Below are 111148 nucleotides of genomic sequence, written 5' to 3'. Positions count from 1 at the left end.
CGCTGTCGCGCGTCAGCATCAGGAAGGTTTTATCGGAGAGCGCTACGATCTCGCTTTGCGCGGCGATCTTGGTCTTGCCCTTGGCATCCTTGAACACCGGCAGCGGCGCGACATACTCATGCGCCAGCTTGAGATGGCCGAGGTCGGATGCGTCATAGACCAGCGCCCTGGTGTTCTGGCGGGTCGAGCCGGAATCGCCGCCATCCTGCCTGGTCGCCGACTGCAGCACGGCGATCAGGAACTTGCCGTCCGGCGTCATCGCCATGCCTTCGAGACCCTGGTTGTTCTGGCGGCCGGTATCGGGATCCTTCGGATCGGGTTCGGCAGCACCAGAGCCCGGATTGTCCGAGGCGAAGTTCGGCGCGCCGTGGCGCATCGGCACCAGCGCGGCCGGTGGCTGGGTCGCCGACAACAGATGGCCGTCGGCGGAGAACCGGTAGATGTTCGGGCCGTATTCGTCGGAGATGAACATCGAGCCGTCGGGCAGCCGCACGATCGCCTCGTTGTCGAGCGCCAGCTTGCCGTTGTCGGCCTGCGGCAGGATCGGCATATCGTCGCTTGCCGCGCGCACGCCGTTGAGCGGATCGAGGCCGGTGGCGTCAGCGCCCTTGTCATCGGTGAGCAGCATGGTGTCGGCAAGCGTCGCCTTGACGCCCGTCTGCTCCTGGCCGGCAGCGGGTGCCGCGCCCGGTGCGACCGGGGCAAATTCGATGCCGATTGTGTTGAGGCGCGGCCGGTAGTCGGTGGTGCCGACGACATTGTAGCCACGGTCCGGCAGCAGCCAGAGCGAACCCTTGTAGCCGGCGGCGTCATGCGTCCAGCCTGATGTGTCGATCGCCATGCCGGAACCGGAGCCGAACGTCTCGCCGAACTTGTCGCGCTGAGCGGCCGGGATGCGGCCGACGCCGACCAGCCCCTTGTTGACGAGGCCGCCGACGGTCGCGGTGCTGTCGGCGAGCGCCGGCGTCAAGGCGGTGAACAAGGCCAGCGCGACGCCGAGCGACGCGGTTCGGTAAAGGTGTTTCATGGACAATCCTCTTTGTGACAGATGTGCCGGAGCGGCCGCGGGACGAAAAGCTGAAAGAGGTGCGACATCGATGATGCCGCGCGCGCCTCCCCGAAACGCGGTCTACGGCGCGAACATGATGCTTGCGTGACAGCGCGCGGTGCATGCCCGCCGTCTTCTTCACGCGCCGACAAAACGTGCGCCTGGCGGAAAGAATTGATCACTCCGTCGGACTCCGGTCGACGAAAGGCGCGCGCGTGCGCTGGCACTAGACACTTATGTCTAGTGCGTATATGATCCAGCCTTCGGACCAGCCGTGGAGGGGAAGCCTTGAAGTCGCACTACCGCGCAGTCGTCATCGGAGGTGGCGTGGTTGGAGCCTCGGTGCTCTACCATCTGACGCGGTTCGGCTGGAGCGATGTGGCGCTGATCGAGCGTGCCGAATTGACGGCCGGTTCGACCTGGCACGCGGCAGCCGGTTTCCACGCGCTCAACGCCGACCCGAACGTAGCGGCGCTGCAGGACTACACCATCAATCTCTACCGGGAGATCGAAGCCGAATCCGGTCAAAACATCGGCCTGCACATGACCGGCGGCGTCAACATCGCCAGCGATCCCGCGCGCTGGGAGTGGCTGAAATCGGCCTGGGCGGTGTTCCAGTCGGTCGGCATCGAGACCGCGCGGCTGGTGACGCCCGACGAGATCAAGGCGATCTGCCCGATCGTGGACGTCACCGGCGTCCTTGGCGGCCTGCATGATTCCAACGAAGGCCATCTCGACCCGTACGGCACGACGCACGCCTATGCCGGTGCCGCGAAGAAGCGCGGCGCCGACATCATCCTGCGCAACCGGGTCGTCGAGCTGAAGGCGCGCACCGACGGTCGCTGGGATGTCGTGACGGAGCAGGGCACCATCATCGCCGAACATGTCGTCAATGCTGGCGGGCTGTGGGCGAAGCAGCTCGGCCGCATGGCCGGTGTCGACCTGCCGGTGACGCCGATGGAGCACCATTATTTCATCACCGAAGACATTCCGGAGATCGCAGCACTTGACCGGGAGATCGGGATCGCCGTCGATCTCGACGGCTTTTCCTATCTCAGGCAAGAGCGCAAGGGCGTGCTGCTTGGCGTGTACGAGCAGAACCCAAAGCACTGGAACATGGATGGTGCGCCTTGGGACTATGGCATCGAGCTGATCCCGGAAGACATCGACCGTATCAGTCCCGAACTCGCCAAGGCGCATGAGCGCTTCCCGTGCCTGGCGACGGCCGGCATCCGCAAATGGGTCAACGGCGCCTTCACCTTCACGCCGGACGGCAACCCGATCGTCGGGCCGGTGCGCAGGTTGAAGAACTACTGGGTCGCCTGCGGCGTCATGGCCGGTTTCAGCCAGGGCGGCGGGGTCGGCAAATCGCTGGCCGAATGGATGATTTATGGCGAGCCGCAGGCCGACATCTTCGGCATGGACATTGCCCGCTACGGTGCCTTCGCCGCCAACCGCGAATATCTCAGGCAGACGACGCGCCAGTTCTATTCGCGCCGCTTCGTCATGACCTTTCCCAATGAGCGGCTGCCGGCCGGGCGGCCGCTGAAACGCCCCGGCGCCTATGACGGGATGAGCGCGGCGGGATGCGAATGGACGGCGTCATGGGGGCTGGAAATCCCGGCCTATTTCGCGCCGATGGGGTTTGCCGAGAACACGACGCTGCGACGCTCCAACGCCTTCGACATTGTTGGCGACGAGGCGCTGCAGGTGCGGCGCGCCGCCGGTCTCGTCGATATCTCGGCCTATTCGCGCTATGCGGTGTCGGGGCCCGGTGCGGAGGCCTGGCTCGACCGGCTGCTCGCCTGCAAGCTGCCGAAAGCGGGGCAGGCGAGGTTAGCGCCGATGCTCGGCCATGACGGACGGCTGAAGGGCGACCTCACCGTCTTCAACTGGGGCGGCGACGGCTATTGGCTGATGGGCTCCTACTATCTCCGGGAATTCCACATGCGCTGGTTCGAGAGCCATGCGGCTGAGGGCGTCACTGTCACCGACCTCTCCGACACGATGTGCGGTTTCCTCCTGACGGGTCCGAATGCGCGCAAGATCCTGGAGCGCACGACGCATCAGGATGTGTCCGGCGCGGCATTGCCGTTCATGGCCTGCGGCGCATTCGACATCGGCATGGTGCAGGCACGTGTGGCGCGGCTGTCGATATCAGGCGAACTCGGCTTCGAAATCAGTTGCCCCGCGACCACGCATGCCACTTTGCGCGAAACGCTGCTGGCCGCAGGCGAGGACCTCGGCCTTGCCGAGATTGGCTATTATGCGCTCAATGCGCTGCGGCTGGAAAAAAGCTTCGGCATCTGGTCGCGCGAATTCACTCAAGGCTATACGCCCGGCCTGACCGGCCTCGATCGCTTCATCGCTTTCGGCAAGGGCGACTTCACCGGCCGCGAAGCGGCGTTGAAACAGCGGGAGGCCGGCAGCGGCCAAAGCCTGGTGACGCTTGAAGTCGATGCGCTCGACGCCGATGCCAGCGGCTTCGAGCCGGTCTGGCACCAGGCCCGGCGCGTCGGCTTCGTCACGTCGGGCGGCTATGGGTATACGGTCGGCAAGAGCCTGGCGCTGGCGCTTGTCGACCGCGATTTCGCGGGCGAGGGCACCGCGCTCTCGGTGCATGTCGTGGGTGAGGAGCGGCCAGCGCGTGTCATCGCGGCTTCACCCTACGATCCCTTGGGCAAGGCGATGCGGCAATGAGGAGGATTTCTGATGGTCGATGACGCGGCACGGGACAGCAGGCGCGAACGGCGGCGCGGACGCACGGGCGAGGCCGGCAGCGAAAGCAGCCGCCGGCCCAATTACCATTCGCTGAAGAATCCGTTCCTGCCGCAGCCGATCTTTTCGGATGATCAGGTGGCTTCGATCCACGACACGGCGCTGCGGGTGCTTGAAGAGCTTGGCATCAAGGTGCTGCTGCCGCAGGCGCGTGAGCATTTCGCCCGCGCCGGCGCCCTGGTCGATCCGGACACCGACATGGTGCGCATCGGCCGCGACATGGTGACGGCGGCACTCGCCTCGGCGCCGAAGTCGATCCACGCTCATGCCGGCTCACGCGCCCGCGATCTGACCCTCGAACTCGGCTCGATGACCTTCCTGGCTGGATGCGGAGCGCCGAACGTCACTGATCTTGAGCGCGGCCGGCGGCCGGGTACGCTTGCCGATTTCGAGGATTTGATGCGGCTGGTGCAGCATTTCGACGTGCTGCATATGCTGGGACCCTGCATCGAGCCGCAGGATGTCGACAATCGCTTCCGCCACTATGCCGTCAACCGCGCGCAGCTGACGCTGTCGGATAAGTTTCCCTTCGTCTTCGCGCGCGGCACGCCGCAGGTCGAAGACGGCTTCGAGATGCTGCGGCTGGCGCGCGGCTTGTCGCAGGACGAGTTTCTGGCGGGCGCGCATTGCTACACCGTCATCAACACCAACTCGCCACGCCAGCTCGACATTCCGATGGCGCAAGGCATCATCGATTTCGCCCGTGCGGGCCAGGTCTCCGTCATCACGCCGTTCTGCCTGGCGGGCGCCATGGCACCGATCACCGTCGCCGGCGCGCTGACGCTGCAGCATGCCGAAGCGCTGGCCGGGCTGACACTGGCGCAGATCGTGCGGCCGGGTGCGCCGGTCGTCTACGGCTCGTTCTCCTCCAATGTCGACATGAAATCCGGGGCGCCGGCCTTCGGCACGCCGGAGCACGTCAAGGCGACGCTGGGCGCTGGCCAGCTGGCGCGCTTCACCGGACTGCCGTGGCGGTCCGGCGGCGGCAGTGCGGCCAACATCTCCGATGCGCAGGCCGCACACGAGACGCAGTTCGCGCTGTGGGGCTCGGTGCTGGCCGGGGCGACGATGTGCATTCATGCCGCCGGCTGGCTGGAGGGCGGCCTCAGCGTCTCCTTCGAGAAACTCATCACCGACATCGAGGCGCTGCAGACGGTGGCCGAGCTCTGCGCCACGACGCCCGGCGACACCGATACGATAGGTTTCGAAGCGATCGCCGAGGTGCAGCCGGGCGGCCACTTCTTCTCGGCCGGCCACACCATGGCGCGCTACCGCACCGCTTTCTACGAGCCGCTGGTGGCCGACTGGTCGAATTTCGGCAACTGGACGCAAAGCGGGTCGAAGACGGCGAGCGAGCGCGCCACCGGCGTCTGGAGGCGCGCGCTGGCCGATTTCGTGCCGCCGGCTTCCGCCGTCGCCACATCAGGCGTTCTCGACGAATTCATCGCCCGGCGCACCGCAGAGGGCGGAGCCGCACCGGTGTCGTGAGGCACTGGCCGTCGAGGCAGACGCCTGACCTTGCCGCAACTTTCGCGGTGTGATCGGTGCCGGGGTAATTGGCAATCGGCGCATGCCGTGCAGAAATGCGCGGTATGCGTGAAGCCTTGATTGCAGTGATGATCTTCCTGTGCCTGGCGGCGGCGCCGCTGGCCAGCATGGCGATCTGGCCTAGGCTGCCGGCCAGGCATCGCGATGACGATACCAACACAGTGGTGCGGCTGGCCGCCAATCTGTTCGGGGTCATGACCTCGCTGGTGCTTGGCCTGATGATCAACTCAGCCAAGAACACCTTCGAATCGATCGACCACAATGTGCACGCCTATGCGACGGAGCTGATCCTGCTCGACAGGATCTTGCGCCAGTATGGCCCTGAAGCCGACGCGGTGCGCCAACCGCTCGCCGCCTATGTGCAGAGGGTGGTGGCCAGCTCGTCGCAAACCAGCGAAACCACTGTTGTCGCCAACCAGCTGTCCGAACGTCTGCTGACGGAGGTCGGCACCCGGCTGAGCGCGCTGACGTCGGCCGACGCGGGGCGCGGCTCCCTGTTGCAGGATGCCCGCCAGCGTCTGCAGAAGGTGCTGGAATTGCGCTGGGTGCTGATCGAGCAGTCAGAGGGCGCGATCCCCTGGCCGCTGATCGCCATGCTGGTTGCTTGGCTGGCGCTGATCTTCGCCAGTTTCGGCTTCAGGGCACCCCGCAACGCGATAACGGTTTCGACCTTCGGGGTTTCGGCCGTGCTGATCGCCGGGGCGCTTTACCTGATCCTCGACATGGACGTGCCGTTCTCCGGCCCGATCCAGATTTCGCCGGCGCCGCTGGAGAGGGCGCTGGCGGAATTGCAGCGATAACGCGGAACCCGTGTCACTCCCGGGCATTCATGGGAATGGCCAACGGAGGACGACATGGGATTCGACCAGTATCACGAACCGCCTGAAGAGCTGACGCAGAAGGTACGGACCTTTGCCCGCATGATCACCTCGCTGATCGAGGAGGCGGAAGCGATCGGCTGGTACGAACAGCGCATGTCGGTGGAGAAGGACCCGCAGGCCCGCGCCATCATGAAGAATGCGCAAGGCGAGGAGTTCAAGCATTTCGGCATGGATCTCGAATTCCTGCTGCGCCAGAAGAAGGACTGGCGGGCGGAACTGAAGGAAATCCTGTTCACCACGGGTGATATCGTCAAGGCCGGCGAACGGGGCGAGAAGAAGGTGGACTAAGGTGTGTCGGTATTCAGGTGATGCCGGCCTGCAAACGAAGGTTTTCTGCGCTTCCGGTGCTCACGTACGAAAAGTACGCTCCGCTCCGGTTCTCGAAAACCATCGTTTTCGACTCGGCCTGACCTGAATCTCAACACACCTTGAGGCCTGGCCGGGCAAATTTCACGGCCGATCCGCCACCATCAATCGCTGTCGCGTGCGACCAGCTCCAGCGGCCAGACTTCACGGATGATCCGTGGACCTTCTGGGCCGGCGAAGGCCGGGATCGAGGCCAGCAGCATTTCGGCGAGCCGCTGTCCCATCGGCTCCAGCGCCGGGCGGAAGGCGGTCAGCGCCGGCGAGAAATAGCGGCAAAGCGGCGTGTCGACGATGACGGTCACCGCCATGTCATGACCCGGCCTGATGCCCATCTCGGCCAGCGCCTTGCAGCCGCCAAGCGCCATCGCGTCATTGTTGAAGATGATGGCGGTCGGCGGGGCCTTGGATCGCATGACCTGCGGCGTCACCTCGTAGCCGCCCGCCTCGTTGATGAAGCCTGACGCGATCAGTTCGGGGGCGACCTCGATGCCGTGCCGCCGCAAGGCCTTGCGGTAGCCGGCTAGGAACAGATAACCGAAGTTGAGGTCGAGCGATGGGCGGACGGCGGCGATGCGGCGGTGGCCGCGCGCCACAAGGCGGTCGACCGCGTCGGCCCCGGCCTTCTCGAAATCAAGGTCGAGGGAAGGGTAGGACTTGGCCCCGGAACGACTGCGGCCAAGCGTGGCGAACGGAAAGCCGGTCTGGGTGAGATAGTCGATGCGCTCGTCCTCGCGCCGCGTCCAGGCCAGCAGTACCGCATCGGCGCGGCGCGTTTCGACGACACGACGCAGGCGCTCCTGCTGATAGTCGCCCGGTGCGCCCATCACCACGATCAGGTCGAGCCCGCTTTCAGCGAGCTTGGCCTGCAGCCCGATCAGGAACGGAATGAAGAACGGCTCGCCATATTGCTGGTCGCCCGGATGTGGCTGCAACATGAAGGCGATCGAATGGGTGGCGCCTTGCCGCAGACTGCGGCCGGACTGGTTCGGCGAATAGTTGAGTGTCCTGGCCGCCTCGAGCACGCGCTTTCGTGTGTCGGCATTGACGTCGGCGCGACCGTTCAGCGCCCGCGACACGGTGCCGATCGAAATGTTCAGGTGACGGGCAAGGTCGTGAATGCTGGATGCCAAGTGACTGTCCTCCCCCTTGCTTGGCTAGCACCGGCGGCCGCTCAGGCCAAGGTGACAAGACGATTTTCGCAAGCGGCCAATTGACATTCTACGCCTTCGGGTGTGTTCTCGTAAACGTTTACGGAAAAACGTTTACGGTCCTGCCGTGAATGCCGTGACGATCGGTCTGGAGGGACCGAGCGGAGGAGGAGCGCTGGATGATCAATGTCGTCCTGGTCGGCTGCGGAGCGATGAGCAAAGCCTGGCTCGATGCCATCAGGCAAATCGACGGGCTCGCCATTGTCGGCCTTGTCGACCTCGACGCCGACAGGGCGCGGGCGAGGGCGCGCGAATACGACCTCACCAATGCCGTCATCGGCAGCAATCTCGACGCCGTGCTCGACCAGACCCAACCGCAAGCGGTGTTCGATGTGGTGGTTCCCGCCGCCCGGCGCGCGGTTGCGCTTTCCGCCTTTGCGCACAATTGCCATCTGCTGACGGAAAAGCCGCTCGCCGACAGTCCGGAGAATGCACGCGCCATCGTCGAGGCTGCTCGGCGGGCCGGACGCATCCATGCCGTCGTCCAGAACCGCCGCTACGTTGCCAATGTCAGGCGCATCAGGCGCTTCCTCTCCTCCGGCGCCATCGGCGCGCCGACCAGCATCCACGCCGACTTCTTCGTCGCGCCGCATTTCGGCGGTTTTCGCGAGGAAATGGCCCATGTCCTGCTGCTCGACATGGCGATCCACACCTTCGACGCCGCCCGCTACATGGTCGCCGGCGAGCCGTCCGGCGTCTATTGCCAGGAATGGGAGCCGGCCAATTCCTGGTACCGGCAGGGATCGTCGGCCAGCGCCGTCTTCGACCTCGGCGGCGGCAGGGTTTTTACCTATGCCGGCTCCTGGTGCGCCGACGGCTTCCGCACCAGCTGGGAAGGTAGCTGGCGCATCGTCGCCGAGCGCGGCAGCCTGACCTGGGACGGCAACGATGCGTTGAAGGCAGAAGTGGTCGTGCCGGGCCGCGACGGGATTTTCGACAAAACGCAGACGATCGAGGTGCCGCCGCTCGACGCGTCCGACCGCATCGGCGGCCATCTCGGCATCATCAGGGATTTCATCCACGCCATCGAGACCGGCACCGAGCCGGAAACGCGTGGGAGCGACAACATCAAGAGCCTGGCCATGGTCTTTGGCGCGATCGAAAGCGCCGAAACCGGACGCCGCGTGGCGATCGCAGAGGACGCACAATGATGCCAAACCCGCTTCTCGACATCCGCATCGGCACCATGGTGCGGGCCAATCTCGACGACCCGGCGGCCTATATCAAACAGATCCTGCCGCTTGGCTTCGAGAGCATCCAGCCCTTCTTCTGGCAGACGCTGGGCGGCAAGGATTTGCCACGGCTGGCCGGTGATATCCGCGAGGCGATCGGCGATGCGGATGTCAGCATTTCGTCGATCGGCGTGTTCGGCAATCCGCTGGAAGACGGCGAGGTCGATCGCGGCGTGCTCAAGGCCTGGGAAACGGTGATCGAGAATGCGCATCTGTTCGGCGCTTCGATGGTCAGCGGCTTCACCGGCCGCCTGCGCGGCAAGAAGCTGACCGACAGCCTGCCGCGCTTCAAGGAGATCTGGGGACCGCTGGCCAAACGCGCCGCCGACAAGGGCGTGCGGATCGCCTTCGAGAACTGCGCCATGGACGGCAATTGGGCCAGCGGCGACTGGAACATCGCCCACAATCCCGACGCCTGGGAGCTGATGTTCAACGAAGTGCCCGACGACAATCTGGGGCTGGAATGGGAGCCGTGCCATCAGCTCGTCTATCTGATCGATCCGATGCCGCAGATCCGCAAATGGGCGCCGCGCATCTTCCATGTCCACGGCAAGGACGCGACGGTGCGCTGGGACGTCATCCGCGAACATGGCGTGTTCGGCAGTTTGCCCTTCGTGCAGATGCGCACGCCCGGCTTCGGCGACAGCGACTGGACGCGGGTGATCAGCGAGTTGCGGCTCGCCGGCTACAAGGGCGCCATCGACATCGAGGGTTGGCACGACCCGGTCTATCGCGGCGATCTCGAAATCACCGGGCAGGTGCGCGCGCTGGAGTATCTGAAGCAATGCCGGGGAGGCGCCAGCTACCTGCCCAACCCGGTGTGAGGATCGGCCGGCGGGAGGAGCCGGCCGTCAACTGGTACTGCCGAAGTAATCGTCAGAAAGCCCCTCGGCTGACGAGGGAAACAATGGGAGGAACGTGCATGAGCATCGCGATCAGAACGACACTTCTGCGCTCGACCGTCGTGGCCGCCGCCACGGCGCTTGCCGCTGCAATCTCCACCTTGCCCGCACAGGCGCTCGACGCCCAATGGTGCAAGGACGTCCACATCCGCTTCTTCGTCGGCGGCGCCGAGGGCGACGCCTTCGGCACCATCGTCTATAATGGCGCCAAGCAGGCGGCGGCCGATCTCGGGCCGAAGGTCGACTACATCTTCTCGGGCTGGGACATCGAAAAGATGGTGCAGCAATTGCGTGAGGCGGTCGCGGTCAAGCCTAACGGCATCGCCATGATGGGCCATCCCGGCGACGCGTCGATCATGCCGCTCGCCGAACAGGCGCATAAGGACGGCATCAAGATGATGTACCAGAACGTGCCGGTGCCAACAGTGACGGCAGCGTTCGGCGGCGGCTATGTCGGCGCTCAGCAGGAGCCGCAGGGCCGCGCACTCGGGGCCGAGGCGTTCAAGCTGGCCAAGCTGAAGTCCGGCGACAAGGCGATCATGATCGGCCCGTTCGACAATGAGAGCAGGGGTGCGCGTGAGCGTGGGACTGTGGCCGCACTGAAGGAGGCTGGCGTCGATGTCGTTCAAATCAACTCCGCAACCGAGTGGGCAGCCGATCCGAACCTCGCGATTCCGGTGATCACCGCGGCACTGCTCAACAATCCCGACGTCAAGGCGGTCGGCTATCCCGGTGGGCAGATGCTCGGCAACGTCCCGACCTACATGCAGGCGGCAGGGCGGAAGCCCGGCGATATCTTCAATTTCGGCTTCGACACCAGCCCGCAGATCGTCGAGGGTTTCAAGGGCGGCTGGGTGCAGCTGACGGCCGACCAGCAGCCGTTCCTGCAGGGCTATCTGCCGATCCTCAGCCTCTGCCAGCAAGTGGTGCTGGGGCTGGCGCCGATGAATGTCGACACCGGCGCCGGTTTCGTCACGCCTGAGAATTACGAGATCGTCGCAGAGCTTGCCAAGCAAGCGCTGCGCTGACCTCCCAAGCCGTCGGCCGGGATCAGGCCCCGGCCGGCGGGACCGCTGGCGACAATCAAGCGAGGATCCGATGGCCGAACGCCTTATCGAACTGCGCGACATCAGCAAATCCTATGGCCAGGTTTATGCACTGGGCGGGGTCAATCTCAGCGTCGACCGCGGCGAGGTGGTCGGCCTGATCGGCGACAATGGCGCTGGCAAGTCGACCCTGATCAAGATCCTGTCGGGCGTGGTCAAGCCGACCAGCGGCGAGATCCTCGTGCGCGGCAAGGCGGTGACCGGGTGGAGCGCGGCGCGCTCGCGCGAGGCCGGCATCGAGACGGTGTTCCAGGACCGGGCGCTGGCCGTGCAGCAGACGATCGTGCGCAACATCTTCATGGGCCGCGAGCTCACCGGCTTTCTCGGCTGGATCAAGGTCAACAAGGAGATCGAGGAGGCGAGCCGGCTGATGCGCGAGATCGGCTTCACCTCGAAAGTGTTCACGCCGCAGTCGATCGTCGGCCAGCTGTCGGGCGGCGAACGCCAGGGTGTGGCGATCGCCCGCGCCATCTACAAGCAGGCGGAGCTGATCGTCCTCGACGAGCCGACGACGGCGCTGTCGCTGACCGAAACCGCCAAAGTCTTCCACTTCGTGCGCCAGGTGCGGGCGAGCGGCCGCTCGATCCTGTTCATCGGCCACAACATCCATCATGTCTTCGATATCGCCGACCGCTTCGTGGTCCTGGACCGTGGCAAGGTCGCGCTGACGACCGACCGCAGCCAGGTCAAAACGGCGGAAGAACTCATCAATTTCATGGAAGAGGTCGCGCATCCGGGCGGATTGGCCGGACTGCACGATGCAGGCGACGCGGAGCAGAGAGCACGATGAGCAAGACCATGGAGCCCGATCTGCACGAGCCGTCCGCCGGCATCCCCCGCCCCAGTTCCCAGAAGGAGTGGAAGCACCCATCCGATCACTGGATGCGCGGTTTCATCCTCGACAACCGCGCTTCGCTCGGCACGCTCGGCGTGTTCATCGTCATGATGGCGGTGTTCATGATCGCCAACCCGACCGTCTTCACCACCTGGTATCTCTACCGCTCGGTGCTGACGACGCTGCCGGTGGCGCTGTTCGTGGTGGTGCCGCTGGTCTTCGTCGTCACCTGCGGCGAGATCGACCTGTCGTTTCCGGCAACGATGGGTTTTGCTTCCTGGGTCTTCGCGCTGGTGGTGCAGGCTGGCTACGATCCGTTCCTCGGCATCGTCGCGGCGCTGATCACCGGCATGCTGCTCGGCTTCCTGGTAGGCTCGCTGGTGGTCTATGGCGGGCTGTCGTCGCTGATCGCCACGCTCGGCATGAATTTCCTGCTGCGCGGCCTGATCCAGATCATCAACGAAGGCAAGTCGATGGCGCTGACCGGCCTCAGCGACAGCTGGGCCTACACGATCTTTTCCAGCCAGCTCCTGGGCATTCCGGTGCAGATCTTCTGGGCCATCGCCTTTGTCGTGCTGTCGGCGATGCTCTACAACCGCCACCGCTTCGGCGCGCAGGTGAGGGTGGTGGGCGACAATCCAGACAGCGCCCAGCAGATGGGCATCGACGTCAAGCGCGTGCGGGTGAAAGTGTTCGTCTTCGTCGGCATCGGGGCGGCGATCGCCGGCACCTTCTCGGTGATGATCAACTTCACCTGGTGGCCGACGGCCGGCGACGGCTATCTGCTGCCGGTGCTGGCCTCGGTGTTCGTTGGCGGCACGCCGACCTGGGGCGGCATCGGCACCGTCGTCGGCGGCGCCATCGGCGCCGTCACCGTGTCGTTCATTCAGACCGGCGTCGTGGCGGCGGGCCTGAGCGGCTTCTACGTCCAGTTCTTCAACGGCCTGATCATCATCCTGTCGCTGCTCGGCCATAAGTGGAACCAGGCAAGGTATCGGTGAGGGGGCTGTTTCGTTGGCGGACCGCATGCCTTGACGCAAACGTCCATCGCTTCGCCATCCACGGGTCTCCGCGACGTCGCTTCGCTCCTGCTCCGCCCGTGGATGACGAAGGCGGGGAGGCTTCCGCCAGAGACGCATACACAAGGCGGTTCGCTTGTAGGACTACGAGGCAAGTGGGCTTCACACCGCCGCGACGAACCCGTCCAGCACGCGTTTCTGGCCGGCCTTGTCGAAGTCGATGGTCAGCTTGTTGCCTTCGATGGCTGATATGTTGCCGTTGCCGAATTTCTGGTGGAAGACGCGGTCGCCGACGTTGAAGGCTGACGGCTTGTCGGCGACGGATTTGGCAACCAGTTCGCCGTCGATGGTGCGGCCCTTGACCGAGGTGCGGCCGGCGCCGTAGCCGCTGTCCGTCTCGCCATAGCCGATGCGCTCGACCTGATGGCCGGAGCGCGAGCCCCAGTTGCGGTCGGTGGCCTCGGTGCGGTTGGCCTGCGCGCGCTGCCAGCCCGGCGTCGCATAGGTGTTGGAGAAGGCGCCGGATTTTTCGGTGTCGGCGCCGACATTGTCGAAGCGCGAGGCGCCGTAGGGATTCTGCCGTCCTGCGCCCTGGCCGCCGCGGCCGGAGGCAAAGGAACCGCCGCCATAGGAATTGCCGTAGCCGCCATAGGAGTTGCCGCTTTCAGCGACCTCGACATGGGCTTCCGGCAGTTCGTCGAGAAAGCGCGACGGGATGGTCGACTGCCACAGGCCATGGATGCGGCGGTTGGAGACGAACCACAGATGCAGGTTCTTCTTGGCGCGGGTCAGGCCGACATAGGCGAGCCGCCGCTCTTCCTCCAGCCCCGAGCGGCCGCCTTCATCGAGCGCGCGCTGATGCGGGAACAGACCTTCCTCCCAGCCGGGCAGGAAGACCGTCTCGAATTCGAGGCCCTTGGCCGAATGCAGCGTCATGATGCTGACGGCGTCGAGACCGGCGTTCTGCTCGGCATCCATGACGAGTGCTACATGCTCGAGGAAGGAGCGCAGTGATTCGTACTCCTCCATCGAGCGGATCAGTTCTTTCAGGTTCTCCAGCCGGCCTGGGGCTTCGACCGAGCGGTCGTTCTTCCACATGTCGGTGTAGCCGCTCTCCTCGAGAATGGTCTCGGCGAGTTCGGTGTGCGGGGTGGTTTCCAGGGCCTTTTGCCAACGCTCGAAATTGGCCGCTACCTCGCGCAATGCCGCGCGCGGCTTCGGCTTCAACTCGTCGCTTTCGGCCAGCTTGGCGGCGGCTTCCAGCATCGGGATGCGGAGCGCACGGGCCGTGTCGTGGATCTGGCGGATGGTGGCTTCACCCAGGCCGCGCTTCGGCACATTGACGATGCGCTCAAAAGCGAGGTCGTCGGCGCCTTGCGCGACGACGCGGAAGAAAGCGAGCGCATCGCGGATCTCCATGCGCTCGTAGAAGCGCGGGCCGCCGATAACGCGGTAATTGAGGCCGAGCGTGACGAAGCGGTCTTCGAATTCGCGCATCTGGAAGGAGGCGCGGACAAGGATCGCCATGTCGTTGAGATTGTGCTTTTGCCGCTGGTAGGTCTCGATGGTTTCGCCGACGGCGCGGGCTTCTTCCTCGGAATCCCAGGCGGCATGGACATGCACCTTGCCGTCCTCCGGCTCGTCGCGGTCGGTGAACAGCGTTTTGCCGAAACGGCCCTCATTGTGGGCGATGAGGTGGGAGGCAGCGCCAAGGATGTGCGCGGTCGAGCGGTAGTTGCGCTCCAGCCTTATGATGGTGGCGCCCGGAAAATCCTTGTCGAAGCGCAGGATGTTGTCGATCTCGGCACCGCGCCAGCCATAGATGGACTGATCGTCGTCGCCGACGCAGCATATGTTTACTTTGTTGTCGCTCACGGCCGCGCGCTCGCTTCGCTCGCTGGCCTCCGCGGGGGCGGCCTGGCCGGCCGACGCCCGGTCGGGCTTGCGGCCTTCGGCCGATCGCAGATCCGTCGACGTTGACGCGCGCCCTGCATCCGGCCGCTGCGCCAGCAACCGCAGCCACATGTACTGGGCGGTGTTGGTGTCCTGGTACTCGTCGACGAGGATGTATTTGAAGCGCTTGTGGTATTCCTTCAGCACGTCCGGATTGGCGCGGAAGATGCGGATCGGGTGGCACAGAAGGTCGCCGAAGTCGCAGGCGTTCAGCGTCTTCAGCCGCTCCTGATAGGCCTTGTAGAGTTCGCGGCCCTTGCCGTTGGCGAAGGCGCGGGCGTCGCCCTCGGCGATGTCGGCCGGCCCTTGCCCCTTGTTCTTCCAGCCGTCGATCATCTGGGCGAACTGCTTGGCCGGCCAGCGCTTGTCGTCGAGCCCTTCGGCCTGGATCAACTGCTTGATCAGCCGCACGACGTCGTCGGTGTCGAGGATGGTGAAGTCGGATCTCAAGCCGGCAAGTTCTGCGTGGCGGCGCAGCAGCTTGACGCCGATCGAGTGGAAGGTGCCGAGCCAGGGCATGCCCTCGACATTGCCTTCGCCGATCAGGACGCCGATGCGGATCTTCATCTCGCGCGCGGCCTTGTTGGTGAAGGTCACCGCAAGGATCTGCGACGGGAAGGCCTTGCCGGTGGCGAGGATGTGGGCGATGCGGGTGGTCAAGACGCGGGTCTTGCCGGTGCCGGCGCCGGCCAGCACCAGAACCGGACCTTCCGTTGTTTCAACAGCTAGCCGCTGCTCCGGGTTCAGCCCCTTGAGATAGTCGGGCGCGCTGTTGTGGCCGCTGCGGGCAGCCATGGCGCGCGCGGCAATGCCCGACGGGGCCGTGGGCCGCGCATTGGGTTCGTCGAAAAAGGGCATGTCTTCGGAAAAGCCGGACATTGCCCCGAATGTAGTGATTCGGGAGCGAAAGACCAGAAGTGTCTACGTTTTGTTCCGGTAAAGTGCCTGATATCGCCGTTCAGGCCTTGCGGTAGCCGAGGGCGACGAAAAACCGATGCCCAAACGAGCGCGCCTCGTCGGTCATCACCGCGCCGAGGGCGACCTGCATCTGGTCGTAATAGTGGCTGCCGGCGGGTGACGCCAGGAAAGCCTCGTAACGTCTGAGATCGTCAAGCGGCAGATCCCGGTAAATGTAGGCTACGGAGTCCATGACATCCTTTTCGATGTCTCGGCGAAGCCCTTCGGACCGCTGACGCAGCAAGGCCATGATCTGGTCGTCGGGCAGGGCTTTTCCGGCCGCTCCCAGCATTTCGGAAAGCATCGCATAGCCCATGTTCAAGGCGACGGCTTCTCCGGTGTCGACAGCGCTGAGATCATCCGCGATCTTCTTGTACAGCTCGAGCCGAGCCGGATCCCTGGACGGAAGCTCGCCGAGGATTTTTGGGCCTTCGATCTTCTTGCGTTCCCTCTCTTCCTGGGTGGAGGCCTGGATTTCCAGCGCCGTGACCTGTTTGCCCAATGGCGAAGTATAGAAAGAGCCCAGGTCGGCCAGATCCCTGGCGGTCAGCTTGTCGGCCATTCGCGATTCGATGGCTGCCTCCATCTTGTTTGCGTCAAACGCACCTTCCATGGCCACTGCCAGCGCGTCCTGGACTTTTTGCGGCGGCGTTTCCGGCGCCGATTTCACGGCTGCGCTAAAACCCGGACCGATACCCGTCAGCATCTGGTGAAAGCCGTTCGCCTTGTTGATCTCATGAAGCGTCTGTGCCGGCGCGGCCACGGAGAGAGAGACAAGGCAGCAGAGGGCAAGCACCAATCGCGTCAGCGGCGGAACGAATGACGTCATTTTGCTTGCTCCAGAGGCGAGATGATCCGACGCAGACTGCTGGAAAACCCTGATGCAGGCAAGATCGATTGCCACCTTGGCGTGCGGCCAACTTGACAGGCGCGGCGGGCAGGAGAAAGTTGTGTCCAGGGCAGGAAGGTAACGCCGGTTGCCCATGGCCGCGCGTGCGAGCGCGCAACAGTCGAAGGAGTATCATCTTGGCTGTCACCATCACCTCCCTCATTCTCTTGCTCATCGGTCTGGCGCTCGGCGGCGGTGGTATCCGTCTCGCGATGCTGGGCGGCAGCTGGTATTACATCATCGTCGGTTTCGCCTTCCTGATTGCCGCCTGGCTGCTCTACCGGCGCAGATCGACCGCCCTGTGGCTCTACGCGGCGATCGTGCTTGGCACGCTGGCCTGGGCGGTCTGGGAAACCGGCTTCGACTGGTGGGAACTCGGGCCGCGCGGCGGCATCATCGTGCTGGTGGCGCTGTGGCTGCTGACGCCGTGGGCGAGGCGGGGCCTTGCCGGCCCTGATGCGCGCGCGCCGCTCATCCTTGCCGTGCTGGCATCGCTTGCCGTTGCCGGTTATTCGATGACAGCAGATCCGAAGGACATCGCTGGAGAACTCGACACCGACAAGGTGATCCCCAACGCCAACCTCGGTAACGATGTGCCAGCCGGCGAGTGGCACTATTATGGCCGCACGCAGTTCGGCCAGCGCTATTCGCCGCTCGACCAGATCACGCCGGACAATGTCGCCAAGCTGCAGCCGGCGTGGACCTACCGCACCGGCGACGTGAAGGGGCCTGACGATATCGGCGAGACCACCTATCAGGTGACGCCGCTGAAGATCGGCGACACGCTTTACATCTGCACGCCGCACAATTTCGCCATCGCTATCGACGCGGCTAGCGGCAAGGAGAAATGGCGCTACGATCCCAAGATCAAGCTCGACAAGGACCGCCAGCACCAGACCTGTCGCGGCGTGTCCTATTATGCCGATGCGGTCATCGCCGCCGGCCAGCCCTGTGCTGCCCGCGTCTACCTGCCGACCTCGGACGCGCGGCTGATCGCGCTTGACGCCGCCAACGGGCAGGTCTGTCCCAGCTTCGCCGAAGGCGGCACGCTGAACCTTCTGACCAACATGCCCTATCCGAAGTCTGGCTATTATTACTCGACTTCTGCGCCGCTGATATCAGGCGGCAAGATCATCGTCGGCGGCGCGGTCAACGACAATTATTCGACGCAGGAGCCGTCGGGCGTCATCCGCGCCTACGATGTCGGCACCGGCAAGCTGCTATGGAACTGGGATTCCGGCAATCCGGACCAGACGACGCCGCTGACACCCGGCCAGACCTATACCGCCAACTCACCCAACATGTGGTCGACGCCGAGCGCCGACGAGAAGCTCGGCCTGCTCTATGTGCCGCTCGGCAACCAGACGCCGGATCAGCTCGGCGCGGGGCGCAGCGCCAATGTCGAGAAGTTCTCGTCGTCGATCACCGCGCTCGACCTCAACACCGGGCAATTGCGCTGGGTGCGGCAGACCGTGCACCATGACCTCTGGGACATGGACGTGCCGGCGCAGCCGAGCCTGATCGACATCACCAAACCCGACGGCACCGTGGTGCCGGCGCTGGTCGGGCCGACCAAGCAGGGCGACCTCTATGTGCTCGACCGGCGCACCGGCGAGCCGGTCATTGCGGTCAACGAAGTGCCGGCGCCTGGTGGCGCCATCGAGGGCGACCATACATCGCCGACGCAGCCTTCGTCCGACCTCTCCTTCAATCCGAAGCCGCTGACCGATGCCGACATGTGGGGCATCACCATGTTCGATCAGCTGGCGTGCCGGATCGCTTTCCACAAGCTGCGCTATGAAGGCCGCTACACGCCGCCCTCGGTGCAGGGGTCGCTGATCTATCCCGGCAATTTCGGCGTCTTCAACTGGGGTGGCGTGGCGGTCGATCCGGTGCGGCAGGCGCTGTTCGGCATGCCGACCTATCTGGCCTTCACGTCGAGACTTGTGCCGCGCGCGGACGTGCCGCCGCCCGGCGACACCAAGGGCAGCGAGCAGGGGCTCAACCGCAATGAAGGCGCTCCCTATGCCGTGGTGATGGGGCCGTTCCTGTCGCCGCTCGGTGTGCCTTGCCAGGCACCGCCCTGGGGCTATGTCGCCGGCGCCGATCTCAGAACCGGCAAGATCGCCTACAAGCACCGCAACGGCACCGTCTACGACATGACGCCATTGCCGCTGCCGCTGAAGGTCGGGGTGCCGGGCATCGGTGGGCCGATGATCACCGCCGGCGGTGTCGCCTTCCTGGGTGCGGCGGTCGACGACTATCTGCGCGCCTATGAGCTGACATCAGGCAAGCAGCTGTGGCAGGCGCGGCTGCCGGCCGGCGGGCAATCGACGCCGATGACCTATACGGTCGCCGACGGACGCCAGTTCGTGGTCATCGTCGCCGGTGGCCACGGTTCGGTCGGCACCAAGCCGGGGGATTATGTGATGGCCTACGCGCTGCCGAAGTAGGGGCGGACTGGCCGTGCCGTCCGTCCTAGCCAAGCCCCAGATGGCTCTTCAGGCTGGGCACCGAGCCGAGCACTTCGTTGGTCAGCTCGGGGCCGGCGGCGGCTTCGGCCTGCTGGACCAGCGTTTCGCCGGCCTTCTGGATCTGAGCCATGTCGAGGCCGGATGCCTTGAGCGCGGCGAGGCCGTTGATCAGTGCGCCGGCCTTCTCGCCGAGAACGCCGCCGAGCGCGCCCTGCAGCGATGACAGGAAGCCGCCACCGCCGCCGGCCGGAGCGGCGGCCATGACATCATATTGGTGGGCGAGATCGTCGGCGCCGGGGATCTTGGCGAAGAAAGCCGAGGCGCTGGTGCCTTCAGCTTCATGCTCAAGCACCGAGAAAATGGTGCCGACGACTTTCTCCGTCGTCGCCTGGTCGAGGCCCGCTTTCTGCGAGACGGTGTTGACGATGTCCTGGACGTTCATGGTCTCACCTCAACCCTGGGTCTTCGTGTTTGCACGGCGGTTCTGCTCACTGCGGACCCTGATCAACGATCGTCTGCCTGCATTCACGACCATCGAGCGTAGGGCCAAAGCGGCGGCCACGGCAAGGACGACCGCGCTGGTGAGGATCGGGGAAGGCATGGTCATCGGCATCGCTCCTTCTGGGTCGAGACGTGAAGGCACCTGGTCCAAGGCGCCATCGATAGCCGGCAGCTTCCCTCACTATTGTGGCAGCGCCAGCAGGATTTGTCGCGGATGACTAAAAAGTGATGACACGGGCGCCTGTGGCGCCGGCTTTGCCGGGCCGGCGTGGCCGCCTGTGGAAACGCCACGAGGCGATCCACGGCCGTGACAATGCTCGACTGGATCATGGCGGCTGGGTCTCTATGTAGCTCAGGTATCGAAGCTCGAAGCCGAGGAGTGCGCAATGACGAAATCAGCTGGCCAGACGCCTGCCATTACCCAGGCGATGATCGATGCCTATGACGAATATACGCATCTGACGCTCGATCGCCGCCGCTTCATGGAGCAACTGACCCGGCTTGCCGGGTCGGGTGCGGCGGCAGCCGGGATCGCGCCGCTGCTGGCGGCGAATTCCGCGCAAGCGGCTGTTGTCGCCGACAACGATCCGCGGGTGAAGGGCGAGGATATCAGCTATCCCGGCAGCGGCGGCGAGATGAAGGGCTATCTGGTCAAGCCGGCGGACCAGGCGGGCAAGCTCGGCACGGTCATCGTCATCCACGAGAACAGGGGGCTCAACCCGCATATCCGCGATGTGACGCGTCGCGTTGCGCTGGAAGGGTTCGTGGCGCTGGCCCCCGATTTCCTGTCGCCGCTCGGCGGTACGCCAGCCGATGAAGACAAGGCGCGCGACATGTTCGCCAAGCTCGATCCGGCGCAGACCATCGCCGACGGTATAGCGACCGTCGCGTACCTCAAGGCCGACAAGGACGGCAACGGCAAGGTCGGAGCCATCGGCTTCTGCTGGGGCGGTGGTACGGCAAACATGTTGGCCGTCAACGCGCCCGATCTCAGCGCCTCCGTCGCCTACTACGGCATGCAGCCGAAGGCCGCCGATGTGTCGAAGATCAAGGCCGCATTGCTGCTGCACTATGCCGGGCTGGATGAGCGCACCAATGCCGGCATCGACGCCTTCAAGAAGGAGCTCGACGCGGCGCATGTCGAATACACGGTCTATGTCTATGAAGGCGCCAACCACGCCTTCAACAATGACACCTCGGCAGCGCGCTACGACAAGAAGGCGGCGGATCTCGCCTGGGGACGCACGATCGCCTTCCTCAAGCAGAAATTGGCATAGGCGTTCGTTTAGTCCGTGTTCGCCGGCTTGTGGAAGGCGACGCCGGCGACCACCAGCGCAATGCCGAGGCAATCGGTAAGACTTGGAATCTGGTGCAGCACGACGACGCCGATCAGCGTCGCGGTGACCGGCAGCAGCGACAGCATCAGCGCAAAGCTCGCGCGCGGCAGCCGCGACATTGCGAGCTGGTCGCAGATGTAGGGAATGACCGAAGAGCAGATGCCGACGCCGATGGCCGCGAGCAGCAGTGGCGGCGAGAAAAAGGCGGGCAGTGCGTCGGTGAGGCCGATCGGCAGCACGACGATGAAGGCGATGGCCATGGCGGCACCAAGGCTTGCGATGCCGCCGCCTGCGCCTGAAGCGGCGATGCGGTGGCCGAGCACGATGTAACCGACGAACAGCGCGCCGTTGAGGAAGGCCCAGAACAGCCCGATGGGATCATCAGACCACTTTACGTCGATGAGCAGCAAGGTGCCGGTGACGGCAACAGCAAGGGCGGCGAGATTGCGCGGGCTCCTGAGGCCGATCACCGCGACGCCGATGGTGCCGACGAATTCGATCGCCGCCACCAGCGAGATCGGCAGGCGGTCGAGCGCCAGGTAGAACGAACAGTTCATCACCGCCAGGCAGGCACCGAAGGCCAGCAACAGCAGCCGCGTCGAGCGATCGGCGCGGGCGAAGGTTCGCCATGGACGGGTCAGCGGTGCGAAGATCAGCGCGGCGGTGGCGATGCGCAGCCATGCCATGCCGAGCACGCCGACATGCGGGAAAAGCAGCACGGCGAAGGCCGGCCCGAGATAGTGGAAGACGGCGCTGACGCCGAACCAGACATGTGGCGGCAGTTTTTCCGTCAGCCTGCCGAGGGTGGAGTTGCCGAGGGCAGGGGTCGCCACGAGAGCTTGCGTTTGATCATCCACCGGATCAGTATCGCAGGCAGATCTGCCTGTTTATATGGGTGATGATTGGCTCTTTCGGCTGACTTTCTCCCGGAAGCGAGGAATTTTCCATGAAACGCCTTCGAACTGAAAGTGCCGACCTCGATGCCGCGGACATGAAGATCCTGCGCCTGCTGGAAAAGGACGCGCGCATCAGCACGGCGGAGCTTGCGCGCTCGGTCGGCCTGTCGGCGCCTAGCGTGGCCGAGCGCATCAAGCGGCTGCAGGAAAGCGGCGTCATCGAGGCCTATTCGGTCAGGATCAGCCCGGCGGCACTTGGCCTGCCGCTGTCGGCATGGCTGCGCATCCGTCCGGTGCCGGGGCAATTGGCGGTCGTGGCCGAGATCATCCGCGAGCTGCCGGAGATCGCGCAATGCGACCGGGTGACTGGCGAGGACTGTTTCATCGCGCTGGCGCATGTCGGCTCGGTGGCCGAACTCGAGCGGGTGATCGACCGGATCATTCCCTACGCGATGACCAACACGGCCATTATACAGTCGTCGCCAGTGGTGGCGCGCTCTGCCCTGGGGGCCATCAAGCGCCAAAGTTGATGTAAGGGGCCAAGCTTGATGTGAGGGGATTGTCGATTCGGAGGTTTTAAGCGTGGCCGCGCTTCATGCGCGCCTGCTTCAGGATGGCGCGCCAGCGGATCATGTCGAACGGGATCGGCTCGTTGCTGTTGGCGATGTGGAAGATCTCGTTGTTGACGTTCTTGAGGGAACGCCAGAAATCATAGTCGGTTATACGCGGATCGGCGGCCAGCCTGTCCACCTCGACCTTGATGTCGGTTTTCATGCACGTTCCTCGAACCGGCTTCGCCCCGCCGCCCGTGTCGCTACCTCGATGCGGATCGTTTTCGACCGACCCGCTGAGTCGCGCAACGGCTCAATTGGCTTGTTCCCGTTAAAACCTCGGTAAGGTTAACGCGGGCGCCGAGTCGCTTCAAGCACTGCTGCTAGCCGATTCCAGGGGTTTTGCGATTTTGGATTGCCGGTGTGGCTTTGAGGTCCGATCGTCGCCCTATTTGCGCTTGATCCCGATCGAACGGCCGGCGCGCTCCGGCATCGGCAGTGCCGAATGGGCGGCACGCATGGCCTCGACCTTGGCAAGCACGTCGGCGGGGAAGGGCGCGACCTTCGGTCCGGACATGTCGACATGCAGGGACAGGATCTCGGAGGTGGCGGCGAGCCAGCCGTCGACATGGCGGATTTCCTGGTAGGTCCGCAGCCGCTTGTCGTCATGGTCGATGAGCTGGAGGGAGATGCGGACCTTGTGATCCAGATGCAGTTCCTGAACGTAGCAGACATGGACTTCGGCGGTGTAAACCGTGAGCCGCCGCTCCTTCACGTAATCCAGCCCCATGCCCATCGCCTCGAAGGCTTCGTCCGAGCAGCGGTCGAACAGCACGTTGTAGTAGGCCATGTTGAGATGGCCGTTGTAGTCGATCCACTCCTTTTCGATGTCCATGGGCTGGGAGACGAAGGGGGCGGAGATGGACATCGAAACTTCCTTGTTCTGGCGCTGGACAGAGCGTGTCTGTGGAGACTACGCATCCATAATCGCATAACAAGCGTGGGCGCTGGTCCATTCGCGGAGGAATTCATGGCTCTGAGCGACCTCAACCCGGTCGAACGTAACGAGGAAGGCATCGCCGCAGTGCTCGGCATCCTCAAGCAGCAGCTTGGCGAGCGCTTCCAGACCGGCCAGGCCATCCGCTCCCAACATGCGCACACCCCCACCTATATTCCGACGCAGGCGCCTGACGGCGTCGCCTTTCCCGAGACGACGGCCGAGGTGCAGGACATCGTGCGGGCCTGTGCCGCGCACCGCGTGCCGGTGATCGCCTTCGGCGTCGGCTCCTCGCTGGAGGGCCACACCAACGCGCCGGGCGGCGGCATATCGGTCGACACATCGCGCATGAACCGTATCCTGGCGGTCAATCCGCAGGATCTCGACTGCACTGTCGAACCCGGCGTCACCCGCGAGGACCTTAATCGGCACCTGCGCGACACCGGATTGTTCTTTCCGATCGACCCCGGCGCCAATGCCTCGCTTGGCGGCATGGCGGCGACGCGGGCGTCCGGCACCAATGCCGTGCGCTATGGCACGATGCGCGAGAATGTGCTGTCGCTGACGGCGGTGATGGCCGACGGCGAGACGGTGACAACCGGCAAGCGCGCGAAAAAGAGCTCGGCCGGTTATGATCTAACGCGGCTGCTGATCGGCTCGGAAGGCACGCTCGGCATCATCACGTCACTGACGCTGAAGCTGCAAGGCATCCCGCAGGCGATCTCCGGCGGCGTCTGCCCGTTTCCGAGCGTCGAGGCCGCCTGCAACGCGGTCATCGCCACGATCCAGATGGGGATTCCGGTGGCGCGCATCGAACTGGTCAACGCTTTGCAGATGCGGGCGATGAAGAATTATTCGAAGCTCGACTATCCCGAGAGCCCGTGCCTGTTCGTCGAATTCCACGGCAGTGATGCCGGCGTTGCCGAGCAGGCCGAGACCTTCGGCATGATCGCCGAGGAAAATGGCGGCGGGCCGTTCCTGTGGACCAGCGTTGCCGAGGAGCGGACGAAGCTGTGGAAGGCCAGGCACGACGCCTACTGGTCGTCGCTGACGCTGCGGCCCGGCGCCAAGGGCCTGTCGACCGATGTCTGCGTGCCGATCTCGCGCTTTGCCGAGTGCGTCCTGGAAACCGAAGCCGATATCGCCGAAATGGGCTTGATCGCGCCGATCGTCGGCCATGCCGGCGATGGCAATTTCCACGTGCTGGTGCTGATGGACGTCGACGATCCCAAGGAGATCGCACTGTCGGAAAAATTCGTCGCGCGGCTCAACATGCGGGCGATCGCCATGGACGGCACCTGCACTGGCGAGCACGGCATAGGGCAAGGCAAGATCGGCTTCCTGCGCCACGAACTCGGCCACGGCGTCGACATCATGCGCACGATCAAGCAGGCGTTGGATCCGCTAGACATCATGAATCCGGGCAAGATTTTGCCGGACGAGGGCCATTAGATGTCGGCTGCCGAAACCCTGCTGCCGATCGAGGTGCCGCCCTCGTCGGCCGGGGCGCCATTACCCCATGTGTTTGCGGATGAAGGCAGACTGGTCGTTGCCTACATCGCCAATGCTCCGGATCCGTCCTTCGATGGCACGAATCCGCGCTCGGTTTCATCGGTAACAGGCAACCAATCCGTCGCCGTCTTGACCGCAGATCCTTATCTGGCCTTTCAGTTCGGCCCGCCGAACGATGAAGCCATCAGCGGCCATCGTCTCTATCCGTTGGGCTTGCGGGCCCACGAGGCATTTGAAGTCCGCAATTCGTCGCGGATCGCTTCCCTGGAAAAGGCCAATCGGGTTCATTCATCCCATACGCCTGAACTGTTTTTAGACTACCGGCATTTCATACTGGCGTTCCACGATTCAACGCTGGAGTTCATTGCCGAGAGTTTCTCGACCAGCCTTCACAACGGAGCGGTTTTGACCGTGCTCATGGAAACTGTTGGACACAGTCGCCCAGCGCAGCACGTTAGACCGGGCCACTTTCTCGACAGGCTTTGGCGACGCAATTGATCCGTCAGGGGATTCCCTGCTTGTCTTGACCGCGCCACCATTAGGGTGGAGGCTCCTCCGACGGCAAGCCTGGAGCCGACAGGCGCGCCAGCTGAGGAGGACCGTCATGGCGATTTCACGCAAGGAAGAGGCGCGTGCGCTGAGCACCGACGAACAGGAACTGGTGGAGAAATCGCACCATCCGGCGGTGCAGGAGCTTTCCGACGCCGATCTTGCCGGTCTGGTCAAGCTGTTACGGGAGCGGCGCGACAAGGCACAGACCGAAGCGCATCGCCGTCGCCGTGAAATACGCGGCAAGGGCGCGCCGAAAGGCGCTGCGCCATCAAAGGCCGATGGCGGGTCGCAGGTCAAGCTCGCGACACTGGCCATGGCGATGCGGCGGCTGAATGGCGAGGCCGAACGGCGGCGCCAATTGGCGGCTCGGGTTTCGCTGGTCGGGAATGCACGCAAGGCGCTGGCCATGAAGCAAAGTGCGCCGGCGGATGGTCCCGCGCACAATTCGCGGACGGCTCACAAGGGCATGCGGGCCGTGGCCAACGAGCGAGCGCCGAAGCTGGTCCGGCCGGCGGAACTCGGTCGGCAGCGCAAGGCGGGCAAGGTGGCGCAAGCAAAGCGTGACGCGCGCTGATCCTCGCGGATAGAGGCCGTCAGCCGTTGCTTTACCGCGCGGCGGGAAGTTGCTTCTGCGCGTCCTCGACAAGGGCCTGCAGCATGGGGCGGGTTGGCGCGAAGAACGTCGTGCCGGTGTGCGGCGTCGAGAAATCGAGCAGCCGGTCGTAGGCGCCCGGCGGGTCGCCGATATACATGCGCTGCAGCATTTTTTCGGTGACCCAAAGATATCTGGAATAGCCGATGAAGTAGGTGCCGAACTCGTTCTGTCCGGGCCTGCCGAACGGCATGTTGTCGCGCAATATGTCGTACTCGTTGCCGTCGGCATCCTCGATGGTGGCCAGCGACTTGTGCGATTTGCGTGGCGCGTCGTCATCGTCGATTTCGATGTTGTCGATCTTGGTGCGGCCGATGATCGCTTCCTGCTCGGGCGTCGGAATGCGCGCCCAGGCCTGCATGTCGTGCAGATATTTCTGGACGACGACATAGCTGCCGCCGGCGAAGTCGGCATCTTCATCGCCGATGAGCGCCGAGGCGGGCAAATCGAGGCCGGTCGGGTTGGCGGTGCCGTCGACAAAACCGAGTAGGTCACGGGCATCGAAATAGCGAAAGCCCGTCACTTCGTCGACAACAGCGACGCCGGAACCGAGCCTGTCGAGCAGGATGCGCTCGAACTCGAAGCACATGTCGGGGCGTTCTGAGCGGATGTGGAAGAGAAGGTCGCCCGGCGTCGACGGCGCCGAATGGACCGCGCCTTTGATCGGCGCAAACGGTTTTAGCTCCAGCGGCCGCCGGCCGGGACTGAGACGGTCCCAGAGATCGTGGCCGATGCTGGCGATGCACGACAGGCGGCCGCCAAGGTCGCGGAACCCGACATTTTTGACCAGGTCGTCGAGTTCGCCGAGCACCGACGCGACCTTTGCGAGCGCACTCTGCTCGCTGGCGACGGTGACGACAAGAAAGACCGCCGAAAGCGACAGCGGCGCGTCGATACTTTGCGCATCGATCGGCACGCGATCCCAGTTCTTCCCAGACATCCGAATTCTCCGCTTTGCGAGGATTTGTTTCAGATCATCAGGGATCGCGCAACACTGGATGAATTGCCTCTTTATCGACACGCGGATGCGGGTAGAGTGCGGCTGAATTTCAATCAACCCGTTCGGAGCTGATGCTCGCACGCCTGTTCGTGATCTTCGGTGGTCTTTTTGTGCTGGTGCTGTGTGCGGCGCTGGTGGTGCCGTATTTTGTCGACTGGACCGGCTACCGCGCCGAATTCGAGCGCGAGGCGAGCGCCATTCTCGGCCGCAAGGTGACCGTGCAGGGTGACGCCACGGCAAGGCTGCTGCCGTTCCCCTCGGTGACCTTCTCGAATGTTGCCGTTGCCGGCGGCCCCAATGGCCAGCCAGCCATGACCGTCGAAACGTTTTCGATGGATGCGGAACTGGCGCCCTTCCTGCGTGGCGAAGTGCTGATCTTCGACATGCGACTGGTGCGGCCGAAAGCGACCATCGATATTGCCAATGACGGCACGGTCGACTGGGCGATGCGGCCGTCCTCGCCCTTCGACCTCAACCAGATCTCGATCGAGAAGCTGACGGTGACGGAAGGGCAGATCGAACTGCGCCATGCCGCCGGCGGCCGCAGCCACCTGTTTTCCGAGATCAATTCGACCATCTCGGCCAAGTCCCTGGCCGGCCCGTGGCGCATGGACGGCACGCTGCGGCTGGACGGGTTGCGCGCCACGATCGCGGCGTCCACGGGCAAGGCCGAAGGCACCGGGCAGATGCGGCTGCGGCTGAAAGCCGATCCGGACGCCTATCCGCTGGTCATCGAGACCGACGGCAATGCGGGCATCGTCAATGGGGCCGCCGTCTACTCCGGCCAGTTCAAGATCTCCGGTGCCGACAAGAACAGCGCCGAGCTGCGCGGCACCGATGGCGAGACGGTGAAGGTCTCGGCCGGCAAGCCCGATCCGGGCTTTCGGCTGAACGGCAAGTTTTCCCTCGACCACCAGAAGTTGGGCGTCGACGAATTCCGCTTCGAGACCGGGCCGCTCGACAACCCCTACACCGCCGACGGCAAGGCCTCGGTCGATCTCGGGCTGAAGCCGAGCTTCGCCATCGAGGCCAATGGCGCGCAGGTGCAGTTCGACGAGGCGGTGGGCGCCGAGGCCGGCGCCGGCCTGACACTGGATCAGCGCATCGCGGCATTTGAGCAGGCGCTTCTCGACCTGCCGAAGCCGACCATCCCCGGCACCGTCGAGGTCAAGCTGCCAGCGGTGGTGGCCGGCGACACCACGGTGCGCGACGTTCATCTTTCCGCCGAGCCGGTCGATGGCGGCTGGTCGGTGAAATCGCTTGCCGCGACCTTGCCCGGCCGCACCACGCTGGAAGCCGATGGCATGCTCCTGCTCAACGTGGAGGGCCATTTCGGCTTCAACGGCTCGTTGCTGCTGGCCGTGGCGCAACCCTCAGGCTTTGCCGCCTGGCTGTCGAAGGATGTCGACGAGGCGATCCGCCGATTGCCCGCCGCCGGCTTCAAGGCCAAGGTCGAGCTCTCGGAGAAGCGTCAGGCCTTCAGCGATCTCGAACTGATCCTGGGCAAGGCGAAGTTTTCCGGCCGCATCGATTCCAGCCAGCCCGACGACGCCAAGCCTTCGGTGCTGATGCGGCTCGAAGGCGGCGAACTCGATGTGGACGGACTGGCGGCCTTTGCCTCGATCTTCGTCAGTGACAAGGGCGCCAACCGCTTTGCCGACCGCGACCTCGATTTCCAGATCAAGGCTGGGCCGGTCAACGCCGGCGGGCTGACCGCCGACACGGTCGATACCGCACTGAGGCTGCGCGACGGACTGCTCGAAATCGACCGGCTGTCAGTGGGCGGGCTGGCCGGTGCCTCGATCAGCGCCACCGGCAGGATCAAGGATTTCCCGGCAAGCCCGACCGGCAAGCTCGATGCATCGGTGGTTGCCGTCGACCTGAAGCCGCTGATCGACGTCGCGGCCCAGCATTATCCCGACAGTGCCGTGCTCAAGGGACTGGCGAGCCGTGCCGCCGCCTATCCCGAGTTGTTCCAGGATGCGCGCGTCGACCTGGTGGCGAGTGCGGCCGACAATGGCGACGGCACCACGGGCCTGGCGGTGAGCGGGCAAGGCAAGGCCGGCGGCTCGGCTTTTTCCGCGTCGCTGTCGGGGAAGGGGGCGGTGGACAAGCTTCTCGAAGCGCCGGTGGCGCTGACCTTCAACGCCAAAAACCCTGATGCCACCGCGCTGCTGGCCCTTTACGGCCTGCCGGCGCTGCCGCTCGGCATGCTGGGCGAGGCAAGCACGGACATTCAGGCCAAGGGCACGCTTGGCGGCGGCCTGGCGACGAGTTTCAGCCTTGCCGGCGACGACTTCAAGGCCGCTTTCGAAGGCACGATCGCCGATACGTCGCAAGGCCTCGCCGCCAAGGGCAAGCTCAGCCTTGACGCCGCCGACATCGAGCCATGGCTGATGACATCAGGCATCGGCCTGCCGGGCATGGGAGCCGGCATGTCGACGTCGCTCGCCGCACAGGGCGACTATGGCAACGGTCTGCTGGTGCTGGACGAACTCAACGGCGCCATCAACGAAGCGGCGGTGTCCGGCGACGTCAATGTCGATGTGAAGGAGGGGGTCGACGGCAAGGCCGGCGTGCCACATCTGGCCGGTGCGCTGGTGCTCGACGAACTCGACCTCGATCCGATGGCAGTGGCACTGTTCGGCGATTCCGCCTTTCTTGTCGACCAGGAGGGGGCCGACAAGCAAGTGGCCGATAAGAGCGGGGTGTGGCCGGCCACACCGTTCAGCCAGAAATCCAGCCTGCCGTTCACCGCCGACCTCGACCTGACGACGGCAGCGCTCGCCGCCGGCCGGTTCGCCACCGCCTATGATGCCGCCTTTTCGCTCAAGCTCGACCAGGAAGGCATCCGCGTTTCGGATCTGAAGGCGAAATTGCTGGGTGGGGCGCTGACAGGCCTGTTCGAGCTGAAGAACAATGACGGCACAGGACTTTTCACCGGCCAGATGAAACTGGCTGGCGCCGATCTGGCGACCGTGCTGCCGGATGCAGGCATCAGCGGCATCGGCGATTTCTCGACCGCGCTGTCAAGCAGCGGCAAATCGGTTGAAGGTATGGTGGCCGCCTTGTCCGGGTCCGGTACGGCGACGCTGAAGAGCTTGCAGGTCGCCGGCGTCAATCCCGATGCGTTCCCCGCGTTCCTTGCCAAGGCGGATGCGATCGGGCGTGACATCGATGCGGCCAAGACCGCCGGCTTCGCGCCTGACATCGCCGCCGATGGCAGTCTCGCCGCCAAGGACACCGACATCGCCTTCACGGTTGCCGGCGGCATGCTGAGGGCGCCGCCCATCAGCCTCGACAATCCGGCTGCGACCTTGTCCGCTGACATCACAGCTGATCTCAACACAGCCATGGTGTCGGCCAAAGGGGCGATCACCTATCGGCCAGGCGACGAGGCCCAGGTCGGCTCCGAACCGGTCGTGAACTTCACCGCCGAGGGGCCGTTCGGCGCCGTGAAGCGGCAGTTCGACAGCGAGCCGCTGGCACAGTTCCTAACCCAGCGCGCGCTGGAGAAGGAGCAGCAGCGCGTCGAGGCGATGCAGGCTGCTCTGCTCGAGAAGCAGCGGCTGCGGCGCGAAGTGCGCTATTACGCGGCGCTGCAGACCGAACGGGACAATGCCGCCGAGGAATTGCGCAAACAGGAGGAAGCAGCCCGGCTGAAAGCCGAGGCTGACGCCAAGGCCAAGGCCGAAGCGGACGCCCAGGCGAAAGCTGAAGCCGACGCCAAAGCTCAGGCCGAAGCGGAGGCGAAAGCCAAGGCTGACTCGGATGCCAAAGCCAAGGCGGATGCGGACGCCAAGGCCGCTGCCGAACAGCAGGCCGCCGACGAAGCGGCCAAGGCACAGGCCGACGAGCAGGAGCGGCAGAAGGCGGAAGAGGCGATGCGCATTGCCTCGCAGGAAAAGGCAAAGCTCGAGGCTGAGCGCAAGGCCGCGCAGCAGGCTCCGAAGATGGAGCGTGCGCCGCTGCCGGAGGCCAACGACAACCCGCCGCCGGCCAAGCCGAAGTCCAATCCGTTCACGCTCGACAATCTGCTGAAGTCGCTGCAGTAGGCAGTAGGCAGTAGGCAGTAGGCAGTAGGCAGCACGAGAGGCCTTTTCGCCCCGAAATCGTTTCAAAGCACGAACAACTCGGCGCCGTCTGCGATGTAGCGGGCGTGGCGGAAATCCCGGATGGTCAAGAGTTTGCCGTCCTTCCAGGCCAGCAGGATGAAATAGGATGGCCGCGCCGCCGGATCATCGCTATCGCGGACGAGGATCGCCGGCCTGTCTTCGACGAAGCCCGGTACGAAACGCCAATCCTGCACTCGGGAATAGTTGCCGAAGTAGGTGCCGACTTCCTTGCGGCCGTTGAGCCGCGTCCTGGCCACCAGCTCCAGCCGGACTTCATCCGCCAGCATGTCGCGCACCGCGTCGAAGTCGCGGGCGTTGAAACGATCGATATAGGCTTCGAGCAACAGACGCTCTGCGTTGCTCAATCTCGGAACAGGGCGGTCGTCCGGTTCGTCCGCAAGATGGCGCAGCCGATGGCGACCACGATGCAGCGCCGCCTTAACCGCGGGAATGCTGGTGTCGAGTGTGGTGCTTATTTCCTGCAGCGAATAGCCCAGAACGTCCATCATGATGACGCTGCTTCGCTGCGCGACGGGAAGGCGCATGAAGGTATGCAGTCCGGCCGCCGCGGCCTGACGGTCGACGGTGGGGTTTGCCGGGTCGACGATCATGTCCGGATCCTCATCGGCAAAGGCCTTTTCACGGGCGCGACGGCGCAGGAAATCGAGTGCAGCATTGTGGGCAATGCGAAACAGCCAGCCTTCCGGGTTGGCGATCGGGCCGGCGTTGGGCAGAGCTTCGAACGCTTTTGTCAGCGCTTCCTGCAGCACGTCCTCACCGTCGATGACCGAGCCCGTCATGCGGGCGCAATAGCGGTGCAGCTTGGGACGCAGTTCGCCGAACAGTCGGGCAAAAGGCTCACGGATCTCGCCAGGAATGTTCATGCGCCTCTGTTCGCCGTTATTGGTCCAGCATCCGGTAATGGCCCACCACGGTCATTTCCTCGCGCTGCGGACGCTCGATCAAGCGATCCCTGATGCCACTCTGAAAGGCCTCGAATGCCGCCAGCCCGGTGATGATGTCGGCATGGGCCTCGGTTTCCGTCTCGACCAGATGGACAAAGGACCCGTCGTTAGATCGCCATGTCATGTAGCGAACGCCTTCCGGCGATTTTTCCCGCAGCTCCAGGAACACGGCCTTGGCCAGCCATTCATTCTCGTCGGTCCGTTCCGGCTTCGTCTTGTAGCGTATCAGGTGGCGTTTCATCGCTGTTGTCCTCCTAGTTGCCCTGCGCCTTTGAGGTCGCTCATCTTCGAGACGCTATTGTGAGGCGAAAGGATTCGGGCACTGGGAAATAATTCGTGTCGCCCCACAAAGACGCCGGAGTGTTCACGTGCGATCGAGCAGCCGCCGCAGCATCGGTTCGATGCGTGACAGTTCGTCGAGATGCGCCGCCGACAGCTCGGCCAGACAATCGTCGGCGCGCTCGGTCAACTGCAGCAGCACGCGGCGATGGTCGTCCTTGTCCTGGTCCCTTGCGACCAGTCCTGCCTCGCTGAGGCGGTTGACCAGTTCGACGGCGCTGTGGTGGCGGATGCGCAGGCGTTCCGCGAGGTCGCCAACCGTCACCGGGCCGCCGCCCGGGAATCCCTTGATTGCCAGCAGCGCCTGATGCTGGCGCGGGGTCAGGCCGGCGTCTTCCGCCTGGACCTGGCTGAATTCTAGGAAGCGGCGGATCAGGTAGCGAAACTCCGACAGCCGTTGGTAGTCAGCCTGGCTGATGGCGGGACGTGGTTTTTGTGGCTGCGACATACCGGACATTTGTTCGTTTTCCGACGAAAGCTCAAACGGATTTCGAGCAAAACCGGCTTGAATATTTATATCGTGTTACGATACATAGCCATCGACAAGCCCGGCTGGCCGCTTCGACCTTGCCGCATATCCGACAGACGGCCCGCCGCCAGGAAGCGAACTGCCATGAAGACCCATCACTCGAACCCGGAGCATCTGCGTGATTTCACCACGGATGCCAGAGTGCTGCTCGTTGCCGCCATTGCGGTGGTGGTGGCGACTGCCGGGCTGTTTGCCGGCATCGCGCTGTTGAAGCTGATCCGGCTTGCCACCAACATCGCCTATTTCGGCCAGTTCTCGCTCGCCGATCTGAAACTCGAGGACACGCCGCTAGGGCTTGCCGCCGTCATCGTGCCGGTGATCGGTGCGCTGATCATCGGCCTGATGGCGCGCTTCGGCAGCGAGAAGATCCGCGGCCACGGCATTCCGGAAGCCATCGAGGCGATCCTGCTGGGGCGCTCAAAACTCGACGCCAAGGTGGCTATCCTGAAGCCGCTGTCGTCGGCGATCTCGATCGGCTCCGGCGGACCCTTCGGCGCGGAAGGCCCGATCATCATGACAGGCGGCGCCATCGGCTCGCTGATCGCGCAGATGCTGCCGGTCAGCGACACCGAACGCAAGACGCTGCTGGTGGCGGGTGCGGCGGCGGGCATGACGACGGTCTTCGGAACACCGATCGCGGCCATCATGCTGGCGGTCGAACTGCTGCTTTTCGAATGGACGCCGCGCTCTTTCATTCCGGTGGCGGTCGCGGCTGTTATCGCCGAGGTCGAGCGCACCATGCTCCATCTGCCCGGACCGATCTTCCCGTTCCAGGGCGGCATGGCGGTTTCGTTCACTGGGCTTGGCGGCTGGGTTCTGGTTGGTATCTGCGCCGGCCTGCTGTCGGGGCTTTTGACGCAAATGGTCTATGCCAGCGAGGACGGCTTTCAGAAGCTGCCCATCCACTGGATGTGGTGGCCGATGCTTGGCGGCCTGGTGGTCGGCATTGGCGGGCTGATCGAACCGCAGGCGCTCGGCGTCGGCTATGACAACATCGCCAACATGCTGGATGGCCGCACGCTTGCCACCGCCGCACTCATCCTGCTTGTGGTCAAGGCCATCACCTGGTCGGTTGCGCTCGGTTCGGGGACATCCGGAGGCGTGCTGGCGCCGCTGTTGATGATGGGCGGGGCGATGGGGGCGGTGCTCGCCGGCGTTCTGCCTGCCGCGGATCCGGGTTTCTGGGCGTTGCTGGCCATGGCCGCCACCATGGGCGGCACGATGCGGGCGCCACTGACGGCCACTTTCTTCGCGGTCGAGTTGACCGGCAACACCCATGTGCTGGTGCCGCTGATCGCGGCCTGCGCGGCGGCGCACGCCGTCACCGTGCTCTTGATGAAGCGGTCGATCCTGACCGAGAAGATCGCCAGGCGAGGGCACCACCTCGTGCGCGAATACCGTGTCGACCCTTTCGCCCTGACCAGGGTGCGCGAGGTGATGACTTCTAAGGTCGAAAGCGTGCCAGCGACGATGACGCTGCATGGCGCAGCAGCCTTCCTGACCGCACCGGAGACACGGCATCCGAGCTTTCCGGTGGTCGATGAAAACAGGCACGTGCTCGGCCTCATCGATCCGCCGGCGATCCTGCGCTGGCGCCGTGCCGGCACCCACCGCACCACGACGCTTGGCGTGTTGCTGGCCGGGAGCAAGGTGACGCTCGCCTATCCGGATGAGTATCTCGAAGGCCTTTCCGACAAACTGCTGCTGGCCAACGTCTCCCATCTGCCCGTCGTCACCCGTGAAGGCTCGCAACTGGTCGGCTATGTCGGCTGGAAGGATCTGATGCGCGTGCGGTCGAGGAAGCAGGCCGAGGAGCGCGAGCGTTCGACCTTGCTTGGCTTTGGCACCAGACGCAGGAAAAAGGCAGAAATGGTCGAGGGCCTTTAGGCTGTAGACTCACCAGCCGCAAACGCTCCCTTTCGCCGCTCGTCCATAAATTGCGCGTGCCCAGTCCTTGGCGATGTTCTGCGACCCGTGACAAAACCGCAAGATCGGTCGAGCACGTTATGGCCATGAGCGACTAGTTGGAGCCGCCACGGAGGAAGGACGATGAAGGCAGTGCTTCAGCACTACCATGTGCGGATGCAGCGAGTGTTGGACTACATCGACCGGCATCTTGGCAGTGATCTGGACCTGGAAACGCTGAGCGGTGTCGCGGCCTTCTCGAAGTTTCATTTCCACCGGCAGTTTAAGGCGACCTTCGGGTTGTCCGTGCATCGCTATGTTCAGCTTGCCCGTATGAAGCGCGCTTCGTACCGGCTGGCCTACAGAGACGCCCAAAGCGTCACGGACATAGCGATGGATGCCGGTTACGATGCACCGGATGCCTTCGCCCGCGCCTTTCGGCAACGGTTCGGACAATCGCCTTCGTCGTTCCGGAAGTCTCCCGACTGGGAGCCGTGGCTTGCGGCCTTCGGGCCTCTCGACAACGCCAGGAGCAAGCTCATGCAGAAGACTTTTGCCACTAACGACGTGACGATTCGCGATGTGGCCCCGACGCCGGTGGCGATCATGGAGCATCGGGGCGACCCGGCGACGCTCGGCGCCACCATCCAGCGGTTCATCGCGTGGCGCAAGGCCGCTGGCCTGTCGCCCAAGACAAATCCGACCTTCAATGTCTGGCGTTCCGAGCGGCGTCCTGCGTCGCCTGCCGATTATAGCGTGGACCTTTGTGTCGGGACCGACCAACCGATCGAGGCGAACGGCGAGCAGATCAAAGCCGGCGAGATCCCTGGCGGACGCTGCGCGGTGCTGCGCGTCGTCGGCAACACCGACAATCTGGAGCCCGCCGCGCTCTACCTTTATCGCGACTGGCTTCCGGCCAGCGGCGAGGAAGCACGCGACTTTCCGATCTATTGCCAGCGGCTGGGCTTCTTCGCGGAAGTGCCGGAGCATGAGGCGGTCGCGGAACTGTATTTGCCGCTGAAATAGCGCCCTCCGACGGCGGCCTGTCCCATCCGATCGCGAGAAACGGACAGGTCGCTATCTAGAGATGCGTTCCGCGCTTCGCCCAATCGAGGACATGGAGCCTCAACGCCGAGGACAGGTTGGTGTCGCGAGGTCGTGTCTCGTCGACTTCGGCGACAAGAGCGGCGAGCGTCAATTGCCGCGCGGCCGCGATCGCGACGAGGTCGTCATAGAAGGGTTTTTCGAGCGAGTAGCTGGTGCGGTGACCGCGAATGGTCACCGAGCGCTTTTCGACCGCGCTCATTGACGGTCAGGGTCGCCGGGCTTTTCACGACGATGCCCGGCAACGAATTTTTCGCTGTTGTCGGCGACCAGGCGGTCGCGTTGCTTCTCTGCCTTGGAGCGGCCGTGCAGCGCGCGATTCTGTTCGGCGTCGCGCACCTTTTCGTCCCGCGCCTTCTGCTTACGGGCCTGGCGGAGGTTGGCGATGTCGGCCATGGTGTGAACCGCAGGCCTATTTCTTGCGGAAGGCGTCGAGCGAGACCACTTCGGCACCCTTGGTGGCGGCGTCCGCCGCTGCAGGCTGCTTCTTCTCCGCCTCGGCGGCGGCCTTCTTCTCGGCCTTCGGCTTTTTCTCGGAGACGATGGTCAACGGCTCGGGCGTAGCTTGAGCGGCTGGTTCCTCGGCTGCTCCGTCCGTCTTGACGTCGAATTCGAGCTCGAAATTGACCGAGGGATCATAGAAGCCGCGTACGGCGGAGAACGGGATTTCGAGTTTCTCCGGTACGTCGGAGAAGGACAGCCCGACCTCGAAGCCGGTGTCGGTCACCTTCAGGTCCCAATACTGGAACTGGATGACGATGGTCATCTGCTCGGGATAGCGCTCGCGCAGCCGCGACGACACGCGCACGCCCGGCGCGCCGGTCAGGAAGGTGATGAAGAAGTGATGATTGCCGGGGAGGCCGGTACGCGCGACCTCGGCCAGGACTTTGCGCATGACGCCGCGCAACGCCTCCTGGGCCAGAATGTCGTAGCGGATGTGGTCGTCGGCCATGTGGCGGTCGGGTTCCGTTGAATCGTCCGCATAGCTGTAATCAAGCTTGAGGGCGGCGTAAACCTGATATAGACCGCCGCCGCACCGAGATGAGGACTATTGCCGACGATTTGATCGCTCAGGCGCTGGCGAGCGCGCTTTGCTTTTCAACCGATGTCGCGGAGCGGCGCTTGCCGAAGGCGCGCAGGAAGGTGCGCACGCCATTGGTCGCTGATTGCAGCACCTCGTCCTCGCGCGGCGAGCCGCCAAGCATGAAGGTCGTCTGCAGTTCGGCATTGACGAGACCAAGGAACTGGCGTGCCGCCACGTCGGGGTCGTCGATCGCGAGGTAACCGCCATAGGCGAGGCGGGCAAAGCGGGCAGCGATTGCCGGCCATGTCCTGCCCGGCCCCTGTTCGCGCCATTCGGCAAACAGTTCGGGATAGCGCTCGCCTTCGGTCTGGATCAGCTTGCGCAGGAATTTTCCATCGCGGTTGCAGATGCAATTCTGGTTCAAGCGCATGGCAAAGCCGATCAGATCGGCTTCGAGATCCCCCGGCAGATCGGGGAAGGTGGCAATGGTGGCGAAGATGCCGGCATTGCAGCGTTCGGTCAGGTCGCGGACCACAGCAACGAACAATTTCTCCTTGTCGCCGTGATGGTTGTAGATGGTCTGGCGCGAGACGCCGGCTTCGGCGGCGATCAGATCGATGTTGGCGCCGGCGAAACCTTCGCGGCAAAACACGGTGGCGGCGGAATCGACGATCGACAGGCGCTTGGCCTCATGGCCGCGTGGCGGGAAGGTGTCAGGAGAAACGTGCAGCTTCATAAAAATCTATATAGAGGTGATTGACGAATTAGACAAGAGTGTCTAAATTTGTGGACAGAAGATAAAGAGATTTCACGACGAGACGAATGGAAATTCGCTTTTGGGGTGTCGGAATCTCATGGGATGGAACGTCCTAGGTTAGACGTCGCCTGGCGGCGGCAACCAGATTTGAAAGAAGCCTTTATCATGAGTCCCAAATTCCTCCGCATTGCGGTCGTGCTCGGCCTGTTGTCCGCCATCGGCCCGTTCGCCATCGACATGTATCTGCCCGCACTGCCGTCGATCGGCGCCGATCTGCACGCCGGCACCGCCGCAGTGCAGATGAGCCTGTTGATCTTCTTCCTGTCGATGGGTTTTGGCCAGATCGTCGTCGGGCCGATCTCCGACATGGTCGGCCGCAAGCTGCCGCTCTATGGCGGCCTTGCGCTGTTCATGGTCGGCGGTATCGGTTCGGCAATGGCGCCGACCATCGAATGGCTGATCGCTTTCCGCTTCCTGCAGGGGCTTGGCGCCAGCGCCGGCATGGCCGTTCCACGCGCCATCGTGCGCGACCTGCACACCGGCAACGAGGCCGCCAAGCTTATGTCCCTTCTGATGCTGGTGTTTTCGGTGTCGCCGATCCTGGCGCCGCTGACCGGCAGCGTGATCATCGAGAATTTCGGCTGGCGCGCCGTGTTCTGGACGGTGACTGGCGCTGCTCTGCTAGCCACCATCCTTCTGGCGACCTCGCTCAAGGAGACGCGGCCGGTGGAAGACCGCGCCGGCTCCTCCTTCGGCACCGCGCTGTCGGCCTACCGCTTCCTGATGGGCGACCGTAACTTCCTCGGCCTGACGGCTATCGCCGGCTTCGGCATTGCGAGCTTCTTCGTCTATCTGTCGAGCTCGTCGTTCATCCTGATCGACCACTACGGCCTGTCGCCTTCGGTCTACAGCGTGTTCTTCTCGATCAATGCGGTCGCCTTCATCGGCATGTCGCAGATGACGGGACTGCTGGCCGAGCGGTTCGGGCTGCGGCGCGTGGTGCGCGTCGCGGTGACCGGCTATGCCACGACGATGGTGGTGCTGTTTGCGGTGATGGCGACCGGCATCGACCGGCTCGACGTGATGGCGGCACTGCTGTTCGTCGGCTACGGCTTCCTCGGCCTAGTCATCCCGACCACCTCGGTGCTGGCCATGGAAGAGCATGGCGAGATCGCCGGTACGGCTTCGGCGCTGATGGGCACGCTGCATTTCGCCATCGGCGCGCTCGCAATGGGTGTCGCCGGCGTGTTCTTCGACGGCACGCCGCTGCCGATGGTGGCCGGCATCACGCTGTGCGCGGTGATTTCCTTCACGCTGGCCAAGGTCACGCTCGGCCGCTCGCGCGAAGCTGCCGAGGCGCCGGCGGAATAAGCAACCACAAACAAATGAAAGAGGCCGGGTTCACCCGGCTTTTTTCATGCCAATCCCGTCTCGGCCAACACGAAGCGCAGCCGCTCCTCGACCGGGGCCAAAGGCAGCGGGATCAGTTCATAGCCCAGTTCCGTGTAGACGCCGACCAGCATATGATAGGTGCGCTCGGCCTCCTCAAGCGTCTGCTTGCGCTCTTCATCCTGCGCGAAGATCTCCGGCCAGGGCGGGGCGACGAAGACGCGCGGATTGTAGCGGAAGCGCTCGGCGGCAGAACTGACATGCTGGGGCACCGGCAGGCCGCTCAGTCTGAGATAGCCAAGCGTGTCCGGCACGCTGCGGTCGAAAAAGACAGGGCGCCCGGTCTGTTCGCGCGCAACCTGATACGAGCGCATCTCCCATGACAGCATCAGTTCGGCGAACAGCGCGCGATCGCGCCAGGGCAAAGCGGGTCCGCCTATGTCGGACTGGTCGCGGATGATGCCGCGGCCGGCTTCGACAGAGGTGGCAAAGCCTGCCCGGCGCAGGGCTTCGATCAGGGTGGTCTTGCCGGAGCCGGGACCGCCGGTCAGCACGAAGAATCGATCGGAATCGTTTTGCATGTTTTGTCCATGAGAGGGGCACGCGGCGGTGCGCCTTCGCGGCCCATAGCCGTTGGAAGGACCGGCCAGCGGGAGCTGCCGTTGTGCGTAGCGCATGTTGCGGGGGAGAAGTGGAGGTTTCTGTTGCCAGGTACCTCCGAACCCCGCCTAGAAGTGCGAACCCCTAGGGCTTGAATTGAAGCTATCGCACCGCTTACGCGGCGAGACGTGCTTCCGCATAGTTGTCATTTGCAACTACAGGTTTAGCCCGATGACGGTGGTACCATGCCGGGCAAAAGTACGATCTTTACACCTTCGTCGATCCTATTTCGCCCCCATCAAAAACCGCTCTGTCGCCGACAGCAGCTTTTGGTGGAGGCGCCGGGTACCGCCCCCGGGTCCGAACGGCTTATTTCATCGCCCATTTATCGCCATAGTCGGTCAAGCCGACAAACCGAATATAGGGGGCCATCGCGAGAAATGAAAGGCCGCATTGGCACTTTGTCCCCGTGTCAAAACCGCATCTCCGAAGGGTTGACTTGGGCGCGGTCTCAACCGAAGCTTTGCCACGGTGAGGAGTTATCGACCTAGCGCACAAGTTGCAGCAGCGCGCCACAGCCCTCATCGATCGGATCCGTGGCGCCGACGAGGGGAATTTTGATGGCCGACTATCTTGCAGACGTGAAGAAATACGACGCTGGCGCCAGTGCGGATGCGGTCGAAAAGATCGTAAAGCACCTGGGCATCGCGCTCAGGAACCGTGATTCCTCACTGGTATCCTGCACCGACCCAAAGGAACTCGGTCGTGTCAGGGACAACTGGGTCGCCAAGAAACTCGGCATCAGCGACGCAGCGAAAGCCGATGCGGTGATCGAAAAGACCTGCAAGGCGATGGCGGCCGATAACACCAAGAGCCGGGTTACCTTCTACTATCTGGTTGCGAAGGACCTGGGCAAGCTCGGCTCCCTCTAACGATCGCGCGCTGACGATCGCGCGTCAATTTGCGGAGGCTGGCGCAGCCAATGCGCCAGCCGGTGACGTTATTGGGGACTGGCTGCCTTCAGGCAGGGCTTGCCGCTGCTTTGTGGTGTTCGATTGCCTGTCCGTCAGTTATGATGGCTGGACAACCGAATCGAGCCGGAACCGATGCGCCAGTATCTCGACCTCCTGCAGCACGTGCTGGATAACGGTGCCGATCGCGGCGACCGCACCGGCACCGGAACGCGCTCCGTCTTCGGCTACCAGATGCGTTTCGACCTGGCGCGCGGCTTTCCAGTCACCACCACCAAGAAATTGCATCTCAAGTCGATCATCCATGAACTTCTGTGGTTCCTGGCCGGCGACACCAACATCAAATATCTCACCGACCATGGCGTTTCGATCTGGGACGAATGGGCCGACGAGAATGGCGATCTCGGCCCGGTCTATGGCAAGCAGTGGCGCTCCTGGCCGGACGGCCATGGCGGGTCGATCGACCAGATCGCGAATCTTCTCAAGGAGATACGCAAAAATCCTCAATCTCGGCGGCTGATCGTTTCGGCGTGGAATCCGGCCGAGGTGGAAGCGATGGCGCTGCCGCCCTGCCACTGCCTGTTCCAGTTCTATGTCTCGGAAGGGCGGCTTTCCTGCCAGCTCTACCAGCGTTCGGCCGATATCTTCCTCGGCGTGCCGTTCAACATCGCTTCCTACGCCTTGCTGACGCTGATGGTGGCGCAGGTGACCGGGCTGAAGCCCGGCGATTTCGTCCACACGCTTGGTGACGCGCATCTCTACTCGAACCATTTCGAGCAGGCGCGCGAACAGCTGCGGCGTACGCCGAGGGCGCTGCCGACGATGTGGATCAATCCGGAGGTGAAGGACCTGTTCGCCTTCCGCTTCGAGGACTTTCGGCTGGAAAACTACGTCGCTGATGCATCGATCAAGGCGCCGATCGCCGTCTAAGGTATGTTGATATTCAGGTGATGCCGGCCTGCAAACGGCAGCTTGCTGCGCTTCCAGTTCTACTGCGTCGCAGTAGAACTGAGCTCACGTACTTAAAGTACGCTCCGCTCCGGTTCTCGGAACCCGCCGTTTTCGACTCGGCCTGACCTGAATCTCAACACACCTTAGGTCCCGATAGCGGGTTTGCACGGCGCCCCTGAGCGCGATCAATTCAGTCTATGCCGACCATCACGTCCGAGGCCTTGACCACGGCATAGGCCTGCTTGCCCTTTTCGAGCTTGAGATCGGCGACGGCCTCGTTGGTGATCGAGGCGGTGACGATGGCGCCGCCACCAATGTCGATCCTGACATGCGAGGTGGTGGCTCCCTTGACGATCTCGGTGATCGTTCCCTTGAGAATGTTGCGGGCGCTGATCTTCATCGGAGTTCCTTTCCAAGGTTTCTTTGCCGGTCTTACCAGAACAATCGGTGTCGTACAGACGCTTTCAGGGCGCGCTGGGCCTTCCCTTGTTATATTCATGCGGATATATCGGTTGGCGGGCTTCGAGCCGATCGGATTTCAAACCAGGGAGAGTTTTCCATGACGCGCAATGGTTTCGGGTTGAGGGCGATCGCCATTGGCGGTTTTGCGGCGACGTTGATGGCGGCAGTGCCGGCAGCGCACGCGGAAGACAAGGTGGTGGTGTTTGCCGCGGCCAGCCTCAAGGACGCGCTGGATGCGGTGAACAAGGCCTGCGAGGCCGATGTCGGCGAAGCCGCGACCGTTTCGTATGCCGCAAGCTCGGCGCTGGCCAAGCAGATCGAGGGTGGGGCACCGGCCGATGTCTTCATCTCGGCCGACCTCGATTGGATGAAATATCTCTCCGACAAGAAGCTGACCAAGCCCGACACCGAAGTGAAGCTGCTCGGCAACGAGATCGTGCTGGTGGCGCCGAAGGACACGGCGGTTGAAACCAAGATCGAGAAGGGCTTCGACCTCGCCAAGCTGATCGGCGACGGCAAGCTCGCCATGGGCGATTTCAAGGCAGTGCCGGCCGGCAAATATGGCAAAGCTGCACTTGAATCGCTCGGCGTCTGGTCCTCGGTCGAGGGCAAGGTGGCGCAGGCCGAGAATGTGCGCGCGGCGCTGAAGCTGGTTTCGACGGGCGAAGCAGCCCTTGGCATCGTCTATGCCACCGACGCGCATGCCGAAAAGGGCGTCAAGGTGGTCGGCACCTTCCCGGAGGATTCGCATCCGCCGATCATCTATCCGGTTGCCCAGACCGCCGATTCGAAGGACAAGGATACGCCGGCTTTCCTGAAGTGCCTGCAGTCGGCCAAGGCAACCGCGCTGTTCAAGGATCAGGGTTTTACCGTGCTCGCGCCGAGCAACTGAGTTCCAAGGAGCTTCATTCGCATTATGAATTGGCTGCTGGACCTCACTCCCGACGAATGGAATGCGGTCCGGCTGTCCATCAAGGTGGCGACGGTGGCGATGCTCGCCAGCCTGCCGCCGGGCATATTGATCGCGCTGTTGCTTGCCCGGGGACAATTCTGGGGCAAGACGCTGCTCAACGGGCTGGTGCATCTGCCGCTGATCCTGCCGCCCGTGGTGACCGGCTATCTGCTGCTGCTCACCTTCGGCCGGCGCGGCCCGGCCGGCGCCTTCCTGGCCGAGCATTTCGGCATTGTTTTCTCCTTCCGCTGGACGGGTGCGGCGCTGGCTTGCGGCGTCATGGGCTTTCCCCTGATGGTGCGGGCGATCCGCCTGTCGATCGAGGCGGTGGACCGCAGGATGGAGGCGGCGGCGGGAACGCTCGGCGCCAATCCGCTCTGGGTGTTCGCCACCATCACGCTGCCGCTGATCCTGCCTGGGCTGATCGCCGGCGCCATCCTGGCCTTCGCCAAGGCGATGGGCGAGTTCGGCGCGACCATCACCTTCGTCTCCAACATACCCAATGAGACGCAGACATTGCCGTCGGCGATCTACACCTTCACACAGGTGCCGGGTGGCGATGAAGGAGCACTCCGTCTGACGCTGATTTCCATCGTCATTTCCATGGCCGCACTGGTGGCTTCGGAAGTGCTGGCGCGGCGGGTCGGCCGGCGGATGGACATCGAATGAGCGTTCTCGTCGACATCAGCCATCGGCTGGGCGGTTTCGCCATCGAAGCCCGGTTCGAAAGCGCCGGGCGGCTGACGGCGCTTTTCGGACCGTCGGGGTCGGGCAAGACGACGCTGATCAACATGATCGCCGGGCTGATCCGGCCCGACAAGGGGCGCATCGAGGTCGACGGCCGGGTGCTGGTCGATACGGCTGCCGGCATTTTCGTGCCGAAGCACAAGCGCCGCATCGGCATGGTGTTCCAGGATGCGCGCCTGTTCCCGCATATGAGCGTGGCCAGCAATCTGCGTTACGGCCGTTGGTTCACGCCACCAGCGGAGCGCTATGCTGACCTGGATGCCGTTGTCGATCTGCTCGGCATCGGCCCGCTGATGAACAGGCGACCGGCAAAGCTCTCGGGCGGCGAGAAGCAGCGCGTGGCGATCGGCCGGGCGCTGCTGGCCAGCCCCAGCCTCCTTCTCATGGACGAACCGCTGGCCTCGCTCGACGAAGCGCGCAAGGCCGAAATCCTGCCCTATATCGAACGGCTTCGCGACGAGACGAAAATCCCGATCGTGTATGTCAGCCATTCCGTCGCCGAGGTGGCGCGGCTGGCCAGCGACGTGGTGATGCTGGCGCAAGGCAATGTCATCGCCGGCGGACCGACCGAGGCGGTGATGCAAAGGCTAGACCTGTTGCCGGCGGAAGAGCGCGGCGAGGGCGGCGCCGTGCTGGACACCAGGGTGCTGCGTCATGACGAGACGTTCGGCATGACCGTGCTCGGCTCGGCCGCAGGCGAGATCCGGGTGCCGCGGCTGGCGATGACGACAGGTGCTAGGGTGCGCATTCGCATCCGTGCCCGCGATGTGATGATCGCCACCGAGAAACCGACAGGCCTCAGCGCACTCAACATCCTGCCGGGAACCATTACCGCGATAAGCCCCGGCGAGGGCCCGGCGGTCGAGGTTGGTATCGACTGCAACGGCGCAACCGTGCTTGCCCGCATCACCGAACAGTCTCGGCATACGCTGAAGCTCCATCTCGGCGGTAAGGTTTTCGCGGTGGTCAAGACGGTGAGCTTCGACCGGGCCAACACCGGCGCCGGACTGCCCGCTGAGGCGGATGGATGAGGGGCGCTATGTTTTTTTGGAATAGCGGTGTCGCCGAGGAGATTCTAGTATGGGATCGGACGTGACCGCGGAGGAGCAAGAATGCCGTCGCTGAGCTTGCGGATAAATCTCGATCCCGACGGGCGAATCGGACCGGGCAAGATCGAGCTTTTGGAACACATAGCTACTTTCGGCTCGATCTCGGCCGCGGCGCGCGGCATGGAGATGTCCTACAAGCATGCCTGGGACCTGGTCGAGGACATGAACCGGGTGTTCGGCAAACCGCTGGTGGCGGCGCAGACCGGCGGCCGCAAGGGCGGCGGCGCGCAACTGACGGCCGTGGGGCTGGCAGTGGTCAGCCGCTTCCGCGCCATCGAGCGTGCGGCCGCCGCCGCGGCAGCGACGCATATGGAGGCGCTGCAGGCGGAGATTGATGCGGGGTGAGGGCAGTAGGGCAGTAGGCAGGGAAGTAAGCAGGCATTCGTGTGCTGTCTTCCAGCACAAACATCCTTCACCTATTGCCCTACTGCCTTGCTCCCCTATTGCCTTCCTATTCAGGTTTGCGAAGCAGATAGGTGTCCATGATCCAGCCCTTCTGCCGGCGGGCTTCTTCACGGGCTTGCTCGATCTCGGCGCCGATATCACCGAGACGACCCGAGATGAGAATCTCGTCCGGGGTGCCGAGATAGGCGCCCCAGTGGATGACGACATCCTTGTCGTCCAGCGTGTTGAAGGCGCATTTGCCGTCGAGCAGGACGACCGCGCTACCGGCATTGTCCGGCATGCCTTCCTCAGTCAGGCGGCGGCCGGTGGTGATGAGGACGGAATCGCCGATGCGGTTCAGCGCCATCTTGTGGCTGGCGGCAAGCGCCTGGACGGCGGTGATGCCGGGTATCACCTCGAGCTCGAACGCGACATTGCCTCGCAGGCGCACGCGCTCGAGGATGCGCAAGGCGCTGTCGTAGAGCGAAGGATCGCCCCAGATCAGGAAGGCGCCGCAGCCATCCCCCGCAATCTCGTCGCGGATCAGACCCTCGTAGATCGCGGCGATGGCTTCATGCCAGTCATCGACGGTCGAGCGATAGGAGGGGGCCGGCCCATCTTCTACTGGCAGGTCGCGCACCGGCACGTCGAATTCGACGCGGCGTGACTTCGGATTGGTGACGAAGCGGTCGCAGATCTGACGGCGCAGCTCGGCAAGGTCGTTCTTTTTCTCCCCCTTGTCGGGGATAAACAGCACATCCGCCTGGTTCAGGCCTGATATGGCCTGAACGGTCATGTGGTCGGGATTGCCGGCGCCGATGCCGATGACGAGAAGCTTGCGCATGGAGCGAACTCCTGCCCGATCGGAACCTGTTAGTCCAGACCGCTGCTGCGTGTCCAGACCGCGTGGTCCAGGTACCCTTTGGTGCGCGCGGATGCGGAAGGGCTTTGAAACGCCACATTGAAACGGCTAGGGTCCTCAGGGCATCTAGCCGAGGGGGCTTCCATGTTGCGATATGTTCTGACCGCCGTGCTGGCCCTGCCGGCCGCGCCCGCACTCGCCAATGATTCAGTTGCCGAACTTGGCACCGGCGGCCTGATCCTGTCGCGCAGCGATGCCGTGGCGATGCAAAGCGAGGACCTCTTCATCTCGCCGGAAAAGGTGACGGTCGACTACGTCTTCCACAACAACACCGACAAGGATATCGACGCCATCGTCGCCTTCCCGATGCCCGACATCTCGGGCAATCCCGAAGAAATCCCGGCGATCCCTGAAAATCAGAGCGACAATTTCCTCGGCTTTGAGGTGACGATCGACGGCGCACCGGCAAAGCCGCAACTCGAGCAGAAGGCGTTGGCGCTCGGCATCGACGTCAGCGCCGAACTGAAAGCGCAGAATGTGCCGTTCTATCCATTCGGCGATGCGGCGAAGGCGGCACTGGCGAAGCTGCCGCAGGCGGCTACCGACGACTGGGTCAACCGCGGCATCATCATCGAGGACAGCGGCAGCGATGGCACCGAGACGAAAAAGGTCTACACGCCGTTCTGGCAATTGCGTTCGACCTACTGGTGGCGTTCGACCTTTCCGGCCAACAAGGACGTCCACGTTTCCCACCGCTACAAGCCGAGCGTCGGCGGCACGTCTTCGGTCAGCTTTTTCTATGACGGCAAGTTCCAGGGGCAGTACGCCACCTACAAGACGCGCTACTGCATGGACGACACATTCGAGAACGCGGTGCGCAAGGCGGCCAAGGATGGTCCAGACGGCTATCCGCAGTATAACGAAAGCCGCATCGCCTATATCCTGACCACAGGCGGCAATTGGGCGGCAGGGACGATCGGCAAATTCAAGCTGACGGTCGACAAGGGCAATCCGAAAGCCCTGGTCTCGTTCTGCGGCGACAATGTCAAAAAGGTCGGGCCGACGACATTCGAGATGACGGCGGATGATTTCTATCCCGAGCACGACATCGACATCCTGATCCTCGATCCAACGGACGACAACTGATGCACGTCGCAATCTACGTCGCTATTGCCGAGAACGGCGTGATCGGGCGAGACGGCGGGTTGCCCTGGCGGCTCTCCACCGACCTCAAGCGCTTCAAGGCCGACACGATGGGCAAGCCCATCATCATGGGCCGCAAGACCTATGAGGGCATCGGCCGGCCGCTGCCGGGCAGGCTGAACATCGTCGTCACCCGCGACAAGGCCTGGCGCGCCGAAGGCGTCGAGGTGGCGCATTCGCTCGAAGCCGCGATCCAGCTGGCAACGGTGCGCGGGCGCTGCATGGTCGGTGTGGACGAGGTCTGCGTCATCGGCGGCGGCGAAATCTATGCCCAGGCGCTGCTGTTGGCCGACCGGCTGCACGTCACCCATGTGCTGGCAGCAGTCGACGGCGATGCGCATTTCCCGCCGATCGATCCGGATTCCTGGCGTGTTGTCAGCTCGCAGGACGTTCCAGCCGGGGAAAAGGACAGCCACGCGACGCGCTATTCGGTTTACGAGCGCCGCCGCGAGAGACATTGAACGATAAAAGGGGCATTGAGGGAAGACAAAGGGTCGCGACCGGACCAAATCGGACAAGTCGGCAACGCATCGCGTTGAAAGCGCCTCGTGGCGTCCCTATAGAAGAACAATACTGGATTTTGCGCCGTAATACCGGTGCTTGAGGGAATTCCAAGCGAAAGGACATTCATGCCCTGGAACGATAAAAGCGGCGGTGGCGGCGGCCCATGGGGCGGCGGCGGCGGCAACAATCAGGGACCCTGGGGGCAGGGACCAAAGGGACCGAGCGGCCCACAGGGCTCGCCTCCCGATCTCGAAGACATCATCCGCCGCGGCCAGGACCGGCTGCGGCGCGTTCTGCCGGGTGGCGGTGGCGCAAGCCCGGCTATTTTCGCGCTGATCGCGGCGGCACTTGTGGTGCTGTGGGCGTTCAAGGCGGTTTACACCGTGCAGCCCGACGAGGTCGCGGTCGAGCTGCGCTTCGGCAAACCGAAGGCCGAGCTATCGCAGCCAGGCCTGCATTTCCATTGGTGGCCGCTCGAAACCGTCGAGACAGCCAAGATTTCCGAGCAACTCGTCGATATCGGCGGCGGCGGCGCGACGAGTGGCAACACCTCCGGGCTGATGCTTACCGGCGACCAGAACATCGTCAACGTCCAGTTCTCGGTGGCCTATCAGGTCTCCGACCCGAGCGCGTACCTGTTCGACGTGTCCGATCCCGACGGCATGCTGCGGCAGGTTGCCGAAAGCGCCATGCGTGAAGCCGTCGGCCGCCGGCCGGCGCAGGACATCTTCCGCGACGACCGCCAGGGCATTGCCGCCTCGGTGCGTGAAATCATCCAGACGACGCTGGACGGCTACAAGTCCGGTCTCAACGTCAACGCCGTCTCGATCGAGGATGCGGCACCGCCACGCGAAGTGGCCGATGCGTTCGATGAGGTGCAGCGCGCCGAGCAGGACGAAGACAAGTTCGTCGAGCAGGCCAACCAGTACTCCAACCAGAAGCTCGGCCAGGCACGCGGCGAGGCCGCACAGATCCGCGAAGACGCGGCCGCCTACAAGAACCGGGTCGTGCAGGAAGCCGAGGGTGAGGCGCAGCGCTTCATCTCGGTCTATGACGAGTATGCCAAGGCGCCCGATGTGACACGCAAGCGGCTCTACCTCGAAACCATGGAGAAGGTTCTGAAGGATTCCAACAAGGTTATCGTCGAGCAAGGCAACGGGCAGGGTGTTGTGCCCTATCTGCCGCTGCCGGCATTGCAGCCGAAAGCGCCGGCACCAGCCGCCGCTGGTGGCGTTACGGGAGGTAACCAGTGATGGCCAACCGTCTTCCCATCATCGTCGTCGCAGCGGCCGTCATCCTGTTCCTGCTCTATTCGTCGGTCTTTGTGGTCAATGCGCGCCAGCAGGCACTGGTGCTCAGGTTCGGCGAGATCGTCGACGTCAAGAGCAAGCCCGGCATCTACTTCAAGGCGCCGTTCTCGTTCTTCGACGCCGACACGGTGCAACTGATCGAGAACCGGGTGCTGCGCTTCGACCTCGACAACATTCGCGTCCAGGTGTCGGGCGGCAAGTTCTATGAGGTCGACGCCTTCATCGCCTATCGCATCTCGGATCCGCGGGTCTTCCGCTCCGCCGTGTCCGGTCAGATCGAATTGGCCGAAGCCCGGCTCAGGACGCGTCTCGACGCCGCCTTGCGCCGTGTCTACGGTCTGCGCGATTTCGAGGCCGCACTCTCTGAACAGCGCGCCGTGATGATGCGCGAAGTCCGCGATCAGCTCAGGCCCGACGCAACGTCGCTCGGCCTGCAGATCGAGGATGTCCGTATCCGCCGCACGGATCTCACGGCCGAGGTCTCACAGCAGACCTTCGACCGCATGAAGGCGGAACGCCTGGCGGAAGCCGCGCGGCTGAGGGCACGCGGTAACGAAGCGGCGCAGCGCATCACGGCCCGCGCCGATCGCGAAGTGGTCGAGATCGTCGCCGAAGCGCAGAAAGAGTCGGAAATCCTGCGAGGCGAGGGCGAAGCCCAGCGCAGCGCCACCTTCGCGGGAGCGTATCAGCGCGATCCGGCTTTCTTCGACTTCTACCGGTCGATGAATGCCTATGGCACGGCGCTGGACAACACCGGAACGACGATGGTGCTGTCGCCGAACTCGGAGTTCTTCCGCTTCTTCCGCAATCCCGACGGCAGCGAGGCGCCGGCGAAGCCGGTTTCGCCGGCCCCAACCGCTCCGGCGACGGCACCTGCCGCGCCGGCGGCACAGCCAAGCACCGGCCAGTAGCGGCCGGTGCAGGATTTTCTCGCCGCCATGGGCCTCGTCCTTGTCATAGAAGGTCTGGTCTATGGCGGCTTTCCCGGCCTTGCCAGGAAGCTTGCCACCGAAGTGCTGTCGCTGCCCGAGAACGCGCTCCGGATTGCCGGGCTGGCGGCGATCGCCATCGGTGTCGGCATCGTCTGGCTGGTGCGAGGCGGATGACGGCGGCGGCGAGCTTCGATCCCGGGGATACGAGCTTCGATCCGAGATAACGGATGATTTATCCTCTGCCGATAGTCATAGCCGCAAACGTGCCGTATTTTTTGCCAACATGGCGCGACGCGGCGTTTTCGTCGAAGCGCTTTTCTTTTCAAGAATACCGGGAGGCTTCTCGATGACATCCAATTCTATTTTGCGCGCGGCACGGCGGACGTTCATCGCCGGCGCGGCGGCACTTCTTGTCAGCGCCGTCGCTGTCCCGTCCGTGACACCGACATTTGCCGCGGATGGACCTGCTTCGGTCGCCGACCTGGCGCAAGGCCTGCTCGGCGCCGTGGTCAATATCTCGACCTCGCAGACGGTGAAGGGCACCGAAGGTCCGGGTGCGGTGCCGATGCCTCAGTTGCCCGAGGGCTCACCCTTCCAGGATTTCTTCGACGATTTCTTCAAGAACCGTGGCGGCGACAAGGACAACGGCGCGCAGAAGGTGCAGTCTCTGGGCTCCGGCTTCGTCGTCGATGCCGAGCAAGGCATCGTCGTCACCAACAACCATGTCATCGCCGACGCCGACGACATCGAGGTCAATTTCTCCGACGGCATCACCTTGAAGGCGACGCTGGTCGGCACCGATACCAAGACGGATGTCGCGGTGCTGAAGGTCGATCCGAAGGGCCACAAGCTGACAGCCGTGAAGTTCGGCGATTCCACCAAGATGCGCGTCGGCGACTGGGTGATGGCGATCGGCAATCCGTTCGGCCTCGGCGGCACGGTGACGGTCGGCATCGTCTCCGCCCGCAACCGCGACATCAATTCCGGCCCTTATGACGACTTCATCCAGACCGATGCCGCGATCAACCGCGGCAATTCCGGCGGACCGCTGTTCAATAGTGCAGGCGAGGTCATCGGCATCAACACCGCGATCATTTCGCCTTCCGGCGGCTCGATCGGCATCGGCTTCTCCATTCCCTCGCAGCTCGCCTCGGGCGTCGTCGACCAGTTGCGCCAGTTCGGCGAGACACGGCGCGGCTGGCTCGGCGTGCGCATCCAGCCGGTGACCGACGACATCGCCGAGAGCCTCGGCATGGCGACTGCCAAGGGCGCGCTGGTTGCCGGCGTCATCAAGGGCGGTCCGGTCGACAATGGGACCATCCAGGCCGGTGACGTCATCATCAAGTTCGACGGCAAGGACATCCATGAAATGCGCGACCTGCCGCGCGTGGTCGCCGAAAGCCCGGTTGGCAAGGCCGTCGACGTGCTCATCGTGCGCAAGGGTGTCGAGCAGACCGTGAAAGTGACGCTCGGCCGGCTCGAGGATGGCGAAAAGCTCGCCAGCGGCGAGGACGGCAGCAACACCGACCAGAACAAGGGCGACAAGGCTCCAGCCGTTTCGACGGCTTCGGTGCTCGGCATGACGGTCGGCGAACTAAACGACGAGACGCGCAAGAAGTTCAGCATTGCCGCCGACGTCTCCGGTGTCGTCATCACCGATGTCAGCAAGGATTCGGCTGCCGCTGAGCGAGGCATCCAGCCGGGCGAGGTGATCACCGAGATCGCACAGGAATCGGTTGCCACGCCCAAGGACGTCATGGACCGGATCGGCGCCTTGAAGGAACAGGGGCGCAAGAACGCGCTGCTGATGCTGGCGTCGAAGACCGGCGAGCTCAGGTTCGTCACGATACGGATGGACTGAGCTCCGGAAGATCCGACAGCACTGAAAGAAAAGGGCGGCTAGCGAGCCGCCCTTTTTCTTGCCTGCCAGTCCTGGCGCGACAGCCTGTAGAGCACGTGTCGTTTGAGCGCGGGATGGCTGTCGGGAATGCTGGGGTGGTCGAAATCGCTGGACGGATCTGCGGTCATGCCGAGGCGTTGCATGACGGCGGTGGAGCGGCGGTTGGCCGCGACGGCGAATGACACGATTTCATCGAGGCCAAGCGTCTCGAAGCCGTAGGCCAGCCATGCTTCGGCTGCCTCGGTGACATAGCCCTTGCCCCAGAACTCAGGTGCCAGCCGCCAGCCGATCTCGACGGTGCCGGCGGGCAGGGATGGCACATGATCGGTGTCGAGGAGACCGATGAAGCCGATGGATTCACCGGTGGCGGTGATCTCGGCGGCGGCAAAACCGTATCCGCCCTCCGCGATCCAGGCCCGGAACTCGTCCATCTTGGCATCCGCGGCGGCGCGATCGCGGCGGAACGGAAAGAACTCCATCACCTGTTCGTCGGAGTTGATGCGATGGAAAAGTGCGCGGTCGCGATCCTCCCAGTTGCGCAGGATCAGGCGCTCGGTACGCATTGGTTTCATTGCACAAACTCTTCCTGTTTGTAGCCCTGCACATAGAGCAGCGCAGTCAGGTCGCCATGGTCGATGCGGACCTTTGCCTGTGCCGCGACCGTTGGCTTGGCGTGAAGCGCGACACCGGTACCGGCCAGGCGGATCATGTCGAGATCATTGGCGCCGTCGCCGACCGCGATGGCGTCGGCGGGGGTCAGGCCGAGCCGCGCTGAAATTTCGAGCAGCGCGTCGGCCTTTGCGGCGCGGCCGAGGATCGGCTCGCCGACCAGCCCGGTGAAGCGGCCGTCCTGTTCGAGCAGGCGATTGGCGCGGTTCTCCTGGAAGCCGAGCATGGCCGCGATGCGCGTCGTGAAGACCTCGAATCCGCCGGACACGAGTGCCGTCCAGGCGCCATTGGCGCGCATGGTCCGGACCAGCGCGCGGCCGCCCGAGGCCAGCGTCAGGCGATTGGCGACGATGCGATCGACCACGGCGGCGTCGAGACCCTTGAGCAACGCCACCCGCTCGCGCAGGGCCGGTTCGAAAGCGATCTCGCCATTCATCGATCGCGCGGTAATCGTGGCAACCCGATCCTTGACGCCGATCTCATCGGCCAGTTCGTCGATGCATTCCTGGTCGATCATGGTCGAATCCATGTCGGCGATCAGGATTTTCTTGCGGCGGGTTTCGGCCTGCTGGACGATCACGTCGACCGCCTCGGTGGCGAGTGCCGTGCGCAAGGCGGCATTCGTATCAGCGGCATCAGCCACCTCGGGCAGGACGAGATCGCAGGCAATCCCTTCAGCCAGCCAGACAACAGCGCTTGCGCCGACCGACCGTGACGCCATATTCGCAAGCGACAGCGACAAAGCGCGCTCAGTGGGACGGGAAACAAGCGTGGCGACAAGCGGCATGGAACATTCCGGCGGACAAGCGGGCGAGGGCCGCGTGAAGAACGCGATCCTGATAGCCGGGCCGACCGCCAGCGGCAAGTCGGCGCTGGCGCTCGATCTGGCCGAGCGCAAGGGTGGCGTGATCGTCAACACCGATTCCATGCAGGGCTATTCGGTGCTCGACGTGCTGACCGCCCGGCCGGAGGCAGCCGACCTCGCGCGCGCACCGCATTTCCTCTACGGCCATGTCCATCCGGCCACAGCCTATTCCACCGGCGCCTGGCTGCGCGACGTGATGAAGCTGATCGACGACGGCACGCTCTCCGGCCGGCCCGTAATCTTTGTCGGCGGCACCGGGCTCTATTTTCGCGCGCTGGCCGAGGGCATTTCGGAAATGCCCGACATTCCGCAGCGGATCCGCGACCGCTGGCGTTACGAGTTGAAGGAGCAGGGCGCCGTCAAGCTGCACGGCCTGCTGCTGCGCGAGGATTCGGCGACCGCCATGACGCTGAAGCCGACCGACAGCCAGCGTGTCGTGCGGGCATTGGAGGTGCTCGACGCGTCGGGCCGTTCGATCCGGGAATGGCAGGCAGAACGCGGCCAGCCACTCATCGACAGGGGCAGCGCGCGTTTCTTCGTGATCGAGCCGGACCGGGCGGTGCTGGTCGGCCGCATCGAAAAACGCTTCGACCAGATGCTGGACAAAGGCGCGCTGGACGAGGTTCGGCGGCTATCGGCGCTTGGCCTCGGTCGCGATTTGCCGGCGATGAAAGCGATCGGCGTTCGCGAACTGCAGGCCGCGATGGCCGGAGAGATTGGCTTTCCCGAGGCGATCGAACGCGCCAAGATTGCGACCAGGCAATATTCCAAGCGGCAGACAACCTGGTTCAGGCATCAGCTGGGGCCGGAATGGCTGAGATTGCGCCCTGGTGACGATCTGGAAACCACGATCTGATCGCTTGTTTCTATTGCAACCAGAAAAGTTTACCTGCAAGGAAAGGTTCTCGTTGCGGTTGTCCAAGTTAACCCTCCGTAAGCCCGCCCATGCCATAAGGTCAGTGGGCACTTTTCCATTGGGGAGCAGATGCGTTTCCACAAGGCGGAATCAGCATTTTTCGTCTTTATTTTCGTGATCCTGGCCGCTGGCCTGGTGACGCTGCATGCCTATGGGCTTCTGCAATCCTTCGCCAACGAGCTGCATACGGCTTCGGGCCTGGACAAGGTCATCTATCTCAACAAGCTTTTGTTCGCGACCGGCGTGCTCCTGGCCACTGCGCTGTTCTTCGGCATTTTCTTCATCTATCCGCTGATCCGAAAACAGGCGACGGAAGAAGGCAAGCTGCGCGCCATGACGGTCTCGCTCAGCGCCCGCTCGGAAACGCTCGAGCATGCGGCCCTGACCGACGGCCTGACCGGCATGCAGAACCGGCGCTATTTCGACGATGCGCTGAAGGAGTATCTCGAGGAGTTCAGGCGTATCGAAAAGCCCGTCGGGCTGATGATCCTCGATCTCGACCATTTCAAGCAGGTCAACGACACCCACGGCCATGACGTTGGCGACGAGGTGCTCAAGGCCGTCGCAAACTGTCTCAAGGACATGACGCGCTACCACGACGTGGTGGCGCGATTGGGCGGCGAGGAGTTCGCCGTGGTCACGCCCAACATGGACGCCGAGCTTCTGGGCAAGTTTGCCGAGCGCATCCGCAAGGCGATCGCCAACATGTCGGTGCTGTCAGGCAATGTCCGCCTCAAGATCACCACCAGCGTCGGGCTTGCCGTCTGGGACCGCAAGGAGACTGCGGAAGAGTTCTATCGCCGCGCCGATCGCCAGCTCTACGAGGCGAAGAGGCAAGGCCGCAACCGCGTCTGCGCCTAAAATCCCGAAGAAGAATTCATGAGGCCGAGTTGCCTGGCGCGGCTTTCTCGACTTCCGGTGCTCACGGACTAGATGTCCGCTCCGCTCCGGCTTCTCGAAAGCCACGTCATGCAACTCGGCCTGATGAATTCCCTTTCGGGATTTACCCAAGCAAGCTAACGAAGCTGAGCCTCGGAAGCCTGGCGCGGCTTCTCGGTCAGTCGGCAGAGGACTTGATGCTGCTGACCTAATCGTTTTGCGGGCGCAGGCCGAAGGTTGCGGGCTTGAGACCGTAGCGCATGTCGAAATCGTCGTCCGATGGCGCGCGCGCGGCGGGTGGCTTGCGGTAGTCGGGATCGCCCGCCTGGCGGCCTGAATCGACGACTTCCGCGAAGGCCATCGCCTGCTGCGTTGGTTTCGGCACGTTGCGCAGGCGTTCGACGATCGCCACCAGATCGACATCGTCGCCGGCTTTCGAAGAGGCTGCCTCTTCGCGCTTGGCCGTGCCGGGAAGCAGGTGGCTCGGCAGTTTTTCGAACTTCAGCCGCATGGTCGTCGCCACGCCTTCGCCGAAGGCGATGGCTTCGCGCTGGCCCATGGAGGACAGGAAGGCAAGCGACGAGGCGGAAGAGTCGGCAATCGCCGAGCGGATGATCGCCTGGTCCTGCTCATTGGCGAGCCGCATGGCGAAGAAGGTCGAACATTGCGACAGGATGGTCGGGTCGAGTTCTCCAGGGCGCTGGGTGACGACGCCGAGATAACAGCCATACTTGCGGCCTTCCTTGGCGATGCGCGACAGCGCATGCCTGGTCGGCGCGAAGCCGAGACGCGGGTCGGCCGGCATATAGCGGTGCGCTTCTTCGCACAAAAACAGAAGCTGCAGCTTGCCTTCGCTCCACAGAGCGAGGTCGAAGGCCAGGCGCGCCAGCACCGAACAGACGGAATTGACCACTTCGGACGGCATGCCGGCCATCTCGAAGCAGGTCACCGGGCGACCATGATGCGGCACGCGGAAGATGTTGCCGATCGTCTCGTGGATAGTGTCCTCGATCAGGCGCGAGTTGAACATGAAGCGGTAGCGTGGGTCGGCAGCTGCCGATTCGATGCGCGTCTTCAGCGATCGGAGCGTCGGGCGATCGGTTTTGCTTTCGAGCATGCCCATGCGCTCATCGATCTGCTTGAGGAGGTCGGCGATACGGTAAGGCACCGGTGTATCGGCGGTCAGCGCATCGCTGCCGCGCCGCAGATAGGCGCCGGAATTCGGATTGCGGTAAAGGTTCTTGGCGGCCGGAATGAGGTCGCGCAAGGCATCGATTTCTTCGGGCTCGGTCTCACGGCCCCGAAACAGCACCTCGGCGAATTCCTCCAGCGTGAACATCCAGAACGGAAGATCCAAGGTCTTGGAATCGACCCTGACGCAGTATTCGGGCAGCGACGCCGCGAACTCGTTGTGCGGGTCGAGGATCAAGATGCGCAGGTCGGGCCGTGCCGCGATCGACTTGCGCAGCAGCAGCGAGACGGCGGTGGATTTGCCGACACCGGTGGTGCCGACAATGGCGAAGTGACGCGCCAGCGTATCGTCGATGGCGATGTTGGCGGCGATCGTCTCGTCCTGCGCGAGCGTGCCGATGGTGATCGAATGACGCCCGGCGAGATCATAGACCGCCTGCAGGTCGCGGGTGCGGATGCGATGCGCAACGGCGCCGATATGCGGATAGGTTGTGATGCCGCGATCGAAGACCGGTCTGGCGCCGGGCTCTGCACCATCACGCACTTCGCCGATCAGTTCGATGCTGACCTCGATCGCGTTCTGGCCCTCATTGCTCCAGGCGCGATCCGACTTGCCGATCTCGTAGACCAGGCCGACGGTTCGCGTGGATCCAAGATTGATGGAAATCATCTTGCCGACCGTCCACAGGCCGGTCACCGCGCCGTCGACATCGTCCGCATAGGCGCTGATGGTGGCACGCGCGCCGTCGCATTGCACGACATTGCCAAGGATGCGTCTGTCGTTCTGCTCGGCGTTGCGGCGCTCCTGAGATGTCGGTTCCCCAACGGAGGCTTCGCGTTCGACATACATGGACAGGCCAATCCCCATTTCCCCTGGAGTATCGACCCTACAGGAATGGGGTTAAGGCCCGATGAGGTTGGATGGTGTAGAGAGGATTAAGGAGCCCGAGAAAATTGTCGCGAGGCGGCTCTTTTCCCACATCCATATTTCGCTATAATAGACGTATGGATGATATAGCGAACGATATTTCCTCGACGATCGGCCGAAGGATACACGCCGAAAGGATCATGCGGGACTGGTCTCTGGCCGAACTTGCCGAGCGTTCTGGCGTCTCGAAGGCGATGCTGAGCACGATCGAGCGCGGCAAGACCAGTCCGACTGCGGCTCTTCTGGTGCGCATCGCGTCTGCCTTCGGCATGACGCTGTCAACCTTGATAGCGCGCGCGGAGTTGCAGGGCGGCGGACTGCTGCGCGAGGCCGACCAGCCGGTGTGGCGCGATCCCGATACCGGCTATGTCAGACGGCACCTTTCGCCGGCTTCCGACATGCCGCTCGAGCTGATCAGGGTGCAGCTGCCGGCGGGCGCCAAGGTCAGCTTCCCGGCCGCCTCCTACGCCTTCATCAAGCAGCAGATATGGCTCATTTCCGGGCGGCTCGAATTCGTCGAGGGCGATGTGGTGCACGGGCTCGAACCAGGCGATTGCCTGGCGCTTGGAGCGCCGTCGGACTGCACCTTCCATGCCCTGGAGACCGGTGCCGACTATCTCGTCGCGCTGGTCAGGGGCTGACATCATGGCGAGAAGACCAAAGCGCTCCCACAATGGGGGGCCGCCTCTCGATGAGTACAAGGGGCCGCCATGGGGCAAGGGCGATCCCTACATATTCCTTGCCTGGCAGGCCGCCCATGCCAAGGCGTGGAAGGCTCCGAGCCGCGAGGTCATGCTGCTGCGCATGGACAGAGCCGAGCGGCTTGGCCTGACCTATGAGGAGTACACGCTCGAGATTCTGGAGCGCGGGCGGCATCTCAGGGAAGAAGACACCGAACGCATCAGCGCCATCAAGGCGGCGCGAAAGCGACGCCGCGTGCGTCATCTGGACTGACGGCAATGTGCTCGCATCTATCGCAATCACAGGACATCCTGCACATGAACTCGATCGAGATCGGAACCCTGACCCCGGCTGCTGGGATGCAGGACATGCTGGCCGAATTGCTGGTCGCGACGGTGGCGGCCGGCGGATCGGTGAGCTTCATGCATCCGCTGGCGCCGCAGGCAGCAAGGGCGTTCTGGGAGAAATCGCTGGCAGCCGCGGCGAGAGGGGAAAGGACGGTGCTTGGCGCTTGGGACGGCGAGGTCCTGGTCGGCACCGTGACCTTGCTGCTCGACTGCCCGCCCAACCAGCCGCACCGGGCCGAGATCGCCAAGCTGATGACATCAGTCGGTTGCCGGGGCCGGGGTGTGGGAACGCGCCTGATGCGGGCCGCTGAGAGCCTCGCCATCGAGAAGGGACGCACGCTGCTGGTTCTGGACACGGCGACTGAGGAGGGCGCTTCAGGCCTCTATGAGCGGTTGGGCTTCACGCTGGCCGGCGAGATACCGGACTATGCCCTGAAGCCGCATGGCGGGTTGACCGGCACGCTGATCTACTGGAAGCGGATCGGGCCAATCTCGTAGCCAGTCATGCCGACGCGGAGAGGCGCGACAGCAGCCAGTTGCGAAAATCCTGCTCGGCACCGGTCAGGCGGGCAGTCGACGCCTTGGTCAGAAAATGCCCCGATGTGCTGGAGAGTTCGAAGTCGGAAAGCCTGACCAGCGTCTTGCTGTCGAGCGCCGCATCAACCAGTGGCCGCGAGCCCAGCAACACTCCGGCGCCAGCGCTGGCCGCTTCCATGGCGGCGACGAAACTGTCGAAGCGGTGCGATCGCCTGGGGTGGCCAGCCATCCCGGCGGCGGCGAACCATTCCGCCCACATCTCGCGTGCGCCGGCAACCAGAAGCAGCGGCAGGGAGGTCCAGTCTGCGTCAGCGGCCAGGCCCGGCGCCGCCACCGGCACGAGCCGCTCGGTGGTCAGCCTGTCGGCTTCGCGGCCGGGAAAGGATCCGTTGCCGAAGCGGATGTCGAGCACGGAGCCCGGCAAGTCGTAGTCAGCAGGGCGATGGATCGTCACCAGGTCGAGCTGGATGCGCGGCAGCGCCTTCGCCAGATCGGGCAGCGCCGGGGCGAGCATCAACAAGGCAAAGGAGATCGGCGCGCGGATCGAAACGGTCTGGACGGCGCGCGGCTCGAACAATTCCGCGGTGCTGTTGCCGATGGTGGCGAAGGCCGACTGGATATGGGGCAGGTAGGCTGCACCCTCTGGTGACAGCGCGACGCCGCGCGCCAGCCGCGAAAACAGGCGCGTCTTCAGCCGCTCCTCGAGAAACCGGATGTGCTGGCTGACGGCCGCCTGAGTAAGGCCAAGCTCGGCTGCCGCCGCGGTGAAATTCGACAGCCGCGCCGCGGCCTCGAAACTGCGCAGCCAGTCGAGGGGAGGCAGGGGTGAGTTTGTTCGAGCCATTAGTGTACTATGGTCATTGGCCAAAAAATGATAATTTGAATTATGCCTGTCGCGCGGCCAACATGCAATCGAAACCCTGCGGATCGGGCTGCGGGGACGCAATGGACAGGAACGGATCTCCATGCTCACCCACGCGCGGATCGGCGACGAAGGCAGAACAATCGACCTTGGCTGGAAGGACGGGTCGCGCACGCGCTTCCACGCCATGTGGCTGCGCGACAATGCGCTCGACGACAAGACGCGCAGCGCCGGCAATGGGCAACGGCTCATCACCATCCTCGACATTCCCGCCGACACCAGGATCAGCGCGGCGTCGATCAAGGGCGATGCCCTGGAGATCAGCTTCGTGCCCGAGCAGAAAACGGTGAGTTTCCCAGCGGCATGGCTGAGCGCCAACACCTATGATCGCGGCGAGGCCCGCCGGCCCGGCTGGACAGGCGAGGGCACCGCCCGATGGACCAAGGCCACCATGCAGAATTCGGTGCCGCGCGCCGGCTACCCTGCCGCCAGCCGCGACCGTGAAGTCCTGCGGCAGTGGCTGTCGGCGGTGAAAGCCTATGGCTTCGCGGTGATGGACGATCTGCCCATCGAATCCGGAGCGCTTTGCAAAGTGTCCGATCTGTTCGGCTATATCAGGGAGACCAATTACGGGCGCTGGTTCGAAGTGCGCGCCGAGGTCAATCCGAACAATCTCGCCTACACAAATCTCGGCCTCCAGGCGCACACCGACAATCCTTATCGCGACCCTGTGCCGACACTGCAGATCCTGTCCTGTATCGAAAATACGGTTGAGGGTGGCGAGTCCAGTGTCGTTGACGGGTTTGCCGTTGCGGCCGCGCTGCAGGCTGAGAACCCCGAAGGCTTCCGGCTGTTGAGTTCATGCCCGGCGCGCTTCGAATATGCCGGCTCTTCCGGCGTTCGGTTGCAGGCAAAGCGGCCGATGATCGAGCTCGGGCCCGATGGCGAGCTGATCTGCATCCGCTTCAACAACCGTTCGCTGGCGCCGACGGTCGATGTGCCGTTCGCCGACATGGAGGCTTACTACGCCGCCTATCGCCGGTTCGCAGAACTGATCGAGGATCCATCCTTCGAGGTGACCTTCAAGCTCGAAGCGGGGCAGGCGTTCATCGTCGACAACACGCGCGTCATGCATGCGCGCAAGGCATTTTCCGGCACCGGCAAACGCTGGCTGCAGGGTTGCTATGCCGACAAGGACGGTCTGCTGTCGACGCTCGCGGCGATCGAGCACGGGTTCAAGGAGGCGGCGGAATGAGCGGCCAGGACCTGAACGCGGACACCATCGTCGAGTTCATCGCCGACATCTTTGAGCGCCGGGGCGCGGAATCCTATCTCGGCGAACCCGTCACCATGTCGGAGCACATGCTGCAGGGCGCCTGGTTCGCCGAGCAGGACGGCGCGCCCGACGAACTGGTCGCGGCGGCCCTGCTGCACGACATCGGCCACTACACCAGCGAGTTCGGCACCTATTCGCCAGAGGATATCGAAGACAAGCATCATGACGAGGCTGGCGGCGAGGTGCTGGCGCCGTTCTTTCCGCCTGTCATCGTCGAATGCGTCAGGCTGCATGTGGCGGCCAAGCGCTATCTCTGCGCCACCGACCCGACCTATTTCGGCAAGCTTTCGCAGGCCTCGGTGCATACGCTGTCGCTGCAAGGCGGACCGATGAGCGCCGAGGAGGTGGCCGAGTTCCGCAAGAACCCGTTCCACGAGGAAGCGGTCCGGGTCCGCATCTGGGATGAGAGCGGCAAGATCGCCAATATGAAGACGCGGACGTTTCGCGATTACGTGCCGCTGCTGCAGCGGGTTGTCAGCGATTTTCGCGATCGCGGCTGACAGCGACCGTCACTGGGGAGGAGACAGCCCATGTGCTTCTGCTTCGACGGGCAAGGTGCGATGAAACCACATAGGCCTGACAGCTGCCGGGAGCGCGGGCGCGGCGCAGGCGCTCCTGAAGTGTCGCTGAGCACCGCTCGTGGAGAACCGGACTGTCTCGAAGCCGCCAGGGCGGCCGAACCGGCTGAGGCCGTGCAGATCGGCAACTGACGGCAATACAGGCTGGAGGTGCGGTGTTGGCCGCACCTCGGCCGGCGCCTTGTCGGCCCGACTATCCCTTGTGATGGACCTGCTGTAGCCCGTAGACCGGCGTCGCGATGCCTTCGTGCCGTGCCTTCAATTGCAGCGACAGGAATTGCGAATAGTGGCGTGACTGGTGCAAATTGCCGCCGTGGAACCACAGCGCTTCCTGTTGCGTCGGCTTCCACATGTTGCGCAACTCGCCTTCCCAAGGGCCGGGATCCTTGGTGGTGTTCGAGCCGAGGCCCCAGCATTTGCCAACCTTGTCGGCGGTTTCGCGCGATATCAGATCGGCGGCCCAGCCATTCATCGAGCCGTAGCCGGTGGCGTAGACGATGAGGTCCGCAGGCAGTTCCGATCCATCGGAGAGCAGGACCGAATGCTCCTTGATCTCTTTGACGTCGACGCCGCTCTTCAGCTTGATCGAACCATCGATGACCAGTTGCGAGGCGCCGACATCGATGTAATAGCCAGAGCCGCGCCTGAGGTACTTCATGAACAGGCCGGACTCGTCGTCGCCCCAGTCGAGCATGAAACCGGCCTTTTCCAGTCCCTTGTAGAATGCCGCGTCGCGCTTCTTCATCTCGGCATAGGCCGGAATCTGGAACTCGTGCAGGATCTTGTAGGGCAGCGAAGCAAAGATCAGGTCGGCCTTGGCCGTGGTGATGCCATTCTGCAGCGCCTGCTCCGAATAGAGCGAACCCAGGCCGATTTCCATCAACGTGTCGGATCTGGAGATGTGGGTACTCGAGCGCTGCACCATGGTGACGTCTGCACCGGCTTCCCAAAGTGCGGCTGCGATGTCGTGGGCGGAATTGTTGGAACCGATGACGACGGCCTTTTTGCCGGCATAGGCGTCGGGGCCGGGGTGCTTCGAGGAGTGATGCTGGTCGCCCTTGAAACTCTCCATGCCCTTGAACTTCGGCAGATTGGCCTTGCCGGACTGTCCGGTGGCCAGCACCAGCTGCTTCGGCTTCAGGGTGATGTCCTTGCCGTCGCGGTGGACGACGACAGTCCATTCCTTCTTCTCGTCGTCATAGGAAGCGCTCTTGGCCTCGGTCGAGGACCAGTAGTTCAGCTCCATCACCTTGGTGTACATTTCCAGCCAGTCGCCGATCTTGTCCTTGGGCGAGAAGACCGGCCAGTTCTTCGGGAAGTCGATATAGGGCAGATGGTCGTACCAGACCGGGTCATGCAGGCAGAGCGACTTGTAGCGTTTGCGCCAGCTGTCGCCAGCCCGCTCGTTCTTCTCGATGATGATGGTCGGGACGCCAAGCTGCCGCAGCCGCGCGCCAAGCGCGATGCCGCCCTGGCCGCCGCCGATGATGACCGTATAGGGCTGTGTCTTGAAGCCGAGCTCGGCGGCTTCCTTCTCGCGTTCTTCCTTCCATGTCGGACGGTTCTTGCCAGAACCATGTTTGGCGCCCATCGGCCGCGCGAAGCCCGCCGGCTCTTCGTGACCTTTCAACTCGGTCATGGTGGTCAGCAGCGTCCAGATCTTGCCGTCCTTCAGCCTGATATGACCGAAGCCGCGCGCCACCTCCGTCTCGAAGCTGATCCAGCCCTCGATCAACCCGCCGCTCTCGGTCGCGTCCTCGCCCTTGGTGATGGCAAAGTGTGACGGCCTCGTTTTCGACAACTGACTTTTCAGCATGTCGCGGACCTGGTCGCGGCCTTCCATGGTCTTGATGTTCCAGGTGAAGGTGACGAGGTCGCGCCAGTAGCAATCCTCCTGAAAGCAATCGACCGCTTTCTCGATATCATTGGCGGCCAAGGCGGCGCCGAATTGGTCGAGCAGGTCGGACAGTTTCTTGCTAGGGGCCTTGTCGAGCATCAGGTTTCCTCCCGTGAAATCCAGATCGTCATGGTGGTTCCGCCGGACTTGCCGGCCGGAAAGCCAAGTATCGGCAGAGATGACGGCCCTCGTCACGCCCCACCATAGTTTCAAGCGGTTTCAAAGGCTTATCTTAAGAGCACGATTCCGGACCCGGTTCGGGGGCGCCCTTGCGGTGACGATGGAAGTGATGCTCCGACATCCATGATGTCGGGAAGGATGCGGCGTCCGTCGCGCGATCGTGATGGCCATTTGCCGAGCCATGAAGTGTCTTCATCGCCGGCGCGATTTTTCCCGTTGACAGGCCGCCTTTCCCGCCCTTAGTGTCCGCCACCATGAAAACGGCACTCATTCTCGTAGGAAAGCGCGTGGGCAAGGCGGTGTAACCGCCGGGCGAAAACCCCCCATGCGCAAGACACAGGCTCCCTCGGGGGCCTTTTTTATTGCCCGAAACACGACTAAACGACCAGCAACGCCCAAATGGCGACAGTACGGGACCAGACCGATGAGCAACGGACAGAACGAGCGGCGCGAAATGACGGGCGCCGAAATGGTGGTGCAGGCGCTGAAGGACAATGGCGTCAAACATGTCTTCGGCTATCCGGGCGGCGCTGTCCTTCCGATCTATGACGAGATCTTTCAGCAGGACGAGGTCGAGCACATCCTGGTGCGCCACGAGCAGGGCGCGGGCCATGCGGCGGAAGGCTATGCGCGCTCGACCGGCAAGGCCGGCGTGATGCTGGTGACCTCGGGCCCCGGCGCCACCAATGCGGTGACGCCGCTGCAGGACGCGCTGATGGATTCGATCCCGCTGGTCTGCCTGACCGGGCAGGTGCCGACCTCGCTGATCGGCTCGGACGCTTTTCAGGAATGCGATACGGTCGGCATCACGCGTCCCTGCACCAAGCACAACTGGCTGGTGAAGGACGTCAACGAACTCGCCGCGACCATCCACGAGGCTTTCCATGTCGCGACCACCGGCCGCCCCGGTCCGGTCGTCGTCGACATCCCGAAGGACGTGCAGTTCGCCAAGGGATTCTACGTCCCGCCGCAGATCGCGCCGCGCACCAGCTACCAGCCCAAGGTCCAGGGTGACCTGGACAAGATCAAGGCGGCGGTCGAGCTGATGGCGGGCGCCCGGAAGCCGATCATCTATAGCGGCGGCGGTGTCATCAATTCCGGCCCGGAAGCGAGCCATCTGCTGCGCGAACTGGTCGATCTCACCGGTTTCCCGATCACCTCGACGCTGATGGGCCTCGGTGCCTATCCGGCATCGGGCAAGAACTGGATGGGCATGCTCGGCATGCACGGCACCTATGAAGCCAACATGGCCATGCATGACTGCGACGTGATGATCTGCATCGGCGCGCGTTTCGACGACCGTATCACCGGGCGGCTGACCGCCTTCTCGCCGAACTCGAAGAAGATCCACATCGACATCGATCCGTCGTCGATCAACAAGAATGTCCACACCGAGGTGCCGATCATCGGCGATGTCGGCCGGGTGCTGGAGGATATGGTGCGGCTGTGGCGGGCGAGCGCCAAGGCCGACAAGAAGGCGCTCTACCCCTGGTGGGAGCAGATCGCCAAATGGCGCGCGCGCGACTCGCTCGCCTACAAGATGAACAACGACGTGATCATGCCGCAATACGCCATCGAGCGGCTCTACGCGCTGACCAAGGATATGGACACCTACATCACCACCGAGGTCGGCCAGCACCAGATGTGGGCGGCGCAGCACTATCATTTCGAGAAGCCGAACCGCTGGATGACGTCGGGCGGGCTGGGCACGATGGGCTATGGCCTGCCGGCGGCGCTCGGCGTGCAGATCGCGCATCCCGACGCGCTGGTCATCGACATTGCCGGCGACGCTTCAGTGCAGATGACGATGCAGGAGATGAGCGCTGCCGTTCAGCACAATGCGCCGATCAAGATCTTCATCTTGAACAACCAGTATATGGGCATGGTGCGGCAGTGGCAGCAGCTGCTGCACGGCAACCGGCTGTCGCATTCCTACACTGAAGCGATGCCGGACTTCGTCAAGCTGGCCGAGGCCTATGGCGGCCACGGCATTCGCTGCGAGAAGCCGGACGAACTGGACGACGCGATCAAGGAGATGATCTCGGTGAAGAAGCCGGTGCTGTTCGATTGCCGCGTGGCGACGCTCGCCAATTGCTTCCCGATGATCCCGTCGGGCAAGGCGCACAACGAGATGCTGTTGCCCGACGAGGCGACCGACGAGGCGGTGGCCAACGCAATCGACGCCAAGGGCAGGGAACTGGTGTAGCCAGCAGATACAAAGCAGGGCTGTCGCGAGAAGCCGTGCGCAAACAGAGAATTAGCTCAAGAGCTTGAAATCGAGATTCATGTCATGAACGCACAGCTACAGCCGACCGGTTCCGCCTATTTCATAGCCAAGGAAACGGAAAAGCCGGAAAACCACACGCTTTCCGTGCTGGTCGACAACGAGCCGGGCGTGCTTGCCCGGGTCATCGGTTTGTTTTCCGGGCGCGGCTACAACATCGAAAGTTTGACCGTCTCCGAGACCGAACATGAGAAGCACCTGTCGCGCATCACCATCGTGACGCGCGGCACGCCGCATGTGCTGGAGCAGATCAAGCATCAGCTCGAGCGCATCGTGCCGGTGCACCGCGTCGTCGACCTGACCGTGCGTTCGCATGAATCCGGCCAGGAGCGGCCGCTGGAGCGCGAACTGGCACTCGTCAAGGTGGCCGGCACAGGCGAGGCCCGCGTCGAGGCCCTGCGACTGGCCGACGCGTTCCGCGCCAGCGTCATCGATGCCAACACCGAGCATTTCATCTTCGAGATCACCGGCAAGGGCTCCAAGATCGACCAGTTCATTGCCATCATGAAGCCGCTCGGCCTGGTCGAAATCTGCCGCACCGGCGTGGCGGCGTTGAACCGCGGCCCGCAGGCGATGTAGGACTTCGAAGGCAAGCGCCGAACGGCCCAGCACCTTCAAAAGGGGGGAGACATCTGGCTCCGCTGTGGGCTGTCCGTGGCCTTTGCGCGGTCCCCGGGAAGAGACAATAATGCTGACTTATCAGGGAGGATATCATGTCGCTTGAAGCATTCCTTGCCCTGCTCGTCTACGCCTTCGTGACGTCGATCACGCCGGGGCCGAACAATCTCATGCTTCTGGCATCGGGCGTGAATTTTGGCATCGTCAGATCGGTTCCGCACATGCTTGGCATCAGCATCGGTTTCCTGGTGCTGCTGGTCGCCGTGGGCCTTGGCCTCGGCGCTGTGCTGACGGCGTTCCCGGCGCTGCACACCGGATTGAAGATCGCCGGCGGCGCCTATCTGCTCTATCTTGCCTGGAAGATTGCCATGTCGCGCTCGCTCAGTGGCAAGGGTGAGGTGAAGGCGCAGCCGATGCGCTTTATCGATGCGGCGGCGTTCCAGTGGGTCAATCCCAAGGCATGGGTGATGGCGATCACCGCCATGGCCGTCTACACCAATCCGGAGCATCCGTTCCTGTCGGTGGTGTTGATCGCCGTGGCCTTCACCATCGTCAATTTGCCGAGCGTCTCGGTGTGGGCGGGTTTCGGCACCGCACTGCGCGGTTTCCTGTCGGACCCGGTGCGGCTGAAATGGTTCAACATCGCCATGGGCATACTGCTGGCGGCGACGCTTTGGCCGATGCTGAGGTAGGCCGTGGGGCGCACCGTCTGATCGTCGAAAGACAGGATCCGAAGTCTCGGCGTACTGTCCGGATCGGGAGCCAGGCCGCATTGCACAACCATTGTGCAGTGCACATTAAATCTTCGTAATGCCGTCTTTTGGCCCTTTTCCGACAAAGGCGTGTCCTATCTATTCGGCGAAATCGCGGCAACGGGCCGTGATTTGCGCTAGAATAGAACCATCGGACCACGACGTGTCGGGTGGAGAGAGCCTTTGACCATGCGTGGAAAAGTCGTTCTTTCGTTGCTTGCCGTCGCTTGTCTGGGCGCGGCGGGGTGGCTTTATCTTTCGCCTGATGCGCTGGGCAAGGTTCAACAGCTGTTCGGCGCAAAGCAGGTGGCCGCGTCGGACAAACCGGCTGCTGGTTCGGACAAGAAAGCCGCCAGCGTGGCGCGCTCGGCCTCCATTCTTTCGGCCGTCGCCTCGACAGCCGATTTCCCGATCCGGCGTTACGCCATCGGCTTCGTCTCCTCTCCCGCCGTCGTCAATATCAATGCGCGTGTGTCCAGCCAGATCGTATCGATCGACGTCAAGGACGGGCAGATGGTGAAGACCGGCGACGTTCTGTTTTCGCTCGATGACCGTGCGCTGAAGGCGCAGCTTGCCAAGGACCAGGCGACGCTCGCCAAGGACCAGGCGATGCTCGCCAGCTCGCAGTCCGATCTCCAGCGCGCCAAGGATCTGGTCGCCAAGCAGGCTGGCACACAACAGACCTACGACCAGGCCGTCGCTGCGGCGAAGGCTGCCGCGGCGACTGTCGATGCCGACAAGGCGACAATCGACGCCGACAATGTCCAGCTTGGCTTTGCCACCATCACGGCGCCGATTTCCGGCAGGCTGGGCGCTGTCAGCGTCGCCGTTGGTGACCTCGTCACCGTCAGCAACGGCAACAGCAGCACGGCGACGCCGCTTGTCACCATCACCCAGATGGATCCGCTGCAGGTGAACTTCAATCTGCCTGAAAGCAACCTGGCGCTGTTGCACAAGGCGCTTGCCAATCCGCAGCAAGGGGCGGTCACCCTTACCAAGGACGGTGATCCAACGCCGATCAGCAAGGGCACGCTCGATTTCGTCGATTCCAGCGTCGACACCGCGTCGGGCACGATTGCCACGCGGGCGAGTGTGCCGAACACCGATCTTTCGCTGTGGCCGGGCCAGTATGTGAATGTCGTGCTCGACGCAGGCATCATGCCGCAGATGACATCGGTTCCGACGGTCGCGGTGCAGCCCAGCCAGAAGGGGCCGTTCGTCTATGTGGTCAAGCCGGACAACACCGTCGAGATGCGGCCGGTGCAAGTGGCGCTGACCGAAGGCGAGAACAGCGCCATCAGCCAGGGGCTGAAAAGCGGTGAGAAGGTTGTCACCGAAGGCCAGACAAGGCTGAAGGACGGCGCCGCCGTGCATGAAGGCAAGGCCACGGCGAGTGCTGCCGCGCCCAAGGTGGCCGAGGCGACCAATGCCGGCGAGGCTGCCCAATGATTTCCGAATTCTGCATTCGCAGGCCCGTCGCCACCCTTCTGATGTCGTTCGCTCTCGTGCTGGGCGGACTGTTTGCCTACAAGTTCCTGCCGGTGGCGGCACTGCCCAGCGCCGAATTCCCGGTGGTCAACGTCTCGGCTTCGCTGCCCGGCGCCTCGCCGGAAACCATGGCGACATCGGTGGCGACGCCGCTGATCAAGCAGTTCGCCACCATCGCCGGCATCGATTCGATCTCGACCACGAACTCGCTTGGCCAAACCTCGATCGCCATCCAGTTCGTGCTCAACCGCGACATCGACGCAGCCGCCGCCGATGTGCAGGCGGCGATCGCGCGCACGCAGAAATCATTGCCGCCGCAGATGACGGCGCCGCCGAGCTATCGCAAGGTCAATCCGGCCGACGCGCCGATCCTTTTGATGTCGCTGGTCAGCGACACGATTCCGCTGACCGATCTCGATGCTTTCGCTGAAAACGTCATCTCGCCGTCGCTGTCGACCATCGACGGGGTGGCGCAGGTTTCGATCTTCGGCCAGCAGAAATATGCGGTGCGCATCCAGATCGACCCGACCGCGCTTGCCGCGCGGGGCATCTCGATCGATCAGCTGCAGGCGGCGGTTGCCTCGGCCAACAGCAACACGCCGCTCGGCGTGCTCCAGAACGACAAGCAGCAGCTCACCATCACCGCCAACACGCAGCTGACCGACGCGGCCGGCTTCTCCAACATCATCATAGCCACCAAGAACGGTCATCCGGTACGGCTGGGCGAGGTGACCCGCGTCGTCGATTCGGTGCAGACCACGACGACGGCAAGTTGGTACGATGGTACCCGCGCGATCATCATGGCGGTGCAGCGTCAGCCCGATGCCAACACCGTCGACGTCGTCGACAAGGTCAAGGCGATGCTGCCGTCCTTCCAAGACCAGATGCCGGCCGCTGCCTCCATCAAGCTGCTCAATGACCGTTCGTCCTCGATCCGCCAGGCCGTCGACGACGTGCAGTTCACGCTGCTTTTGACCATCGTCCTGGTGGTGATGGTGATCTTCGTGTTCCTGCGCCGGGTGACGGCGACTATCATCCCGGCCGTGGCGGTGCCGATCTCGCTGATCGCCACGCTCGGCGCGATGTTCCTGTTCGGCTTTTCCATCGACAACATCTCGCTGATGGGCCTGACGCTTGCGGTGGGCCTCGTCGTCGACGACGCCATCGTGATGCTGGAGAACATCTTCCGTCATATGGAGGAGGATGGGCTGTCGGCCTTCGATGCGTCGCTGAAGGGGGCGCGCGAAATCGGCTTCACCATCATCTCGATCTCGATCTCGCTGGTGGCGGTGTTCATCCCGGTGCTGCTGATGGGCGGCGTCATCGGGCGCATCTTCAACGAGTTCGCCGTCGTGGTGACGGTCGCCATCCTGGCGTCGATGTTCGTGTCGCTGACACTGACGCCGATGCTGTGCTCGCGGCTGCTGTCGGTGACCAAGGCCGACCGCGACAAGCATGGTGCCGGCCATAAGCAGGACCTCGTCACACGCAGCTACGACCGGGTCTTGAGCTTCTGCCTGCGGCACACCTTCCTGGTGTTCCTCGTCTTCGTCGGAACCGCGGCAGCGTCGGTGTGGCTGATCCAGATCTCGCCGAAGGGCTTCTTCCCGCAGGAGGATATCGGCCAGATATCGGTGACCACCATCGCGCGACAGGACATTTCGTTTGACGCCATGGTGAAGCTGCAAGGGCAGGTGGCCAACGTCTTTTCCCATTCGCCCTATGTTTCGCATGTGGCATGGTCGGCAGGCAGCGGCAACAATGCGCTGAACCAGGGCCAGCTCTACGTTCAGTTGAAGGACAAGAGCCAACGCCCGAATATCGAGAAGGTGCAGTCGGATCTGCGCAAGCAACTGGCCAATGTGCCGGGTATCGAGACCTACATGCAGCCGGTGCAGAACCTGAGGCTGGGTTCGCGCTCGTCGGCCAGCGCCTACCAGCTCGTGGTTCAGGGCCTCGATACCGGCCAGACCGATATCTGGGCGCAGAAGATGAATGACGCGATGGCGGCCGACCATGCGACCTTCACCGATGTCACCAGCGACCTGCAGAACAATGCGCTGCAGGCGACGCTGGTGGTGGATCGCGACAAGGCCGCCCAGCTCGGCATCGATACCGACACGCTGCGCTCCGCCCTCTATGGCGGGTTCGGCACCGACCAGGTTTCGACAATCTTCGGCTCGGCCGACAGCTACGAAGTCATTACCGAGCTCGATCCCAAGATCGAATGGTCGCCCGAGCGGATGCTCGCCATCCAGATGAAGACGGCGAGCGGCAGCCTGGTTCCGCTCGGCGCCTTCGCCCGCGTCGATCGCACGGCCGGCGCCCTGACCGTCAACCAACTCGGCCAGCTTCCGGCGGTGACGATCTCCTACAACCTGCCGCAGGGCGTGGCGCTGGGTGACAGCGTAACGCGCATCAACGCGCTCAAAGAGCAGATCGGCATGCCGACGTCGATCTCGACGACCTTTGCCGGCACGGCCAAGACCTTCCAGGATTCGCTGGCCAACCAGGGTCTTCTGGTCGGCGGCGCGATCCTGACCATCTATATCGTGCTCGGCATCCTGTACGAGAGCTTCATCCATCCGCTCACGATCCTCACCGGCCTGCCGTCGGCCGTGCTCGGGGCGGTCGTTGCCTTGCGCTTCGCCGGTATGGACCTGTCTGTCATCGCCGTGATCGGCATCCTGATGCTGATCGGCATCGTCAAGAAGAACGGCATCATGATGGTCGACGTCGCGCTCGAACTGCGACGAGAAGGCATGTCCGCCAAGGAATCCATCCACAAGGCGTGCCTGATGCGGTTCAGGCCGATCATGATGACGACGCTGGCGGCACTGATGGGCACGTTTCCGATTGCGCTCGGCACCGGCGCCAGCGCCGAACTGCGCCAGCCGTTGGGCGTTGCCGTTGTCGGCGGCCTGCTGGCTTCGCAGGCGCTGACCTTGTTCGTGACACCGGTGATCTACGTCTACATGGAGAATTTCTCGGGCTGGCTGGTCGGGCTTTGGTCGAAGCGCAAGGGCGAGCCGGACCCGGTCGAAAATGTCGACCAGCTCTCGTTGTTCAAGGCCAGGGAAGAAGCGCTGTCCGAACCGCAGCGGGCGGCCGCCGAATAATGCAGGCCGCCTGAAGGCGGGCGTTGGACCAAGCCGTCGTGCTTGCAGCGGCATGATCGGGACCGTATTTTGCGGCCATGTCACACGATCATGACCACGACAACGAACTCGATCCGTTTGCCGCCCGCGTGCGTGCACTGGAAACTATCCTCACCCAGAAGGGGCTGATCGATCCGGCCGCGATCGACGTCATCGTCGATACCTACGAGACGAAAATCGGCCCGCGCAACGGCGCCAGGGTGGTGGCGAAAGCCTGGAGCGATCCAGCCTATGCCGACTGGCTGAAGCGCGACGCGACGGCGGCGATCGCATCGCTGAGCTACACTGGCCGGCAAGGCGAGCACATGCAGGCTGTCTTCAACACCGAGGACACGCACAATCTCGTCGTCTGCACGCTGTGCTCCTGCTATCCGTGGTCGGTGCTCGGCCTGCCGCCGGTCTGGTACAAGGCGCCGCCCTATCGTTCGCGCGCCGTGATCGATCCGCGTGGGGTGCTGGAAGAGTTCGGGCTGACGCTGCCGGCGGACAAGAAGATCCGCGTCTGGGATTCCACTGCCGAACTGCGCTATCTCGTCGTGCCGATGCGGCCCGAGGGTACCGAGGGCTGGAGCGAGGAACAGCTGGCGGAGCTGGTGAGCCGCGACGCGATGATCGGCACCGGCCTGGCGAGACAGCCGGCATGAATGGGCCGCAGGATCTTGGCGGGCAGATGGGATTCGGCCCGGTCGCGCCCGAAAAGGACGAACCCTATTTCCACACCGCATGGGAAAGGCGGGCGCTCGGTGTGACGCTGACTGCCGGCGCCATGGGCGCGTGGAACATCGACGAGAGCCGGCACGCGCGGGAATCGCTGCATCCCGCCGACTATTATGCCTCCAGCTACTACGAGATCTGGATCAAGGCGCTGGAGGTATTGCTGAAGCGCCACGGCTTCGTCAGCGAGCGGGATCTCGCTGCCGGCAAGCCCGTCGATCCGGCAGCGGCGCCGAAAAGGGTGCTGAAGGCCGAAAACGTGCCGGCCGTGCTGGCCAAGGGCGGGCCTTGCGACCGGCCGGTTGCGACGCCGGCGCGGTTCAAAGCCGGAGATCCCGTGCGGACCAAGAACTTCAACCCAACCGGCCACACGCGGCTGCCGCGCTACGCACGCGGCAAGCATGGAACGATCGAAGCTGTGCGCGATGGCTTTGTCTTCCCGGACAGCAATGCGCATGGGGACGGCGAAAACCCGCAATGGGTTTACACGGTGGTTTTCGAAGGATCGGAAATCTGGGGCGAGGGGGCCGATCCGACGCTTGTTGTGTCGATCGACGCCTGGGAGAGCTATCTTGAGCCGGCGTGACACGGATATGGCCGAGTTGCCACCGGGCATCGATGCCCCGGTGTTTGCCGAGCCATGGCAGGCCGAAGCCTTCGCCATGACGTTGGCGCTGCACGACAAGGGTCTGTTCTCGTGGAGTGAGTGGGCGCAGGCGCTGTCGAGCGAAGTGAAGAAGCCCGGTGCTGCTGCCGACGGCCACGACTATTACGAACATTGGCTGGCGGCGCTGGAAAGCCTGCTGGCCGCCAAGGGTGTCGCGGGCAAAAGCGATGTCGACACGATCGCCGCCGCCTGGGAACGCGCCGCGCATGCGACCCCGCACGGCAAGCCGATCTTGCTAGAGAACGATCCGGGGTCCTGACAATAAGGTACGGCCTAAACGGCATCATTCGGCCAATCTAGACTTTCTTTATGCTGCTCTGGATTTCGCTGCCCGTCCGGTTGTAAATATTGACGCTTCAGGCGACATTATTGCCATGATGGAAATCGCTTCAGCGCCCTGGCCTTTACTGGAAATTGCGATCGAGCCGAAGTCGGAGGCCGATGAAGAAAAGCTGCGCATCGCCTTGTCGAGCCTTGCGGATGAGGATCTCGGCTTCCGCTTCACATGGGACGAGGAAGCTGGGCAAACAATTGTCTCCGGCAACGCCGAGCTTCAGCTTGATCTTATCATCCATCGCTTGGTCAACGAGTTCGAGGTCGCCCTGAATATCAGTGCTCCGGATGTGGCCTATCGCGAGACGATCACCCGCAAGCACGAACAGGATTACACGCACAAGAAGCAGTCACGTGGGATGGGTCAGTTTGCCCGCGTGAAGCTGCTGTTCGAGCCGAATGGGCACGATCCGGAGTTCGTGTTTGTGTCGCGGATTCCCAATGGCGCGGTTCGCGATGAGCATGCCGTCGGCGTCGAAAAAGGAGTGCGCAGTGCCCTGGTCTCCGGCCCCTTTGCCGGTTCTCCGATGATCGGGTTGAAGGCGACGTTGGTCGATGGCGCCTTTCATCAAACCGACTCATCGGCTTTGGCCTTCGAGATCGCCGGTCGTGCCTGTTTCAGGGAAGCCGCGCCCAGGCTTGGCGTGCAACTGCTCGAGCCGATCACGGAGGTCGAGGTGGTCACGCCGGAATATTCTGTCCGCGGCATAGTCAGCGATTTGAAGGGCCGTCGCGGCAGAATTCAGGGTCAGGAAGGCCTGGGGACCGACATCAAGATCGACGCGTTGGTGCCGCTTACCAACATGTTCAAGCTGGAGGATACGCTGCGGTTGCTTTCGAAAGGGCAGGCGCGTTTGAGTGTCCGCTATTTCGGATACGCCCCCGTTCCGGGGCCGCTTCGAGATGACGAACCGCCGCCCGCAGTGGCTGCCTACGGCTGACAGTTTTTCACCGAGGCCAGATTTCGGACCGAAAGAAGGGATCTGTTCCCTTTACGTTCTTGTTTTTGACTGATAGCTTCATTCCGTTGTAGGCGCTGCGTTCGCCGCCGACTGCGGCAGATATGCCGGCGGCCAAGCTTGTCTTTCTCTCGCGAATCCGGTCTGTCGAACCGATGGAATTCTCCCCCCAACAGGACGAGGCTCTGAAAGCGGTGGCGCGCTGGCTCAAGGAGGGCCGGCCCCAGATTTTTCGGCTATTCGGCTACGCCGGCACGGGCAAGACGACGCTGGCGCGCTATTTTGCCGAACATGTCGACGGGCAGGTGCAGTTCGCCGCCTTCACCGGCAAGGCCGCGCAGGTGTTGCGCTCCAAGGGCGCGGTCAATGCGCGCACCATCCATTCGCTGATCTACAGGCCGAAAGGCGAGGAATCGGTGTCGGACGAAGTCACCGGCAAGACCTCGATGTCGCCGACCTTTTCGCTCAACCGGCAGAGCCCGATCTCGCGGGCCAAATTGGTCGTCATCGACGAATGCTCGATGGTCGACGAACAGCTTGGCCGTGACCTGATGAGTTTCGGCACGCCGATCCTGGTGCTCGGCGACCCCGGCCAGTTGCCGCCGATCTCGGGTGGCGGCTTCTTCACCGACCACGAGCCGGATTTCCTGCTCACCGAAATCCACCGGCAGGCGCGCGACAACCCGATCCTGCGGCTGGCGCTCGATGTGCGCGAGGGCCGCGAGTTCATGCGTGGCGACTACGGCACGGCGCAGGTGATCGGCAAGGAAGATGTCACCCAGGACCTGGTGCTCAGGGCGGACCAGGTGCTGGTCGGCACCAACCGCACGCGGCGGCGCTACAATCAGCGGCTGCGCGAACTCAAAGGCTTCAATGCCGATTATCCGCAGGCCGGCGACAAGCTGGTCTGCCTGCGCAACGATCCGGCCAAAGGGCTGCTCAACGGCTCGCTGTGGAAGGTGATGACCTCGTCGCGCGAGACGGTGAAGCCCGGCATCAACCTTCTGGTGTCGCCAGAAGAGGACGACCCGGACCGCGGCGTCGCCAAGATCAAGCTGCTCAAGGCGGCCTTCGAGGACCCGGATGCCGACATCCCCTGGCAGCAGAAGAAGCGCTTCGACGATTTCGACTATGGCTACGCGCTGACCGTGCACAAGGCACAGGGCTCGCAGTGGAACGAGATCGTGCTGTTCGATGAAAGCTGGGCCTTCAAGGAAACCCGCCAGCGCTGGCTCTACACCGCCATCACGCGGGCGGCCGAGCGGCTGACGATCGTCAGGTAAGGGCGCCGGATGCTGTTGCCCCGATAGGCTGTGCGGCAAGCCACTGCCAGGCGGCAGCCTCGTCCTCCGCCTTGAAATGCCTGATTTCGATGGGCGGTGAGGACGGCAGAAAGCGTTGAGCGTCCGCTATCCAGTCCGGTTTGCCGATCGTCGCGCAACGGCCGACATGTTCCAATGCATGGATGGCGCCCTGCTTCAGGGTTTCGTCCGCGATATGGGTCCAGTCGACGCCATCATGGTCGACGAGGCGCACCAGCACATCGATGCGCGGGTGAAGGGCGTAGGCAGCCTCCATCAGCCCGAAAAGGTTTTCGCCATCGGCAGCAGAGACGTGCCCGACGACGTCGATGGCGAAAAGGTCGTCACGGCTGGTCTCGAGACGGCGGATCGCCGGTACGGTATCGAGAAAATTCATGGGCGGTTCCTTTCCCGGGCTCGTTCGTCAGCCTTGGAACACCCGAAACCCCCAGTCTGTTCCCACCAAAGGCATTACTGTTCCCGTTAAAGGCATTATAGGTGGGGCATCGAATGATTTTTGAGGCCGCCCGCATGCCCGCAAAGCTCTCCGTCAACCTCAATGCCATCGCCATGCTGCGCAACCGGCGCGACTTGCCGTGGCCCAGCGTCACCGGCCTAGGCCGCATTGCGCTCGCGGCCGGGGCGCATGGACTGACGGTGCATCCGCGCCCCGACGAGCGGCATACAAGACACTCCGATCTGCCCGAGATCCGGTCGCTGATCGACGACGAGTTTCCGCGCGCGGAATTCAACATCGAGGGCTATCCGACCGAGGATTTCCTGCTGCTTGTGGAAAAGCATCAGCCCGAACAGGTGACACTGGTGCCGGACGATCCGACCCAGGCGACATCGGACCATGGCTGGAACTTCGCGACCCAGGCCGCGTTCCTCACTCCGATCGTCAAGCGCCTGAAGAAGGGCGGCTTTCGCGTGTCGCTGTTTTCCGATCCGGACCCCGATTGCGTGGCGGCAGCCCGCGACACCGGCGCTGACCGCATCGAGCTTTATACGGGTCCGTACGGCAGCTATCATTCCGATTCCGCAAAAGCGGCCAAGGAGCTGGAAAGGCTGGGAAAAACCGCCGACGCCGCCCTTGCCGCCGGGCTTCAGGTCAATGCCGGACACGATCTGGTGGTCAGCAACCTGCCGGCACTGGCCAAGCGCATTCCGGCATTGGCCGAAGTGTCGATCGGACACGGGTTGACAGCCGACGCGTTGGAGTATGGCATGGCCCGCACGGTGGGTCGGTTCCTCAAGGCCTGCGGATGGTAGCGATGGCAGCCTCGCGTGGCAGGCATGGCAGCCATTACGCGACGGCACTTGATATTGCATTGCAGCAAGCGTAGAGCACCGCGCGCTTATCGGAGTGTCGCCCATGGCCCTTACCAATGCTGGTAGTGAGGCAGAACCCGTCGAACAATCGAGCCATCCAGAAGTCGAACAGCACAGCACCAAGGTTCTGATGCTGGGCGCGCTCGGTGTGGTCTACGGCGATATCGGCACCAGCCCGATCTACGCCTTCCGTGAGGCATTGCACGCCTCGTCCGGCGGCAATGTCGCCGACCGTGGCGACATCCTTGGCGTGCTGTCGCTGATTATCTGGTCGCTCACGATTACGGTCACAGTAAAATATATCATGTTCGTGCTGCGCGCCGACAATCGCGGCGAGGGCGGCGTGCTGTCGCTGATGGCCCTGGCGCGCGGCAGCTTCCCGACGCGCTCGGCGATCATTCTCGCTATCGGCATCGTCGGTGCCTCGCTGTTTTTCGGCGATGCCGTCATCACGCCGGCTATCTCGGTCCTTTCGGCGGTCGAGGGCATGAATGTCGTCACGCCTGCTTTCCAGCCCTATGTGGTGCCGCTGACATTGGTTATTCTTGCCATGGTGTTCGCGGTGCAGCGGTTCGGCACGGGTGGTGTCGGCTTGGTGTTCGGCCCGGTAACCGCCGTGTGGTTCCTCGCCATTGGCCTTTCAGGCCTCAATCACATCATCGCCGATCCGGAAATCCTGTGGGCAATCAGTCCCCACTATATCGTCGCCTTCCTGATCAATTCGCCCGACGTTGCCTTCGTCACCGTCGGCGCCGTCTTCCTCGCCGTCACCGGCGCCGAGGCGCTCTATGCCGATCTCGGCCATTTCGGCCGCAAGCCGATCGTGCTCGCCTGGCTGGCGATCGTGTTTCCCTGCCTGCTGCTCAACTATGCCGGGCAGGGCGCCTTCGTGCTGGCCAATGGCGGGGTCGTCGGCCATCCATTCTTCGAGATGAATGGGGGTTGGACGCTGATCCCAATGGTCGTGCTGGCGACCGCCGCGACGGTCATCGCCAGCCAGGCGGTGATATCAGGCGCCTTTTCGCTGACCAGGCAGGCGGTGCAGCTCAACATGCTGCCGCGCCTGGAAATACTCCACACGTCGGAGAAACAGTCCGGCCAAATCTACATGCCGCGCGTCAATCTCCTGCTGGCGCTGGTGGTGATGATGCTGGTCGTCGGCTTCGGCGAATCCAGCAGGCTGGCCTCCGCCTATGGCATCTCGGTGACCGGCAACATGCTGGTGACGACGACCCTGCTCTTCGTCATCATGATGCGTATCTGGAAATGGAACCTCTGGCCGGCAGTCGCCCTGACGTCGTTGTTTGCCTTCATCGATATCGGCTTCTTTGCCTCCAACATCGTCAAGGTGTTCGAGGGCGGTTGGGCCTCGCTGGCGGTGGCCTTCGCGGTCATCATGGCCATGTGGACCTGGGTGCGCGGCAGCCGCTATCTGTTCGACAAGACCCGCCGCAACGAGATCCCGCTCGATTTCCTCGCCGGCAATCTGTTGAAGAAAAAGCCGCAGCTGGTGTCCGGCACCGCCGTGTTCCTGACCAGCGATCCGCTCAGCGCGCCAACCGCGCTGATGCACAGCCTGAAGCACTACAAGGTGCTGCATGAGCAGAACGTCATCCTTTCGGTGGTGACGGCGCCGCAGCCGGTGGTGCCCGACAGCGACCGGGTCAAGATGGAGACGGTCAACGAGCTGTTCATGCGGGTGACGCTGACCTTCGGCTACATGGAGCAGCCCAACATCCCGCGCGCGCTGGCGATCTGCCGCAAGCAGGGTTGGAAGTTCGACATCATGACGACTTCGTTCTTCCTGTCGCGTCGTTCGCTTAAGGCCTCGCCCAATTCCGGCATGCCGCTGTGGCAGGATCGGTTGTTCATCGGCCTGGCGCGTACGGCGGCCGATGCGACGGAGTATTTCCAGATCCCGACCGGACGCGTGGTGGAGATCGGAACGCAGGTGGCGATCTGACGGGCTCGAACGCGTAGACTTCAACAGTTGCGGAGGCGGGCATGAGCGGCGAATTGGTGCTTGTCACCGGCGGATCGGGCTTCCTCGGTGCTCACTGCATTGCCGAACTGCTGAACGCCGGGTATCGCGTGCGCACGACAGTGCGCTCCGCCAAGCGTGAAGCCGATGTTCTGGCCATGCTCAAGGCTGGTGGCACTGAACCGGGCGACAGGCTCTCCTTTGCAATCGCCGATCTCATGAGCGACGCGGGCTGGCCACAAGCCGTTGCTGGCTGCGACTACGTCCTGCATGTGGCCTCGCCATTCCCGCCCGGGGTGCCGAAGCATGAAGACGAGCTGATCATTCCGGCTCGTGAGGGCGCGTTACGGGTGCTGCGGGCCGCACGAGACGCCCATGTCAAACGCGTCGTGCTGACCTCATCCTTCGCGGCGATCGGTTACGGCAAGATGCCGCCCGGAGGCCAGCCGTTCACCGAGGAGAGCTGGACCGATCCTACGGCCAAGGTCAGTGCCTATGTGAAGTCGAAGACCTTGGCCGAACGCGCTGCCTGGGATTTCGTGGCCACCGAGGGTGGCAAGCTGGAGCTGGCCGTCGTCAATCCGGTCGGTATCTTCGGGCCGGTCCTCGGGGCCGACCATTCCACCTCCACCGAATTTGTCCAACGTATGATGAACGGCGCCATGCCCGGGCTGCCACGCCTGTCCTTCGGCGTCGTCGACGCACGCGACGTGGCGGAGCTGCATGTGCGTGCCATGACCAATCCCGCCGCCAAGGGCGAGCGGTTCCTGGCCATCGCCGGCGATTTCATGACGGTGCGGGAGATCGCCCAGACTTTGAAAACGCGATTGGGCGATGCGGCGGCGCGCATCTCGACCAGGCAGCTTCCCGATTGGCTGGTACGGATCGTGGGCCTGTTCAACGGGGAAGCCGCACAGCTCGCGCCGGAACTGGGTAAAGTCAAGAATGCCACCAACGCCAAGGCGGTGCGCATGCTCGGCTGGTCGCCGCGATCGCGCGAAGACGCTCTGGCTGCGACCGGCGAAAGCCTGATCCGGCTCGGGCTGCTCAAGACATCGCAATAACGGTGCCGAAAGCCAGGTATTTCGGCTTCCGGCACCGCGGGCCGTCAACCAACCAGGGCGGCCTTGTTCGCCTCGAGGAACTGCTTCAACGTCTTTGGCGTCCTGCCGGAAAGCGTCTCGATCGCGTCGGTCACCATGGCGATGCGGCCGGAGCGCGTGTTGACGTCGAAGGAGACGACGACATCAGCGAAATCCTCTGGCACGCCTGCCGCCTTTACACCTTCGGTAAGGGCCTCATCCGGAACCTGAATAACTTCCAGCGGCTTGCCGGTAACCTCGCTTACCAGGGCCGCGATCTCTGCCGTGGTGTAGGCATTCGGACCGGTCAAGGTGTAGGTCCTGCTCTCGGTCGAGCCGGAAGCAAGGCCGGCGGCGATCGCTGCTGCCATGTCATCGCGTGCGCCATGCGCAATGCGGCCGTCGCCGGCGGACGTGTACCAGTGTCCCGAGGCGATCGCGTGCGGCAGGGCCATGAACAGGTTCTCCTGGTACCAGCCGTTGCGGAAGATCGTGTAGGGGATGCCGCTCGCCTTGATCGCCTGCTCGGTGCTGAAGTGATCATTGGCAAACAGCACCGGCGATACCGGTTCTGGATTGGGCATCGAGGTGTAGAGTAGGTGCGAAACGCCGGCGTTTTTGGCTGCGGCGACTGCATTCTCGTGCTGCTTCAGGCGCCTGCCGCTTTTTAGATCGAGATCGCCGGTCGAAATGATCAGCACCTTGTCGGCGCCCTTGAATGCGGTTTCCAGCGAGGCCACGTCGTTGAAATCGGCGGCCCTGACAACGACGCCGCGCGCGGCCAAATCGGCTACGCTTTCCGGATTGCGGGTTGTGGCGATGATGCTTGCAGGTGGAACTTTGTGCGTGTCCAGGAGATAGCGGATGACGCCGCGGCCGAGCTGGCCGGAGGCGCCGGTGACGAGAAGGGTTTCGGTCATGGAAGGGTCCTGACATTGCGCCGCTAGGGCGGTTCGAGTGTCGGTCTCAAAAAGAGACCAGCACTAAAATAGGAATTGACCCGGTGCCGTAAAGAAGGCAGTTTTTCGGGAGGTAGGCACAGGCAGGGAACCAGCCATGGACGGCAAGATCATCAATCTGAAATCGAAGATGGAGATCTACAAGGCGATCTCAGGCGGCGGCAATATTGCCAATTGTCCGGTTCGTGATGTCATCCAGGGCGTTAGCGGCAAATGGAGATCGCTGCTGATGATGGCCTTGGCTGAAAAACCATATCGCTTCGGCGAGTTGAGGCGCCTTGTGCCCGACATTTCGCAGCGCATGCTGACCCAGACGCTGTACGATCTTCAGCGCGACGGCTATGTGCATCGCGAAGTGTTCCCGACCAAACCACCGAGCGTCGAATACAGCCTGACCGATCTCGGGCGCTCCATGTTCGGCGCCTTTCATCAATTGATTCTGTGGGCCGAACTCAACCATGATGCGGTACGCGCAGCGCGCGCCGATTTTGACGCCGCTCAGGCGTGAGCCGGAAAAAGCCCGGAGCCGCAACTTGATTTCGTCCGGCCGCTGAAGGATTGTCCCGGCCATTCGGCTTTGGGGGCATCGGCATTTCCTACGACATCGCAATTGCCGGCGCCGGGCCGGCGGGACTGGCCATGGCGCTCTATCTCAAGCGTGCCGGGCATCGGGTCACTGTCTTCGAGCGCTTCGACGAGCCGAAGCCGGTCGGCTCCGGGCTGATCCTGCAGCCGACCGGGCTGACGGTGCTGGCCGATCTTGGTCTGCTCGACGACATACTGGCGCTGGGCAGCCGCATCGACCGCCTGCACGGCGCCGATGCCAGCACCGGCCGTACCGTGCTCGATGTCCGCTATGACGCGCAACATGGCGGTCGTTTTGGCCTCGCGGTGCACCGGGCGGCCTTGTTCGGCGTGCTTTTCCGCGCTGCGCAACGCGAGGCGATCGCCATCGAGACCGGGGTTGAAGTCGAGGCGCTGGAGACCGGCGAACGGACGACGCTGATCTGTGGCAACGGACGAAGGGCGGGGCCGTTCGACCTAGTCGTCGACGCCAGCGGTTCGCGCTCGAAACTGCGACGCAGTGTAAGCGCTCCATGCGAGCCGAGGCCATTGACCTATGGTGCGTTCTGGGCTTCGCTCGGCTGGCGCGGCGAAGGTTTTGACGAGCACGCCCTGCTGCAACGCTATGACAAGGCGAGCGTGATGATCGGTGTGCTGCCGATCGGCCGGCCGGAGCCGGGCGCTGAAAAGATGGCGGCATTCTTCTGGAGCCTGAAGCCGTCGGATGCAGAAGAGGTGCGCGCCCGGGGTCTGGACGCCTGGAAGGAGAGGGTGGTCCGCCTGTGGCCGCAAAGCCAGGCGTACACCAGCCAGATCGACAGTTTCGACCAGCTCTCGCTGGCGCGCTATGGCCACCACACGATGAAGCGGCCGGTTGGGCGGCGGCTGGCCATCATCGGCGACGCGGCGCACTCGACCAGCCCGCAGCTCGGGCAAGGGGCCAACATGGCGCTGCTCGACGCGGCGGCGCTCGGCCACGCGCTGGCGCGGACGCTAAACGTCGAGGCAGCACTGGACGCCTATGCGAGGGCACGGCGCTGGCATGTCCGCATCTTCCAGGCGCTGTCGCTGGCATTCACGCCGTTCTACCAGTCGGATTCGGTGGCGCTGCCCTTCATCCGCGACAGGCTGGTGGCGACGGTGGCAAAAATCCCGCCGGCGCCGCAGTTCCTTGCCTCGATGGTGGCGGGAACCGTGATCGATCCGTTCAAGCGGATTGGACTTGAGGAAACGCGGTGGAATTTCGGACAAAATCCGGGTCATGATACGACCGCATCCTAGAGTTTTTCGCCTCAGACCGATCCGCATGAACACTGTCATCGCCATAGCCCGAAAATCGCGAGACCTGATGCGCGTCGTTGCGTCTGTCCTGGCGATGTTGGTCGTGGTGTTGCCCTTGCCGCAGGCGCAAGCCCAGACGCCGGGCCAGGCCAGTCAGCAGGCTCCAGCAGATAGCGAAGCGGCGCTGAAGGCCCGGATCGATGCGGCCTACAAGCTGATGATGGAGGCGGGGCGCTTTGATGAAGGTTATGCGCAGTTGCGGGCAGCATTGCTCAATGCGGCCAGAAGCGACCTCTACGAATTTACGGTCGAGAGCTACTCGAACGCCGGTGCGACGTTCCTCAACAACCAGATTCTCGACAACGCCGAGGAGATTTTTGCCGAAGGCCTGAAAACCAGGGCGATGCAGCAGGATGTCGCCAAGCGCGCCGATTTCTATCTCAACTACGCGATGCTGAAGCAGGCCGAGAAAGACTACCAGGGCTTCGTTTCGATGTGCGCTACGGCAACCAATCTCTACGCCCACTACCATGGCACGGAATCCCAGGAACTCATGTATGCCAACGATGTGCTGGCGACAGGGATCGCCGCATTCGGTCAAATCGCTGCGGCGATCAATGTTGACCAGCGCAATCTGGAGATTGCGGAGCGGGTGCTTGGTCAGGATGATCGCTTCACCTGGAAACTGCAGAACAATCTGGCCGATATGCTGCGCCAGATGGGCGCGCCAACCCGCGCCTTGCAGTATGATCTGAACGTGATTGAGAAGCGCATCGGCTACTACGGGCCAAATCATTTCAATGTTCTGGTCAGCGCCAACAACACGGCTCAGGACTATCTCGACCTCGCCAAGTACGACGAGGCCTTGCGCTATTTCCAGCAGGACCGGGACATTGCCGGCGTTCTCAAGCAGGAAGGCAATCTGGTCGAGCAGGCCGATGCGTGGCTGCTCTACACCAGGGCGCTCTCGGGTGCACAGCCGCTCGACGCGCCGACGCTCGCACGCTTGCTGCCGCTGACCAACGACGCGAGTTATCCCGAGATATTGGCAATCAAGATCGCCAACCTGCTCGCCGCGCATTTCGCCGCCATGGGCGATACCGAAAACAGCATGAACCAACTCGATCGGGCCCATAGCATCGCCGGATCGACATACGGCTCGGTGCACCCGCTGACCTTTGCCGCGCGGCAGGCTATGGCCAACCTCAAAGCGAAGTCGAATCCCGAGGCCGCAGCCGCCGATTTTGCGGCTCTCAACGACGACATGTTGCGTTGGAATTGGTTCCAGGTGAGCACGGCCGCCAACCCGGTCGTCGCTGAAGCCAGCCGGGCCTTGGCCGATGACATGCTCTACGACTATGCGCGGCTGGCAAAAAACAACGCATCGGCAGTGCCGGCATTCGCTGAAGCGGCGCGCCGCTGGCCGACGCTCGAAAACGACAAACGGGATCAGTTGCGCAGACTGTCGCGTTTGATCGATCCGAACGACATGGAGACGCGGCACTTGATCCAGGCCGGGATACGGCTGTCCCTGGCCTACCAGGAGGCTGCTTCCAGTGGCGACAGTGCCGACGATCCAGGTGCCGTGCAGCCCGACCAGGCTCAGGCGGCGTACGAAAAGGCGATCACGAGAGTCACGACCAGATACAGTTTCGGACAGAGCGCTGTGGACAAGCCGCTGCCATCCGCCGGCACGCTGCTAAAGCCCAACGAGGCGCTCGTCGATTACTTCATCACCCGCAAGTGGCGGGCGGACCGCGAGAGCGCCGATCCGCTGGAAGATGAGCGGCTCTATGCGATCGTCACGCGCAAGGATCAGCTGCCACGCCTCTATGATCTCGGCGATCCGCGCCGACTGATCCCGGCTGCTCATGAAACGCGCATGGCGAACCTCAGATCGACCCGTTCCGCGCAGGAGCGTGGCGCTGTGACTTTGGTCGATCTGAACGCTACGTTCACCGGGCTCTATGCCGGTCTCATCGCACCTCTGGAGACGTCGCTTCGTGGCGCCGACACGCTTTTCGTGGTGCCGGACGGCAAATTGTTTTCGGTGCCGTTTCCCTTGCTGCAGGACAGCAAGGGCGCGTCGCTTGATGACCGCTTTCTCGTGCGTATGCTGACGCGGCCGGAATCCTTGTTGAACGCCGGCGTCGATCAGAGTTTTCCCAAGACCGGCAAAGCCTTGCTCGCCGGTGGTCTGGATTATACGCGCGGATCGGAAAAGGGCGCCGAGCCGCTGCCGGGTACCCGCAAGGAGGTCGACGCGATTGCCTCGATCCTGAGCGGCGATCGATACTCGGTCGAGATGCTTACCGGAACGGCGGCCAGCGAGCAGGCGCTGCGCAAGGACATGGAGCAGGCGACGGTTGCGCATCTGGCCACGCACGGTGCCTATCGCGACGAGAAAGAGGGCGGCGTTGGCGCCGTCAACGCGCTGTGGCAGAGCGAGGTGGTGCTGTCGCGGTCCGGAGACCGGCAATCGATGAAGCGCGACGATGATGACGGCCGCCTGTACGGCATGGAATTGATGACCTGGGATCTGTCAGGCCTCGATCTCATTGTCCTGTCCGCTTGCGAGACGGCCCGTGGCCAGGAGACATTCGTCGGTGGTTTGCGCGGCCTGCCGACAGCGATCAACATTGCCGGTGCGAATCGATCGCTGCTGACGCTATGGCCGGTGGATGATGCGGGAACCGCCGCCTTTATGGTCAGCTTCTACGACCATCTGGCCGCCGGGCAGACCTATCCGGAAGCGCTGCGCCAGGCCCGTCGCGATGCCCGCGACGGCAAGATATCTGGCGCGCAGGACCCGCGGGTCTGGGCCGCCTTCGTCCTGTTCGAGAACTGACGGCTGCGAGCAAACAACTTGCTCGTGGTCGATCCGTTCAGGCGGATAGGGCTTGTACAAGCGGTTTGACGGGATCGCTTCGGCCAATGAGGCTCGAAAGGTATGATCCCTTCGCTCGCAGGAAGGCATGCAGGCCTTGCGGATAGTCAGGCGCCACGGCGTGCTTGATCGACGGGCGTTCACTCAACGCCTTGCGCCAGGCCCGGACGAGCGGTTTGCCGTCCAGGATGCCGAAATCACCCATCCGGTCGAAGGCGTTCAGATAGCGGAAGACCGGACCGTAAACGGCGTCGACCAGCGAAAAGTGCTCGCCGGCGAACCAGGGTCCGCCAGTCTCGTCAGCCAGTTCGGCTTCGAGACGATCGAACTTGGCAGACAGAGCGCTGGATTCGGCCAGGAAGCCGGCCTCGGCCGACGCTGAATAGAACCGGCCGATGGCGTTGAGGGTAGCCGAGCCGAACTCGATCCAGGCACGATGCCGGGCGCGGGCATAGGGGTCGGCAGGGTGGAGGGGGTTGGCCTGCGTCTCTTCGAGGAATTCGAGGATGACGGCCGATTCGAAGATCACCGTTTCCTCGCCATTTCGCTGCACGCGCAGCAGCGGCACCTTGCCGAGCGGCGAGATCGCCTTGAACCAGTCCGGCTTGTTGGCGAGGTCGATGTCGACGCGCTCGAACGGCACGCCCTTTTCGGCCAGTGAAATCGCGGCGCGCTGCACATAGGGGCACAGATGATGGCTGACGAGAATGAGCTTGTGTTTCACAGGGTTTTCCAAAGTTAATGCAATTGCATCTATGTAGATGCATGCGCATCGATCGTCAAGCTTGATGCATCTGCATCTATCGCCTATGTTGGACCATGACCAAGAAAGCCACGCCTTCGCCCGGAGCCATCAAGGCCTGGGCCCGCCTGATGCGGGTTTCGCGCCAGCTGATGGAAAGCGCTGAAGAGGCGTTGAAGGCCGCCGGCCTGTCGCCGCTTGCCTGGTACGATGTGCTGCACGAGCTTGCCGAGGCGGGCGAGGGCGGGCTGCGGCCGTTCCAGCTGATCGAGCGCACCCTGTTTGCGCAATATAGCATTTCGCGCCTGCTGGCCCGGCTCGAGGCCGATGGGCTTGTCGAAAAATTGCCAGTAGCCGATGACGGCCGTGGCCAGACCATCCGCATCACGGCCAACGGGCGAGAGACACGCCGCAAGATGTGGGCTGTCTATGGGCGGTCGATCGCCGACCTGGTTGGCGCCAAACTGTCGGCGGATGAGTTGACCATGGTCTCGGCACTGCTTGGACGGTTGCGCCATCCGCCAGCCAGCGATTGAGCGCGGCTTGTAGCGCGGCCATCCACTTGCAGATATTTTGCGCTTGTCCTCTTGCGCGCGGCCTCGGATTGCGCAATATGCCGAACCGTAACGTACGGTACGGCTTGCCGGAATGACCGGTGGCCCTGCCTTTCGAGAGAAGAGCGTGTTGCACAGCGTGCCCGAGATCGACACCAGCGAAGCGCTGACGGAGCGGCAGAAGGCCGTGCTCGACGCGGCGTTGCGGCTGCTGGTCGAGGAGGGCGATCAACTGACCATGACCGCCGTGGCGCGCCGCGCCAGCTGTTCCAAGGAAACGCTCTACAAATGGTTCGGCGATCGCGACGGGCTGCTGACGGCGACGGTGCAATGGCAGGCTTCGAAAGTGCGGGTGGCGCAGGTCGACGGCAAGGGGCTCGATCTTGCCTCGCTGTCCGCAAGCCTCGAACGCTTCGCTTCGGACTGGCTCCAGGTGATCTCCAGCGACACCTCGATCGCGCTCAACCGGGTGGCGATCAGTCATGCCGGTTCCGGCAAGGACAACCTTGGCGCCGTCGTGCTGGAGAATGGCCGCTTTGCGCTGGCCAAACGGCTGAAGCCGGTGCTTGAGGCAGGCCGTCAGGCCGGGCTGCTCGACTTTGCGGATGCCGAGACGGCGTTCCGCACCTTTTTCGGGCTGGTCGCCCGCGACGTGCAGATCCGTCTGCTGCTCGGCGACCGGCTGGAATTGACTGAAGCGACAATCGGCGGCGATGCCGCCCGGGCGACGCAACAGTTTCTCGCTCTTCATGGAGCAAAAACCGGGCCGCAAGGCCTCTGATCTTCAAAACGGGAAGGAAGAAAAAATGCGTGTCTACTACGATCGTGATGCTGATCTCAATCTGATCAAGGGCAAGAAGGTCGCCATCATCGGCTACGGCAGCCAGGGCAGGGCGCATGCGCTCAACCTCAAGGATTCCGGTGCCAAGGAGATCGCCATCGGCCTCAAGGCTGGTTCCGCGACCGCCAAGAAGGTCGAAGCCGATGGGCTCAAGGTGATGAGCGTGGCGGACGCCGCCAAATGGGCCGACCTGATGATGATGGCAACGCCCGACGAATTGCAGGCCGACATCTACAAAAACGAGATCGCCCCGAACATCCGCGACGGTGCGGCGATCGCCTTCGCGCACGGCCTCAACGTGCATTTCGGCCTGATTGAGCCGAAGTCGACGGTCGACGTCGTCATGATCGCGCCGAAGGGCCCCGGTCACACGGTGCGCGGCGAATACCAGAAGGGCGGCGGCGTGCCGTGCCTCGTCGCCGTCAACCAGGACGCTTCGGGCAATGCGCTCGACCTGGCACTGTCCTACGCCTGCGGCGTCGGCGGCGGCCGTTCGGGCATCATCGAGACCAATTTCCGCGAGGAGTGCGAGACCGACCTGTTCGGCGAGCAGGTAGTGCTGTGCGGCGGTCTGGTCGAACTGATCCGTGCCGGCTTCGAGACGCTGGTGGAAGCCGGCTATGCGTCTGAGATGGCCTATTTCGAGTGCCTGCACGAGGTCAAGCTGATCGTCGACCTGATCTATGAAGGCGGCATCGCCAACATGAACTACTCGATCTCGAACACCGCCGAATGGGGCGAATATGTCTCGGGCCCACGCATCATCACCGCCGAGACCAAGGCCGAGATGAAGCGCGTGCTGAAGGACATCCAGACCGGCAAGTTCACCTCGGAATGGATGCAGGAGTACCGCGCCGGCATGTCCCGCTTCAAGGGCATCCGCCGCAACAATGACAGCCACCAGATCGAGGAAGTCGGCGCCAAGCTGCGCGCGATGATGCCGTGGATTTCCAAGAACAAGCTGGTCGACAAGGCCAAAAACTGAGCGAAAGTCCATACGTCGAAAACGGCAGCTTCGAAGAACAAAAAACGGCGCCATATGGCGCCGTTTTTCATTTCTGGCTACAGGCTAGCTCATCAATAGGGCGAGTAGCACTGCTGGCGCGGGCCGTTGTAGGGCTGGAACGTGTTGTCGTAGGCCCGGTAGGACCGGTAGCGGTTGTAGCACCATTGGACATGGGCGCTCGAAAGCCGGCCGGCACGGTAGTAGCGGCGCGGCGGCGGTGCATCGTAGTAGTTGTAGTTGTTGTACATGCTGCCGATGCCAAGCCCTAGCCCAAGGCCCAGGAGTGCGGCCGCTCCATCATCGTGGTAACGGCCGCCGCGATAGTGGTGACGGCGCCAACGCCAATTGTCTCCGCGATCCCAGTTGCCGCCGCCGTTCCAGTTGCCTCCACCGTTCCAGTGTCTGCGGCCTCCGTTCCAGTTGCCCGACCGGCGCCATCTCCAATCGTTGTTGAACTGCCGGTCATTGCCGCCCGCCCAGCTATCGCGCACTGGCGTGACCGTCGGCGCCGCCGTACTGGTGGGGATCGACATGTTAGGCTGCAGGATCGGTCCGGCGGCGGATGGTGCCGTGACGCCAGAGAGGATACCCAGGGCTATCAACCCAGATTTGACCGTGGAAGAAAAGAGCGAATTCATTGCACTCTCCAAGAGTTACAGGCCCCACGCCCACCCGAGGAATGGGGCAACAATGGATGTTTGCATCTGAACGGCGGATGAACGGAAAGGTTCCGTCAACCATGGCGCGAAAGCCCCGAGGGCCAATCGATCTCCGCTGGTGGTCCTGCGAGCTTGTTTTCTCCAGCACTTGCGGGCAAATGTCATGGCATGTCGCTGCGCCTTGCCACCTTCAATGTCGAGAACCTGATGAACAGGTTCGATTATTCCGGCTATCGCAACCAGCTCAACGAGGATCGCACGCTGGCGCTGTTCGATATCCAGAGCGAAGCCGAATACAAGATGCTGGAGCAGGCCCGCGCCATTGCCCAGTCCGACGACACGCGCCAGCTGACGGCGCTGGCGATCGCGGCCACACGCGCCGACATCATCTGTATGCAGGAGGTCGACAATATCGAGGCGCTGAAGGCCTTCGAATATGGCTACCTGTTCAAGATGGTGGGGCAGGGCTACCGGCAGAAATACACCACATCGGGCAATGATTCGCGCGGCATCGACGTTGCCGTGATGATGCGCAACGAAACCGCGCAGGGCCAGCCGATCGAATTCGTGCGCATGACCAGCCACGCCTATGTCACCTATGAACAGTTTGGACTGCACACGCCGGAGCTTGCGGCACTCGGCAACCAGGCCAATGAACGCATCTTTCGGCGCGACTGCCTGGAAGTCGACGTCACCGTGGGCGGCGTGCCGCTGACGCTTTACCTCGTGCATTTCAAGTCGATGGGCTCGCCGCGCAACGGGCGCGAGGCGACGATGCCGGTGCGCATCGCGGAGGCGCAAGCCGTGCGACGGATCATCGAGGAGCGTTTTGGCAAGGACCATGCCGCCGACAAGCGGTGGGCGATCTGCGGCGACATGAATGATTACCGCCAGCGCGTGAAGATCGCCGGCGACGCAATCGACGGCTATCGCTTCGAGGTGGTCGACGAGGCCGTGTCCTGTATCAATGTGCTGACAGAAGGCGGCTTCTGCGAAAATGTCGTCGAGCGGCGCCCCGAGATGAACCGCTGGAGTTTGTACCACACGCGCGGACCGGAAGAGCGGCATCTGTGCCAGCTCGACTACATTTTGCTGTCGAAGGGGCTTGCCGCCAGCAACGCGACGGCCGTTCCCGACATCATCCGCAACGGCCAGCCCTGGCGCACCATTTTTCCGCCGGGGCAGGAAGTGGAGCGCTTTCCGCGAGCCGGCTGGGACCGCCCGAAGGCGTCGGACCATTGCCCGGTGGCCATCACCCTGGATATGACCTGAGCGACATGAGTTTCGACCTGCCGCGCAATGTCATCCTGCCGGTCGACGCCGTCGACGTCCGGCTCGATCCCGACCCGCACCCCTTCGCCTTGGATAATGCAGAGGCGATCGCCGAGAACTGGCAGCGCGAGATCGCGGCCAATCCGGCGCTATTCGACGGCACAGTGGTGCTGCTGTCGCAACTCGCCTACCGCGACAACCGTCTCGTTGGCCGCTGTCATGCGGTCACCTATTCGACTTTCATGCTATGGCGAAAACGGCGCGAGAATTCGGGCGCCGAGCACGCCTATGCGCATGCAGTGCTGGTGGCTGGCGACAATGCACTGGTGGCGATCCGTATGGGCCTGCAGACAGTCAATGCCGGCCGCGTCTATTTCGCCGCCGGCTCGTTCGAGCCGGTTGATTTTCGCGACGGGCAGGTCGACGTCGATTTCAACATGATCCGTGAGGTGCGCGAGGAAACCGGCCTCGACCTGTCAGGTGCCGAACGCGGCAAGCACTGGCACGCCCTGTCGACCAACAGCGGCACGGTGATCTTCCGCCGCTATCACGAGACAGCGCCCGCTGACGAGATCGCCCGGCGCATCTCGGCCTTCGTCGCCACCGAGGCCGAGCCGGAGATCGAGGGACCGGTGATCATCCGTCATGCCGCCGACCTGCCGGTCGGGCTGTCACCGCATATGAAGCCGCTGATCGAGTGGCATTTTTCGGGCGAGGACTCTTTGGTTTGACGCAATTCCCAAGGGAAAGCGCTATGCGCTTTTCCCGGGAAAACCGCTTCACACTTTTCCTGGAATTGCTCTAACCGCGCGTCTTGTTCTGCGCATCCTTGCGATCGTTGCGGGCGGCGACGAGGAACAGGATAAAGCCGATGCCCAGCAAGCCGCCCATCGCCATTCCCATGGTCTGGCCGACGACTGCCTGAAAATCGGCTGTGACGCGATCTGGATTGGCCATGCCGTAGCGGGCGAGATACCACCAGATGCCTGCAAGGAAGGCCTCGATGATGACCATCGCCAGGATCAGTCGCGCCTTCTTGCTCATCCCGCATTTCTCCACCCAAGACAAATATCTGCCGTCGGCCACGGATCGCGTTCAGCCATTCTTCTTAGGCTGGATGAGCCACGTGTCGCCGACACCGCTCTGATATCCGTAGTGCCGCTCGTAGAACGATTTTAAGGCACCTTCATATTGCGAGAGGATCAGAATAGCGTCACCGTACTGCGGCAACGCATCGCTATCTAAAAGATCGAGATATTTGTGGTCGGGAGCGCCTTCCAGAAAATTCACGGCATCCGCTAGAACGCGATTTATGAGCTTCACCTTGCTAGCGCTGAGTGTCCCCTCCGGCTTCTTTTTTCCGAGGTCTTTCAGTTCCTTGAAAAGCTCCGTGAAGACGCCGATCACGGCCTCGTACTGTCGGACTTTCGCCTCGGTAGTATAGTACTTGTTTGACATCACTTTTTCTCTTGTATCTTTTTCGGTGGCGCTGTTCGGACCGTCACGCTCGATCCTTCGATCCGATAGATCCAAACCCCGCTTGGTTCACGTTTTATGTTGTCAGCCCGTTTGCGCTCAAGCTCTTCGATGTACTGCCCGAGGATAAAGGCGACATCACTTGTGGTCGGAACATCGTCCGCATCGAACTGGTCGAAATCCGCCAAGGGTCTGTGTGTCGACTCCAAAATATCGTTCGCTTCCGCAAGGACGGCATTGACGAATTTCAACTTAAACTTGTTCAAGCCATCATTGGGAGACTTCTTCACAAGTGTTGTGATCTCCTTGTGAAGGCCATCCATCTGTCCGGAGATCTTTTCCAGCTTTTCTATTTGCTCAAACGTCAAAGCCATTTTTCAATCCTAACTTGGGCAATCTCGCCTAAATTCAATATATTTCTTTTTAATCACGTCGATGGGTAGTCGCTGTTTGCTTTCGAACAGTTCCACCATCTGTTCGACATCGGCGTCAGTGAGCGTGATGATACTCCTGCGCTGACCAGACCAGAGATCGATTGTTCGTTGCTTTCGGGCTGCGGTCAGTGGATTGCGCGTAACCAATACACCGAATTTGCCCAAGCTGTCGGTCATGTAACCGTTGAGCTGGTTCACATGATCGCGGCTGACTTCCCGAACGTTCTTAAGCTCGAAGACCAATTGTTTTGAAGCATAGTCGTCGAATAGACCTTTGAGAAAGGGATCGGACTGGGAGTTGTAAAAGATGAGGTCGCGTACGAGCGAACCGCTGTCCGTTCGGCTCTGGACTGCGGCGAAATCAAGCTGGGGATAGAGTAGCGAGGGAAATAGCTCTCCAATCATTTTCTCGTATTCGCGGTCGGCGTTATCATTTTTGCCTGAAGGCAATTTCTTAATCGCGGCCAGCTTGCGGCGAGCGGAAATAACCGGAATCTGGGCAAAGAGCGGATCGCTTTTGCAATCTTCGAACGTCCGCTCCTTCTCCCTGATGTAGGCATCGACCACGTTGTAATTCGCACGGTTGAAATTCAGGACATCCACGCGATCAAGTTTGTCTGCCTCGTGCGAGATGTCATCCTGTGGACAATGTCCTTGGAAGTAGTCGTCGTAAGAAATCCAAGGCCCGAAGCGAAGCCAGCGCTTAGGCACTAGAATGAGCGGAGCGTGCGTATCCGGATGAAAAGGGAGTTGGACACCGCCTTCCGGTTTGAACTCGTTTTTGCGGTAGTCGTAGACATGAGGGAGAGTGTGGTCCTTCAGGGGAATCCCATGCCGACGACACTGCTCGATGGTGTAGTCGACGAGAAATGACTTTGTGAAGCTGCAGGTGATATCGCTGATTCTATCTTTCGAAATACCGTCGATGAAAAACTGGATCTCCTCGAAGTGGCGGAATCCAGCGCTACCGTATTGTGGGATAGTTTTGAACAGCGAGAGAATTTCGTGCGCCTTCGTCTCTCCCAGGCGCTTGCCCTTTCTCGTGGCCGAAGCGCCGAGACCAACCTCGTCACACTCGGATGCGGCAACCAATGTTCTAACGGCCTTCTTTTGATCTCCCTGAAGAAAGACCTGACCTAGCTGATTGAAGGCGTTGATAACGGCGGTGTGAAGCGCTTGATCCTGTTGTGACGGAGAGGCCCAAAGGAGGAACGGATCGACGTAAAGCGGAATGTCCTCGTTGAAAAAAGGGATGGCAAAATCCAGCTGTGCTTGCGGCGTGGAAATTCCGAAATAGTCCGTCAGGCGGGGGTTTATGAGCACCATCGCGCTAGCGGTCAAATCCCGTGTGGACTATGCGCAGCGTGCGTTCAGCCACATGCATGTATTGTTCCTCGAATAGAGACACCTTGCCCAGAGCTATTCTAGGGAAAGTATGAAACGGTTTTACATCCAGAATAGCGTCAAAACAAAGTTCTGCGTGTCCGTGAAACAGTGAAACCAGTCTAGCACATTAGGGTCGGATGCCGACAGTGCTGTCGACGTACGCGTGTACCCAAGGCTGTGGATAACGGTTACTCGTGCCTTAGCGCGTCGATCGGGTCGAGCCTGGCGCCGCGTAGCGCCGGGAAGAAGCCGAACACCATGCCGATCAGCGCCGAAAAGCCGACGGCGAGCAGGATGACCGCAGGGCTCGGCGCAAACGGGATGGTCAGCGTCACCGAGGCGAGGCCGGCCAGCGCCAGGCCGATCAGGATGCCGATGATGCCGCCGAGCAGCGACAGCACCGTGGCCTCGACCAGGAACTGGATGAGGATGTGCTTTTCATGCGCGCCGATGGCCAGCCTGATGCCGATCTCGCGGGTGCGCTCGGTGACCGAGACCAGCATGATGTTCATGATGCCAATGCCGCCGACCAGCAGGCTGACGCCGGCAACCGCGCCCAGCATGCCGGTCATGGTGGTGGTGGCGCTGGCCATGGCGTCGGCGATCTGGGTCATGTCGCGGATGGCGAAATCGCTCTCGCGCTCGGGCGTGATGCGGCGCGCATCGCGCAAGATGTCCTCGACGCGCGGCTGCAACTCGCTGGTCGGCGTGCGGTCGTCGGCGGCGATGTAGATGTTGTCGATGTCGCGGTTGCCGGCGATGCGGCGCTGATAGGCGTGCAGAGGCATCAGGACGACATTGTCCTGGTCCTGGCCGAAGCCGGTATAGCCCTTGGGCTCGAGCAGGCCGATGATCTTGCAGGAGGTTCGGTTGACGCGGATGATCTCGCCCTCAGGGTCGCCGGCGCCGAAGAACTGCTGGCGCACCGTCTCGCCGATCAGGCACACGCCGGTGCCTGAGCGGGTCTCGGAATCGCTGAACGGGCGGCCCGACACCAGCTTCCAGTCGCGCGCATCGAGATAGGCGCTGTCGGTGCCGGTGACGCCCGAGGTCAGGCTCTCGGTGCCGAAGATGACGCGGACCTGCTTTTGCGAGGCCGGCGAAATGGCGCGCGCGCCGGTCAGGTGCGCAACGAGTGCTGCCAGGTCCTTTTCGGCCAGCGGACGCACCACCTGGTCGAGCCCGCCCGGAGCGCCGGGGCCGGCCGGACGGCCGGAGCGGACGACCAGCAGATTGCTGCCAAGCTTGGAGATGTCGGCCTTGACCTTTTCAGTGGTGCCGGAGCCGATGGTGAGCATGGCGATGACGGCGGCAACACCGATGACGATGCCGAGCAAGGTCAGGAACGAGCGCAGCACGTTGCGGCGGATCGAGCGGAGTGAGAGGCGAACGGTTTCCCAGATCATTGTGCCATCTCCAGCTTCATGGTGTCCGAGGCGACGTGGCCGTCGAGGAAGCGGATGGTGCGTTCGGCATAGTCGGCGACGTCGGCCTCATGCGTGACCATGGCGATGGTCAGGCCAAGCTCGGTGTTCAGCCGGGTCAGCAATTCCATGATCTCGTGCGTGCGTGCGGTGTCGAGATTGCCGGTCGGCTCGTCGGCAACGAGCAGCGTCGGGCGGGTGACGATGGCGCGTGCGATGGCCACGCGCTGCTGCTGGCCGCCGGACAGTTCGGCCGGCGTGTGGTGCTCGCGGCCGACAAGGCCGACCTCCGCCAATGCCTGCATGGCAAGGTCGCGGCGCTCGCGGCTGGCCACGCCGCGATAGATCAGCGGCAGTTCGACGTTTTCGGCCGCCGTGGTGCGGGCCAGCAGATTGTAGCCTTGGAACACGAAGCCGACATAGAGGTTGCGCAGCATGGCGCGGCGGTTGCGGTCGAGCCGGCCGGCGTCGATGCCCATGAAGGAATAGGTTCCGGCCGTCGGCGTGTCGAGGCAGCCGATGATGTTCATCGCCGTCGACTTGCCGGAGCCGGACGGCCCCATGATGGCGACGAATTCGCCACGCCGGATGGCAAGGTCGACGCCGGCCAGCGCATGCACCTTGGCCTCGCCCTGGCCGTAGCTCTTCCAGACCTTGTCGAAGGTGATGAGGGTCGCGCCCGCAGCCACGGTATCAGCTCCGCTGCTGCGACGCGGTGATGATTTGTGCGCCTTCTTCCACGCCCGAAAGGACCTCGGTCAGTTCGCCGTCGGTTGAGCCGATCTTGACGTTGACCGGGTGCGGACGGCCGTTCTCCAGCACATAGAGGGTGCGCGAGCCATCGGTGGGCACTGTGGCGGCCTGGCGCTGGCGGTTGCCGCCGGGGCGACCCATGCGGCCGGTGAACAGGTCGCTCAGGCTCCAGCCGCGTGCGGCCTGCTGCGCCGGGCGATAGCGGAAGGCGGTGGCCGGCACGGTGAGCACGCCCTTGGCCTGTTTGGTGACGACCGAAACGGTGGCGGTCATGCCGGGCCGCAGCAACAGCTCGTTGTTGTCGACCTCAAGCCGCGCATTGTAGGTGACGACGCCGTCGGTGGTGACCGAGGCATAGGAGATGTCGCGGATCTCGGCATCGAACGGCCGCTCGGGGAAGGCATCCACCGTGAAGCGGGCATGCTGGCCGGATTTGACCGCGCCGATGTCGGCCTCGTCGACCGCTGCCACCAGTTCCATGTTTCTGAGATCGGCGGCGATGATGAACAGCACCGGTGCCTGCAGGGAAGAGGCGACCGTCTGGCCGGGATCGACAGAGCGCGTCAGCACGATGCCGTCGATCGGCGCATAGATGGTGCTGTTGGCAAGGTCGGTCTGCTGCGATTTCAGATCGGCATTGGCGATGGCGAGATTGGCCTGAGCGCTGTCGAGCGCCGCCTTGGAACGGTCGCGCGTCGCGGTCGCGGCCTCGAGCGACTGGTCGGTCGCCATGCCGCGCTTGGTCAGTGCCGCCGCGCGGACAAGCGCCTTTTCGTTTTCGGTCAGCGTTACCGTGGCGTCCTCGACATTGGCTGCCGCGCCCTTGGCGGAGGCCTCCGCCCGTTCGATCTGCACCTGCAGCTTGGCGGTGTCGAGCGCCGCCAGCACGTCGCCCTTCTTGACCTGCTGGTTCTCCTCGACCGAAACCGAACGGATGATGCCGGAGAGCTGGCTGGAAATGTCGACCTGGGTGAGGGGCTGCAGCGTGCCGGTCGCCGACACCGCGACGGTGAGGTCGGCCTTGGCGGCAGGCACCGTGGTGTAATCAATCCTGGCCGGCGAGCCGGCATACCATTGATAGGCGCCAAGCCCGGTGGCGAGCACGATCAGCGCCAGCAGCGCATAGAGCCAGCCGCGACGACGCGACTTGCGCAGACCTTGCCTGTCGAGCCCAAGCGCCGTCTCGATGGCGGAATCCGATTCCGTCTTTGGCAGATTGACAATCTGGTCCACGCTGGACCCCTATAATGCGCAATGTCCCTATCTGTGCACAGATCAGGCTTACTGGTTCAAATATCAAATTAAATTTCGCCCATGTTGGGATTGAGGCAGGAATGAAAACCCGGAATTACTTGCTCTACGATGTGTTTACGACCGAGCGACTGGCCGGCAACCCCTTGGCCATCGTGCTGGACAGCAAGGGATTGGACGCGGCCGCGATGCAGGCCATCGCGCGCGAATTCAACCTGTCCGAATCGGTTTTCGTGTTGCCGCCGGACAATCCAAAGCATCGAAACCGCATCCGCATCTTCACGCCCGACTATGAAATGCCGTTCGCCGGCCATCCGACGGTTGGCGCCGCGATTGCACTGGCCGAACTGGCGGAAGAGGGCGGCGCCGGCATCTTCGTGTTGGAGGAGAATATCGGCCCGGTGCGTTGCGCCGTCAGCAAGCACGACGGCAACACCTTTGCCGAGTTCGACCTGGCGAAGCTGCCGGAGCCGCTAAAGCTCGAGGCCGATCCGGAAGCGATCGGTGCGGCCCTTGGGTTGACGCCGCACGAGATCGGCTTCGAGAATCACCGCGTCGCGTTCTGGTCGGCCGGCGTTCCTTATGTGACCATCCCGGTTGCCAATCTCGAGGCGGCGGGCCGGGTCCGGCTGGACAACCAGGCGTGGTCGGAACTGGCGCCGCGCAAGAGCGAGTGGGCCTTCGCCAGCCCCTATGTCTACTGCCGCGAGACGGTGAACCACGAAAGCGCCTTCCATGTGCGCATGATCGTACCTGGCACACCTTCCTATGAGGATCCGGCGACCGGCTCGGCGGCAGCTGCCTTTGCCGGCGCCATCATGCATTTCGACGCGCCGACCGACGGCATTTCGCAGCTATGGATCGAGCAGGGGCTGGAGATGGGCCGGCCTTCGCGCATCCGCCTCGAACTGACCGTGCAAGGCGGCAAACTGGCCTCGGCGCGCATTGGCGGCAATGCGATCAAGGTGGCGGAGGGCAAGCTGTTCGTCTGACCATCTGCGGCACTTAAGCGATTTGTCGGGAAATGATTCCGGCAGGGCTGGACAGGACCGATGGTGGCGGCTATATGCCCGCCAACGCCGGTTTTTGCCGGCCGAGTGGGTGCGTAGCTCAGTTGGTAGAGCAGCTGACTCTTAATCAGCGGGTCCACAGTTCAATCCTGTGCGCACCCACCAAAAACGTCAAAGATACCAAGGCGTTAGGTGGAAACCCACAAACAAGCCGAAGCCCGGAAAACGTGATTTGGGCGCAAGCCGATTTTGGGCGCGGCGCTTTCCCTTTCACGCCAGCCGTGCCACTTTCGGCCATGCCTGATGCATTCGCCTCGATGATTGCCGGCCTAGAATCGCACGGCCTGTCGCGCGCCGAGATCGCCGCGCAGCGAATGTCAGCAAGACGACTGTCTGGCGCATGGCGAATGGCTCGAACAATGATCACATGGCTGGGCCGGCTGGTCGCGTCGCGCGGCTGCACGAGCGGATCGTCGCCGGTCACTGTAAATAATTACAGTGAGGATCGCGCCGGAGGGTTCCACGGGAAACGGGCGGGGCGATAGGCGCGTATAATGTGTGCCCGGTGGCGATTCGCTGCCGACAAGGGCAAGGGCAGATGCTTTTCAATGTCAGCGCCGTCGAGGCGCAGCACCTTCCGCTGATCCAAAACGGTAACCTCGGCGATGCCTTCCGCGCCGGCACGTCCGGATGCGTTCGGCTGATCCAAGACGTTGTTCTCGGCGGGAATTGGAATGCCGAGCGGGCCACTCTTATCGTCGTCGACCTCGGCGTGCGCATCATCAACAATTGCGGGGCCGCCGGCCAACTGGCCTTGGCCGGCTTCTGGTCTCCCGCCAGCCATCAGATTCGCGATCTGGTGGAATGCCACCAACTGATCGAGTATTTTCGCTATCGGCCTGCCGATGCGCAGGAATGGTTCGAGAGCCTCGGCAAGGAGCGCTACAACAAATTCGGCTTTGGGTTGGTCCGTAAGGAGCTTGAGAAGCTGCGCGGGCTGGCGAAGTACGATCTCAAACAGAGCTTCGATCTCTATTCGGAAGCAGGGAGTCATCCCAGCACCGCCGGCCTCGCGTGGCAAATCACGGGGCTAGGCACGAAGCTGATCGGGCCGGTTCCGCACCCGGATCGCTTCAAGCTTCTCGTCGGCGATCTGTGGGCGCATGCGACGAGGGCGACGCTGGATTTTGTCGAGACCATGGACACGCTCAATCCCGACCGCGCGCCGATCCGGGATCAGTTTCGGCACGACCATGCGGTGGTGCTCGGCGCGGCGATCTTGTTTGCCGAGGTCGATACCGATCAGGTGATTGAGTTCTGGAAATAGCGGCCCTACAGCGCGCGGCAAGCGCTGGCCGCTGTGGCTGGCCCGACGATGCGGCCCGCGCGCCCTGGCGGCGCTGGCAGGCGGGCTGGCGGGCTGGCGGAGGGAAATGGGGGCGACCCTGCCACCCTGATGTTTGCAAATTTGGCAAAGACGCACGGCCCGGAATGTTTCCCCTCGAGACCGGCCGGTGTGATCATCAGCATGCCGGCCACGCCGCCAATGGTCATGACCATGCCGATGCCGCCGCTCGCCCAGCCATGCGCCAAAAGGAACACGCCGAGAAACGGCCCGATGCCGGCCTGGGCATCAGCCATGAAAAAGTTCAACAGTTGCAGAGGCCAAATTCCGGGCGAGGCCGCTCGGATTGCAGACTTGCCCATTCCGGTCATCTCCGAGCCGCGCTCAGAAACGTGGCGGCCCGGATCTGGTTCCGCTGACGTCTACAGGCTTATCCGCACTCCGATCGGGATGTGGCCTACTTCTCCGACACGCCGGCCTCGGCAAAGCTCGCCATCCTTGCATGGCACTCCAGCGCCGAGCGGACGATGTTGACGGCCAGGCAGGCGCCGGAGCCTTCGCCGAGCCGCATGCCGAGATCGAGCAGCGGCGGCAGGCCGAGCGCTTCGAGCAGCCCGCGATGGCCTGATTCGGCCGAAACGTGAGCGGCGATTGTGTGGGCGAGGCCGGTCGGGTGCAGCTTTGCCAGCGGGGCCGCGGCGGCGGTGCAGACAAAGCCGTCGAGCAGCACGGGTATGCCGAGATGGCGGGCAGCCAGCGTGGCGCCGAAGATGGCGGCGAGTTCGCGGCCGCCGAGCGCGGCAGCGATAGCAAGCGGGTCGGCGAGGGTGGCCGCGTGACGCTTCAGGCCGGCTTCGATGGCGACGACCTTACGCTTCAAGCCGGCGTCATCGACGCCGGTGCCGCGCCCGGTCCATTTTTCCGCACCGCCGCCGAACAGGGCTGCTGAGATGGCAGCCGCCGGCGTCGTGTTGCCGATGCCCATTTCACCGAAGCAGATCAGGTCGAGATCTTTTGTCACCGCGTCGTAGCCGGCGGAGACAGCCGCGAGAAACGCCTCTTCGTCCATTGCCGGTACTTGCGTGAAATCGCCGGTCGGATGGTCGAGATCGAGCGGGATAACGTCGAGTTCGGCACCTGCCATGCGGGCAAGCTGGTTGATGGCGGCACCGCCGCCGGCGAAATTTGCCACCATCTGCACGGTCACTTCCGAGGGATAGGCCGAGACGCCTTGCGCGGTGACGCCGTGGTTGCCGGCGAAGACGAAAACCTTGACGCGGTCGAGTTTCGGCATGTCGCGGCCCTGCCAGCGCGCCAGCCAGGCGGCGATGGTCTCCAGCCGGCCAAGGCTGCCTTGCGGCTTGGTCAGCGTGTCCTGGCGGCGTGCGACCGCGTTTGCAGCGGTATCGCTGCCGGCCGGCAGTTCGAGGCAGGCGGCGCGCAGTTCTTCGAGTGATTTGAAGGGCATGGGGGTAAAGTCTCCGAAAGGGAATCAGGCCAAAAGGGAATCAGGAAAGGGCTACGGAAGCGACGAGCAGCACCGCGATTTCGCTTGCCTGCTGCAGTGCGCCGATCGTGTCGCCGGTCTGGCCGCCGATCTGGTTGAGGCAAAGGGCGCGGAATGCGGCAAACAGCAGGCCAAGCAGGATGAGCGCGAAAACGGCGCCGCCGAGCCCGAGCAAGAGGAGCGGAATCGCGCCGAGCACGGCGCTGGCTGTTGCCGTTTCGACCGAGACAGTGCCGGCATCGGCCGAGAGGCCGTCGATCCGCGCTGGGGGTAAGAGATGCATGAAGGCGCCAAGCAGGCCGCGAGAGGCCGCGTGCGCGGCCAGGAGGGCAAACAGCGCCTGTGTAGGCTCGACGAACTCCGACAGCGCGCTCCAGCGGATCAGCAGTGACAGGCCCAGCGCCGCCGCGCCATAAGCGCCGATGCGGCTGTCGCGCATGATCTCGAGTTTGCTGCCGCGTGATTTGCCGCCGCCAAAACCGTCGGCGACGTCGGATAGCCCGTCCTCATGCAGACAGCCGGTGGTGAGCAGAGTTGCCACAAGCGCGAGGGCCGCCGCCGGCCCCATGGCAAGGCCAAACCGTTCCGCCGTGGCAAAGACGATGGCGGCGATCAGGCCGACGACGAGGCCGGCGATGGGGGCCGCCCAGATCGCGGCGGCAAGGCTGCGGCCGCGAAAGTCGAACCCAGGCAGCGGCAGACGGGTGAAGAAGACCAGGCAGAGCGCGATGTCGTCGACGACCTGCCGTGGTGAAAGGGCCAGGTTCTTGAACTTCATGCTCTAGCCCCTCGCAATCGCATGGAAGAAGGTGCCGCTGACATGGCCGCGCCGGTAGCCCGAGGCGCCGATCGGATTGCCCTGACCATCGGCAAGGTCGGCCAGCGGCTCGTCATTACCGGTAGAGGTCATCTGCGCATAGTGGAATTCGTGGCCACGGATCAGTGCACCAGCTGAGCCCAGCGGGCAATCGGCACGCAGTCGCGCCTCGCGATAGCCGAGGTTCATCTTGCGCTTGGCGAAGCTGGTGGAATGGCCGAGCAGGCCGAGCATCGCATGCGTTTCGCCTGACGCATCCTCCAGGGCTTCGCCCAGCACCATGAAACCACCGCACTCGCCATGGATGGGCTTCTTCGCCGCAAATCTTGCCATTCCGGCTTTGAAAGTCTCCGCTGCAGCGAGCCGGCCGGCGTGAAGCTCGGGATAGCCGCCGGGCACCCAGCAGACATCGCAATCCGCGTCGGGTGCCTCGTCGGCGAGCGGCGAGAACGGGACGATTTCGGCACCGGCTTTGCGCCAGTAGGCGGCGACATGCGGGTAGAGGAAGGTGAAGGCGGCATCCTCGGCCAGCGCGATGCGCTGACCGGGCGGCGCTAGCGCGTCAGCAAAGCCGCCAGACGCCGGGGTGAGGGGCGTCGCCAGGGCCATGATCGCATCGAGGTCGAGCGACCTTTCCGCCATGTCGGCCAGCCGGTCGAGATGCGCCATCAGGTCGTCATATTCGCCGGCCTGAACGAGGCCGAGATGGCGCTCCGGCAAATTGAGCGTGGGATCGCGCAGGATGGCGCCGACGACCGGCAGGCCGATCGCCTCGATGGCCTCGCTGCACAGCTTGCGGTGCCGCTCACTGCCCAGCCGATTGAGCACGACACCGGCCATGCGCACATCAGGATCGTAGGTGGCAAAACCCTTGGCGACGGCGGCTGCGGTGGTCGACTGGCCGGAGACGTCGAGAACCAGCAGCACCGGCAAGCCATAGAGCCGCGCCAGGTCGGCCGCCGAACCGGTGCGGCCTGGCGAGGCCGGAATGCCGTCGAACAGGCCCATGGCGCTTTCGAGGATGACGAAATCGGTGTCACCGGCGGCTTGCGCTGCCAGCGCGTTGAGGAGGGATGGCGGCATCGCCCAGCTGTCGAGGTTGACGCCGGACAGGCCCGTGGCGGCGGTGTGGAAGCCGGGGTCGATATAGTCGGGGCCGGATTTGGCGCCGCGTACTTTCAGCCCGCGCCGGGCGAGCGCGCGCAGGATGCCGATGGTCACGCTGGTCTTGCCGGAGCCCGAGCGCGGCGCGCCGATGATGATGGCGCGGGCGGTCATGCTTCCCCCACCAGTGCCGCGCGCATGGCGACGATGCCGCCGACGACGATCAGCGCCGGCGAGGCAAGACCGGCGGTGGCCGCTTCCTCGGCAATGGTGGCGAGCGTGGCGACGACGGTTCGTTCCTGCGGCGTCGTCGCAGCGACGATCACTGCCGCCGGTGTTGACGGCGCCAACCCGCCGTCGAGCAGTGCCGCGGCGATCAAGGGCAGGTTCGCCATGCCCATATAGACGACGACAGGCTGGCCGGTACGGGCGATTGTTGCCCAGTCGAGATCGTCATCGGTGCCGGCTGCGTGGCCTGTCGCCAGGATCACCGCCTTGTTGATGCCGCGCATGGTGGCCGGGATGCCGGTCGCGGCCAGCGCGCTGAGGCCCGAGGTCAGGCCGGGCAGGACGCGGAACGGGATATTTTCACGCGCCAGCGCCAGGGCTTCTTCGCCGCCACGGCCGAAAATATAGGGGTCGCCGCCCTTCAGCCTGACGACGCGGCGGCCGTCGCGCGCCAGCCGCACCAGCAATGCAGTGATGTCGTCCTGTTTCATCGACGGTTTTCCGCCGCGCTTGCCGGCAAAGAAAAGCTCGGCATTTTCAGCAACGGCGACGACATCCGATGAGACCAGCGCGTCGTAGACCAATGCATCCGCTTCGGCCAACGCCGCCAACACTTCCAGGGTCAGGCAGCCGGGGTCGCCGGGGCCGGCGCCGGCCAGCCAGACGTGGCCCGGGTCCAGGCGGCGCGGCTTGAAATTCAGCCGGGACAAAGCCTGTTCGAGCGTGGCGTTTTCGCCGGTGTTTTTGGTGCTGCCGCTCACAATCCGTCCCGTCCGCGAAAACGCCGTTGGTAATGGGCGTCGTACAATGAACTCTCGCCAAAACCTTCCGCCGCCAGCGAGCGGCCGACGAAGATGATCGCCGTGCGCTCCATCGGATCGGCGGCGAGCAGCGCTTGGATGGTCGCCAGCGTGCCGGTCAATACGCGTTCGTCTGGCCAGGAGGCGCGGAAGACGATCGCCACCGGGCAATCGCCGCCATAGTGCGGTGTCAGTTCGGCGACGACGCGGTCGATGGCGTGGATGGCCAGATGAATGGCCAGCGTGGCGCCGGTGCGGCCGAAGCCGGCCAGCGTTTCGCCGGGCGGCATTTTTGATGCGCGCCCGGAAATGCGGGTCAGCACCAGGCTTTGCGCGACTTCCGGAATGGTCAGTTCGCGACGAAGTGCGGCGGCGGCAGCGGCGAAGGAGGGGACGCCCGGCGTCAGCGTGTAGGGAATGCCGTGCTTTTCCAGCCGCCGGATCTGTTCGGCAACGGCGCTCCACACCGACAGGTCTCCGGAATGCAGGCGGGCGACATCATGGCCCGCCTTGTGGGCCTCGAGATAGGCGGCCTCGATTTCGTCAAGCGACATCGGTGCGGTGTCGATCAGTTTTGTCCCCGGCGCGCAGTGCTGCAGCAATTCGGGCGCGACGATCGATCCGGCGTGGAGGCAGACTGGGCAGCTCGCCAGCAGCCTGGCGCCGCGCAGCGTGATGAGGTCGGCAGCACCCGGACCGGCGCCGATGAAATGAACGGTCATGGCGCATCTCCGCTGATGGCGATGGCGCAGGTGACCGGGCCGAGCACCGTGCGAGGGCCGAGCAGCCTGGCGCCTTTGCCGGCGACGGCAAGGGCGGATGCCTCGGAAACCGATGGCGTGCCGGCAACATCCTGCGAGAGGTCGGAATGGCTGAGCGTGTCCGACGAGGCGGCCTGAAGCGTGGCGTCATCGACGACGATGACCGGAAGACTCAGCACGCGGCCAGCGGCAGAGATCGCTTCTTCATCCTTCTTGAGCGCGGCAGTCGCCAGTGCCGAAAGAGCCGTCATCGTCATGCCATGCGCTTCGAGCGCGGTCTCGATCGCCGCAAGCACATCCTCGACGCTCACGCCCTTTCGGCAGCCTATGCCCACGACCATCATGGCTTCACCCAGCTCCATTGGGTGACCGGCATGGCCGGCCGCCAGGCCTGCATCGCGCCGACCGGCGACGCGCGGGAGATGTTTATCCGGGTGAGATCGCCGCCAAGCGAGACATGGCGGGCAAGAAGCAAGGTTTCCATCTCCAGCGTCACCGCGTTGGCCACAAGACGGCCGCCAGGGCGCAGGGCCTTGACGGCAGCGTTCAAGACGCCGGCATCGCTGCCGCCGCCGCCAATGAAGATCGCGTCAGGCGTGTCCAGCTTGGCCAGCCCCTTGGGGGCGCTGCCCTCCACCACGACAAGGCCGGGAACGCCGCAGGCGGCGGCGTTGCGGCCAATGCGGGCGGCGCGGATCGGATCGGCCTCGATGGCAATAGTGCGCATCGAGGGGTGGGCCAGCATCCATTCGATGCCGATGGAACCGGAGCCGGCGCCGATGTCCCACAGCAATTCGCCGCGCCTCGGCGCCAGTGCCGACAGGGTGATCGCGCGGATTTCGCGCTTGGTGATCTGGCCGTCATGATCGAACAGATGATCGGCAAGGCCAACCGTGAGCGGCAGGACGCGCGCATCCGGGCCGGACTCAACTTCGACCGCCAACACGTTGAGTGGATTGATGTTTTCGAGATCGAAGGCGTCGGCGCGGGCCGTGCGCCGGCTCTCGTTTGACCCGCCCAGCGCCTCCAGGATCGTCAGCCGCGAGGCGCCGAAGTCGAGTTCGGTGAGCAGGCGGGCGATCGCCGCAGGGGCTTCGGCGTCAGACGTCAGCGCCAGGATACGGGCGTTTGGCTGCAGTAGCGGCCGGATCAGGTCGAGCGGCCGGCCATGCAGCGAAACGGTTTCGGTGTCCTGCAGTGCCCAGCCGAGCCGGGCGACCGCCAGCGAAACGGCTGACGGCGCGGGGATGACATGCATCTCCTGTGGCTTGACCTTGCGGGCGAGGGTGGCGCCGACGCCGTGGAAGAACGGATCGCCCGAGGCGAGCACGCAGACGCGCCTGCCGGCAAGCGCCAGCACGTCAGCCATCTCGGCGTCGAAAGGAACCGGCCAGGGGCGCGGCTCGCCCTTGGCGAAGGAGGCGACAAGGGCGAGGTGCCGCTTGCCACCGAAGATGACTTCCGCCTGGGCAATCAGTCGCTTGGCCTCGTCGCCGAGACCCGCTAAACCGTCCTCGCCGATACCGATGATGGTGAGCCATCTTGAGTTGAGCTTGGCGCCGCGCGGACCCTTAGCAGGCATGATGACCCACCGCATTCTGATCCTTGGCGGCACCACGGAAGCCCGGCAACTGGCCGGAAAACTGGCGGCGCGTGCCGATTGCTCGGTCATGCTTTCGTTGGCTGGCCGCACCGAAAATCCGGTCGCGCAAGGCGTGCCGATGCGGACCGGAGGCTTTGGCGGTGCCGATGGGTTGGCCGTCTATCTCAGGGAGACGGGCACAGATCTGCTGATCGACGCCACGCATCCCTATGCGGCGCGAATCTCCGCCAATGCCGCGCAAGCCGCGCGCGTCGCCGGTGTACCGATCCTTGCCCTGCGACGCCCCGGCTGGGAGCCTGTCGAAGGCGACCGCTGGACGCAGGTCGATACGTTTGGCTATGCCGCGCACGCGCTTGGACCGGCGCCGCGCCATGTCTTCCTGGCATTGGGCCGGCAAGAGGTCGCTGCCTTCGAGGCAGCACCGCAGCATCATTATCTCATCCGCAGCGTCGATCCCGTCGAGCCGAAGCTGGCCGTGCCCGATGCTGAATATCTGTTGGCCCGTGGCCCGTTTCGCGAGGCGGAGGAACGCGCGCTGCTCGAAAAGCATCGCATCGATGTCGTCGTATCCAAGAACAGCGGAGGCGAGGCAACCTACGGCAAGATTGCCGCGGCGCGGGCGCTTGGCATCGAGGTGGTGATGGTGCGCAGGCCGGCGCTGCCGGATGTTAACTCGGCTGAAACCGTCGAAGCGCTGGCCGCCATTGTTGATCAACTTGGGGTCGATCATTTTGTCCGTCCCGTCGACGAGCGCGGCGTGTAGACCAGCGCCGGCTTTTCGCCGCGCTTGATGATCCGGGTTTCCGGCGAGCCGATGATGATGCAGGTCGCCATGTCGGCCTTCTCAGCCTCGACATCGGCCAGCAGATAGACCTCTATGCGCTCGTCGGGACGGCCGGCGGCGCGGCCGAAAATCACCGGCGTGGTGCCTGGCAGGATTGCGGCCAGGCACTCGAAGGCGCGGCCAAGCTGCCAGGGGCGCGCCTTGCTGATCGGATTGTAGAGCGCGATGACGAAGCCGGCGCCGGCCGCCGCCAGCAGGCGCAGCTCGATCAGTTCCCAGGGCTTCAGATTGTCGGACAGCGAGATGGCGCAGAAATCATGGCCGAGCGGCGCGCCGATGCGAGCGGCAACCGCAAGCATGGCGGTGATGCCGGGCACGACGGCGACATCGACGGCACGCCATTCGGCCGGGCCGGCTTCGATCGCCTCGCAGACGGCGGCCGCCATGGCGAAGACACCGGGATCGCCGCCGGAGACGACAGCGACGTCATGGCCCTCGGCAGCCTTGGTCAAGGCGTCCTTGGAGCGGGCGAGTTCCTCGCGGTTGTCGGAGGCGACGCGGGTCTGATCCGGGCGCAACTCCAGCCGGTCAAGATAGGGTTTGTAGCCGTAAAAGAATTTGGCTTCGGTGACGGCGCGGCTGGCTTCCGGGGTGACCTGATCGGCGTTGCCGGGGCCAAGCCCGATGACGGTGAGACGGCCGCTCATGCTTGCGCTCCCAAAGCCCCGGGGCGGCCGGACCAGCCGGCGACCAGCACGATGGCGAAATAGGGCGCCTTGTCGTCCTTTTTGTCGGCAAGCTTCATCGAGACGCTGCCGGCCATGGTGCCGCGTTCGACATACACGGCGCGTGTCAGCTTGCCGGTGGCTTCCAGCGCCCGCCGGATCTTGGGTAGGTTGCGGCCGACCTTCATGATGACGGCGGCATCGGTATCCGCCAACCGGCGCGTCAGCTCGAACTCGCTCATCGTGCCGGGCAGCACGGTCAACACGTCGTCGCCCTGGACGATAGGGACACCAGTCTGCGACCAGCAGCCGGACATGGCAGTTACGCCGGGAATGACCTCTGTCGGGAAGCGATGGGCGAGCCGCACATGCAGGTGCATGTAGGAGCCGTAGAAAAGCGGGTCGCCTTCCGACAGCACGGCAACCGTTTTGCCTGCCTGGAGATGTTCGGCGACCTTCTCGGCCGACTCCTCGTAGAAAGCCGTGATCTGCGAGCGGTAGTCGTCGTGGTCCTTGTCGATTTCGGTGGTGACGGGATAGAGCAGCGGCAATTCCTGCATGTCCGGCCGGAAGCGCGCTTCGACGATGGCGCGCGCGTTGCTGTTGTTGCCGCGCTTGGCGAAATAAGCCACGACATCGGCTTCCGACAAGGCTCGCGCGGCCTTCAGCGTCAGCAGTTCGGGGTCGCCGGGACCGGTGCCGACGCCAACGAGACGACCTTTGAGAAGGGCATTCACAGGCCCGGCCTCGCCAATGAATTGAGCGCGGCGGCGGTCATGGCGCTGCCGCCGAGCCTGCCGCGCACGACGGCATAGGGCACGCCATAGGAATTCTCGGCCAGCGCATCCTTCGATTCGGCAGCACCGACGAAGCCGACCGGCATGCCGATGATGGCCGCCGGCTTGGGCGCGCCGTCGCGCAGTTTTTCCAGCAGATAGAACAGTGCGGTCGGTGCATTGCCGATGGCGACCACTGCCCCCGCCATGCGCTCGCCCCACAGGTCGATCGCGGCGGCCGAACGGGTGTTGCCGATCTCCCTGGCGATGTCGTGCGTGCGCGGGTCGCGCAAGGTGCAGATCACCTCATTGCTCGCCGGCAGCCTGGCGCGGGTGACGCCGTGCGAGACCATTTCCGCGTCGCAGAAGATCGGCGCACCAGCCGCCAAAGCGGCGCGGGCGGCGGTAACGAAATCGCTGGAGAAGACAAAATGACTTGATGCTTCGACCTGGCCGCAGGCATGGATCATGCGGATGGCGACATCGGCCTCGGCTTCGGAGAAGCGCGACAGATCGGCCTCGGCGCGAATGATGGCGAAGGAGCGCTCATAGATCGCCGTACCGTCATGGATATAGTCGTAGGCGGCCATGCTCATTCCTGTCGGTAAGCCTCGGCGATACCGGCCGGCCCGAGCCTTGTCAGGCAAGCGGCGGCGGTTTCGCCTTGATATCGTGTGCTGCGGATCATTGCCGCGACGCGGCCGATGCCGCGCGCGGCGTCATAGCCCGGCCTGTAGCCGGCAGGAAGGGCCTTTGCCGTCGCGTTCACGACAAGTCCGGCTCCGTTTTCGCCGCCGACTATCGTCAGCGCAAGCGGGCCGGGGTGGGCGCAGCCCTTGGCGCATCCGGAAACGTGCAGCGTGAAGTCGAGGATGTCGGCGTTTTCAGCGGCGATCGTCTCGGCAATGTCGCGCGTGGCGATCCGGCCGGAGGCGCAGGCCGGCGTGCCAGGGCAAGCGGCAATGCGCGTGCGCGGGTCGGCGGGGGAGGTGACGAAGCCGAGGGTGGCGGCGGTGCGCTGGAGCGATGGGTTGGCGGCGGTTGGTTGACCGAGGAACAGCAGGGCACGGCCAGGGGCGAGGCGGATTTCTGACGTGCCGAGGGTGAGGGCGTGTTGGGCGAGCGCGATGATCTTGTCCGCTGGCATGCTGCCATAGGGGAGAGCGATGCCGAGGGCGATGGCGTGGCGTACATTGAAGACGCCAATTGGCCGGCGAGAGTGCTCTACGGCGCCCCCCTCTGTCCTGCCGGAGGGGGGCGCCACAGAATGCCAGCTTGCGAGAGACGCCAATTGTCTCTCCGACAAATCCCTTGCGTGAGCCTCGCGGCCTTTCTCGGCGACCATCCTCAGCACCGCAACGGCAATGTCTCGCGCCGCGTCGTCTCCCGCCGTGACAAGCGGCCTCGCGTTCTGCCCGTCACCCGCGACAGACACCCACCACCGGATACCCGCATC

Annotated in this window: 109 protein-coding genes, 1 tRNA gene and 1 other RNA gene (2 of these 111 only partly in view); 63 read left to right on the top strand and 48 right to left on the bottom strand. The window is 63.5% G+C overall.

All coding sequences use genetic code 11. The features are described from left to right. On the bottom strand, positions 1-1027 hold the 5' portion of the coding sequence (locus C8D77_RS22965) for an esterase-like activity of phytase family protein (protein ID WP_109668204.1). 452 nt of this gene lie to the left of the window's left edge; only the first 1027 of its 1479 coding nucleotides appear in the window; it begins with the start codon at positions 1025-1027; its stop codon lies beyond the left edge, outside the window. A gap of 309 nt (positions 1028-1336) precedes the next feature. Here C8D77_RS22965 and C8D77_RS22960 point away from each other — a divergent pair, with 309 nt between their 5' ends. The 4 genes from C8D77_RS22960 (at position 1337) to C8D77_RS22945 (ending at position 6543) form a co-directional block, all read left to right on the top strand. Continuing rightward, positions 1337-3748 (top strand): GcvT family protein, encoded by a 2412-nt coding sequence (locus C8D77_RS22960; protein WP_109668202.1) that lies wholly within the window; start codon positions 1337-1339, stop codon positions 3746-3748. Positions 3749-3760: 12 nt separating this feature from the next. Next, a complete protein-coding gene (locus C8D77_RS22955; protein ID WP_109668200.1) occupies positions 3761-5314 on the top strand; it encodes a trimethylamine methyltransferase family protein in 1554 nt (517 codons plus the stop codon). A 104-nt stretch (positions 5315-5418) separates the two neighbouring features. Further along, entirely contained in the window at positions 5419-6174 is a 756-nt protein-coding gene (locus tag C8D77_RS22950) for a bestrophin-like domain (RefSeq protein WP_164757773.1), read from the top strand. Positions 6175-6228: 54 nt separating this feature from the next. Further along, complete coding sequence (locus tag C8D77_RS22945) at positions 6229-6543, top strand: ferritin family protein (protein WP_109668196.1); 315 nt, start codon at positions 6229-6231, stop codon at positions 6541-6543. Between the two features lie 182 nt (positions 6544-6725). Here C8D77_RS22945 and C8D77_RS22940 read toward each other — a convergent pair whose 3' ends face one another. Beyond that, entirely contained in the window at positions 6726-7751 is a 1026-nt protein-coding gene (locus C8D77_RS22940; RefSeq protein ID WP_109668194.1) for a LacI family DNA-binding transcriptional regulator, read from the bottom strand. A gap of 197 nt (positions 7752-7948) precedes the next feature. Between C8D77_RS22940 and C8D77_RS22935 the strand changes: the two genes are divergently transcribed. From C8D77_RS22935 to C8D77_RS22915, 5 genes are all read left to right on the top strand, one after another. After that, positions 7949-8980, top strand: coding sequence for a Gfo/Idh/MocA family protein (locus tag C8D77_RS22935; RefSeq protein ID WP_109668192.1), 1032 nt, complete (start codon positions 7949-7951; stop codon positions 8978-8980). Beyond that, positions 8977-9885, top strand: a complete 909-nt coding sequence (locus C8D77_RS22930; RefSeq protein ID WP_109668189.1) for a sugar phosphate isomerase/epimerase family protein — start codon at positions 8977-8979, stop codon at positions 9883-9885. The genes C8D77_RS22935 and C8D77_RS22930 overlap by 4 nt, the downstream gene beginning before the upstream one ends. Before the next feature lie 98 nt (positions 9886-9983). Further along, the gene (locus C8D77_RS22925) at positions 9984-10991 is read left to right on the top strand and encodes a substrate-binding domain-containing protein (RefSeq protein ID WP_109668187.1); all 1008 of its coding nucleotides are present in this window, start codon (positions 9984-9986) and stop codon (positions 10989-10991) included. Between the two features lie 70 nt (positions 10992-11061). Continuing rightward, positions 11062-11859, top strand: coding sequence for an ATP-binding cassette domain-containing protein (locus C8D77_RS22920; protein WP_109668185.1), 798 nt, complete (start codon positions 11062-11064; stop codon positions 11857-11859). Continuing rightward, positions 11856-12905, top strand: a complete 1050-nt coding sequence (locus tag C8D77_RS22915; protein WP_109668182.1) for an ABC transporter permease — start codon at positions 11856-11858, stop codon at positions 12903-12905. Before C8D77_RS22920 ends, C8D77_RS22915 begins: the two co-directional genes overlap by 4 nt. 180 nt (positions 12906-13085) lie before the next feature. On the opposite strand, the gene C8D77_RS22910 is transcribed toward C8D77_RS22915, so the two are convergent. Continuing rightward, positions 13086-15755, bottom strand: coding sequence for an ATP-dependent helicase (locus C8D77_RS22910; protein WP_109668180.1), 2670 nt, complete (start codon positions 15753-15755; stop codon positions 13086-13088). Positions 15756-15834: 79 nt separating this feature from the next. Beyond that, complete coding sequence (locus tag C8D77_RS22905; protein WP_109668474.1) at positions 15835-16662, bottom strand: DUF2059 domain-containing protein; 828 nt, start codon at positions 16660-16662, stop codon at positions 15835-15837. Between the two features lie 197 nt (positions 16663-16859). Here C8D77_RS22905 and C8D77_RS22900 point away from each other — a divergent pair, with 197 nt between their 5' ends. Beyond that, positions 16860-19175: a glucose/quinate/shikimate family membrane-bound PQQ-dependent dehydrogenase gene (locus C8D77_RS22900; RefSeq protein WP_109668178.1), complete on the top strand. Its 2316-nt coding sequence runs from the start codon at positions 16860-16862 to the stop codon at positions 19173-19175. A gap of 25 nt (positions 19176-19200) precedes the next feature. Here the strand turns inward: C8D77_RS22900 and C8D77_RS22895 are convergent, their stop codons facing one another. Beyond that, a complete protein-coding gene (locus tag C8D77_RS22895) occupies positions 19201-19638 on the bottom strand; it encodes a hypothetical protein (RefSeq protein WP_109668176.1) in 438 nt (145 codons plus the stop codon). A gap of 445 nt (positions 19639-20083) precedes the next feature. Between C8D77_RS22895 and C8D77_RS22885 the strand changes: the two genes are divergently transcribed. After that, entirely contained in the window at positions 20084-20974 is an 891-nt protein-coding gene (locus tag C8D77_RS22885) for a dienelactone hydrolase family protein (RefSeq protein ID WP_109668173.1), read from the top strand. Positions 20975-20982: 8 nt separating this feature from the next. Here the strand turns inward: C8D77_RS22885 and C8D77_RS22880 are convergent, their stop codons facing one another. Continuing rightward, a complete protein-coding gene (locus tag C8D77_RS22880) occupies positions 20983-21891 on the bottom strand; it encodes an EamA family transporter (protein WP_109668171.1) in 909 nt (302 codons plus the stop codon). An 89-nt stretch (positions 21892-21980) separates the two neighbouring features. On the opposite strand from C8D77_RS22880, the gene C8D77_RS22875 reads away from it, so the two are divergent. Beyond that, on the top strand, positions 21981-22460 hold the full coding sequence (locus C8D77_RS22875; RefSeq protein WP_109668169.1) for an Lrp/AsnC family transcriptional regulator: 480 nt from the start codon (positions 21981-21983) through the stop codon (positions 22458-22460). Positions 22461-22506: 46 nt separating this feature from the next. Here C8D77_RS22875 and C8D77_RS22870 read toward each other — a convergent pair whose 3' ends face one another. Together C8D77_RS22870 and C8D77_RS22865 are read right to left on the bottom strand one after the other, a co-directional pair. Next, entirely contained in the window at positions 22507-22704 is a 198-nt protein-coding gene (locus tag C8D77_RS22870) for a hypothetical protein (RefSeq protein ID WP_056582983.1), read from the bottom strand. 225 nt (positions 22705-22929) lie between these two features. Next, the gene (locus C8D77_RS22865) at positions 22930-23409 is read right to left on the bottom strand and encodes a thioesterase family protein (RefSeq protein ID WP_109668167.1); all 480 of its coding nucleotides are present in this window, start codon (positions 23407-23409) and stop codon (positions 22930-22932) included. Positions 23410-23511: 102 nt separating this feature from the next. Between C8D77_RS22865 and C8D77_RS22860 the strand changes: the two genes are divergently transcribed. The 3 genes from C8D77_RS22860 to C8D77_RS22850 all read left to right on the top strand — a co-directional run bounded on the left by C8D77_RS22860 (position 23512) and on the right by C8D77_RS22850 (position 26116). Next, the gene (locus C8D77_RS22860; RefSeq protein ID WP_109668165.1) at positions 23512-24930 is read left to right on the top strand and encodes an FAD-binding oxidoreductase; all 1419 of its coding nucleotides are present in this window, start codon (positions 23512-23514) and stop codon (positions 24928-24930) included. Further along, complete coding sequence (locus C8D77_RS22855) at positions 24931-25488, top strand: hypothetical protein (protein ID WP_109668162.1); 558 nt, start codon at positions 24931-24933, stop codon at positions 25486-25488. Between the two features lie 106 nt (positions 25489-25594). Beyond that, the gene (locus C8D77_RS22850; protein ID WP_109668160.1) at positions 25595-26116 is read left to right on the top strand and encodes a hypothetical protein; all 522 of its coding nucleotides are present in this window, start codon (positions 25595-25597) and stop codon (positions 26114-26116) included. A 31-nt stretch (positions 26117-26147) separates the two neighbouring features. On the opposite strand, the gene C8D77_RS22845 is transcribed toward C8D77_RS22850, so the two are convergent. Beyond that, positions 26148-27134, bottom strand: coding sequence for a Dyp-type peroxidase (locus C8D77_RS22845; RefSeq protein ID WP_109668158.1), 987 nt, complete (start codon positions 27132-27134; stop codon positions 26148-26150). Positions 27135-27265: 131 nt separating this feature from the next. Here C8D77_RS22845 and C8D77_RS22840 point away from each other — a divergent pair, with 131 nt between their 5' ends. After that, the gene (locus tag C8D77_RS22840) at positions 27266-31249 is read left to right on the top strand and encodes an AsmA family protein (protein WP_109668156.1); all 3984 of its coding nucleotides are present in this window, start codon (positions 27266-27268) and stop codon (positions 31247-31249) included. A gap of 62 nt (positions 31250-31311) precedes the next feature. On the opposite strand, the gene C8D77_RS22835 is transcribed toward C8D77_RS22840, so the two are convergent. The 3 genes from C8D77_RS22835 to C8D77_RS22825 form a co-directional block, all read right to left on the bottom strand. Further along, the gene (locus C8D77_RS22835) at positions 31312-32193 is read right to left on the bottom strand and encodes a sigma-70 family RNA polymerase sigma factor (RefSeq protein WP_109668154.1); all 882 of its coding nucleotides are present in this window, start codon (positions 32191-32193) and stop codon (positions 31312-31314) included. Between the two features lie 16 nt (positions 32194-32209). Next, a complete protein-coding gene (locus C8D77_RS22830; RefSeq protein WP_109668151.1) occupies positions 32210-32515 on the bottom strand; it encodes a hypothetical protein in 306 nt (101 codons plus the stop codon). 123 nt (positions 32516-32638) lie between these two features. Continuing rightward, on the bottom strand, positions 32639-33070 hold the full coding sequence (locus C8D77_RS22825) for a MarR family winged helix-turn-helix transcriptional regulator (RefSeq protein ID WP_109668149.1): 432 nt from the start codon (positions 33068-33070) through the stop codon (positions 32639-32641). Positions 33071-33226: 156 nt separating this feature from the next. Here C8D77_RS22825 and C8D77_RS22820 point away from each other — a divergent pair, with 156 nt between their 5' ends. Then, the gene (locus C8D77_RS22820) at positions 33227-35029 is read left to right on the top strand and encodes a chloride channel protein (RefSeq protein ID WP_109668147.1); all 1803 of its coding nucleotides are present in this window, start codon (positions 33227-33229) and stop codon (positions 35027-35029) included. A gap of 162 nt (positions 35030-35191) precedes the next feature. Then, complete coding sequence (locus tag C8D77_RS22815) at positions 35192-36073, top strand: AraC family transcriptional regulator (protein WP_109668145.1); 882 nt, start codon at positions 35192-35194, stop codon at positions 36071-36073. 55 nt (positions 36074-36128) lie between these two features. Here C8D77_RS22815 and C8D77_RS22810 read toward each other — a convergent pair whose 3' ends face one another. From C8D77_RS22810 to C8D77_RS22795, 4 genes are all read right to left on the bottom strand, one after another. Continuing rightward, complete coding sequence (locus tag C8D77_RS22810; RefSeq protein WP_109668143.1) at positions 36129-36353, bottom strand: ribbon-helix-helix domain-containing protein; 225 nt, start codon at positions 36351-36353, stop codon at positions 36129-36131. Continuing rightward, entirely contained in the window at positions 36350-36547 is a 198-nt protein-coding gene (locus C8D77_RS22805) for a DUF4169 family protein (RefSeq protein WP_109668140.1), read from the bottom strand. The genes C8D77_RS22810 and C8D77_RS22805 overlap by 4 nt, the downstream gene beginning before the upstream one ends. Before the next feature lie 16 nt (positions 36548-36563). Continuing rightward, positions 36564-37103, bottom strand: a complete 540-nt coding sequence (locus C8D77_RS22800) for an SspB family protein (protein ID WP_109668138.1) — start codon at positions 37101-37103, stop codon at positions 36564-36566. Positions 37104-37221: 118 nt separating this feature from the next. Continuing rightward, positions 37222-37911: a TetR/AcrR family transcriptional regulator gene (locus C8D77_RS22795; protein ID WP_109668135.1), complete on the bottom strand. Its 690-nt coding sequence runs from the start codon at positions 37909-37911 to the stop codon at positions 37222-37224. Positions 37912-38097: 186 nt separating this feature from the next. Here C8D77_RS22795 and C8D77_RS22790 point away from each other — a divergent pair, with 186 nt between their 5' ends. After that, positions 38098-39303: a multidrug effflux MFS transporter gene (locus tag C8D77_RS22790; protein ID WP_109668133.1), complete on the top strand. Its 1206-nt coding sequence runs from the start codon at positions 38098-38100 to the stop codon at positions 39301-39303. Positions 39304-39347: 44 nt separating this feature from the next. Here C8D77_RS22790 and C8D77_RS22785 read toward each other — a convergent pair whose 3' ends face one another. Continuing rightward, positions 39348-39902: an AAA family ATPase gene (locus C8D77_RS22785; protein ID WP_109668131.1), complete on the bottom strand. Its 555-nt coding sequence runs from the start codon at positions 39900-39902 to the stop codon at positions 39348-39350. Between the two features lie 109 nt (positions 39903-40011). After that, positions 40012-40371, bottom strand: a transfer-messenger RNA (tmRNA) gene (gene ssrA / locus C8D77_RS22780). 170 nt (positions 40372-40541) lie between these two features. On the opposite strand from ssrA, the gene C8D77_RS22775 reads away from it, so the two are divergent. Then, entirely contained in the window at positions 40542-40853 is a 312-nt protein-coding gene (locus tag C8D77_RS22775) for a DUF2853 family protein (protein WP_109668129.1), read from the top strand. Positions 40854-41027: 174 nt separating this feature from the next. Next, complete coding sequence (locus C8D77_RS22770) at positions 41028-41822, top strand: thymidylate synthase (protein WP_109668127.1); 795 nt, start codon at positions 41028-41030, stop codon at positions 41820-41822. 211 nt (positions 41823-42033) lie between these two features. Here the strand turns inward: C8D77_RS22770 and C8D77_RS22765 are convergent, their stop codons facing one another. Then, positions 42034-42243, bottom strand: coding sequence for a TOBE domain-containing protein (locus C8D77_RS22765; RefSeq protein WP_095202217.1), 210 nt, complete (start codon positions 42241-42243; stop codon positions 42034-42036). 159 nt (positions 42244-42402) lie between these two features. On the opposite strand from C8D77_RS22765, the gene modA reads away from it, so the two are divergent. From modA to C8D77_RS22745, 4 genes are all read left to right on the top strand, one after another. Beyond that, the gene (gene modA, locus C8D77_RS22760) at positions 42403-43197 is read left to right on the top strand and encodes a molybdate ABC transporter substrate-binding protein (protein WP_109668125.1); all 795 of its coding nucleotides are present in this window, start codon (positions 42403-42405) and stop codon (positions 43195-43197) included. A 24-nt stretch (positions 43198-43221) separates the two neighbouring features. Next, positions 43222-43926: a molybdate ABC transporter permease subunit gene (modB, locus tag C8D77_RS22755; RefSeq protein ID WP_109668123.1), complete on the top strand. Its 705-nt coding sequence runs from the start codon at positions 43222-43224 to the stop codon at positions 43924-43926. Then, positions 43923-45035 carry a molybdenum ABC transporter ATP-binding protein gene (modC, locus tag C8D77_RS22750; RefSeq protein ID WP_109668121.1) on the top strand — a complete coding sequence of 371 codons (1113 nt, stop codon included), beginning with the start codon at positions 43923-43925 and terminating at the stop codon, positions 45033-45035. Before modB ends, modC begins: the two co-directional genes overlap by 4 nt. An 81-nt stretch (positions 45036-45116) precedes the next feature. After that, complete coding sequence (locus C8D77_RS22745; RefSeq protein ID WP_109668119.1) at positions 45117-45458, top strand: winged helix-turn-helix domain-containing protein; 342 nt, start codon at positions 45117-45119, stop codon at positions 45456-45458. 106 nt (positions 45459-45564) lie between these two features. On the opposite strand, the gene cobF is transcribed toward C8D77_RS22745, so the two are convergent. Further along, positions 45565-46341 (bottom strand): precorrin-6A synthase (deacetylating), encoded by a 777-nt coding sequence (gene cobF / locus C8D77_RS22740; protein WP_109668117.1) that lies wholly within the window; start codon positions 46339-46341, stop codon positions 45565-45567. 162 nt (positions 46342-46503) lie between these two features. Here cobF and C8D77_RS22735 point away from each other — a divergent pair, with 162 nt between their 5' ends. From C8D77_RS22735 to C8D77_RS22710, 6 genes are all read left to right on the top strand, one after another. After that, positions 46504-47505: a DUF4424 domain-containing protein gene (locus C8D77_RS22735; protein ID WP_109668115.1), complete on the top strand. Its 1002-nt coding sequence runs from the start codon at positions 46504-46506 to the stop codon at positions 47503-47505. Continuing rightward, positions 47505-48023 (top strand): dihydrofolate reductase, encoded by a 519-nt coding sequence (locus C8D77_RS22730; protein WP_109668113.1) that lies wholly within the window; start codon positions 47505-47507, stop codon positions 48021-48023. The genes C8D77_RS22735 and C8D77_RS22730 overlap by 1 nt, the downstream gene beginning before the upstream one ends. A 168-nt stretch (positions 48024-48191) precedes the next feature. Continuing rightward, entirely contained in the window at positions 48192-49319 is a 1128-nt protein-coding gene (gene hflK / locus C8D77_RS22725; protein WP_109668111.1) for an FtsH protease activity modulator HflK, read from the top strand. Continuing rightward, positions 49319-50287 (top strand): protease modulator HflC, encoded by a 969-nt coding sequence (gene hflC / locus C8D77_RS22720; RefSeq protein WP_109668109.1) that lies wholly within the window; start codon positions 49319-49321, stop codon positions 50285-50287. Before hflK ends, hflC begins: the two co-directional genes overlap by 1 nt. Before the next feature lie 6 nt (positions 50288-50293). Continuing rightward, positions 50294-50482 (top strand): DUF2065 domain-containing protein, encoded by a 189-nt coding sequence (locus C8D77_RS22715; RefSeq protein ID WP_109668107.1) that lies wholly within the window; start codon positions 50294-50296, stop codon positions 50480-50482. A gap of 172 nt (positions 50483-50654) precedes the next feature. Next, complete coding sequence (locus tag C8D77_RS22710; protein WP_109668470.1) at positions 50655-52169, top strand: DegQ family serine endoprotease; 1515 nt, start codon at positions 50655-50657, stop codon at positions 52167-52169. 38 nt (positions 52170-52207) lie between these two features. Here the strand turns inward: C8D77_RS22710 and C8D77_RS22705 are convergent, their stop codons facing one another. Both C8D77_RS22705 and serB read right to left on the bottom strand, forming a co-directional pair. Further along, a complete protein-coding gene (locus tag C8D77_RS22705; RefSeq protein WP_109668104.1) occupies positions 52208-52780 on the bottom strand; it encodes a GNAT family N-acetyltransferase in 573 nt (190 codons plus the stop codon). After that, a complete protein-coding gene (gene serB / locus C8D77_RS22700) occupies positions 52777-53664 on the bottom strand; it encodes a phosphoserine phosphatase SerB (protein WP_109668102.1) in 888 nt (295 codons plus the stop codon). Before serB ends, C8D77_RS22705 begins: the two co-directional genes overlap by 4 nt. Here serB and miaA point away from each other — a divergent pair. Then, complete coding sequence (gene miaA, locus C8D77_RS22695) at positions 53663-54598, top strand: tRNA (adenosine(37)-N6)-dimethylallyltransferase MiaA (protein WP_109668100.1); 936 nt, start codon at positions 53663-53665, stop codon at positions 54596-54598. The two genes, serB and miaA, sit on opposite strands and share 2 nt — an antisense overlap. Before the next feature lie 129 nt (positions 54599-54727). Continuing rightward, the gene (locus C8D77_RS22690) at positions 54728-55519 is read left to right on the top strand and encodes a GGDEF domain-containing protein (protein WP_056583040.1); all 792 of its coding nucleotides are present in this window, start codon (positions 54728-54730) and stop codon (positions 55517-55519) included. Between the two features lie 226 nt (positions 55520-55745). Here the strand turns inward: C8D77_RS22690 and C8D77_RS22685 are convergent, their stop codons facing one another. Continuing rightward, a complete protein-coding gene (locus tag C8D77_RS22685; protein ID WP_109668097.1) occupies positions 55746-57578 on the bottom strand; it encodes an ATP-binding protein in 1833 nt (610 codons plus the stop codon). Between the two features lie 155 nt (positions 57579-57733). On the opposite strand from C8D77_RS22685, the gene C8D77_RS22680 reads away from it, so the two are divergent. From C8D77_RS22680 to C8D77_RS22670, 3 genes are read left to right on the top strand one after another with little or no spacing between them, the layout of a single operon-like run. Then, entirely contained in the window at positions 57734-58297 is a 564-nt protein-coding gene (locus C8D77_RS22680) for an XRE family transcriptional regulator (protein ID WP_109668095.1), read from the top strand. 4 nt (positions 58298-58301) lie between these two features. Further along, positions 58302-58610: a hypothetical protein gene (locus C8D77_RS22675; protein WP_057142921.1), complete on the top strand. Its 309-nt coding sequence runs from the start codon at positions 58302-58304 to the stop codon at positions 58608-58610. Between the two features lie 44 nt (positions 58611-58654). Next, a complete protein-coding gene (locus C8D77_RS22670) occupies positions 58655-59182 on the top strand; it encodes a GNAT family N-acetyltransferase (protein WP_109668093.1) in 528 nt (175 codons plus the stop codon). Between the two features lie 4 nt (positions 59183-59186). Here C8D77_RS22670 and C8D77_RS22665 read toward each other — a convergent pair whose 3' ends face one another. Then, a complete protein-coding gene (locus C8D77_RS22665; RefSeq protein ID WP_109668091.1) occupies positions 59187-60065 on the bottom strand; it encodes a LysR family transcriptional regulator in 879 nt (292 codons plus the stop codon). Positions 60066-60186: 121 nt separating this feature from the next. Here C8D77_RS22665 and tmpA point away from each other — a divergent pair, with 121 nt between their 5' ends. After that, positions 60187-61338, top strand: coding sequence for a 2-trimethylaminoethylphosphonate dioxygenase (gene tmpA, locus C8D77_RS22660; RefSeq protein ID WP_109668089.1), 1152 nt, complete (start codon positions 60187-60189; stop codon positions 61336-61338). Next, on the top strand, positions 61335-61919 hold the full coding sequence (gene tmpB / locus C8D77_RS22655) for a (R)-1-hydroxy-2-trimethylaminoethylphosphonate oxygenase (protein WP_109668087.1): 585 nt from the start codon (positions 61335-61337) through the stop codon (positions 61917-61919). The genes tmpA and tmpB overlap by 4 nt, the downstream gene beginning before the upstream one ends. Positions 61920-62190: 271 nt before the next feature. On the opposite strand, the gene C8D77_RS22650 is transcribed toward tmpB, so the two are convergent. Next, a complete protein-coding gene (locus tag C8D77_RS22650) occupies positions 62191-63993 on the bottom strand; it encodes an NAD(P)/FAD-dependent oxidoreductase (protein ID WP_109668084.1) in 1803 nt (600 codons plus the stop codon). A 505-nt stretch (positions 63994-64498) separates the two neighbouring features. Between C8D77_RS22650 and C8D77_RS22645 the strand changes: the two genes are divergently transcribed. From C8D77_RS22645 to C8D77_RS22600, 10 genes are all read left to right on the top strand, one after another. Then, entirely contained in the window at positions 64499-66280 is a 1782-nt protein-coding gene (locus C8D77_RS22645) for an acetolactate synthase 3 large subunit (RefSeq protein ID WP_109668082.1), read from the top strand. An 84-nt stretch (positions 66281-66364) separates the two neighbouring features. Beyond that, the gene (ilvN, locus tag C8D77_RS22640; protein WP_023757090.1) at positions 66365-66937 is read left to right on the top strand and encodes an acetolactate synthase small subunit; all 573 of its coding nucleotides are present in this window, start codon (positions 66365-66367) and stop codon (positions 66935-66937) included. A 134-nt stretch (positions 66938-67071) separates the two neighbouring features. After that, the gene (locus C8D77_RS22635) at positions 67072-67668 is read left to right on the top strand and encodes a LysE family translocator (RefSeq protein ID WP_109668080.1); all 597 of its coding nucleotides are present in this window, start codon (positions 67072-67074) and stop codon (positions 67666-67668) included. Between the two features lie 249 nt (positions 67669-67917). After that, positions 67918-69177 carry an efflux RND transporter periplasmic adaptor subunit gene (locus C8D77_RS22630; RefSeq protein ID WP_109668077.1) on the top strand — a complete coding sequence of 420 codons (1260 nt, stop codon included), beginning with the start codon at positions 67918-67920 and terminating at the stop codon, positions 69175-69177. Continuing rightward, positions 69174-72335, top strand: a complete 3162-nt coding sequence (locus C8D77_RS22625; RefSeq protein ID WP_109668075.1) for an efflux RND transporter permease subunit — start codon at positions 69174-69176, stop codon at positions 72333-72335. The genes C8D77_RS22630 and C8D77_RS22625 overlap by 4 nt, the downstream gene beginning before the upstream one ends. Positions 72336-72412: 77 nt before the next feature. Next, complete coding sequence (gene nthA / locus C8D77_RS22620; RefSeq protein WP_109668073.1) at positions 72413-73018, top strand: nitrile hydratase subunit alpha; 606 nt, start codon at positions 72413-72415, stop codon at positions 73016-73018. Beyond that, positions 73015-73674, top strand: coding sequence for a nitrile hydratase subunit beta (gene nthB, locus C8D77_RS22615; RefSeq protein WP_109668071.1), 660 nt, complete (start codon positions 73015-73017; stop codon positions 73672-73674). Before nthA ends, nthB begins: the two co-directional genes overlap by 4 nt. Positions 73675-73681: 7 nt before the next feature. After that, positions 73682-74014, top strand: coding sequence for a nitrile hydratase accessory protein (locus C8D77_RS22610; protein WP_170136803.1), 333 nt, complete (start codon positions 73682-73684; stop codon positions 74012-74014). Between the two features lie 115 nt (positions 74015-74129). Beyond that, positions 74130-75029: a translation factor GTPase family protein gene (locus C8D77_RS22605; RefSeq protein ID WP_109668066.1), complete on the top strand. Its 900-nt coding sequence runs from the start codon at positions 74130-74132 to the stop codon at positions 75027-75029. Between the two features lie 173 nt (positions 75030-75202). Then, complete coding sequence (locus C8D77_RS22600; protein WP_109668468.1) at positions 75203-76330, top strand: ATP-dependent DNA helicase; 1128 nt, start codon at positions 75203-75205, stop codon at positions 76328-76330. Here the strand turns inward: C8D77_RS22600 and C8D77_RS22595 are convergent. Beyond that, entirely contained in the window at positions 76323-76745 is a 423-nt protein-coding gene (locus C8D77_RS22595) for a SpoIIAA family protein (RefSeq protein WP_109668064.1), read from the bottom strand. The two genes, C8D77_RS22600 and C8D77_RS22595, sit on opposite strands and share 8 nt — an antisense overlap. Positions 76746-76879: 134 nt before the next feature. On the opposite strand from C8D77_RS22595, the gene C8D77_RS22590 reads away from it, so the two are divergent. The 3 genes from C8D77_RS22590 (at position 76880) to C8D77_RS22580 (ending at position 80725) form a co-directional block, all read left to right on the top strand. Beyond that, a complete protein-coding gene (locus C8D77_RS22590) occupies positions 76880-77620 on the top strand; it encodes a pyridoxine 5'-phosphate synthase (protein ID WP_109668465.1) in 741 nt (246 codons plus the stop codon). A 103-nt stretch (positions 77621-77723) separates the two neighbouring features. Next, entirely contained in the window at positions 77724-79643 is a 1920-nt protein-coding gene (locus C8D77_RS22585; protein ID WP_109668062.1) for a potassium transporter Kup, read from the top strand. Between the two features lie 41 nt (positions 79644-79684). Further along, on the top strand, positions 79685-80725 hold the full coding sequence (locus C8D77_RS22580) for an SDR family oxidoreductase (RefSeq protein WP_109668060.1): 1041 nt from the start codon (positions 79685-79687) through the stop codon (positions 80723-80725). A 44-nt stretch (positions 80726-80769) separates the two neighbouring features. On the opposite strand, the gene C8D77_RS22575 is transcribed toward C8D77_RS22580, so the two are convergent. After that, entirely contained in the window at positions 80770-81663 is an 894-nt protein-coding gene (locus C8D77_RS22575) for an SDR family oxidoreductase (protein WP_109668058.1), read from the bottom strand. A gap of 136 nt (positions 81664-81799) precedes the next feature. Here C8D77_RS22575 and C8D77_RS22570 point away from each other — a divergent pair, with 136 nt between their 5' ends. The 3 genes from C8D77_RS22570 to C8D77_RS22560 are packed head-to-tail and all read left to right on the top strand — an operon-like array spanning position 81800 to position 86395. Continuing rightward, entirely contained in the window at positions 81800-82210 is a 411-nt protein-coding gene (locus C8D77_RS22570; RefSeq protein WP_109668055.1) for a winged helix-turn-helix transcriptional regulator, read from the top strand. 50 nt (positions 82211-82260) lie between these two features. Beyond that, complete coding sequence (locus C8D77_RS22565) at positions 82261-83547, top strand: FAD-dependent oxidoreductase (RefSeq protein ID WP_109668053.1); 1287 nt, start codon at positions 82261-82263, stop codon at positions 83545-83547. A gap of 25 nt (positions 83548-83572) precedes the next feature. Continuing rightward, entirely contained in the window at positions 83573-86395 is a 2823-nt protein-coding gene (locus C8D77_RS22560) for a CHAT domain-containing protein (protein ID WP_170136799.1), read from the top strand. Positions 86396-86432: 37 nt separating this feature from the next. Here C8D77_RS22560 and C8D77_RS22555 read toward each other — a convergent pair whose 3' ends face one another. Further along, positions 86433-87158: a glutathione S-transferase family protein gene (locus C8D77_RS22555; RefSeq protein WP_170136798.1), complete on the bottom strand. Its 726-nt coding sequence runs from the start codon at positions 87156-87158 to the stop codon at positions 86433-86435. Positions 87159-87253: 95 nt separating this feature from the next. Here C8D77_RS22555 and C8D77_RS22550 point away from each other — a divergent pair, with 95 nt between their 5' ends. The 3 genes from C8D77_RS22550 (at position 87254) to ilvC (ending at position 89556) form a co-directional block, all read left to right on the top strand. Further along, positions 87254-87712: a MarR family winged helix-turn-helix transcriptional regulator gene (locus tag C8D77_RS22550; RefSeq protein ID WP_109668047.1), complete on the top strand. Its 459-nt coding sequence runs from the start codon at positions 87254-87256 to the stop codon at positions 87710-87712. A 145-nt stretch (positions 87713-87857) separates the two neighbouring features. Next, complete coding sequence (locus C8D77_RS22545; protein ID WP_109668462.1) at positions 87858-88511, top strand: TetR/AcrR family transcriptional regulator; 654 nt, start codon at positions 87858-87860, stop codon at positions 88509-88511. Between the two features lie 25 nt (positions 88512-88536). After that, positions 88537-89556, top strand: coding sequence for a ketol-acid reductoisomerase (gene ilvC / locus C8D77_RS22540; RefSeq protein ID WP_109668459.1), 1020 nt, complete (start codon positions 88537-88539; stop codon positions 89554-89556). 92 nt (positions 89557-89648) lie between these two features. Here the strand turns inward: ilvC and C8D77_RS22535 are convergent, their stop codons facing one another. Further along, positions 89649-90215 (bottom strand): BA14K family protein, encoded by a 567-nt coding sequence (locus tag C8D77_RS22535; RefSeq protein ID WP_109668044.1) that lies wholly within the window; start codon positions 90213-90215, stop codon positions 89649-89651. 189 nt (positions 90216-90404) lie between these two features. Between C8D77_RS22535 and C8D77_RS22530 the strand changes: the two genes are divergently transcribed. Together C8D77_RS22530 and C8D77_RS22525 are read left to right on the top strand one after the other, a co-directional pair. Beyond that, on the top strand, positions 90405-91508 hold the full coding sequence (locus C8D77_RS22530; RefSeq protein WP_109668042.1) for an endonuclease/exonuclease/phosphatase family protein: 1104 nt from the start codon (positions 90405-90407) through the stop codon (positions 91506-91508). 5 nt (positions 91509-91513) lie between these two features. Further along, the gene (locus tag C8D77_RS22525; protein WP_109668040.1) at positions 91514-92239 is read left to right on the top strand and encodes a hypothetical protein; all 726 of its coding nucleotides are present in this window, start codon (positions 91514-91516) and stop codon (positions 92237-92239) included. Positions 92240-92309: 70 nt separating this feature from the next. Here C8D77_RS22525 and C8D77_RS22520 read toward each other — a convergent pair whose 3' ends face one another. The 7 genes from C8D77_RS22520 to C8D77_RS22490 all read right to left on the bottom strand — a co-directional run bounded on the left by C8D77_RS22520 (position 92310) and on the right by C8D77_RS22490 (position 98214). After that, positions 92310-92552: a hypothetical protein gene (locus tag C8D77_RS22520; protein WP_109668038.1), complete on the bottom strand. Its 243-nt coding sequence runs from the start codon at positions 92550-92552 to the stop codon at positions 92310-92312. Between the two features lie 51 nt (positions 92553-92603). Then, complete coding sequence (locus tag C8D77_RS22515) at positions 92604-92966, bottom strand: hypothetical protein (protein ID WP_109668036.1); 363 nt, start codon at positions 92964-92966, stop codon at positions 92604-92606. Next, the gene (locus tag C8D77_RS22510; protein ID WP_109668034.1) at positions 92966-93358 is read right to left on the bottom strand and encodes a hypothetical protein; all 393 of its coding nucleotides are present in this window, start codon (positions 93356-93358) and stop codon (positions 92966-92968) included. The genes C8D77_RS22515 and C8D77_RS22510 overlap by 1 nt, the downstream gene beginning before the upstream one ends. 9 nt (positions 93359-93367) lie before the next feature. After that, entirely contained in the window at positions 93368-94744 is a 1377-nt protein-coding gene (locus tag C8D77_RS38390) for a hypothetical protein (RefSeq protein WP_109668032.1), read from the bottom strand. Between the two features lie 248 nt (positions 94745-94992). Continuing rightward, positions 94993-96210, bottom strand: a complete 1218-nt coding sequence (locus C8D77_RS22500) for an ABC transporter permease (protein ID WP_109668030.1) — start codon at positions 96208-96210, stop codon at positions 94993-94995. After that, positions 96207-96917, bottom strand: coding sequence for an ABC transporter ATP-binding protein (locus tag C8D77_RS22495; RefSeq protein WP_109668027.1), 711 nt, complete (start codon positions 96915-96917; stop codon positions 96207-96209). The genes C8D77_RS22500 and C8D77_RS22495 overlap by 4 nt, the downstream gene beginning before the upstream one ends. A 4-nt stretch (positions 96918-96921) precedes the next feature. Further along, on the bottom strand, positions 96922-98214 hold the full coding sequence (locus tag C8D77_RS22490; protein WP_109668025.1) for an efflux RND transporter periplasmic adaptor subunit: 1293 nt from the start codon (positions 98212-98214) through the stop codon (positions 96922-96924). A gap of 101 nt (positions 98215-98315) precedes the next feature. On the opposite strand from C8D77_RS22490, the gene C8D77_RS22485 reads away from it, so the two are divergent. From C8D77_RS22485 to C8D77_RS22475, 3 genes are all read left to right on the top strand, one after another. Beyond that, complete coding sequence (locus tag C8D77_RS22485) at positions 98316-99224, top strand: PhzF family phenazine biosynthesis protein (protein WP_109668023.1); 909 nt, start codon at positions 98316-98318, stop codon at positions 99222-99224. Between the two features lie 107 nt (positions 99225-99331). After that, positions 99332-99407: transfer RNA gene (locus C8D77_RS22480), tRNA-Lys, on the top strand. 433 nt (positions 99408-99840) lie between these two features. Continuing rightward, positions 99841-100569, top strand: a complete 729-nt coding sequence (locus tag C8D77_RS22475; protein WP_109668021.1) for a hypothetical protein — start codon at positions 99841-99843, stop codon at positions 100567-100569. A gap of 5 nt (positions 100570-100574) precedes the next feature. Here C8D77_RS22475 and C8D77_RS38385 read toward each other — a convergent pair whose 3' ends face one another. The 8 genes from C8D77_RS38385 to cbiE all read right to left on the bottom strand — a co-directional run bounded on the left by C8D77_RS38385 (position 100575) and on the right by cbiE (position 107386). Beyond that, positions 100575-100883, bottom strand: coding sequence for a hypothetical protein (locus C8D77_RS38385; RefSeq protein WP_245951854.1), 309 nt, complete (start codon positions 100881-100883; stop codon positions 100575-100577). Positions 100884-101044: 161 nt separating this feature from the next. Then, positions 101045-102055, bottom strand: a complete 1011-nt coding sequence (gene cobT / locus C8D77_RS22465; protein ID WP_109668018.1) for a nicotinate-nucleotide--dimethylbenzimidazole phosphoribosyltransferase — start codon at positions 102053-102055, stop codon at positions 101045-101047. A gap of 40 nt (positions 102056-102095) precedes the next feature. Next, positions 102096-102872, bottom strand: a complete 777-nt coding sequence (gene cobS / locus C8D77_RS22460; RefSeq protein ID WP_109668016.1) for an adenosylcobinamide-GDP ribazoletransferase — start codon at positions 102870-102872, stop codon at positions 102096-102098. 3 nt (positions 102873-102875) lie between these two features. Further along, positions 102876-104189 carry a cobyrinic acid a,c-diamide synthase CobB gene (locus C8D77_RS22455; RefSeq protein ID WP_109668014.1) on the bottom strand — a complete coding sequence of 438 codons (1314 nt, stop codon included), beginning with the start codon at positions 104187-104189 and terminating at the stop codon, positions 102876-102878. Continuing rightward, a complete protein-coding gene (cobA, locus tag C8D77_RS22450) occupies positions 104186-105004 on the bottom strand; it encodes a uroporphyrinogen-III C-methyltransferase (RefSeq protein WP_109668011.1) in 819 nt (272 codons plus the stop codon). Before cobA ends, C8D77_RS22455 begins: the two co-directional genes overlap by 4 nt. Next, entirely contained in the window at positions 105001-105765 is a 765-nt protein-coding gene (gene cobM, locus C8D77_RS22445; RefSeq protein ID WP_109668006.1) for a precorrin-4 C(11)-methyltransferase, read from the bottom strand. The genes cobA and cobM overlap by 4 nt, the downstream gene beginning before the upstream one ends. Then, a complete protein-coding gene (locus C8D77_RS22440; protein WP_109668456.1) occupies positions 105762-106148 on the bottom strand; it encodes a cobalamin biosynthesis protein in 387 nt (128 codons plus the stop codon). The genes cobM and C8D77_RS22440 overlap by 4 nt, the downstream gene beginning before the upstream one ends. Beyond that, positions 106145-107386: a precorrin-6y C5,15-methyltransferase (decarboxylating) subunit CbiE gene (gene cbiE / locus C8D77_RS22435; protein WP_109668004.1), complete on the bottom strand. Its 1242-nt coding sequence runs from the start codon at positions 107384-107386 to the stop codon at positions 106145-106147. Before cbiE ends, C8D77_RS22440 begins: the two co-directional genes overlap by 4 nt. A gap of 1 nt (position 107387) precedes the next feature. On the opposite strand from cbiE, the gene C8D77_RS22430 reads away from it, so the two are divergent. Beyond that, positions 107388-108170 (top strand): cobalt-precorrin-6A reductase, encoded by a 783-nt coding sequence (locus C8D77_RS22430; RefSeq protein WP_109668454.1) that lies wholly within the window; start codon positions 107388-107390, stop codon positions 108168-108170. Here C8D77_RS22430 and C8D77_RS22425 read toward each other — a convergent pair. The 4 genes in view from C8D77_RS22425 to cobG are tightly spaced (at most 2 nt apart) and all read right to left on the bottom strand, a layout consistent with a single transcriptional unit that may run on beyond the window. Continuing rightward, complete coding sequence (locus tag C8D77_RS22425; protein ID WP_109668002.1) at positions 108134-108898, bottom strand: precorrin-3B C(17)-methyltransferase; 765 nt, start codon at positions 108896-108898, stop codon at positions 108134-108136. The genes C8D77_RS22430 and C8D77_RS22425 overlap by 37 nt on opposite strands. Next, a complete protein-coding gene (locus C8D77_RS22420) occupies positions 108895-109653 on the bottom strand; it encodes a precorrin-2 C(20)-methyltransferase (RefSeq protein WP_109667999.1) in 759 nt (252 codons plus the stop codon). Before C8D77_RS22420 ends, C8D77_RS22425 begins: the two co-directional genes overlap by 4 nt. After that, positions 109650-110282, bottom strand: coding sequence for a precorrin-8X methylmutase (locus tag C8D77_RS22415; protein WP_109667997.1), 633 nt, complete (start codon positions 110280-110282; stop codon positions 109650-109652). The genes C8D77_RS22420 and C8D77_RS22415 overlap by 4 nt, the downstream gene beginning before the upstream one ends. 2 nt (positions 110283-110284) lie before the next feature. Next, positions 110285-111148, bottom strand: partial view of a precorrin-3B synthase gene (gene cobG, locus C8D77_RS22410; protein WP_109667995.1) — the 3' portion only. It continues 504 nt past the right edge of the window; 864 of the gene's 1368 nt are visible here — the last part of the coding sequence; the start codon falls outside the window, past its right edge; the stop codon is at positions 110285-110287.

The organism is Mesorhizobium loti (genome assembly GCF_003148495.1).
GTDB lineage: Bacteria > Pseudomonadota > Alphaproteobacteria > Rhizobiales > Rhizobiaceae > Mesorhizobium > Mesorhizobium loti.
This window is presented reverse-complemented; position numbering and strand designations above follow the sequence as displayed.

What these genes read in the sequence shown, in the direction of transcription:
- C8D77_RS22955 (WP_109668200.1), top strand. Translation starts at nt 3,761, where the DNA reads ATGGTCGATGACGCGGCACGGGACAGCAGGCGCGAACGGCGGCGCGGA.
- C8D77_RS22950 (WP_164757773.1), top strand. Translation starts at nt 5,419, where the DNA reads ATGCGTGAAGCCTTGATTGCAGTGATGATCTTCCTGTGCCTGGCGGCG.
- C8D77_RS22945 (WP_109668196.1), top strand. Translation starts at nt 6,229, where the DNA reads ATGGGATTCGACCAGTATCACGAACCGCCTGAAGAGCTGACGCAGAAG.
- C8D77_RS22935 (WP_109668192.1), top strand. Translation starts at nt 7,949, where the DNA reads ATGATCAATGTCGTCCTGGTCGGCTGCGGAGCGATGAGCAAAGCCTGG.
- C8D77_RS22930 (WP_109668189.1), top strand. Translation starts at nt 8,977, where the DNA reads ATGATGCCAAACCCGCTTCTCGACATCCGCATCGGCACCATGGTGCGG.
- C8D77_RS22925 (WP_109668187.1), top strand. Translation starts at nt 9,984, where the DNA reads ATGAGCATCGCGATCAGAACGACACTTCTGCGCTCGACCGTCGTGGCC.
- C8D77_RS22920 (WP_109668185.1), top strand. Translation starts at nt 11,062, where the DNA reads ATGGCCGAACGCCTTATCGAACTGCGCGACATCAGCAAATCCTATGGC.
- C8D77_RS22915 (WP_109668182.1), top strand. Translation starts at nt 11,856, where the DNA reads ATGAGCAAGACCATGGAGCCCGATCTGCACGAGCCGTCCGCCGGCATC.
- C8D77_RS22910 (WP_109668180.1), bottom strand. Translation starts at nt 15,755, where the DNA reads ATGTCCGGCTTTTCCGAAGACATGCCCTTTTTCGACGAACCCAATGCG.
- C8D77_RS22905 (WP_109668474.1), bottom strand. Translation starts at nt 16,662, where the DNA reads ATGACGTCATTCGTTCCGCCGCTGACGCGATTGGTGCTTGCCCTCTGC.
- C8D77_RS22895 (WP_109668176.1), bottom strand. Translation starts at nt 19,638, where the DNA reads ATGAACGTCCAGGACATCGTCAACACCGTCTCGCAGAAAGCGGGCCTC.
- C8D77_RS22885 (WP_109668173.1), top strand. Translation starts at nt 20,084, where the DNA reads ATGACGAAATCAGCTGGCCAGACGCCTGCCATTACCCAGGCGATGATC.
- C8D77_RS22875 (WP_109668169.1), top strand. Translation starts at nt 21,981, where the DNA reads ATGAAACGCCTTCGAACTGAAAGTGCCGACCTCGATGCCGCGGACATG.
- C8D77_RS22870 (WP_056582983.1), bottom strand. Translation starts at nt 22,704, where the DNA reads ATGAAAACCGACATCAAGGTCGAGGTGGACAGGCTGGCCGCCGATCCG.
- C8D77_RS22865 (WP_109668167.1), bottom strand. Translation starts at nt 23,409, where the DNA reads ATGTCCATCTCCGCCCCCTTCGTCTCCCAGCCCATGGACATCGAAAAG.
- C8D77_RS22860 (WP_109668165.1), top strand. Translation starts at nt 23,512, where the DNA reads ATGGCTCTGAGCGACCTCAACCCGGTCGAACGTAACGAGGAAGGCATC.
- C8D77_RS22855 (WP_109668162.1), top strand. Translation starts at nt 24,931, where the DNA reads ATGTCGGCTGCCGAAACCCTGCTGCCGATCGAGGTGCCGCCCTCGTCG.
- C8D77_RS22850 (WP_109668160.1), top strand. Translation starts at nt 25,595, where the DNA reads ATGGCGATTTCACGCAAGGAAGAGGCGCGTGCGCTGAGCACCGACGAA.
- C8D77_RS22845 (WP_109668158.1), bottom strand. Translation starts at nt 27,134, where the DNA reads ATGTCTGGGAAGAACTGGGATCGCGTGCCGATCGATGCGCAAAGTATC.
- C8D77_RS22840 (WP_109668156.1), top strand. Translation starts at nt 27,266, where the DNA reads ATGCTCGCACGCCTGTTCGTGATCTTCGGTGGTCTTTTTGTGCTGGTG.
- C8D77_RS22835 (WP_109668154.1), bottom strand. Translation starts at nt 32,193, where the DNA reads ATGAACATTCCTGGCGAGATCCGTGAGCCTTTTGCCCGACTGTTCGGC.
- C8D77_RS22830 (WP_109668151.1), bottom strand. Translation starts at nt 32,515, where the DNA reads ATGAAACGCCACCTGATACGCTACAAGACGAAGCCGGAACGGACCGAC.
- C8D77_RS22825 (WP_109668149.1), bottom strand. Translation starts at nt 33,070, where the DNA reads ATGTCCGGTATGTCGCAGCCACAAAAACCACGTCCCGCCATCAGCCAG.
- C8D77_RS22820 (WP_109668147.1), top strand. Translation starts at nt 33,227, where the DNA reads ATGAAGACCCATCACTCGAACCCGGAGCATCTGCGTGATTTCACCACG.
- C8D77_RS22815 (WP_109668145.1), top strand. Translation starts at nt 35,192, where the DNA reads ATGAAGGCAGTGCTTCAGCACTACCATGTGCGGATGCAGCGAGTGTTG.
- C8D77_RS22810 (WP_109668143.1), bottom strand. Translation starts at nt 36,353, where the DNA reads ATGAGCGCGGTCGAAAAGCGCTCGGTGACCATTCGCGGTCACCGCACC.
- C8D77_RS22805 (WP_109668140.1), bottom strand. Translation starts at nt 36,547, where the DNA reads ATGGCCGACATCGCCAACCTCCGCCAGGCCCGTAAGCAGAAGGCGCGG.
- C8D77_RS22800 (WP_109668138.1), bottom strand. Translation starts at nt 37,103, where the DNA reads ATGGCCGACGACCACATCCGCTACGACATTCTGGCCCAGGAGGCGTTG.
- C8D77_RS22795 (WP_109668135.1), bottom strand. Translation starts at nt 37,911, where the DNA reads ATGAAGCTGCACGTTTCTCCTGACACCTTCCCGCCACGCGGCCATGAG.
- C8D77_RS22790 (WP_109668133.1), top strand. Translation starts at nt 38,098, where the DNA reads ATGAGTCCCAAATTCCTCCGCATTGCGGTCGTGCTCGGCCTGTTGTCC.
- C8D77_RS22785 (WP_109668131.1), bottom strand. Translation starts at nt 39,902, where the DNA reads ATGCAAAACGATTCCGATCGATTCTTCGTGCTGACCGGCGGTCCCGGC.
- C8D77_RS22775 (WP_109668129.1), top strand. Translation starts at nt 40,542, where the DNA reads ATGGCCGACTATCTTGCAGACGTGAAGAAATACGACGCTGGCGCCAGT.
- C8D77_RS22770 (WP_109668127.1), top strand. Translation starts at nt 41,028, where the DNA reads ATGCGCCAGTATCTCGACCTCCTGCAGCACGTGCTGGATAACGGTGCC.
- C8D77_RS22765 (WP_095202217.1), bottom strand. Translation starts at nt 42,243, where the DNA reads ATGAAGATCAGCGCCCGCAACATTCTCAAGGGAACGATCACCGAGATC.
- modA (WP_109668125.1), top strand. Translation starts at nt 42,403, where the DNA reads ATGACGCGCAATGGTTTCGGGTTGAGGGCGATCGCCATTGGCGGTTTT.
- modB (WP_109668123.1), top strand. Translation starts at nt 43,222, where the DNA reads ATGAATTGGCTGCTGGACCTCACTCCCGACGAATGGAATGCGGTCCGG.
- modC (WP_109668121.1), top strand. Translation starts at nt 43,923, where the DNA reads ATGAGCGTTCTCGTCGACATCAGCCATCGGCTGGGCGGTTTCGCCATC.
- C8D77_RS22745 (WP_109668119.1), top strand. Translation starts at nt 45,117, where the DNA reads ATGCCGTCGCTGAGCTTGCGGATAAATCTCGATCCCGACGGGCGAATC.
- cobF (WP_109668117.1), bottom strand. Translation starts at nt 46,341, where the DNA reads ATGCGCAAGCTTCTCGTCATCGGCATCGGCGCCGGCAATCCCGACCAC.
- C8D77_RS22735 (WP_109668115.1), top strand. Translation starts at nt 46,504, where the DNA reads ATGTTGCGATATGTTCTGACCGCCGTGCTGGCCCTGCCGGCCGCGCCC.
- C8D77_RS22730 (WP_109668113.1), top strand. Translation starts at nt 47,505, where the DNA reads ATGCACGTCGCAATCTACGTCGCTATTGCCGAGAACGGCGTGATCGGG.
- hflK (WP_109668111.1), top strand. Translation starts at nt 48,192, where the DNA reads ATGCCCTGGAACGATAAAAGCGGCGGTGGCGGCGGCCCATGGGGCGGC.
- hflC (WP_109668109.1), top strand. Translation starts at nt 49,319, where the DNA reads ATGGCCAACCGTCTTCCCATCATCGTCGTCGCAGCGGCCGTCATCCTG.
- C8D77_RS22710 (WP_109668470.1), top strand. Translation starts at nt 50,655, where the DNA reads ATGACATCCAATTCTATTTTGCGCGCGGCACGGCGGACGTTCATCGCC.
- C8D77_RS22705 (WP_109668104.1), bottom strand. Translation starts at nt 52,780, where the DNA reads ATGAAACCAATGCGTACCGAGCGCCTGATCCTGCGCAACTGGGAGGAT.
- miaA (WP_109668100.1), top strand. Translation starts at nt 53,663, where the DNA reads ATGGAACATTCCGGCGGACAAGCGGGCGAGGGCCGCGTGAAGAACGCG.
- serB (WP_109668102.1), bottom strand. Translation starts at nt 53,664, where the DNA reads ATGCCGCTTGTCGCCACGCTTGTTTCCCGTCCCACTGAGCGCGCTTTG.
- C8D77_RS22690 (WP_056583040.1), top strand. Translation starts at nt 54,728, where the DNA reads ATGCGTTTCCACAAGGCGGAATCAGCATTTTTCGTCTTTATTTTCGTG.
- C8D77_RS22685 (WP_109668097.1), bottom strand. Translation starts at nt 57,578, where the DNA reads ATGTATGTCGAACGCGAAGCCTCCGTTGGGGAACCGACATCTCAGGAG.
- C8D77_RS22680 (WP_109668095.1), top strand. Translation starts at nt 57,734, where the DNA reads ATGGATGATATAGCGAACGATATTTCCTCGACGATCGGCCGAAGGATA.
- C8D77_RS22675 (WP_057142921.1), top strand. Translation starts at nt 58,302, where the DNA reads ATGGCGAGAAGACCAAAGCGCTCCCACAATGGGGGGCCGCCTCTCGAT.
- C8D77_RS22670 (WP_109668093.1), top strand. Translation starts at nt 58,655, where the DNA reads ATGAACTCGATCGAGATCGGAACCCTGACCCCGGCTGCTGGGATGCAG.
- C8D77_RS22665 (WP_109668091.1), bottom strand. Translation starts at nt 60,065, where the DNA reads ATGGCTCGAACAAACTCACCCCTGCCTCCCCTCGACTGGCTGCGCAGT.
- tmpA (WP_109668089.1), top strand. Translation starts at nt 60,187, where the DNA reads ATGCTCACCCACGCGCGGATCGGCGACGAAGGCAGAACAATCGACCTT.
- tmpB (WP_109668087.1), top strand. Translation starts at nt 61,335, where the DNA reads ATGAGCGGCCAGGACCTGAACGCGGACACCATCGTCGAGTTCATCGCC.
- C8D77_RS22650 (WP_109668084.1), bottom strand. Translation starts at nt 63,993, where the DNA reads ATGCTCGACAAGGCCCCTAGCAAGAAACTGTCCGACCTGCTCGACCAA.
- C8D77_RS22645 (WP_109668082.1), top strand. Translation starts at nt 64,499, where the DNA reads ATGAGCAACGGACAGAACGAGCGGCGCGAAATGACGGGCGCCGAAATG.
- ilvN (WP_023757090.1), top strand. Translation starts at nt 66,365, where the DNA reads ATGAACGCACAGCTACAGCCGACCGGTTCCGCCTATTTCATAGCCAAG.
- C8D77_RS22635 (WP_109668080.1), top strand. Translation starts at nt 67,072, where the DNA reads ATGTCGCTTGAAGCATTCCTTGCCCTGCTCGTCTACGCCTTCGTGACG.
- C8D77_RS22630 (WP_109668077.1), top strand. Translation starts at nt 67,918, where the DNA reads ATGCGTGGAAAAGTCGTTCTTTCGTTGCTTGCCGTCGCTTGTCTGGGC.
- C8D77_RS22625 (WP_109668075.1), top strand. Translation starts at nt 69,174, where the DNA reads ATGATTTCCGAATTCTGCATTCGCAGGCCCGTCGCCACCCTTCTGATG.
- nthA (WP_109668073.1), top strand. Translation starts at nt 72,413, where the DNA reads ATGTCACACGATCATGACCACGACAACGAACTCGATCCGTTTGCCGCC.
- nthB (WP_109668071.1), top strand. Translation starts at nt 73,015, where the DNA reads ATGAATGGGCCGCAGGATCTTGGCGGGCAGATGGGATTCGGCCCGGTC.
- C8D77_RS22610 (WP_170136803.1), top strand. Translation starts at nt 73,682, where the DNA reads ATGGCCGAGTTGCCACCGGGCATCGATGCCCCGGTGTTTGCCGAGCCA.
- C8D77_RS22605 (WP_109668066.1), top strand. Translation starts at nt 74,130, where the DNA reads ATGATGGAAATCGCTTCAGCGCCCTGGCCTTTACTGGAAATTGCGATC.
- C8D77_RS22600 (WP_109668468.1), top strand. Translation starts at nt 75,203, where the DNA reads ATGGAATTCTCCCCCCAACAGGACGAGGCTCTGAAAGCGGTGGCGCGC.
- C8D77_RS22595 (WP_109668064.1), bottom strand. Translation starts at nt 76,745, where the DNA reads ATGAATTTTCTCGATACCGTACCGGCGATCCGCCGTCTCGAGACCAGC.
- C8D77_RS22590 (WP_109668465.1), top strand. Translation starts at nt 76,880, where the DNA reads ATGCCCGCAAAGCTCTCCGTCAACCTCAATGCCATCGCCATGCTGCGC.
- C8D77_RS22585 (WP_109668062.1), top strand. Translation starts at nt 77,724, where the DNA reads ATGGCCCTTACCAATGCTGGTAGTGAGGCAGAACCCGTCGAACAATCG.
- C8D77_RS22580 (WP_109668060.1), top strand. Translation starts at nt 79,685, where the DNA reads ATGAGCGGCGAATTGGTGCTTGTCACCGGCGGATCGGGCTTCCTCGGT.
- C8D77_RS22575 (WP_109668058.1), bottom strand. Translation starts at nt 81,663, where the DNA reads ATGACCGAAACCCTTCTCGTCACCGGCGCCTCCGGCCAGCTCGGCCGC.
- C8D77_RS22570 (WP_109668055.1), top strand. Translation starts at nt 81,800, where the DNA reads ATGGACGGCAAGATCATCAATCTGAAATCGAAGATGGAGATCTACAAG.
- C8D77_RS22560 (WP_170136799.1), top strand. Translation starts at nt 83,573, where the DNA reads ATGAACACTGTCATCGCCATAGCCCGAAAATCGCGAGACCTGATGCGC.
- C8D77_RS22550 (WP_109668047.1), top strand. Translation starts at nt 87,254, where the DNA reads ATGACCAAGAAAGCCACGCCTTCGCCCGGAGCCATCAAGGCCTGGGCC.
- ilvC (WP_109668459.1), top strand. Translation starts at nt 88,537, where the DNA reads ATGCGTGTCTACTACGATCGTGATGCTGATCTCAATCTGATCAAGGGC.
- C8D77_RS22535 (WP_109668044.1), bottom strand. Translation starts at nt 90,215, where the DNA reads ATGAATTCGCTCTTTTCTTCCACGGTCAAATCTGGGTTGATAGCCCTG.
- C8D77_RS22530 (WP_109668042.1), top strand. Translation starts at nt 90,405, where the DNA reads ATGTCGCTGCGCCTTGCCACCTTCAATGTCGAGAACCTGATGAACAGG.
- C8D77_RS22525 (WP_109668040.1), top strand. Translation starts at nt 91,514, where the DNA reads ATGAGTTTCGACCTGCCGCGCAATGTCATCCTGCCGGTCGACGCCGTC.
- C8D77_RS22520 (WP_109668038.1), bottom strand. Translation starts at nt 92,552, where the DNA reads ATGAGCAAGAAGGCGCGACTGATCCTGGCGATGGTCATCATCGAGGCC.
- C8D77_RS22515 (WP_109668036.1), bottom strand. Translation starts at nt 92,966, where the DNA reads ATGTCAAACAAGTACTATACTACCGAGGCGAAAGTCCGACAGTACGAG.
- C8D77_RS22510 (WP_109668034.1), bottom strand. Translation starts at nt 93,358, where the DNA reads ATGGCTTTGACGTTTGAGCAAATAGAAAAGCTGGAAAAGATCTCCGGA.
- C8D77_RS38390 (WP_109668032.1), bottom strand. Translation starts at nt 94,744, where the DNA reads ATGGTGCTCATAAACCCCCGCCTGACGGACTATTTCGGAATTTCCACG.
- C8D77_RS22500 (WP_109668030.1), bottom strand. Translation starts at nt 96,210, where the DNA reads ATGATCTGGGAAACCGTTCGCCTCTCACTCCGCTCGATCCGCCGCAAC.
- C8D77_RS22485 (WP_109668023.1), top strand. Translation starts at nt 98,316, where the DNA reads ATGAAAACCCGGAATTACTTGCTCTACGATGTGTTTACGACCGAGCGA.
- C8D77_RS22475 (WP_109668021.1), top strand. Translation starts at nt 99,841, where the DNA reads ATGCTTTTCAATGTCAGCGCCGTCGAGGCGCAGCACCTTCCGCTGATC.
- C8D77_RS38385 (WP_245951854.1), bottom strand. Translation starts at nt 100,883, where the DNA reads ATGGCTGATGCCCAGGCCGGCATCGGGCCGTTTCTCGGCGTGTTCCTT.
- cobT (WP_109668018.1), bottom strand. Translation starts at nt 102,055, where the DNA reads ATGCCCTTCAAATCACTCGAAGAACTGCGCGCCGCCTGCCTCGAACTG.
- cobS (WP_109668016.1), bottom strand. Translation starts at nt 102,872, where the DNA reads ATGAAGTTCAAGAACCTGGCCCTTTCACCACGGCAGGTCGTCGACGAC.
- C8D77_RS22455 (WP_109668014.1), bottom strand. Translation starts at nt 104,189, where the DNA reads ATGACCGCCCGCGCCATCATCATCGGCGCGCCGCGCTCGGGCTCCGGC.
- cobM (WP_109668006.1), bottom strand. Translation starts at nt 105,765, where the DNA reads ATGACCGTTCATTTCATCGGCGCCGGTCCGGGTGCTGCCGACCTCATC.
- C8D77_RS22440 (WP_109668456.1), bottom strand. Translation starts at nt 106,148, where the DNA reads ATGATGGTCGTGGGCATAGGCTGCCGAAAGGGCGTGAGCGTCGAGGAT.
- cbiE (WP_109668004.1), bottom strand. Translation starts at nt 107,386, where the DNA reads ATGCCTGCTAAGGGTCCGCGCGGCGCCAAGCTCAACTCAAGATGGCTC.
- C8D77_RS22430 (WP_109668454.1), top strand. Translation starts at nt 107,388, where the DNA reads ATGACCCACCGCATTCTGATCCTTGGCGGCACCACGGAAGCCCGGCAA.
- C8D77_RS22425 (WP_109668002.1), bottom strand. Translation starts at nt 108,898, where the DNA reads ATGAGCGGCCGTCTCACCGTCATCGGGCTTGGCCCCGGCAACGCCGAT.
- C8D77_RS22415 (WP_109667997.1), bottom strand. Translation starts at nt 110,282, where the DNA reads ATGGCCGCCTACGACTATATCCATGACGGTACGGCGATCTATGAGCGC.